This window comes from Novimethylophilus kurashikiensis (assembly GCF_003112435.1).
GTDB lineage: Bacteria > Pseudomonadota > Gammaproteobacteria > Burkholderiales > Methylophilaceae > Novimethylophilus > Novimethylophilus kurashikiensis.
This window is the reverse complement of record NZ_BDOQ01000003.1, coordinates 629,560-742,399: the sequence shown is the minus strand read 5'-3', so window position 1 is coordinate 742,399 and position 112,840 is coordinate 629,560. Positions and strand designations below refer to the sequence as shown.

The 112,840-nt window shown below is 55.0% G+C and carries 117 protein-coding genes, 1 tRNA gene, 1 other RNA gene, 3 pseudogenes and 2 riboswitches (2 of these 124 running past the window's edge); of the genes and pseudogenes, 58 read left to right on the top strand and 64 right to left on the bottom strand.

Features of this window, described 5'->3' with window-relative positions; translation table 11 throughout:
• The 7 genes in view from NMK_RS07125 to NMK_RS07095 are tightly spaced (at most 32 nt apart) and all read left to right on the top strand, a layout consistent with a single transcriptional unit that may run on beyond the window.
• A protein-coding gene (locus NMK_RS07125) for a type IV pilin protein (protein WP_109015040.1) crosses the window boundary here: on the top strand, positions 1-139 show its 3' end. 299 nt of this gene lie to the left of the window's left edge; the window shows 139 of its 438 coding nt (coding positions 300-438); its start codon lies off the left edge, out of view; it ends in the stop codon at positions 137-139.
• A gap of 10 nt (positions 140-149) precedes the next feature.
• Complete coding sequence (locus NMK_RS07120; protein WP_109015039.1) at positions 150-677, top strand: GspH/FimT family pseudopilin; 528 nt, start codon at positions 150-152, stop codon at positions 675-677.
• A 32-nt stretch (positions 678-709) separates the two neighbouring features.
• Positions 710-1,291, top strand: coding sequence for a type IV pilus modification protein PilV (gene pilV, locus NMK_RS07115; protein ID WP_265415761.1), 582 nt, complete (start codon positions 710-712; stop codon positions 1,289-1,291).
• Positions 1,292-1,293: 2 nt separating this feature from the next.
• Complete coding sequence (locus tag NMK_RS07110) at positions 1,294-2,430, top strand: PilW family protein (protein WP_109015037.1); 1,137 nt, start codon at positions 1,294-1,296, stop codon at positions 2,428-2,430.
• Positions 2,427-2,918: a pilus assembly PilX family protein gene (locus tag NMK_RS07105; protein WP_109015036.1), complete on the top strand. Its 492-nt coding sequence runs from the start codon at positions 2,427-2,429 to the stop codon at positions 2,916-2,918. The genes NMK_RS07110 and NMK_RS07105 overlap by 4 nt, the downstream gene beginning before the upstream one ends.
• A gap of 18 nt (positions 2,919-2,936) precedes the next feature.
• A complete protein-coding gene (locus tag NMK_RS07100; RefSeq protein ID WP_146187137.1) occupies positions 2,937-7,280 on the top strand; it encodes a pilus assembly protein in 4,344 nt (1,447 codons plus the stop codon).
• On the top strand, positions 7,193-7,870 hold the full coding sequence (locus NMK_RS07095) for an energy transducer TonB (protein WP_109015034.1): 678 nt from the start codon (positions 7,193-7,195) through the stop codon (positions 7,868-7,870). The genes NMK_RS07100 and NMK_RS07095 overlap by 88 nt, the downstream gene beginning before the upstream one ends.
• Here the strand turns inward: NMK_RS07095 and NMK_RS07090 are convergent.
• Genes NMK_RS07090 through gshA form a run of 6 tightly spaced genes read right to left on the bottom strand, consistent with a single transcriptional unit; the run spans position 7,851 to position 12,650 of the window.
• A complete protein-coding gene (locus NMK_RS07090; protein WP_109015033.1) occupies positions 7,851-8,477 on the bottom strand; it encodes a surface-adhesin E family protein in 627 nt (208 codons plus the stop codon). The two genes, NMK_RS07095 and NMK_RS07090, sit on opposite strands and share 20 nt — an antisense overlap.
• On the bottom strand, positions 8,474-8,998 hold the full coding sequence (locus tag NMK_RS07085) for a Gx transporter family protein (RefSeq protein WP_109015032.1): 525 nt from the start codon (positions 8,996-8,998) through the stop codon (positions 8,474-8,476). Before NMK_RS07085 ends, NMK_RS07090 begins: the two co-directional genes overlap by 4 nt.
• Positions 8,979-9,359 carry a NusG domain II-containing protein gene (locus NMK_RS07080; protein ID WP_109015031.1) on the bottom strand — a complete coding sequence of 127 codons (381 nt, stop codon included), beginning with the start codon at positions 9,357-9,359 and terminating at the stop codon, positions 8,979-8,981. Before NMK_RS07080 ends, NMK_RS07085 begins: the two co-directional genes overlap by 20 nt.
• A gap of 2 nt (positions 9,360-9,361) precedes the next feature.
• The gene (locus NMK_RS07075) at positions 9,362-10,435 is read right to left on the bottom strand and encodes an FAD:protein FMN transferase (RefSeq protein WP_109015030.1); all 1,074 of its coding nucleotides are present in this window, start codon (positions 10,433-10,435) and stop codon (positions 9,362-9,364) included.
• Between the two features lie 2 nt (positions 10,436-10,437).
• Positions 10,438-11,376, bottom strand: coding sequence for a glutathione synthase (gshB, locus tag NMK_RS07070; protein WP_109015029.1), 939 nt, complete (start codon positions 11,374-11,376; stop codon positions 10,438-10,440).
• Positions 11,373-12,650 (bottom strand): glutamate--cysteine ligase, encoded by a 1,278-nt coding sequence (gene gshA, locus NMK_RS07065; protein ID WP_109015028.1) that lies wholly within the window; start codon positions 12,648-12,650, stop codon positions 11,373-11,375. Before gshA ends, gshB begins: the two co-directional genes overlap by 4 nt.
• 312 nt (positions 12,651-12,962) lie before the next feature.
• Here gshA and NMK_RS07060 point away from each other — a divergent pair, with 312 nt between their 5' ends.
• Positions 12,963-13,421, top strand: a complete 459-nt coding sequence (locus tag NMK_RS07060) for a GNAT family N-acetyltransferase (protein WP_109015027.1) — start codon at positions 12,963-12,965, stop codon at positions 13,419-13,421.
• A gap of 74 nt (positions 13,422-13,495) precedes the next feature.
• On the opposite strand, the gene NMK_RS07055 is transcribed toward NMK_RS07060, so the two are convergent.
• The 3 genes from NMK_RS07055 to NMK_RS07045 form a co-directional block, all read right to left on the bottom strand.
• A complete protein-coding gene (locus NMK_RS07055) occupies positions 13,496-15,013 on the bottom strand; it encodes an ammonium transporter (RefSeq protein WP_109015026.1) in 1,518 nt (505 codons plus the stop codon).
• A gap of 10 nt (positions 15,014-15,023) precedes the next feature.
• On the bottom strand, positions 15,024-15,362 hold the full coding sequence (glnK, locus tag NMK_RS07050; protein ID WP_109015025.1) for a P-II family nitrogen regulator: 339 nt from the start codon (positions 15,360-15,362) through the stop codon (positions 15,024-15,026).
• 78 nt (positions 15,363-15,440) lie between these two features.
• On the bottom strand, positions 15,441-16,358 hold the full coding sequence (locus NMK_RS07045) for a TorF family putative porin (RefSeq protein WP_227871399.1): 918 nt from the start codon (positions 16,356-16,358) through the stop codon (positions 15,441-15,443).
• Between the two features lie 522 nt (positions 16,359-16,880).
• Between NMK_RS07045 and NMK_RS07040 the strand changes: the two genes are divergently transcribed.
• Complete coding sequence (locus NMK_RS07040; RefSeq protein ID WP_109015024.1) at positions 16,881-17,507, top strand: hypothetical protein; 627 nt, start codon at positions 16,881-16,883, stop codon at positions 17,505-17,507.
• A 73-nt stretch (positions 17,508-17,580) separates the two neighbouring features.
• On the opposite strand, the gene NMK_RS07035 is transcribed toward NMK_RS07040, so the two are convergent.
• From NMK_RS07035 to NMK_RS06985, 11 genes are all read right to left on the bottom strand, one after another.
• Complete coding sequence (locus tag NMK_RS07035) at positions 17,581-17,985, bottom strand: allophanate hydrolase-related protein (protein ID WP_109015023.1); 405 nt, start codon at positions 17,983-17,985, stop codon at positions 17,581-17,583.
• Positions 17,982-19,364 (bottom strand): allophanate hydrolase, encoded by a 1,383-nt coding sequence (gene atzF / locus NMK_RS07030; protein ID WP_109015022.1) that lies wholly within the window; start codon positions 19,362-19,364, stop codon positions 17,982-17,984. The genes NMK_RS07035 and atzF overlap by 4 nt, the downstream gene beginning before the upstream one ends.
• An 8-nt stretch (positions 19,365-19,372) precedes the next feature.
• Positions 19,373-22,975 (bottom strand): urea carboxylase, encoded by a 3,603-nt coding sequence (gene uca / locus NMK_RS07025; RefSeq protein ID WP_109015021.1) that lies wholly within the window; start codon positions 22,973-22,975, stop codon positions 19,373-19,375.
• Between the two features lie 252 nt (positions 22,976-23,227).
• A complete protein-coding gene (locus tag NMK_RS07020) occupies positions 23,228-23,875 on the bottom strand; it encodes an urea amidolyase associated protein UAAP2 (protein WP_109015020.1) in 648 nt (215 codons plus the stop codon).
• Positions 23,876-23,886: 11 nt separating this feature from the next.
• A complete protein-coding gene (locus NMK_RS07015; protein WP_109015019.1) occupies positions 23,887-24,612 on the bottom strand; it encodes an urea amidolyase associated protein UAAP1 in 726 nt (241 codons plus the stop codon).
• The gene (gene nikR / locus NMK_RS07010; protein ID WP_181376183.1) at positions 24,609-25,073 is read right to left on the bottom strand and encodes a nickel-responsive transcriptional regulator NikR; all 465 of its coding nucleotides are present in this window, start codon (positions 25,071-25,073) and stop codon (positions 24,609-24,611) included. The genes NMK_RS07015 and nikR overlap by 4 nt, the downstream gene beginning before the upstream one ends.
• Before the next feature lie 20 nt (positions 25,074-25,093).
• Positions 25,094-26,455, bottom strand: a complete 1,362-nt coding sequence (glnT, locus tag NMK_RS07005; protein WP_109015017.1) for a type III glutamate--ammonia ligase — start codon at positions 26,453-26,455, stop codon at positions 25,094-25,096.
• Positions 26,452-27,234: a creatininase family protein gene (locus NMK_RS07000; RefSeq protein WP_109015016.1), complete on the bottom strand. Its 783-nt coding sequence runs from the start codon at positions 27,232-27,234 to the stop codon at positions 26,452-26,454. Before NMK_RS07000 ends, glnT begins: the two co-directional genes overlap by 4 nt.
• Positions 27,231-28,145, bottom strand: coding sequence for an ABC transporter ATP-binding protein (locus tag NMK_RS06995; RefSeq protein WP_109015015.1), 915 nt, complete (start codon positions 28,143-28,145; stop codon positions 27,231-27,233). The genes NMK_RS07000 and NMK_RS06995 overlap by 4 nt, the downstream gene beginning before the upstream one ends.
• Before the next feature lie 10 nt (positions 28,146-28,155).
• Positions 28,156-29,121, bottom strand: a complete 966-nt coding sequence (locus NMK_RS06990; protein WP_109015014.1) for an ABC transporter permease — start codon at positions 29,119-29,121, stop codon at positions 28,156-28,158.
• An 18-nt stretch (positions 29,122-29,139) separates the two neighbouring features.
• Positions 29,140-30,066 (bottom strand): ABC transporter substrate-binding protein, encoded by a 927-nt coding sequence (locus NMK_RS06985; protein WP_227871407.1) that lies wholly within the window; start codon positions 30,064-30,066, stop codon positions 29,140-29,142.
• Between the two features lie 291 nt (positions 30,067-30,357).
• Between NMK_RS06985 and NMK_RS06980 the strand changes: the two genes are divergently transcribed.
• From NMK_RS06980 to NMK_RS06970, 3 genes are all read left to right on the top strand, one after another.
• Positions 30,358-30,597, top strand: coding sequence for an accessory factor UbiK family protein (locus NMK_RS06980; protein WP_109015012.1), 240 nt, complete (start codon positions 30,358-30,360; stop codon positions 30,595-30,597).
• 95 nt (positions 30,598-30,692) lie between these two features.
• Positions 30,693-32,189 carry a YifB family Mg chelatase-like AAA ATPase gene (locus tag NMK_RS06975; protein ID WP_109015011.1) on the top strand — a complete coding sequence of 499 codons (1,497 nt, stop codon included), beginning with the start codon at positions 30,693-30,695 and terminating at the stop codon, positions 32,187-32,189.
• 25 nt (positions 32,190-32,214) lie between these two features.
• Positions 32,215-33,252 (top strand): VIT1/CCC1 transporter family protein, encoded by a 1,038-nt coding sequence (locus NMK_RS06970; RefSeq protein WP_109015010.1) that lies wholly within the window; start codon positions 32,215-32,217, stop codon positions 33,250-33,252.
• Here the strand turns inward: NMK_RS06970 and NMK_RS06965 are convergent.
• The 3 genes from NMK_RS06965 to NMK_RS06955 are packed head-to-tail and all read right to left on the bottom strand — an operon-like array spanning position 33,245 to position 35,003.
• Positions 33,245-33,478 (bottom strand): sulfurtransferase TusA family protein, encoded by a 234-nt coding sequence (locus NMK_RS06965; protein ID WP_109015009.1) that lies wholly within the window; start codon positions 33,476-33,478, stop codon positions 33,245-33,247. The genes NMK_RS06970 and NMK_RS06965 overlap by 8 nt on opposite strands.
• Positions 33,479-33,495: 17 nt before the next feature.
• Positions 33,496-33,819, bottom strand: coding sequence for a rhodanese-like domain-containing protein (locus NMK_RS06960; protein ID WP_109015008.1), 324 nt, complete (start codon positions 33,817-33,819; stop codon positions 33,496-33,498).
• A gap of 17 nt (positions 33,820-33,836) precedes the next feature.
• Positions 33,837-35,003, bottom strand: a complete 1,167-nt coding sequence (locus NMK_RS06955; protein WP_109015007.1) for a nucleotide sugar dehydrogenase — start codon at positions 35,001-35,003, stop codon at positions 33,837-33,839.
• Between the two features lie 366 nt (positions 35,004-35,369).
• Here NMK_RS06955 and NMK_RS06950 point away from each other — a divergent pair, with 366 nt between their 5' ends.
• On the top strand, positions 35,370-35,828 hold the full coding sequence (locus tag NMK_RS06950; RefSeq protein WP_109015006.1) for an RrF2 family transcriptional regulator: 459 nt from the start codon (positions 35,370-35,372) through the stop codon (positions 35,826-35,828).
• A gap of 86 nt (positions 35,829-35,914) precedes the next feature.
• Positions 35,915-37,114 carry an NO-inducible flavohemoprotein gene (gene hmpA, locus NMK_RS06945; RefSeq protein WP_109015005.1) on the top strand — a complete coding sequence of 400 codons (1,200 nt, stop codon included), beginning with the start codon at positions 35,915-35,917 and terminating at the stop codon, positions 37,112-37,114.
• Positions 37,115-37,239: 125 nt separating this feature from the next.
• Here hmpA and NMK_RS06940 read toward each other — a convergent pair whose 3' ends face one another.
• From NMK_RS06940 to NMK_RS06910, 7 genes are read right to left on the bottom strand one after another with little or no spacing between them, the layout of a single operon-like run.
• Positions 37,240-38,199: a vWA domain-containing protein gene (locus NMK_RS06940; RefSeq protein WP_109015004.1), complete on the bottom strand. Its 960-nt coding sequence runs from the start codon at positions 38,197-38,199 to the stop codon at positions 37,240-37,242.
• Entirely contained in the window at positions 38,196-38,732 is a 537-nt protein-coding gene (locus NMK_RS06935; RefSeq protein ID WP_109015003.1) for a hypothetical protein, read from the bottom strand. The genes NMK_RS06940 and NMK_RS06935 overlap by 4 nt, the downstream gene beginning before the upstream one ends.
• Entirely contained in the window at positions 38,717-39,694 is a 978-nt protein-coding gene (locus NMK_RS06930) for a vWA domain-containing protein (protein WP_109015002.1), read from the bottom strand. Before NMK_RS06930 ends, NMK_RS06935 begins: the two co-directional genes overlap by 16 nt.
• A complete protein-coding gene (locus tag NMK_RS06925) occupies positions 39,691-40,617 on the bottom strand; it encodes a nonribosomal peptide synthetase MxaA (RefSeq protein WP_146187136.1) in 927 nt (308 codons plus the stop codon). Before NMK_RS06925 ends, NMK_RS06930 begins: the two co-directional genes overlap by 4 nt.
• A complete protein-coding gene (locus NMK_RS06920) occupies positions 40,614-41,477 on the bottom strand; it encodes a DUF58 domain-containing protein (protein WP_109015000.1) in 864 nt (287 codons plus the stop codon). Before NMK_RS06920 ends, NMK_RS06925 begins: the two co-directional genes overlap by 4 nt.
• Positions 41,474-42,520, bottom strand: coding sequence for an AAA family ATPase (locus tag NMK_RS06915; RefSeq protein WP_109014999.1), 1,047 nt, complete (start codon positions 42,518-42,520; stop codon positions 41,474-41,476). The genes NMK_RS06920 and NMK_RS06915 overlap by 4 nt, the downstream gene beginning before the upstream one ends.
• A gap of 46 nt (positions 42,521-42,566) precedes the next feature.
• On the bottom strand, positions 42,567-42,845 hold the full coding sequence (locus tag NMK_RS06910) for an antibiotic biosynthesis monooxygenase family protein (RefSeq protein WP_109014998.1): 279 nt from the start codon (positions 42,843-42,845) through the stop codon (positions 42,567-42,569).
• Between the two features lie 55 nt (positions 42,846-42,900).
• On the opposite strand from NMK_RS06910, the gene NMK_RS06905 reads away from it, so the two are divergent.
• Positions 42,901-43,632, top strand: coding sequence for a hypothetical protein (locus tag NMK_RS06905; protein WP_146187135.1), 732 nt, complete (start codon positions 42,901-42,903; stop codon positions 43,630-43,632).
• Between the two features lie 6 nt (positions 43,633-43,638).
• Here the strand turns inward: NMK_RS06905 and NMK_RS06900 are convergent, their stop codons facing one another.
• A complete protein-coding gene (locus tag NMK_RS06900) occupies positions 43,639-44,043 on the bottom strand; it encodes a hypothetical protein (protein ID WP_306419340.1) in 405 nt (134 codons plus the stop codon).
• Entirely contained in the window at positions 44,044-44,322 is a 279-nt protein-coding gene (locus NMK_RS06895; RefSeq protein ID WP_109014996.1) for a (2Fe-2S) ferredoxin domain-containing protein, read from the bottom strand.
• A gap of 116 nt (positions 44,323-44,438) precedes the next feature.
• On the opposite strand from NMK_RS06895, the gene NMK_RS06890 reads away from it, so the two are divergent.
• Positions 44,439-44,990: a TetR/AcrR family transcriptional regulator gene (locus tag NMK_RS06890; RefSeq protein WP_109014995.1), complete on the top strand. Its 552-nt coding sequence runs from the start codon at positions 44,439-44,441 to the stop codon at positions 44,988-44,990.
• A 227-nt stretch (positions 44,991-45,217) separates the two neighbouring features.
• On the opposite strand, the gene NMK_RS06885 is transcribed toward NMK_RS06890, so the two are convergent.
• The 3 genes and pseudogenes from NMK_RS06885 to NMK_RS06870 form a co-directional block, all read right to left on the bottom strand.
• The gene (locus tag NMK_RS06885) at positions 45,218-46,363 is read right to left on the bottom strand and encodes an acyltransferase family protein (RefSeq protein WP_109014994.1); all 1,146 of its coding nucleotides are present in this window, start codon (positions 46,361-46,363) and stop codon (positions 45,218-45,220) included.
• A gap of 491 nt (positions 46,364-46,854) precedes the next feature.
• Positions 46,855-47,021: pseudogene (locus NMK_RS06875) on the bottom strand (IS3 family transposase); the annotation flags it as partial.
• A 423-nt stretch (positions 47,022-47,444) separates the two neighbouring features.
• Positions 47,445-47,520 (bottom strand) — tRNA-Phe (locus NMK_RS06870).
• 164 nt (positions 47,521-47,684) lie between these two features.
• Between NMK_RS06870 and cobT the strand changes: the two genes are divergently transcribed.
• Genes cobT through cobC form a run of 3 tightly spaced genes read left to right on the top strand, consistent with a single transcriptional unit; the run spans position 47,685 to position 50,043 of the window.
• Positions 47,685-48,737: a nicotinate-nucleotide--dimethylbenzimidazole phosphoribosyltransferase gene (gene cobT / locus NMK_RS06865; RefSeq protein WP_109014992.1), complete on the top strand. Its 1,053-nt coding sequence runs from the start codon at positions 47,685-47,687 to the stop codon at positions 48,735-48,737.
• The gene (locus NMK_RS06860) at positions 48,737-49,480 is read left to right on the top strand and encodes an adenosylcobinamide-GDP ribazoletransferase (protein ID WP_109014991.1); all 744 of its coding nucleotides are present in this window, start codon (positions 48,737-48,739) and stop codon (positions 49,478-49,480) included. Before cobT ends, NMK_RS06860 begins: the two co-directional genes overlap by 1 nt.
• On the top strand, positions 49,480-50,043 hold the full coding sequence (gene cobC, locus NMK_RS06855) for an alpha-ribazole phosphatase (RefSeq protein ID WP_109014990.1): 564 nt from the start codon (positions 49,480-49,482) through the stop codon (positions 50,041-50,043). Before NMK_RS06860 ends, cobC begins: the two co-directional genes overlap by 1 nt.
• Before the next feature lie 14 nt (positions 50,044-50,057).
• On the opposite strand, the gene cobD is transcribed toward cobC, so the two are convergent.
• Positions 50,058-51,017, bottom strand: coding sequence for a threonine-phosphate decarboxylase CobD (cobD, locus tag NMK_RS06850; RefSeq protein WP_109014989.1), 960 nt, complete (start codon positions 51,015-51,017; stop codon positions 50,058-50,060).
• Positions 51,010-51,936, bottom strand: coding sequence for an adenosylcobinamide-phosphate synthase CbiB (gene cbiB, locus NMK_RS06845; protein WP_109015100.1), 927 nt, complete (start codon positions 51,934-51,936; stop codon positions 51,010-51,012). The genes cobD and cbiB overlap by 8 nt, the downstream gene beginning before the upstream one ends.
• Here cbiB and NMK_RS06840 point away from each other — a divergent pair.
• Positions 51,927-53,387, top strand: a complete 1,461-nt coding sequence (locus NMK_RS06840) for a cobyric acid synthase (protein WP_109014988.1) — start codon at positions 51,927-51,929, stop codon at positions 53,385-53,387. The two genes, cbiB and NMK_RS06840, sit on opposite strands and share 10 nt — an antisense overlap.
• Here NMK_RS06840 and cobU read toward each other — a convergent pair.
• Genes cobU through NMK_RS06805 form a run of 7 tightly spaced genes read right to left on the bottom strand, consistent with a single transcriptional unit; the run spans position 53,380 to position 59,752 of the window.
• Positions 53,380-53,907, bottom strand: a complete 528-nt coding sequence (gene cobU / locus NMK_RS06835; RefSeq protein WP_109014987.1) for a bifunctional adenosylcobinamide kinase/adenosylcobinamide-phosphate guanylyltransferase — start codon at positions 53,905-53,907, stop codon at positions 53,380-53,382. The genes NMK_RS06840 and cobU overlap by 8 nt on opposite strands.
• Positions 53,900-54,694, bottom strand: a complete 795-nt coding sequence (locus NMK_RS06830) for a cobalamin-binding protein (protein ID WP_109014986.1) — start codon at positions 54,692-54,694, stop codon at positions 53,900-53,902. Before NMK_RS06830 ends, cobU begins: the two co-directional genes overlap by 8 nt.
• The gene (bluB, locus tag NMK_RS06825) at positions 54,691-55,344 is read right to left on the bottom strand and encodes a 5,6-dimethylbenzimidazole synthase (RefSeq protein ID WP_109014985.1); all 654 of its coding nucleotides are present in this window, start codon (positions 55,342-55,344) and stop codon (positions 54,691-54,693) included. The genes NMK_RS06830 and bluB overlap by 4 nt, the downstream gene beginning before the upstream one ends.
• Entirely contained in the window at positions 55,341-56,702 is a 1,362-nt protein-coding gene (locus tag NMK_RS06820; protein WP_306419339.1) for a cobyrinic acid a,c-diamide synthase CobB, read from the bottom strand. The genes bluB and NMK_RS06820 overlap by 4 nt, the downstream gene beginning before the upstream one ends.
• Positions 56,656-57,264, bottom strand: a complete 609-nt coding sequence (cobO, locus tag NMK_RS06815; RefSeq protein ID WP_109014983.1) for a cob(I)yrinic acid a,c-diamide adenosyltransferase — start codon at positions 57,262-57,264, stop codon at positions 56,656-56,658. The genes NMK_RS06820 and cobO overlap by 47 nt, the downstream gene beginning before the upstream one ends.
• Positions 57,265-57,286: 22 nt before the next feature.
• A complete protein-coding gene (locus NMK_RS06810; RefSeq protein WP_109014982.1) occupies positions 57,287-57,853 on the bottom strand; it encodes a hypothetical protein in 567 nt (188 codons plus the stop codon).
• Positions 57,854-57,904: 51 nt separating this feature from the next.
• Positions 57,905-59,752 carry a TonB-dependent receptor domain-containing protein gene (locus NMK_RS06805; RefSeq protein WP_109014981.1) on the bottom strand — a complete coding sequence of 616 codons (1,848 nt, stop codon included), beginning with the start codon at positions 59,750-59,752 and terminating at the stop codon, positions 57,905-57,907.
• A gap of 122 nt (positions 59,753-59,874) precedes the next feature.
• A riboswitch (cobalamin riboswitch) is annotated at positions 59,875-60,070 on the bottom strand.
• 127 nt (positions 60,071-60,197) lie between these two features.
• Between NMK_RS06805 and NMK_RS06800 the strand changes: the two genes are divergently transcribed.
• The 4 genes from NMK_RS06800 to gatB all read left to right on the top strand — a co-directional run bounded on the left by NMK_RS06800 (position 60,198) and on the right by gatB (position 62,409).
• Positions 60,198-60,389: a hypothetical protein gene (locus tag NMK_RS06800; protein ID WP_227871398.1), complete on the top strand. Its 192-nt coding sequence runs from the start codon at positions 60,198-60,200 to the stop codon at positions 60,387-60,389.
• Positions 60,386-60,691, top strand: coding sequence for a cell division protein ZapA (locus NMK_RS06795; RefSeq protein WP_109014979.1), 306 nt, complete (start codon positions 60,386-60,388; stop codon positions 60,689-60,691). The genes NMK_RS06800 and NMK_RS06795 overlap by 4 nt, the downstream gene beginning before the upstream one ends.
• Before the next feature lie 57 nt (positions 60,692-60,748).
• A non-coding RNA gene (gene ssrS / locus NMK_RS06790) (6S RNA) lies at positions 60,749-60,928 on the top strand.
• 50 nt (positions 60,929-60,978) lie between these two features.
• Positions 60,979-62,409 (top strand): Asp-tRNA(Asn)/Glu-tRNA(Gln) amidotransferase subunit GatB, encoded by a 1,431-nt coding sequence (gatB, locus tag NMK_RS06785; RefSeq protein WP_109015099.1) that lies wholly within the window; start codon positions 60,979-60,981, stop codon positions 62,407-62,409.
• On the opposite strand, the gene NMK_RS06780 is transcribed toward gatB, so the two are convergent.
• A complete protein-coding gene (locus tag NMK_RS06780; RefSeq protein WP_109014978.1) occupies positions 62,390-62,893 on the bottom strand; it encodes a DNA-deoxyinosine glycosylase in 504 nt (167 codons plus the stop codon). The two genes, gatB and NMK_RS06780, sit on opposite strands and share 20 nt — an antisense overlap.
• A gap of 9 nt (positions 62,894-62,902) precedes the next feature.
• Entirely contained in the window at positions 62,903-63,541 is a 639-nt protein-coding gene (gene pyrE, locus NMK_RS06775; protein ID WP_109014977.1) for an orotate phosphoribosyltransferase, read from the bottom strand.
• A gap of 181 nt (positions 63,542-63,722) precedes the next feature.
• On the opposite strand from pyrE, the gene NMK_RS06770 reads away from it, so the two are divergent.
• Positions 63,723-64,505: an exodeoxyribonuclease III gene (locus NMK_RS06770; RefSeq protein ID WP_109014976.1), complete on the top strand. Its 783-nt coding sequence runs from the start codon at positions 63,723-63,725 to the stop codon at positions 64,503-64,505.
• A gap of 56 nt (positions 64,506-64,561) precedes the next feature.
• On the opposite strand, the gene NMK_RS06765 is transcribed toward NMK_RS06770, so the two are convergent.
• Positions 64,562-64,792 carry a hypothetical protein gene (locus NMK_RS06765; protein ID WP_109014975.1) on the bottom strand — a complete coding sequence of 77 codons (231 nt, stop codon included), beginning with the start codon at positions 64,790-64,792 and terminating at the stop codon, positions 64,562-64,564.
• Positions 64,793-64,907: 115 nt separating this feature from the next.
• On the opposite strand from NMK_RS06765, the gene NMK_RS06760 reads away from it, so the two are divergent.
• Together NMK_RS06760 and NMK_RS06755 are read left to right on the top strand one after the other, a co-directional pair.
• A complete protein-coding gene (locus NMK_RS06760; RefSeq protein ID WP_109014974.1) occupies positions 64,908-65,582 on the top strand; it encodes a response regulator in 675 nt (224 codons plus the stop codon).
• Positions 65,572-66,975 carry a sensor histidine kinase gene (locus NMK_RS06755; protein ID WP_109014973.1) on the top strand — a complete coding sequence of 468 codons (1,404 nt, stop codon included), beginning with the start codon at positions 65,572-65,574 and terminating at the stop codon, positions 66,973-66,975. Before NMK_RS06760 ends, NMK_RS06755 begins: the two co-directional genes overlap by 11 nt.
• Here the strand turns inward: NMK_RS06755 and NMK_RS06750 are convergent.
• The 7 genes from NMK_RS06750 to def all read right to left on the bottom strand — a co-directional run bounded on the left by NMK_RS06750 (position 66,972) and on the right by def (position 74,608).
• On the bottom strand, positions 66,972-68,252 hold the full coding sequence (locus NMK_RS06750; RefSeq protein WP_109014972.1) for a sigma-54-dependent transcriptional regulator: 1,281 nt from the start codon (positions 68,250-68,252) through the stop codon (positions 66,972-66,974). The two genes, NMK_RS06755 and NMK_RS06750, sit on opposite strands and share 4 nt — an antisense overlap.
• Complete coding sequence (locus NMK_RS06745; RefSeq protein ID WP_109014971.1) at positions 68,249-70,372, bottom strand: sensor histidine kinase; 2,124 nt, start codon at positions 70,370-70,372, stop codon at positions 68,249-68,251. Before NMK_RS06745 ends, NMK_RS06750 begins: the two co-directional genes overlap by 4 nt.
• Positions 70,369-70,974 (bottom strand): DUF4390 domain-containing protein, encoded by a 606-nt coding sequence (locus tag NMK_RS06740; protein ID WP_227871397.1) that lies wholly within the window; start codon positions 70,972-70,974, stop codon positions 70,369-70,371. Before NMK_RS06740 ends, NMK_RS06745 begins: the two co-directional genes overlap by 4 nt.
• Complete coding sequence (gene rsmB, locus NMK_RS06735) at positions 70,937-72,220, bottom strand: 16S rRNA (cytosine(967)-C(5))-methyltransferase RsmB (RefSeq protein ID WP_109014970.1); 1,284 nt, start codon at positions 72,218-72,220, stop codon at positions 70,937-70,939. Before rsmB ends, NMK_RS06740 begins: the two co-directional genes overlap by 38 nt.
• The gene (gene htpX, locus NMK_RS06730) at positions 72,213-73,064 is read right to left on the bottom strand and encodes a zinc metalloprotease HtpX (protein ID WP_109014969.1); all 852 of its coding nucleotides are present in this window, start codon (positions 73,062-73,064) and stop codon (positions 72,213-72,215) included. Before htpX ends, rsmB begins: the two co-directional genes overlap by 8 nt.
• A gap of 67 nt (positions 73,065-73,131) precedes the next feature.
• Entirely contained in the window at positions 73,132-74,049 is a 918-nt protein-coding gene (gene fmt / locus NMK_RS06725; protein WP_109014968.1) for a methionyl-tRNA formyltransferase, read from the bottom strand.
• Positions 74,050-74,104: 55 nt separating this feature from the next.
• Positions 74,105-74,608 carry a peptide deformylase gene (gene def, locus NMK_RS06720; RefSeq protein ID WP_109014967.1) on the bottom strand — a complete coding sequence of 168 codons (504 nt, stop codon included), beginning with the start codon at positions 74,606-74,608 and terminating at the stop codon, positions 74,105-74,107.
• A 74-nt stretch (positions 74,609-74,682) separates the two neighbouring features.
• Here def and NMK_RS06715 point away from each other — a divergent pair, with 74 nt between their 5' ends.
• From NMK_RS06715 to fliW, 4 genes are all read left to right on the top strand, one after another.
• A complete protein-coding gene (locus tag NMK_RS06715) occupies positions 74,683-75,807 on the top strand; it encodes a LysM peptidoglycan-binding domain-containing protein (protein ID WP_109014966.1) in 1,125 nt (374 codons plus the stop codon).
• Between the two features lie 10 nt (positions 75,808-75,817).
• A complete protein-coding gene (dprA, locus tag NMK_RS06710; protein ID WP_109014965.1) occupies positions 75,818-76,897 on the top strand; it encodes a DNA-processing protein DprA in 1,080 nt (359 codons plus the stop codon).
• Positions 76,898-77,016: 119 nt separating this feature from the next.
• A complete protein-coding gene (locus NMK_RS06705; RefSeq protein ID WP_109014964.1) occupies positions 77,017-77,478 on the top strand; it encodes a Smg family protein in 462 nt (153 codons plus the stop codon).
• Between the two features lie 6 nt (positions 77,479-77,484).
• A complete protein-coding gene (gene fliW / locus NMK_RS06700) occupies positions 77,485-77,904 on the top strand; it encodes a flagellar assembly protein FliW (protein ID WP_109014963.1) in 420 nt (139 codons plus the stop codon).
• 23 nt (positions 77,905-77,927) lie between these two features.
• Here fliW and metF read toward each other — a convergent pair whose 3' ends face one another.
• The 3 genes from metF to metK form a co-directional block, all read right to left on the bottom strand.
• Complete coding sequence (metF, locus tag NMK_RS06695) at positions 77,928-78,764, bottom strand: methylenetetrahydrofolate reductase [NAD(P)H] (protein WP_109014962.1); 837 nt, start codon at positions 78,762-78,764, stop codon at positions 77,928-77,930.
• 4 nt (positions 78,765-78,768) lie between these two features.
• Complete coding sequence (gene ahcY, locus NMK_RS06690) at positions 78,769-80,178, bottom strand: adenosylhomocysteinase (protein ID WP_109014961.1); 1,410 nt, start codon at positions 80,176-80,178, stop codon at positions 78,769-78,771.
• Positions 80,179-80,194: 16 nt separating this feature from the next.
• Positions 80,195-80,270: riboswitch (S-adenosyl-L-homocysteine riboswitch) on the bottom strand.
• Between the two features lie 66 nt (positions 80,271-80,336).
• On the bottom strand, positions 80,337-81,500 hold the full coding sequence (gene metK, locus NMK_RS06685; RefSeq protein ID WP_109014960.1) for a methionine adenosyltransferase: 1,164 nt from the start codon (positions 81,498-81,500) through the stop codon (positions 80,337-80,339).
• Between the two features lie 73 nt (positions 81,501-81,573).
• On the opposite strand from metK, the gene NMK_RS06680 reads away from it, so the two are divergent.
• The 9 genes from NMK_RS06680 (at position 81,574) to NMK_RS06645 (ending at position 89,306) form a co-directional block, all read left to right on the top strand.
• Positions 81,574-82,434, top strand: a complete 861-nt coding sequence (locus NMK_RS06680) for a lysophospholipid acyltransferase family protein (RefSeq protein ID WP_109014959.1) — start codon at positions 81,574-81,576, stop codon at positions 82,432-82,434.
• Positions 82,431-83,267 (top strand): diaminopimelate epimerase, encoded by an 837-nt coding sequence (dapF, locus tag NMK_RS06675; RefSeq protein WP_109014958.1) that lies wholly within the window; start codon positions 82,431-82,433, stop codon positions 83,265-83,267. Before NMK_RS06680 ends, dapF begins: the two co-directional genes overlap by 4 nt.
• Complete coding sequence (locus tag NMK_RS18430) at positions 83,268-83,930, top strand: DUF484 family protein (RefSeq protein ID WP_181376182.1); 663 nt, start codon at positions 83,268-83,270, stop codon at positions 83,928-83,930. It begins immediately after the preceding gene.
• Positions 83,931-84,815 (top strand): tyrosine recombinase XerC, encoded by an 885-nt coding sequence (gene xerC, locus NMK_RS18425; RefSeq protein ID WP_181376181.1) that lies wholly within the window; start codon positions 83,931-83,933, stop codon positions 84,813-84,815.
• 143 nt (positions 84,816-84,958) lie between these two features.
• Positions 84,959-85,540, top strand: coding sequence for a superoxide dismutase (locus tag NMK_RS06665; RefSeq protein WP_109014957.1), 582 nt, complete (start codon positions 84,959-84,961; stop codon positions 85,538-85,540).
• A gap of 425 nt (positions 85,541-85,965) precedes the next feature.
• Positions 85,966-87,288 (top strand): OmpP1/FadL family transporter, encoded by a 1,323-nt coding sequence (locus NMK_RS06660; protein ID WP_109014956.1) that lies wholly within the window; start codon positions 85,966-85,968, stop codon positions 87,286-87,288.
• Positions 87,285-87,533 carry a sulfurtransferase TusA family protein gene (locus NMK_RS06655; protein WP_227871396.1) on the top strand — a complete coding sequence of 83 codons (249 nt, stop codon included), beginning with the start codon at positions 87,285-87,287 and terminating at the stop codon, positions 87,531-87,533. The genes NMK_RS06660 and NMK_RS06655 overlap by 4 nt, the downstream gene beginning before the upstream one ends.
• Positions 87,534-87,596: 63 nt before the next feature.
• Positions 87,597-88,064 carry a sulfur carrier protein DsrE2 gene (gene dsrE2, locus NMK_RS06650; protein WP_109014955.1) on the top strand — a complete coding sequence of 156 codons (468 nt, stop codon included), beginning with the start codon at positions 87,597-87,599 and terminating at the stop codon, positions 88,062-88,064.
• A 198-nt stretch (positions 88,065-88,262) separates the two neighbouring features.
• Positions 88,263-89,306, top strand: a complete 1,044-nt coding sequence (locus tag NMK_RS06645) for a sigma-54 interaction domain-containing protein (RefSeq protein ID WP_109015096.1) — start codon at positions 88,263-88,265, stop codon at positions 89,304-89,306.
• A 108-nt stretch (positions 89,307-89,414) separates the two neighbouring features.
• Here the strand turns inward: NMK_RS06645 and NMK_RS06640 are convergent, their stop codons facing one another.
• The 4 genes and pseudogenes from NMK_RS06640 to NMK_RS06625 all read right to left on the bottom strand — a co-directional run bounded on the left by NMK_RS06640 (position 89,415) and on the right by NMK_RS06625 (position 91,893).
• On the bottom strand, positions 89,415-89,843 hold the full coding sequence (locus tag NMK_RS06640) for an ExbD/TolR family protein (protein ID WP_109014954.1): 429 nt from the start codon (positions 89,841-89,843) through the stop codon (positions 89,415-89,417).
• A gap of 19 nt (positions 89,844-89,862) precedes the next feature.
• Entirely contained in the window at positions 89,863-90,288 is a 426-nt protein-coding gene (locus NMK_RS06635; protein WP_109014953.1) for an ExbD/TolR family protein, read from the bottom strand.
• 193 nt (positions 90,289-90,481) lie between these two features.
• Positions 90,482-91,166: pseudogene (locus NMK_RS06630) on the bottom strand (MotA/TolQ/ExbB proton channel family protein); the annotation flags it as partial.
• Positions 91,167-91,200: 34 nt separating this feature from the next.
• Positions 91,201-91,893: an energy transducer TonB gene (locus tag NMK_RS06625; RefSeq protein ID WP_109014951.1), complete on the bottom strand. Its 693-nt coding sequence runs from the start codon at positions 91,891-91,893 to the stop codon at positions 91,201-91,203.
• 568 nt (positions 91,894-92,461) lie between these two features.
• Here NMK_RS06625 and NMK_RS06620 point away from each other — a divergent pair.
• The 14 genes and pseudogenes from NMK_RS06620 to NMK_RS06555 all read left to right on the top strand — a co-directional run.
• The gene (locus NMK_RS06620) at positions 92,462-95,125 is read left to right on the top strand and encodes a TonB-dependent receptor (RefSeq protein ID WP_109014950.1); all 2,664 of its coding nucleotides are present in this window, start codon (positions 92,462-92,464) and stop codon (positions 95,123-95,125) included.
• 402 nt (positions 95,126-95,527) lie between these two features.
• Complete coding sequence (locus NMK_RS06615) at positions 95,528-95,998, top strand: rhodanese-like domain-containing protein (protein ID WP_109014949.1); 471 nt, start codon at positions 95,528-95,530, stop codon at positions 95,996-95,998.
• A gap of 60 nt (positions 95,999-96,058) precedes the next feature.
• Positions 96,059-96,463, top strand: coding sequence for a DUF6152 family protein (locus NMK_RS06610; protein ID WP_109014948.1), 405 nt, complete (start codon positions 96,059-96,061; stop codon positions 96,461-96,463).
• 20 nt (positions 96,464-96,483) lie between these two features.
• Complete coding sequence (locus NMK_RS06605; protein ID WP_227871395.1) at positions 96,484-97,284, top strand: hypothetical protein; 801 nt, start codon at positions 96,484-96,486, stop codon at positions 97,282-97,284.
• Between the two features lie 28 nt (positions 97,285-97,312).
• Positions 97,313-98,323 carry a hypothetical protein gene (locus NMK_RS06600; protein ID WP_109015094.1) on the top strand — a complete coding sequence of 337 codons (1,011 nt, stop codon included), beginning with the start codon at positions 97,313-97,315 and terminating at the stop codon, positions 98,321-98,323.
• Between the two features lie 21 nt (positions 98,324-98,344).
• Positions 98,345-98,842, top strand: coding sequence for a DUF6644 family protein (locus NMK_RS06595; protein ID WP_109014947.1), 498 nt, complete (start codon positions 98,345-98,347; stop codon positions 98,840-98,842).
• A gap of 12 nt (positions 98,843-98,854) precedes the next feature.
• Complete coding sequence (locus NMK_RS06590; protein ID WP_109014946.1) at positions 98,855-99,331, top strand: DUF6644 family protein; 477 nt, start codon at positions 98,855-98,857, stop codon at positions 99,329-99,331.
• An 8-nt stretch (positions 99,332-99,339) separates the two neighbouring features.
• Positions 99,340-99,954, top strand: a complete 615-nt coding sequence (locus NMK_RS06585; RefSeq protein ID WP_109014945.1) for a hypothetical protein — start codon at positions 99,340-99,342, stop codon at positions 99,952-99,954.
• Between the two features lie 31 nt (positions 99,955-99,985).
• Complete coding sequence (locus tag NMK_RS06580; RefSeq protein ID WP_109014944.1) at positions 99,986-100,681, top strand: lectin; 696 nt, start codon at positions 99,986-99,988, stop codon at positions 100,679-100,681.
• Between the two features lie 15 nt (positions 100,682-100,696).
• Entirely contained in the window at positions 100,697-101,209 is a 513-nt protein-coding gene (locus NMK_RS06575; RefSeq protein WP_227871394.1) for a GlcG/HbpS family heme-binding protein, read from the top strand.
• A gap of 266 nt (positions 101,210-101,475) precedes the next feature.
• The gene (locus tag NMK_RS06570; protein ID WP_109014942.1) at positions 101,476-101,661 is read left to right on the top strand and encodes a YezD family protein; all 186 of its coding nucleotides are present in this window, start codon (positions 101,476-101,478) and stop codon (positions 101,659-101,661) included.
• 73 nt (positions 101,662-101,734) lie between these two features.
• Positions 101,735-102,613, top strand: coding sequence for a serine O-acetyltransferase EpsC (gene epsC, locus NMK_RS06565; protein WP_109015093.1), 879 nt, complete (start codon positions 101,735-101,737; stop codon positions 102,611-102,613).
• Between the two features lie 137 nt (positions 102,614-102,750).
• The gene (locus tag NMK_RS06560) at positions 102,751-103,668 is read left to right on the top strand and encodes a family 2A encapsulin nanocompartment shell protein (RefSeq protein WP_109014941.1); all 918 of its coding nucleotides are present in this window, start codon (positions 102,751-102,753) and stop codon (positions 103,666-103,668) included.
• Positions 103,669-103,690: 22 nt separating this feature from the next.
• Positions 103,691-105,124 (top strand): annotated as a pseudogene (locus NMK_RS06555) (family 2A encapsulin nanocompartment cargo protein cysteine desulfurase); the annotation flags it as partial.
• Between the two features lie 488 nt (positions 105,125-105,612).
• Here NMK_RS06555 and gyrB read toward each other — a convergent pair.
• The 3 genes from gyrB to dnaA form a co-directional block, all read right to left on the bottom strand.
• A complete protein-coding gene (gyrB, locus tag NMK_RS06550; protein WP_109014940.1) occupies positions 105,613-108,009 on the bottom strand; it encodes a DNA topoisomerase (ATP-hydrolyzing) subunit B in 2,397 nt (798 codons plus the stop codon).
• A 40-nt stretch (positions 108,010-108,049) separates the two neighbouring features.
• Positions 108,050-109,150: a DNA polymerase III subunit beta gene (gene dnaN / locus NMK_RS06545; protein WP_109014939.1), complete on the bottom strand. Its 1,101-nt coding sequence runs from the start codon at positions 109,148-109,150 to the stop codon at positions 108,050-108,052.
• A 198-nt stretch (positions 109,151-109,348) separates the two neighbouring features.
• Positions 109,349-110,704: a chromosomal replication initiator protein DnaA gene (gene dnaA, locus NMK_RS06540; RefSeq protein ID WP_109014938.1), complete on the bottom strand. Its 1,356-nt coding sequence runs from the start codon at positions 110,702-110,704 to the stop codon at positions 109,349-109,351.
• A gap of 180 nt (positions 110,705-110,884) precedes the next feature.
• Between dnaA and rpmH the strand changes: the two genes are divergently transcribed.
• The 4 genes in view from rpmH to yidC are tightly spaced (at most 44 nt apart) and all read left to right on the top strand, a layout consistent with a single transcriptional unit that may run on beyond the window.
• Positions 110,885-111,019 carry a 50S ribosomal protein L34 gene (gene rpmH / locus NMK_RS06535; protein WP_109014937.1) on the top strand — a complete coding sequence of 45 codons (135 nt, stop codon included), beginning with the start codon at positions 110,885-110,887 and terminating at the stop codon, positions 111,017-111,019.
• A gap of 44 nt (positions 111,020-111,063) precedes the next feature.
• Positions 111,064-111,432: a ribonuclease P protein component gene (gene rnpA, locus NMK_RS06530; protein WP_370848410.1), complete on the top strand. Its 369-nt coding sequence runs from the start codon at positions 111,064-111,066 to the stop codon at positions 111,430-111,432.
• Entirely contained in the window at positions 111,383-111,613 is a 231-nt protein-coding gene (gene yidD / locus NMK_RS06525; RefSeq protein WP_370848408.1) for a membrane protein insertion efficiency factor YidD, read from the top strand. Before rnpA ends, yidD begins: the two co-directional genes overlap by 50 nt.
• A gap of 13 nt (positions 111,614-111,626) precedes the next feature.
• Positions 111,627-112,840 carry the 5' portion of a membrane protein insertase YidC gene (yidC, locus tag NMK_RS06520; RefSeq protein WP_109014934.1) on the top strand. The gene runs 403 nt beyond the window's last position, so the window shows 1,214 of its 1,617 coding nt (coding positions 1-1,214); it begins with the start codon at positions 111,627-111,629; the stop codon falls past the right edge of the window.

Genomic DNA, 112,840 nt, shown 5'->3' with positions numbered 1-112,840 from the left:
AACCCCACCTTATTACAAAGTCACCGCGACGCCTACCGGCACTCAATTATCACGGGACACCCAATGCGGTAGTGTGAGCATCGATCAAACCGGTACTAAACGTATTAGCGGTACTGGCTCAGTCACCTCTTGCTGGTAATTCGTGGATCATGTTTAAACAACCCCAATACCAAATTAAGAGGCAGAATGGATTCACTCTGATCGAGCTGCTTACTACCGTTGCAATTGCCGGAATTCTTGCTGCAATAGCAGTCCCTTCTTATCGCAGCTTCATCCTGACTCACCGTATTAAAAATGCGTCATTCGACTTTGCCAATTCCATGATGTTGGCCAGAAGCGAAGCCATCAAGATTAATGCAACGGTGAATATGGTACCTGCCGGAAGCAGTTGGGCCAACGGCTGGTGTGTGTACTACGCCAGCAATACTGTGAATTGCTCGACGGGCACCGGCACCTTCGTTCAACGACACGAGTCGATGAACAATATTGCTATAACAGGTGCACCAACTACTATCAGCTACACGCGTAACGGAAGGTTGGCCAGCTCGATTTCTGCATTCAACACTAAGATTGCTTCATCACAGAGCGGGGTAACTTATCAAGCTCGATGTATCGTAACTGATGCAACGGGTATGCCAATTTCAAAAACAATCAGCAGCTCGGGTAGTTGCCCATGAGATCCTCGTACAAACTGAATTCAGGCTTCGGGATGATAGAAATCCTGATCTCCCTGCTAATCCTATTGATCGGGCTATTGGGACTCGCTGGTCTGCAAGCTTTAGCACAACGATCAGAAATGGAAAGCTATCAACGCGTCCAAGCCATCGTTCTGTTGCAGGATATGGCAGATCGGATTAAAGCCAACCGGCAAGCTAGTTATTGTTATGGCTTTACTGCCAGTAGCGCTCAAGATACGCAATTCCTGGGTTCGTCTACAGCAAGTGTTACACCTGACCCTACATCGCTTACTTGCGGTACCGGTTCAGCGACCTATGAGGCGACTGCTTTGAGCGATTTGGCCGACTGGCACCAGGCCTTGCTGGGTGCCTCGGAAAAAAAAGGAACCACCAAATTGGGGGCAATGATTGATGCTCGCGGTTGTGTTGTTTTCACACCTGACACCACAACAACAGATAACAGCGACGGGACTTACACTATTACCGTAACTTGGCAAGGCATCAATCCCACATTCGCTCCCGCCTCCGGTACAGACTGCGCCAAAAATACTTATGGCGCTGAAAACTTGAGACGTGCGGTCAGCATGGTGGTCATGGTCCCTAACCTTAACTAAATATGCGTATGAAGACTTGTCACCTCACTCGGCAGACCCAAACTGGCTTATCGCTAGTCGAACTCATGGTTGCCATTACCATAGGGATGCTGCTTGTGCTGGGTGTCACAACAGTCATCGTCAATACCAGCGCTGCTCGTTCAGAGCAGGAACGTGCCGGTAGGCAGATCGAGAATGGCCGCTTTGCAATTCAGACCTTAAGCGACGACATCAAACTGGCCGGCTTTTACGATAACTATTACAACTTAAGTCAACCCGGGACATCAGATTTTTCTACAGCGGTACCAACGCTGCCGGACCCTTGCGTCAGTACGTCATTAAGCTCACTAAAAGCGGCAATGCTCTTACCCATTCAAGGCTACGACGCATTGCCAGACTCTAGTAATCATGCAGCCAGCAGTGTTTACGATGCCTTGCCCAGCGTCACTGCCGCACCCGAGTGTAAAACCAATGTATCTTCGACCCTACTACCCAATTACCAAGCAGGAACCGACATTCTGGTGACTCGTCGAGCAGACACTAATGTTACAAGCGGGGCGCTAACTGCAACCTCTTGGTACATTCAAACGATGCCAGATAATTTTGTATTCAATCTGGGCAGCAACTCTGCAACCTTCACTCTCACGAAAAAAGACAGCGCCACAGCGGCCGACATTCGGCAATATCTCGTCCATATCTACTACATCAGTTCGAAAAACGCACAGAACCAATCAGTCCCGACTTTATATATGCTTGAACTGGGAACTCCTCCTTCCAGTTCATCCTGTATCTCATCCGGTGCCACAGCACCATGCTTCTATGCTGTCCCGATTGCCGAAGGCATTGAAAATCTGCAGTTGGAATACGGAATCGATAATGATCAGGATGGCTCTCCCGACACCTATGTAGTTTCAAGCCCATCCACACCTATGACCACAACTCAATGGGCTCATACAGTCACCGTGAAGGTTGGCGTACTAGCAAGAAACACCGATATCAGTCCCGGTAATTCCGACACCAAGACTTATCAGTTGGGCTCTGTCACCATTCCTGCCGCCAACGATCAATACAAACGGCATGCTTTCACCTCTGTTGTTCGGGTGATGAACATGAGCATGAGAGCTTGTATTTTCAGTTCAAATACGAATTGCAAAACATGACAACCAAACAGATTTCCAGTATTCGATCCAATACCGGCGCGACCCTCGTGATTGCGTTGGTGATGCTTATTGTTTTGACGGTTATCGTGGTTTCGGCCATTCGCATTAGTAGCGTCAATCTCCGAATTGCCGGCAACATGCAAACCATTGCCAACGTCACAGCATCTGCTCAACAAGGCATTGATACCTTTATTGCAACCTCCACTAACTTTACGGCTGCCCCATCCACAAACACAACAATTCCAGTATCAACTTCGGGCGTTACAGTAACTGTCAAACCACCTAAATGCATCAATACTTATACAGATGCGGGTTACGACTATGAGTTCTCAGCTGGCGGGGCAGTGGGTGATACCTCAAGCTCAGCTCCGCAATCCACCATGTGGGACATTTATGCGACAGCAACAGACAGTCTTACCAATGCCAGCATTACCGTACATCAAGGCGTCAAAATTCGACTGCCCCCAGGCAGTACTTGCGCCAATTAAAGTTCTATGGAGTTCACTATGAGAAAACTATTCATCTCGCTTATGCTTTTTTCAGGGCTAGTTTCAGGAAATGCCCTTGGTGATGATACTGACCTGTTTCTCATCAATTCTGCCTTGGCAGGCTCACGCCCTAATGTCCTCATCATTATGGACAACACGGCCAATTGGAATAATGCATTCAGCTACGAAAAAGCTAACCTGAAATCGGTTATCGACAATCTAAACGCCAACATCAACGTTGGATTAATGATGTTCACCGAAAGCGGCACCGGTAACTCGAACACGGACGGCGCATACGTCCGCTACGCTATACGTCAAATGACAACGACAAACAAAAATGCGTTGTCGTCAGTGGTGAATGGGTTAGATGTTGGTAATGATAAATCTAATAATCAAAAAGCCAGTCTCGCAATGGACGAAGCTTATCAGTATTACATTGGAGGAACACCTTACGCAGGCAATGGCAAGGTTAAAACCGATTACACCAACAACACTTACATTACATCTCCGGTAAACGCGACATTAAATGCGCTGACTGCAAAAGACGGCACCAGTTACTTCAGCCCCATGGTGGACAATTGCCAGCAGAACTACATCATTTACATTAGTAACGGCAAAGGAAATGAAAACACGGCAGACCTGACCACAGCGACAAGCGCGCTCTCTGCTGCTGGTGGGAACACAACAGCCATTACCCTTTCTGACAATTCATTCCAAACAAATGTAGCTGATGAATGGTCTCGCTACCTCGCGAATAACGATATTCGTGCTACACAAACTGGACATACCCCGGACTGGAGCGGTAAGCAAACCATCAAGACTTATGTCGTCTATGTCCGCGACCCAAATGATGCGTCAGGTCAACACCCAGCAGGCTGGAAAGTACTATTGCAAAGCGTCGCAGCTAATGGAGGCGGTAAATTTTATTACGTCAATGACGGTAGTACGCTTAAAACCGCACTTGATGATGCTTTCACCGACATGATGGGCGTAAATAGCGTTTTTTCGTCGTCAACACTCCCCGTAAGCGTTAACGTTCGAGGCACCTACCTCAATCAGGTGTACATGGGTGTGTTCCGACCAGACAGCAATGCTTCTCCGCGCTGGCCTGGAAATCTTAAGCAGTACCAGCTTGCCCTGGACGTCAACAACAACGTATATATGGCTGATGCCACGACGCAGAAAGCGCCCGTTGAGAGTCAAGGGTTCATCTCCCCCACCGTCACGAGTTTTTGGACTTCGAAAACTGACTCTAACAACCCTCAAACCTGGCCTAATGGTTTTTGGGACTTCAATTACTATCCTCAAGCACAGTCTTCCGGCGGTACGTTCGATGCACCTGACGGCAATTTGGTTGAAAAAGGCGGCGCAGCCCAGAAATTGCGCAATGCTTACGCAACAGATCAGTCCGGCCGCAAGCTTTTTACCTGCACGGGAACCTGTACAGCCAACACAACGCTGACGACCAGCAACAACGATACCTCATTTACAACGGCTAATACCAATATTACCAATACCAGCGTAGGTATATTCACGCCCTTTACTGCCACATCAATTACGCGAGCAGGAAATGTAGCGACGGTAACGGCCACTAATCACGGGCTTTCCACTGGAGATGCTGTCAGCATTACTGGGGCAACGCCCAGCGATTACAATCTTGTTAACCAAAACATAACAAAAATTGATAACAACACCTTCACGTATCTAGTCACAACGAGCCCTGCTTATCCAGCAACGGGCAGTATCACGGGTTCGCTAGCAGCAGGAGTTTCTTACCCCATTGGGTCCATTTCACGGACGAACTCAGGGGGAACAACAGAAACTGTGACAGTAAACATGGGCGGTTCTTACGTAGCGAATTCTTTCGCCAGTGGATCCTTACTCATAAGTGGCACAACACCAACTCAATATAGCGGCACGTTTACCGTTACTTGTCAAAACGTAGGATGCAGTCAATTTACTTATCCAATCACCCTTGGGCCAAGCACTCCAGGTGGTGGTGGAACGGCTACAGCTCCTGTGACAACATGTGCATCTGGCAACAAAAACTGTACGACCGCCAATACATCAGTGACCATTGCATCAATTGGTGCTAAACCAACCGACGGTATTGTGCGCTCAGGAACAACTGTAACGGTAACCACTACGGCTAAACATGGCTTTGCCTCCTCTGGCACGGTTACGATCGCTGGGGCTTCACCTAGTGACTACAACGGCACATGGTCTTTCTCCAATGCGTCAGGAACTTCCTTCACTATTTCAAACTTCCCGTTGACGCCCAGTACTCCGGCAACAGTGATGGGAACCGCCAGCCAAACCGGGGTAGCTTCAATTACTATTTCCGCTCTAACGCGCACCAACTCGGCTGTTACAGAAACTGTCACAGGAACAACCAGCACGAACCTCTCCGCTGCTCCTTATAGTTTAACTGTAGGAAATACGTTCTCCATTACAATTTCCGGAGCGAATGAGACCGAATATAACGGGACAAAGACTGCCACCCTCACTTCTGCAAGTGCAACCGGCAGTACTTTCACATACAGCGTAGTCACCACTCCCACCACTCCAGCAACGGGGACATTCACTATCAGCCCAGGAAGCATCACCCGTGATGGTTTAATCAATTGGGTACGCGGACAAAACGTGAAAGGCGATGACAACCCAAGTCTTTCAACTACTGATGTTCGTGGGTATCTGCATGGTGATGTACTGCATTCAAGACCTGCTGTAGTTAACTACAACCGCTCAACAGTCACTTCTTCCACAGGTGCAAATGAGGACATCGTTGTTTATTACGGTGGTAACGACGGCATTCTGCACTCTGTAAAAGGTGGGCAGCTCTCAACAGATGGCACCGAAAAATGGGGCTTTATTCCCAGCGAGTTCTTCGGAAAATTCAAGCGGCTGTATTACGAATTGCCCAAAGTGACAACGAGCCCTCGTGACTACTTCGTAGATGGCCCGTTGAATGTTTACTTCAATGACGTCAATTCAGACAACCAATTAATCAGCTCCGATACTGACAAAGTCTACTTGTATCTCGGCATGCGTCGTGGGGGAAGATTCATTTATGGGTTGAATGTGAGCGATCCGGACACTCCCAAATACATGTGGAAGAAGTCTAATAGCGACGGCGGGTTCGGTGAACTCGGCCAGACCTGGTCAGATATGTCGCCCTCATATATCAAATATTTCAACGGCAAGGGCTTGTCCTCCGGATCATGTGCGGCGCTGGGTAGCCCAAGCTACGATGCGAATTGTTCAGCCAAGAATGAACGTACTGCCACAGCTAAACGTCAGGTGCTTATTCCTGCCCTTGTGTTTGGTGCTGGGTACGATTCAACGGCCAACGACGCTCAACCTCAGGCAACTGCAACGATGGGACGAGGCATTTATATCCTTGATGGTCGGGATGGCTCCATCATTTGGATGGCAGGCCCCAGCAAGCCCGCCAACTTCCCCACGACAGCAGTGTTTAAGCAAGTCAGCGGCATGACTTTTTCTATCCCCTCCGATTTAACCGTAATTGATTCGGATAATGATGGATATGCTGACCGTGCATATGCCCCAGATACCGGTGGGAATATTTGGCGTGTCAATTTCGATGATGTTGATCCTAACAACTGGACCGTTAGCCTGCTCGCTTCCCTGGCTGGCTCTGGTGACGCAAATGCCCGAAAATTCTTGTTTGCGCCATCGGTGGTCTACTCTACGACGTACGATGCTGTATTGATTGGATCAGGTGACCGCGAACACCCTCTTGATACAACAGTTGTAAATCGTTTCTACATGATCAAGGATAGCCATAGCGTTAATGCTACTTATGCACCAGAAACTGGCGGCATGGCTACCATCACTGAAAACGATTTGTGCGACTTGACGAGTGATGCGCTCCAAGGGACCGACGCAACAGCGATGGCTACAGCACAGTCTTGTATCGACAACTCAGCCAAGAAAGGTTGGTTTATTACGCTATCTACAACGGGTGAGAAAACCGTGAGTGCGTCGTCTACGGTAGGAGGTATCGTCTTCTTCTCAACCAATGTCCCGGCTTCTGTCGTAGCTAGCCAACAATGTTCCAGTTTAGGTGAAGCTCGTATTTATGCACTCGACTTTACCAATGCTAAATCGGTGATTGATTTCACCAACAACTCAACGCTTGATGTCCATGACCGTTATACAGTGCGTGACGGTGGAGGATTTGCTCCTAGTCCAACTTCGGTAGCTGTATCTTTGCAGGCAGCTGACGGAACCACGACAGTAAAAGAGGTAACATGCACGGGAACAACGTGCTTCACTCCTCCAAGCAAACCTTACCTTACGAGATACCGCACATATTGGTACAAAGAGATCGATCAGTAATACGTATTACGCTTGCATTGGCATGTTCGATTTTTCTTCATATCGTTATCGTTGCAATGTATCGCGAAACTGGTGCCCTTAAAAAATCGGGGCACCAGTTAACTCTTTCCGTACAGCTACGCTCGCCCCACATCACTTCATCAACTCAAACACCTGCGCCATCCTTATCCCAGAACAGTCCGTCTATAAAGTCACAAGATGACGGAGGTCAAAACGCTGTAATACCAGCGCCTTTGATCAAATATTACAAATCAAGTGAAGTGGACGTCCGCGCCGAGCCAATTCATCTAGCACCTTTGAATTACCCTCAGGGCGCATCCAGCTCTCGTATTTCCGGTGTTGTGAAATTACGTGTTTACATCAATGAGACAGGAAAAATCGATGATATCCAAGTTGATGAGTCTTCTTTGGGTAAACCGTTTGAAGAAGCTGCCCGACAAACGATTCTAAACAGTAGCTTTGCGCCCGCAATGAAGGGCGGTATCAACGTAAAGAGTCAAAAACTATTGGAAATTACTTTTGAACCGATAGAGGAAGTTCCCCTTCCTCCCGGCTCGGATGGCGATCAACTCAATACAACTGCTCCATAATCTGTGGCATAGGTAACGGCGTAGCAGGCTGCTTATCAGGCAGCCTGACGTTGGGTACTTGTGGGGAAACAGGTTTAGCCGGTACAGGTACGGTGGGGGTAGAAACCGTTGGTGCAGGGAGAGCAGGCATTTGCGGCTTGGTCTCGTCCTTCTTTTTGCCCGCCTGTTTCAGCTCAGCCTCGACATTCGCTTGCTCAGCCTTGATTCGCGCCTCTTCCTGCTTGCGCCACACCATGGGACACAGCACCTGATCATAGGCGTCGCCGATGGTATCGGGGATGATCGGTGCGGGAGGGGTATCGTCTTCGGCAACGTAGTCGATGCTCTCGCCGTTTTCCGCGTAATAGAGATAGCTCATCAACTTGGCGGTGTGCTCGCCGCAGTGAATGCGCTCGCGCAGGATGCCCGTTGTCGCCTCGCGGCCTTTCATGGGCTGCGGGATCTTGAATATGACTTTCTTCCAGTAGGTAATCTCGTCTTCCTTGATGACCAGTTTGCTTTTGTCGTAGAAGTACTGGTCGCTCGACCCTGCGTTCGGCAACGCTACCCATTCTGCGGCCCAGGCTGGGCTGCTGGTGAGGGCTAGTGCGACGATGAGTTTTTTCACTGCGTTTCCCCGGTTGATTCTGCAGCCAATAATTTTGCCGCAATCAATCCGTTTAGGGTACCGAACAGCAAGGCAAAGGTCGCGAATACTGGTACAAGATAGGCAAGGCCTGCACTGGGAATCAGCCATAGACGGACGATGATCAGTTGCCCGGCAATATGGGCGAAAGCGGCAAAGATGCTGTGGCTCACCGGACCAAACCACCTTTTCGGCAAGTGCATAGCCAAGCTCAAAGCCAGCAAGCTGGCGATGGCACCGGACAGGCTCAGCACAAATGTCGGCGTCAGAAAATTGCCGAACAGAAGACTGACTGCGAATACGCGCAGCAGCGATACCCAGGCTGCCGTCACAAAATCATATCGATGCAACACGTACAGCGTGATGACGTTTGCGATGCCGGGTTTGACGCCGGGCAAAGGCGTCGGCATGACTGCTTCGGCCAAGTGCAACACTATGGCAAAGGCCGCAAGCCGCGCAACCTCGTGATCGCGTTGGGTGGTCTTAATAATTAAGGGAGTCATAGCCCTTGTCCCCCAACAATTCCACACTGACGCGATTCGGCAAACACACGGCCACCTGTCCCGCCTTGCTGAGCCAGCCTTGGTGTACGCAGTACTGGTTACTGCAAGGGGAGCTCTCGAAGCGGGCTTGATGATGATGGATGGTGATGCGGCTGATGCCGATAGGGCCTGGGACTTCCACGATACGGTCCTGGTTGAGGCTGAAGGTCGCGAATATTCGGTCGCCGCTGTGGATTCTAACCTTGCCCGCAGGACTTGAACTCCAGAGCGTGGCATAGGCAAACGCCACGACGACGATGCCTGCCAGGATCACAAGCCAATCCCCCGGAAGCAACCTGGCCCAGCTTCCCCAATTACGCATGCTCAATGCTTGGCGATGGGAGTCGAAGGGATGGTCGCAAGCCCGTTGTTTTCATCAAGCTTGTAGGTTTTTTCTTCGAACTTTACTTTGTCGCGCATTTCAGGCGTCAGTGAAATAGTGCCGATGGCATCTATGACCAGCGCATAGTTCACGCCCATCAGCTTGGCGGCATCGCGCCAGCCGTTCCTTCCAGAGATAAACAACGGCTTGGAGGTAACATCCGACAAAGTACCGGCATTGGGGCCGGGTGGAATCAGCACCGTCACGGCTTGCATTTCCTGCGCTGGATAACCGGTCCGCGGATCGATGATATGGCAATAGCGTTTGCCGTCGATCTCGAAATAGCGCTGGTAATCGCCGGATGTCCCGATGGCCCAGCCATCCGGCAGATTAAGCGTGGCAATCGGGCCGGCCTTACGCGGATGCTGGATACCAACGCGCCAAGGCCGAGTACCATGGGCTCCGATGGCAATGATATTGCCTCCGATATTAATCAATGCCCCCTGCACGCCTTCCTGACGCAAATATGCGGCAGCCAAATCCAGCGCATATCCCTTGGCATAACCGCCCAGATCCAGCTTGACCGCCTGGTTGCGGCTGCTCGCCTCACCGTTGGCGACCATGATGTCGGTCATCTGAGGTTTGGCATCCAGCCATTTGTGGATTTCCTCCGGTGCGGGATGGGTGGGCGTAAACTCATCGCGCTGAAAACCCCAGACATTGATGAGATGGCCGATAGCCGGGTTGAACAGGCCCTGCGATTGCACCGAATACTTGGTCGCATCCTGAATGATCTTGGCCAGCTCCGGGCTCACCTTCTGTGGCCTTCCGGCAGCAAATGCCTGGTTGACACGATCCAGGTCGCTGCCCTCTTTCCAGGCGTGCAAGCTATTGTGTAGGCGCTGGAATTCATCCAATACATGGGCCGCAAGCTGCTGGGCGCGTGTTTCGTCCTCGCCGTAAATGGTGATATCGACCAGGGTGCCGAACACATAGGCTTGCTGCTGGTACAACGGCTCGCGTCCGCAGCCCGCCAGCGTCAGCAAAATCGCGATCAATAGCCAGGCCAGGCGCATGTTCAAGCGGCCTCTCGTTCCAGCGCATCGACGAACAAGGCTGCCGGCCGACAATCGGTCTGTGCGGCGATTTCAACCATGCAGGTCGGGCTGGTGACGTTGATTTCGGTGAGATGCTCGCCGATCACATCGAGGCCGACGAGAAATAATCCCAACGGTTTGAGCTGGGCACCTACGGCTTCGCCGATTTCGCGGTCGCGCGCCGATAAAGGTTGTGCCACGCCAGTTCCACCTGCCGCTAAATTACCCCGAGTCTCACCGGCCTTGGGAATACGCGCGAGGGCATAAGGCAGCGGCTCCCCGTTAATCAGCAGGATGCGCTTGTCGCCTTGCTTGATCGCGGGGAGATAGCGCTGTGCCATGACGGTGCGGCGCTCATGATGCGTAATGGTTTCGAGGATCACACCGATGTTGTGGTCTTCGCTATGCAAGCGAAAGATACCGCTGCCCCCCATGCCATCGAGAGGTTTGACGACGATATCGCCGTGCTGAGCTAGAAATTCGCGAATCAGCGCCATTTCCCGCGTGACGATGAATTCCGGGGCGAACTGCGGAAAGCGTGCAACTGAGAGCTTTTCGTTGAAATCGCGGATGGCTTGCGGTCGATTCAGCACGCGCGCACCCTGCTTCTCGGCGAGTTCCAGCAAGTAGGTGCTGTAGACGTACTCCATGTCGAACGGCGGATCCTTGCGCATCAGCACGGCATCGAAGGTCTCGGGTGCCATCGCTGTCTTGGGCTCAGCAGCGTACCAATCCTCGCCATCGCTTATTTTCAGCGGCTGTGCATGGAAAACAATACGGTTTCCGATAAGCCGAATATCCTGCTGTTCCAAAGCGAAAATCGCGTGTCCTCGGCGTGAAGCTTCTCGCATGACCGCAATCGATGTGTCTTTTTGCGGCTTGAGTTCGTCCAGCGGGTCGAGGATCAGCGCAATCTTCAAGCGACGACTTCCTCGGTTTCGAGTTCGAGTGAGGCGGCCAGCAATGCCAGGCGTGCAACCACCCCATAGGCATAGAAGCGATTGGGCGCGGTATCGGGTTTGCCGGCACAGTCGGGCATGGAGCAAGGCGTTTCGAAGGCCAGCGGCTCGAAGTGCATGCCCGGTGCATTAAGGTTTTCGTCGATGCCGCGCCCGGTATGCACGCGGTAAAAGCCGCCGACGACATAGTGGTCGATCATATACACCACGGGCTCGGCCACTGCGTCATTGATATTCTCGAAGGTGTACACGCCTTCCTGGATGATAACTTCGCTGACCTCCATGCCTTCCTTGATCACGGCCATCTTGTTGCGCTGCTTGCGGTTGAGGCCGCGTACGTCGTCTGGACTTTTCACCGTCATGATGCCCATGCCGTAGGTGCCGGCGTTGGCTTTGACGATGACAAAAGGCTCGTGGTCGATTTCGTATTGACGGTATTTTTCGCGGATGCGGCCCAGCAATTCGTCTACTTTCGCCGCTAGGCACTCTTCTCCGGTACGTTCCTGGAAATTGACTTCGTGGCAGGTCGAGAAATAAGGATTCACCAACCAAGGGTCGATACCGATCAACGCGCCGAATTCCTCGGCAACGCGGTTATACGCGGCAAAATGGCTAGACTTGCGGCGCACGGCCCACCCTGCCTTGAGCGGCGGAATAAGCGATTGTTCGATATTTTGCAGAATCTCAGGAATGCCGCCGGAAAGGTCATTGTTCAGAATGACGGCACAGGGGTCGTAGCCGTCCAGCACCAGTCGATTGCCCTTGCGCTTGACCGGCTCCAGCACAATGTTGCCTCCGCTCGGCAATTCCAATGTCAGCGGTTCTTCAAGGTCGGGAATAAGACTGCCGATGCGCACCGTCAAGCCGGTTTGGCGCAAGATTGTGGCGAGCGCGGCAACGTTTTCCAGATAGAAACCGTTGCGGGTGTGATTTTCCGGGATCAGCATGAAGCGCTGTGCATCGGGACAAATCTTTTCCACCGCCGCCATCGCAGCTTGGATACAGAGCGGCCCGAAATCAGGGCTCAGGTTATTGAACCCGCCCGGGAACAGATTCGTATCCACCGGCGCGAGCTTGAAACCGCTGTTGCGCAAATCTACTGAGGCGTAGAACGGCGTACCGTGTTCCAGCCATTGCTTGCGCAGCCAATGTTCGATGCGCGGCATGGCATCGAGGATATGTTGTTCGAGTGCGAGTAGCGGCCCGGTCTGGGCTGTAGTGAGGTGTGGGACCATGCGAAGATTGTAGCACGCAAAAAATGCCCAAAAAAAAGCGGGCCATAGGCCCGCAGAGGGAGGAGGTTAACCAGACAAGAGCAGCAAACATCACGTACTACTGTCGGTTGTAATTAAGCACCAACCGTGCCAATCAGTCCGCCATTACATTTATCAAGAATACCTGCGACCTTTACTCGTTCAGGCATCGCCACATGCACCATAACCGGGCACATTGCACCGTTCGCGAGTGTTTAATTTCGCTCAAACTCGACATGACATCAGGCACGCTGCCTGCTTCAATAGCAGCATTTCCTTCTTACGGATTTCAACATGTCCTGCCATACCATTACAGATGCGATTGTTGACGACATCCCTGCCCTGTTGCCCCTGCTCGATTCTCTGTTCAACATCGAGCAAGATTTTCAGCCGGATCGAGATAAACAGGCGCGCGGCCTTGGTCGATTGATCGAAGCTTCTGACCGCGCCGTCATCAAGGTTGCCAAGACGCAGGAAGGTCGCCTCATCGGCATGGTGAGCGCGCAATTAGTGATTTCCACGGCAGAAGGCGCCTACTCCGTCTGGATCGAAGACATGGTGATAGTTGAGGAATACCGGGCTCAAGGCATCGGCAGGCAATTGCTGCAAGCCGCGTTGGATTGGGCATACGACAAAGGTGCAACCCGAGCACAACTACTGGTCGATTTGGACAACACTCCGGCAATCGGCTATTACGACCATCTTGGCTGGGAAAGCACTCGACTCGGGGCGCGTAGACTTTATCTTAAGTAATCCGACCTAAACGACAGGCAATAAAAAACGGGCACTTGCGTGCCCGTTTTTGTTTCCAGCTACTACTCCGTAGATTAGTAGTGGTAAGCGCGTTCGCCGTGCTCGGTGGTGTCCAGACCTTCGCGCTCGACTTCTTCGCTGACGCGGAGACCGATCACGAGATCGACCACCTTGTAGGCGATGAAGGCAACTACGCCGGACCAGACGATGGTCGTACCCACGCCCCACAGTTGGCTGATGACTTGAGCACTCATGTCGAAGTCAGCCACCTTGTTGGCAGCGTAGTCGTACACGCCGGTGCCGCCCAGAGCCGGGCTTACCAGGATACCGGTGGTGATGGCGCCGAAGATACCGCCGATGCAGTGCACACCGAAGACGTCCAGGGAGTCGTCATAACCCAGCTTGCTCTTCACAACAGTAACGAACGTGAAGCACAGCGGGGAAACCAGCAGGCCTTGAACGATAGCGCCCATGGGGCCGACGAAGCCGCAAGCCGGGGTAATCGCCACCAAGCCGGCAATCGCACCGGAAGCAGCACCCAGCATGGAAGGCTTACCCTTGGTGAACCATTCAACGAACATCCAGGAAGATGCTGCAGCGCAGGTTGCCAGCAGGGTGTTAGCGAACACCAGGGTAGCAGCGCCGTTGGCTTCCAGGTTGGAACCGACGTTGAAGCCGAACCAGCCCACCCACAGCAGGGATGCACCGATCATGGTCATGGTCACGCTGTGCGGAGCCATGGCTTCGCGGCCGAAACCGACACGCTTGCCCAGCACCAGAGCACCGACCAGGCCAGCAATACCGGCGTTGATGTGCACCACGGTACCGCCTGCGAAGTCGAGCGCACCCTTGTTGAAGATGAAGCCAGCCAGTTCGTTTGCCTTGGCACCGGCTTCAGCCGTGGTGAAGGCATCAGGACCGGACCAGAACCACACCATGTGTGCGATAGGCAGGTAGGAGAACGTGAACCACAGGGCCAGGAACATCAGCAGCGCGGAGAACTTCATGCGCTCTGCAAACGCACCGACGATCAAGGCCGGCGTGATGACGGCGAAGGTCAGTTGGAAGCACATGTAGATATACTCAGGAATGACCACGCCCTTGCTGAACGTTGCAGCAGTGGAATCAGGCGTCATGCCGTGCAGGAACAGACGATCGAAACCGCCGAAGAATTGCGTTGTCCCTTGCGTGAAGGCAATGCTGTAGCCATACAGTGCCCACAGGACGCCCAGGAAACAGGTCGCCATGAAGGTTTGCATCAGCACGGACAGCATGTTCTTGCTACGCACCATACCGCCGTAGAAGAGACCCAAGCCGGGGACACACATCATCAACACCAAACAGGTGGCAACGATCATCCAGGAAGTGTCGCCCTTGTTGGGCACTGGTGCAGGCGCTGCAGCTGCAGCGGCCGGAGCAGCCGCGTCGGCGGCAGCAGGTGCCGCAGGAGCAGCAACTGCGGGAGCCGCGGCAGGTGCTGCAGCAGCGTCAGCCGTAGCCGCCGGTGCGGCAGGAGCAGCATCCTCGGCGTAGGACATGCCGCCGAAACCGAGCGTAGCTGCAATCAGAATCGCAGAGAGAAAGTGCTTCATATCGAGCCCCTTAGAGCGCGTCCGAACCGGATTCGCCGGTACGGATGCGATAGACTTGTTCTAGGTCGAAGACAAAAATCTTGCCATCGCCGATCTTGCCAGTACTGGCGGCCTTTTCGATGGTTTCGATGACCTGATCCAGCATGTTGTCATCAATTGCGGCTTCCAGCTTGACCTTGGGCAGGAAATCCACGACATACTCGGCACCGCGATAAAGCTCGGTGTGACCTTTCTGCCGCCCAAAGCCCTTGACTTCAGTAACGGTGATGCCCTGAACGCCAATGGCGGACAGCGCTTCCCGCACTTCGTCAAGCTTGAAGGGCTTGATGATTGCGGTAACTAATTTCATGAAAGTCTCCTGACTTAAGTGTTGTTAGAACCGGCAAGTTGGGTGCTCATCCAGCCTGCCGGGTAGTGCCAAAACGTCTTAGAAGCTCTTGGTCAACGTGATGAAGCCGGTATCCTTTGCGATATCAGACTTCGAGGTGGTGTTACGCAAGCTCAAAAAGTCCTTGTAAGCATCGGGTTCGTTGGTGCCTGAGTAGAACGCACCAACAGACCAACCACCGTTGAAAGCCTTGGTAATACCTGCCTTGTAATACGTGATGTCCAAACCATTGGAATCAGAAATGATCTGACGACCAACTTGACCTGAAATCGTCCAGGTTGGAACCACTTCGTACGCAGCATCGGCTTCGTAGTAGTAAGAACCCTTGGTGTCGCCGCCAGGCTTAACACCAGCGTTCAGGTTGCCGTTGAAACCGCCGCCAACACCAGAGTTGTTATTGTCCCAGCCCCAGTAGTCAGTCAACGTAGTACCCGCTTTCACGGTCAGCCACTTGTACGTTAGGGCACCATAAATTTCAAAGGTATTCAGAGACTTGGACTTGGTGTTGCAGCTCGGGCAAGTCGGGGGGTTGAAACCCGAATCGCTCCAGTTAGCGCCTGGATAGTAGTAATAGATACCGCCAACGTCGAAGCTCACGTCGGAAACAGCAGGAACAGCACCACGGAAGCCACCGTAGAAGTCAGTTTCCAGGTTAGCACCAGGCAGCCACTGATCACTTACGTTGGAAGCAGCGAAGCCTGCATAGAAACCGGACTTATGGTCTGCTTCGATGCCAAACTGTGCAGCCGGCTTGCCCCAGGTTTGGGACTGACCGCGGAAGATGTAATCAGTTACGAAGGAGATGCTGGCCGGGAAGGTCCAATCGGGAGCAGGTGCGGCAGCAGCTGCTTCAGCAGCCGGAGCCGCTGCTGCTGGAGCGGCATCTTCAGCCATTGCCACACCGGAGAGCGCTGCAAACGTGCTCGCAACGGCGAGGGTCATTAACTTCTTATGCATATCTTTTCCTTTCTAGTAAAAAGCTGTTTTAAAACTTGAAACAAAATGAGCACTTGTTCTAAGCAACACCTATGCCAAAGATTAAAACCCATATAAAACAGGTCACTGCGATGCTATCTTTCTGAAGAGAGCTAAGCAAACGCAATCTAGATGGGTTCCTGTTATGCAAATTCGCACGCTTTCGGTGCATTTCTTCCAAGCAAACGCCCTCTTTTAATCAGCCCGCCCCATTGGGGGGGATTCCAAGGCTCAATCGCGTGGTGAATTTTTTGCTTGCGAATGAGACGATGCCTCGAAGCCGTCGATAGCAACCGCCGCACAGCTTGTTTAACGGCCGCATCGCACCATCCCGGAGCGCATGCCCTTTGTTTGGGATTTAGGGCTGCAATCCCGCTTGCTTACTTAATGAAATTTTTTGCCATGGCCAGTGAACTGTCTTATTTACGCCACACAATTCACCCTCTTGCGCCCGTTCCTCCGGAATACATCGGTGTATGGCAGCGTCGAAGATTGGAAACCTCCATGGGTAGAGACGACACCAGCCTAGTGTTCTGGCTGCAAACCGAGCATTTGCATGGCGATATTCGTGTACCTGCAGGTCGCCCGGCTTTCGATGTGCCATCGCTATCCCGGATGACGGAGCAACACCTCAATTGGCTCGCCTTGCAACAGGGCTTTGCCGGGATGACGGCAGTCGAGGGCGACCTATGCCAATGGCATCGTGAGATCGACTACCAACCCGAGAACGGTATGCGCGATATCGGTCGGATGCAGTTCGAAGGTCGGGACAAGCTGATCGAAACCGGCGTGGATGTCGAATATCTGGAAGTGTGGGAAATGCTGCCGGAGAGCGCTGGCCGCATCGCCAGCTTAAAAACGACAATGAAATTAGCCGATGACCGGGAAGTGCCTGCTTATTGGCTCATGGCTGGGAACTGGTTCATGTTCACCCGCGACCGCGCAGCGCCGTTACCTACGGCAGCAGACCTGCAAACTGCCATCAGGAAACACCGTCCCGATCTGGTCACGTTGACTGCATGGTTAGACGTGGAAATTTCCTTCGGCCGGGTGCAAGCAAATGGCATTGGCTTAATCCAGCACTCGACCTTACCTTTTCGCGAAGGACGAATGGTGGATTTGCCGTTTTAAGTGAGTGTTAACGGGTACGCCGGCAAATCACTGCATTACGATTTACCAGCTCGCCCCCTAATTCAAGACTTGCTTAGCTTCCGCTCGAGGCCAGCAGAAAACCGCGCCAGCCGCCGAAATGTGTGATGTCCTCGGCGTTTTCCGTGGCATAGGCCTCGCACAAAAAACCCTGCACTAAACTGCCATCGGCAAGCTCAATCGTGCCGATGCCCAACGGTGCGGGAATAGCGGCGACGAACGCACCGTATTCGGTCACCGGCACTTCCCATACTTCCAGCTCTATCGTACCGCCGCGTCCAGTACGCAATAATCCGGGGCGCGGCGGGATAAACCCGGCAAGCTTGTAAAAACGGTAGCTTGGTGAAGTTGTAGTCTTGGCTACAAGCCTTCCGCCGATACTGGTCAATTGGCTATTAAGCGGCAAGCCGCTCATGTGGGCGCCGCATACGGCAACGCGGACCATGCGGATTTCGGTCATGCTGTCAGCTCCGTCTTTTGTTGTTCCAATATCCCAAACCGCTTCTGCCCTGCTGTGGCACGTGCTGCCAAATTCAGCAATCGTGCATCGTTGAACGCCGGGGCGCACAACGTTATCCCAAACGGCAAGCCGTTTGCCTGGAACCCGGCGGGAATGGCCACTGCAGATAGATCGAGCAGGTTCATGAAATTGGTGTAATAGCCAAGGTTAGAATTGGTCTTGACCGGGTCGGCCCCGACTTCTTCTATGCGGTATATCGTTCCCGCTGTCGGGGTGACGATGACATCAACGTCGTCCCACACGCCTGCCGTCAGTCGTTGCATGGCCTTCAGCCGGTACAGTGCAGTAAAGGTATCCGCCGCCGAAAACTTCACCGCACCGCCGATGATTTGACGTGTGACGGGGAACATTGCATCGGGTTGGTTTTCGATGAATTCGCGTATCGCCGCATATCGCTCGGCCACCCACGGTCCTTCGTACAAAAGCCTCGCCGTATCGAGGAAAGGCTGGAAATCGATTTCCACCTCCTCACCTCCAATGGCGCGCAAATGCTCGACCGCATCCTTGAACAATTGCGGCGTATCGGGATTGCCGAAGAACGCCAATTGCTCCGGCTTGGGCACACCGAACTTGAAACCACTGCCAAGGATGGATGAAGGCTTTTCGACAACACGCGAATAAGGGTCGGCGGCATCGAAACCTTGTGCCGCTTCCAGCACCGTCGCCGCATCATCAGATGTCAGCGCGAAGATGGAGACGCAATCCAGCGTGCGACACGCCGGCACCACGCCGGATGTGCTTAACAACCCGCAAGTCGGCTTATGGCCGACGAGGTTGTTAAAGGCAGCCGGTACACGTCCGGAGCCCGCTGTATCTGTCCCAAGGCTGAAACTTGCCAACCCCAACGCCACGGCTACCGCCGAACCGGCACTCGATCCGCCCGAAATATAGTCCGGGTCGAAGGCGTTACGACCCGCACCGTAGGGAGAACGAACGCCGACCAGCCCTGTGGCAAATTGATCAAGGTTAGTCTTGCCCACCGGAATGGCGCCTGCGTCGATGAGTTTCTGCACCACTGTGGCGCTTTTTTCTGGAACGTATGCAAAATCCGGGCAAGCTGCGGTGGTAGAAATGCCGGCGAGATCGATATTGTCCTTGATGGCGAACGGAATGCCGTAAAGCGGGTAATCGGCCGGGTTCTTGCCTTCCAGCGCCATTGCATAAGCCAGCATTTCCTCATGGCTCAGGCGGCGTATCCAGATGTGATGCACGTCCTCGCTACCGATGGCGGCGTCCACATCCTCTACCAGTTGTTTAGGCGTCAGGCTGCCGTCGAGGTAGCGGCGGCGGAGTGCGGCGATATTCAAATTAAGCGTCATGGCCGGTTTCAATCCTGTTGAATCACGAACAGATCCTGTCCAGCGGCGACTTGGCCGCCTTCCTGGCAGAACACGTGAGTAATCGTGCCGTCGCTGGGTGCGGCCACGGTAATTTCCATCTTCATCGATTCGACGATCACCACCGCATCGCCCTGCTTCACCCGGTCGCCCGGCTGCAGCTTCACCTGCCACAGGTTGCCCGCAACATGCGATGCCACTGCACGGCTATTGGGCGGCAGGTCGAGTTCGGTATCTGCGGCGGCCCCCGCCACATCGTGATCGCTGGAGTAATGCGCCTGACCGGTGGCAATCCAGCGATCGCGCTCGGCCTCGAACGCGGCTTGCTGAGTGGATTTGAAGGCAGTAATCGTCTCGGCATTGTCGGCGAGGAAGCGGTTGTATTCGCGCAGGCTGAACACCTGCTCCTCGACCTTGAGCTTGAACTTGCCGCGTGGGAAATCCTCGCGGATTTGCAGCAACTCTTCCGCAGAGACCGGATAGAAGCGGATCTGGTCGAAAAATCTCAGCAGCCACGGCTTGTCGTCGCGGAAATCGGCGGTCTGGTTCCAGCGGTTCCACATCTGCAATGTTCTGCCGACGAACTGGTAGCCACCGGGGCCTTCCATGCCGTAGACGCACATATAAGCCCCGCCGATGCCCACCGCGTTTTCCGGCGTCCAGGTGCGGGCCGGGTTGTACTTGGTGGTGACGAGGCGATGACGCGGATCGACCGGTGTAGCGACCGGAGCACCAAGATACACGTCGCCCAGGCCCAGCGTGAGGTAGCTCGCGTCGAACACGATCTTCTTCACGTCCTTCACGCTGCTCAAGCCATTGATGCGACGAATAAACTCGATGTTACTCGGACACCACGGTGCATCCTTGCGTACCGATTGCATGTACTTCTCGATCGCCAGCTGCGTCGCGGCATCGTCCCAGGACAGCGGCAGGTGCACGATGCGGGTCGGCACTTCCATGTCCTCCACTGCCGGCAACTCGCGCTCGGCCTGGATGAGGATATCCAATAAGCGCCCCACGGGCAGCTTGCGATTGTCGTAATGCACTTGCAGCGAGCGGATACCTGGCGTGAGGTCGATGATGCCCGGGATGACTTGTTTTTCCAGCCACTGCATCAAGGCATGCACGCGGAACCGCAGGTTGAGATCCAGCACCAGCGGACCGTATTCCACCAGCAGGTTCTTATCGCCGGATTGCCGATAGACGATGCCGACCTGGCGCTCGGTGGCGGCGATACGATCGAGGATGGGGCTGGTTTCGGCATGGCCGGCGAAGACCGGTTTGGTTTCCGGCTGCATCGTTCGCACAGCACGATCCTGCGCTTCTTCCAGCGCCAACGCTTCGGCCTGGCTCAGGCGCTTGAAACGCACCGTATCGCCCGGCTTCAACTGCCCCATCTTCCACAACTCGGCCTGCACAATGGTCGCCGGGCAGACGAAACCGCCCAGGCTGGGACCGTCCGGTCCCAGGATCACCGGCATGTCGCCCGTGAAATCCACCGTACCGATGGCGTAGGCATTATCGTGGATGTTGGAAGGATGCAGTCCCGCTTCGCCGCCGTCCGCCCTCGCCCATTCCGGTTTCGGCCCGATGAGGCGCACACCGGTGCGGTTGGAGTTGTAGTGCACTTCCCAATCGGTCGAGAAGAACATTTCAATGTCGGCGTCGGTAAAGAAATCTGGCGCGCCGTGCGGGCCATAGAGCACGCCGATTTCCCAGGCATGGGTGTAGTCAGGCATCAGCGCTGGCGGCAGCAATGCAGCTTCCGGCAACGCCGAAACAGCATCAGCCAGATGCAGCACGTCGCCGACTCTTAATGTACGCCCACCATGCCCTCCGAATTGGCCCAAGGTAAACGTCGACTTGCTGCCCAGATATTCGGGCACGTCAAAACCACCCTTGACGGCAAGATATGCTCTGCACCCTGCGCCTTCGATACGACCGAGGCGCAGCACGCTGCCGGCCTTGACCGCATGCGATTGCCATAGCGCCAAAGCCTCTCCGTCCAGTTCGGCTTGCATGGCGGCGCCCGCAATGGCAATGACGGCCTCGCAGTTGAACTTGAGCGTCGGGCCGATGAGCGTCAGTTCCAGCGCCGCCGTACCCTCATCGTTACCCACCAGCCGGTTGGCAAAACGGAAGGCCAGATGATCCATCGGCCCCGAAGGCGGTACGCCGACTGCCCAATAGCCGAGCCGTCCCGGATAATCCTGCACCGTGCTTTGCACGCCCGGCTCCAGCACGTCGATAGTGGTCGGGCGGTAATGGAAGCTGTTGAGATAACGCGTGACCTGCTCGCCTGCCGGAAACACGCGGTCGGCCAACACCTGGCGAAGGTAGTCGAGATTGGTTTCGATGCCGGCCAGGCACGTTTCCGCGAGCGCCTGCCGCATCTTGGCCACCGCAGCCTCGCGGTTTTCGGCGTGCACCAGCACCTTGGCCACCAGGGGATCGTAGAACGGCGAAACCTCGCTGCCGCGCACGACCCAGGTATCGACGCGGACGTCTTCCGGAAAACTCGCCTCGGTCAGCGTCCCGCTGCTGGGCTGGAAGTTCTTGTTGGCATCTTCGGCATAAATGCGCACCTGGATGGCATGGCCCTTGGGCTGATGCAAGTAGCTGGCGAGCGGCAGTGTTTCACCTGCCGCGAGCCGCACCATCCATTCCACTAGATCGAGGCCGCTGACCAATTCCGTCACGCCGTGCTCGACCTGTAAGCGGGTATTCACCTCCAGGAAATAGAAATCCCCGCTTGTATTGTCGTAAACGAACTCGACCGTGCCCGCGGAGCGGTAACCAATCGCCGAGGCAAGCCGTACCGCCGTTTCCGCAAGCCGGGTACGAACTGATTCTGAAATATTAGGCGCCGGCGTTTCCTCGATCACCTTCTGGTTGCGGCGCTGCACCGAGCAGTCACGTTCGCCCAGCGCGATGACCTGGCCCTGACCGTCGCCGAAAATCTGTACCTCAATATGCCGTGCGGCCTGCACGTATTTCTCGAGGTAAATGCCGCCGTCCTTGAAGTTGGCCTTGGACAGGCGCTGCACCGACTCGAACGCTTCCGCGAATTCATCGGCACTCCAGATCAACCGCATGCCGATGCCGCCGCCACCTGCGGTGCTTTTCAGCATCACGGGATAGCCGATGCGCGCGGCCTCGGCCTGGGCTTCCACTGCGTCTGCCAGCAAGCCGGTGCCCGGCAAGAGTGGTACACCGTTAGCCTCTGCCAGTTCGCGTGCTGTGTGCTTGAGGCCGAAATCGCGCATCTGCGCGGCGGTGGGGCCGATGAAGGCGATGCCGGCGGCTTCGCAAGCAGTGGCGAAAGACTGGTTCTCGGAAAGAAAGCCGTAGCCCGGATGAGTGCCCTGTGCGCCCGTCTCCCTGGCGACTTGTAGGATGCGCTCGGCATTGAGATAGCTTTCCGCCGCAGGTGCCGGACCGATGCAGACGGCCTCGTCGGCCTCCAGGACATGCCGAGCGCCCGCATCGGCTTCAGAATAGACAGCAACGGATTTCACCCCCATGCGTTTCAGCGTACGCATGATGCGGCAGGCGATTTCGCCACGGTTAGCGACCAATATTTTTTCAAACATGGTACGTCTCCGTGGCGAACTCGCCTGCATGGCTTGCAGCCATCAGGCAATTTGGCTTCGCCGCTACGCCGTCTATTGACGGCTGGTCCCCACGGTTTGCAATCAGGACTTTATCGAACATTTTTCCTCTGCAGCAGGCCGTCCTGCTTTTTTCCTTCGGTACGGGCCGTCCCGTCCTGTAGCGCAGGCGGCCTCGCCTGCAGCAATGACTGTTTCGATTTCTTCGATGCAGGCGAGGCCGCCTGCGCTACCTCAATCCCAGATCAGCATGCGCACCGGGGTCGGGTTATAGGCATTGCACGGGTTGTTGAGCTGCGGGCAGTTGGAGACCAGAACCACAACGTCCATCTCGGCGCGCATCTCGACGTACTTGCCCGGCGCAGAAATGCCGTCGGCGAAGGTCAATCCGCCCTCCGGCGTCACCGGCACGTTCATGAAGAAATTGATGTTGGCGGTGATGTCGCGCTTGGTCATGTGGCGATGCGTGGCGCAATCATGGTGGGCCAGGGCATGCATGAAGTTGTCGCGGCAGCTGTGCATGGGGCGCTTCTCCAGCGCGTATCGCACAGTGTTGCTCTCCGCCGCGCAAGCACCGCCCAGCGTATCGTGACGGCCGCAGGTATCGGCGGTAATGGTCAGCATGGGCCGGCCTTCGGTACTATAGAGGACCGATCCGGTCGTAAGGTAGAGCCTGCCCTGACGCTGGATAGTATCGACTGCGCTGTAGCGCTCTTCCGGGTCGTCGGCGTTATAGAACAGCGTATCCACCGCCTGGTTGCCTTCGAGATCGAGGATGCGGAAGGTTTGACCTTTCTTCACCAGCCCCATCCACGGTTCGCCTGCAGGGCAGGTCTGATCGAGCACGGCTTTGTCGATTTGCAGCTTGCTTTCGGTCAACATCGCTTAACTCCTCAGCAAGCGTAAAAACGCTGGGTGTTGATGAAACCGCGCTGGTTCTGCGGGCAGGAATTCCGGCAAACATCCGCAGCGGTTGCTTCACCCACGTGGTAGGCCGTCAGCTTCACTGCACCCGGTTTGTATTCCGGCTTGGGGTCCAGCGGATGCGGTGCGGTAGAGAGCACCACCAGCACATTCATGTCGAAACGTAAATCCACGGTCGAACCCGCCGGGCTATGGCCCGACTGGAAGTGCAGCACGCCCTCCTCGTCTGCCGTGACCTTGCTGAATAAATTGACGTTGGCAACCAGATCGCGCTTGCCTAGCCCCCACTTGCCGAGTTCAATCAACAAGCCGTCCTTGCCGCTGCGGTACATATCGTTGCGACGCGACTGGAAATTAGCCTTGCCGTATTTGGCCTCGATGGCGGTGCTGTCGGTCACGCCGCAAATCGTGTCGTGCCAGCCCACGGAGTCGTCGATGACGGAGCACAGTACGCGTCCCATGTCCGAATAGCAGACGTTGCCAGTGGTGAGAAAAGCCGTGTGCTGTGCCTTCAAGGTATCCGGCATGTTGTAGCGTTCCAGTTTTTCTTCCTGGTTGTAAAACAGCGCGGAGACGTTAGCGCCGCCTACCAGGTCGGTCAGGCGCAATGCCGTGCCTCGGCGCAGGATGCCAGACCAGTGGTTGCCGCCGGGCACCAGCTCTTCCCACAAGTGTTTGTCGATCGGTTTCGTCATGTTTCTTCCTTCTTTCCTCCTAGCGGATGCACCGGCGGAATCAGCGCCGCCATGAGCTGCATCCGTCCTGTAATCACCCCGCGCTGTGTGATGATCTCATCTGCAATGGCCTGCACCTTTTCGGCCGGGCCCTGCACCAGGATCACTTCCATGGTCTGGTTGTTCATCAAATGCACGTGCAGGGAGCTGATCACCTCGTCGAGGTTGCGGTACTGCAAATCGGCCAATGTCTTCTGCAAGCCGCGCGTGCGGTTGTCGTAAAGAATGGTGATGGTGCCCACCATGACTTGGTCGCCCGTCTGGCGTTTGTGCTCAACCAGATGCTGCCGCAACATGTCGTTGATGGCTTGCGAGCGGCTTTCGAAGCCGCGGCTCGCCACCATCGCATCCAGCTCGGACTGCAATTCGTCCGGGAGCGAGATGCTGATGCGATTGACGGGCAATTTCTTGTTCTGGCTCATGATGGGAAGCTCTCTTCGGTCTAAAAGAGATAACTATAGCGGTCGATTTCCCATTGGCTCACGCTCAAGTGATAGGTTTCCCATTCCTGCGTCTTGTAGGTGATGAACTCATCACGCAGCTCCTTGCCCAGCGTCTTTTCCACCAGGGGGTCGGCGGCAAAAGCAGCCACGGCTTCCTGTAGCGTTTGCGGCAGGAATTCGATGCCGCGGGCGAGGCGCTCGGCTTCGCTGAGGTCGTACAGGTTGTCCTCGTTCGGCTTGCCGGGGTCCAAACCTTCGCGGATGCCTTCCAGGCCTGCGGCCAGTACCAGCGTCGCAGCGAGATAGGGATTCACAGCGCCATCGGCGTTGCGCGATTCACAGCGGCCGCCGCCCATGGGCACGCGCACTGAGTTGGTCCGGTTGTTGGAGCCGTAGGAGTTGAACACCGGGGCCCAGCTGAAGTAGCTCATCGCACCGCGGCGCACCAGGCGCTTGTAGCTGTTGACCGTGGGTGCAAATGCCGCGCACAGCGCCTTGCCGTGTTTGAGCACGCCAGCGATGAACTGGTAGCCCAGCGGCGTCAGCCCCAAGCCACGCGGATCGTCCTTAGGGTCGCAGGCAAACATGTTCTTGCCGGTCTTGAGGTCGTATAGCGACATATTGAAGTGCGCGCCGGTGCCGGTCTTGTCGGCAAAGGGCTTGGGCATCATGGTCGCGAGAAGGCCCATTTCCTTGGCGTAGTGCTTGGCCATGGTGCGGAAGAAGGTGAAGCGGTCGCACATGGTCAGCGCATCGGCATACATGAAATCGAACTCGAACTGGCTGTTGCCGTCCTCGTGGTCGAAGGAATACAAATCCCAGCCGAGATCGTTGATGGCGGTCGCCATCTTGTCCAGCCAGGTGAAGTTGTCCATGAAGCCGCGCACGTCGTAGCAAGGCTTCACCAGCTTGTCGTCCGGATTGGGGATGGCGAGCTTGCCGTCGGCTTCCTGTTTTAGCAGGTAAATCTCGCACTCGATACCCAGGTTCATGCCGAAGCCCATTTCAGCCGCTTGCGCCAGCACGTTCTTCAACGCCACGCGAGTATTGAGCGGATACAGCTCGCCCTGGAAGCCGTTGTCCGCCGGCATCCACGCCACCTTGGGTTCCCACGGCAGCGGGATGATGTGGTCGAGATCGGGAATCGACGTGATCTCGTCGTCGCTCGGCGCCTGGCCGAGTCCGTCCAGCGCGTAGCCGGTGTAGCGCTCCGAACCGCCCGCCATCTGTTCCAGGTGCCCGATGGGCACGACCTTGGCTTTTGGTACACCGTGGATGTCCACGTAAGCTCCGATGCAGTACTTCACGCCCTTGGATTCGAGATCCTTCTGGATCGCGGCGATTTGCTCCTTGGTCTTCATGCAATGTCCCCTGATGTACAGCTGTGAAAATACGAGTGCGGCAAGGGCGGCTCTTCGGTCAGCCCCTTATTGATCAGCGCGGCAAGGTCCTCCACCATCCAGCGGAACCACTGCTCGCCCTTCTCGGCCGTGGCAATGCTGGGCTGGCCGGTCACGCCGTTGGTGCTGGTGCGATTCACCGGGTGGGCGAAGACGAGGCCGTCGGTACGGTCCGGGTCATCGGCTTCGGCCAGTTTTTCCGGCCGTACCATGTGCGGCGCTTTGGCGAGCATGAGCGAGGTTTCTGCATCGTTGGCATGCCAGTCGTCGCCATCGGCGAAATGGAATTCGCGCACGCGCTGGCTGATGACGGCCGAATTGAATACCGCCACCATCATGTCGTCGTGCTCGGCGCGTAGCATTTCCAGTGCGCAACGCAGCGGCGCGGCATTGGTGACGTGGGTATTGACGATGAACAGCCGGCGGATGCCGCTTTGGTAAGCCCAGTCGCCCATGTCCTTGATCAGGTTGATCAGCGTGATCGGCTGTACCGCAATGGTCCCCGGCCAGCGATGGCTGTGGCCCAGCGAGCAGCCGTAGGGCATGGTCGGCAGCATAGGCACGCCGGTTTCATGTGAAACATGGGTGCACAAAAGGTCGGCCAGTACGTAATCCATCCCGCAGCCCATATGCGGGCCGTGCTGCTCGGTGGCACCAATGGGGAGGATTGCGGCATGGCCTGCTGCGCGGATTTTTTCCGGCAGCTCCGCCCAGGTGAGATGCGCCCAGTGGGTACTCATTCGACGTTGTCCTCGACATTGACGAAACGGATCATGCGAGGCTTCACGGCCTCGGCCTGCTCGTCCACCGGCGGCGTAGGCGGATGAATAAGCGATTCCAGCCGCGCCTTGGTGGCGAGGAATTCCGGGCTGACGTATTGCTGGGCGCTACGCGGGCGCGGCACCGGCACCTCGATCAGCTCCTGCACCTCGCCGGGATGCGCCTTGAGCACCAGAATACGGTCGGCGAGGAAGATGGCCTCGTCGAGGTCGTGCGTGATGAAGACGATGGTGATATCGACATTGCGCCAGATTTCCAGCAGATGCTGCTGCATCTTGGCGCGAGATTGCGCATCCAATGCGCCGAAAGGCTCGTCCATCAGCAGCACGCGCGGTTGGTTGACCAGGGCGCGGGCAATCGCCACGCGTTGTTTCATGCCGCCTGAGAGTTCGTGCGGATAGGCATTAGCGAATTTCTCCAGGCCCACCAGTTCCAGCCAGAGATCGGCTTCGCGCGCGGCTTCCTCGCGCAGGCTGCCGTTCATCTCCAGCCCGAACATCACGTTGCGGCGAACACTGAGCCATGGAAACAGGGTATAGCCTTGGAACACCATGCCGCGGTCGCGGCCCGGCCCGTTGACTGGCTTGCCATCCACCAGCACTTCACCCGAAGTATGGGATTCCAGCCCGGCCAGGATCCGCGCCAGCGTGGATTTGCCACAGCCGGACGGCCCGATGATGCAGACGAATTCGCGGCGGTGCGTCTTGAAGTTGACGTCCTTCAACGCCGTCACTTCTCCTTTGGCCGTCTTGTAGGTCTTGCCCAGGTTTTTCACTTCGAGGATGACCTCGCGCTGCTTGATGCGCTCGAAGCGTTCACGCACCGCATCGGATTGTTCGAGGTAGCTCGGCAGGTTAACGATGTTGTTCATAGCTCCTCCCCTATTCCTTGTTCGCCGGGCGATCCCACGGGAAGAACCGCTTGCCGAGCCACGCCAGGATCAAGTCGCAACCCAGGCCGATGAAGCCGATGATGAAAATGGCCGCGTAGACGTTATCGAAATGCTGGTAGCGCGCTTGCTGGGTGATGAACCATGTAATGCCCGACGAGGTGCCGATGAGTTCGGCGACGATGAGGTAAGTCCACGCCCAGCCCAGCAGGATGCGCTGATCGCGGTAGAGTTCCGGCAGGATGCCGGGAATCACCACATGCATGAGCAATTTGAGCTTGCTGGTGCCCAGCGTCATGGCGGCCTCCAGCAAGGCGTAGTCCAGCTTGCGCGTGGTGTTGGCGATGATGAGTACCTGCTGGAACAGCGTGCCGATGACGATAATCGCGATCTTGGGGCCGTCGTAGATGCCCAGGATGGCGACCGCCAGTGCGCCGAACGCCGGTGCCGGCAGATAGCGGAAGAATTCGATGAACGGTTCGTGGACGCGGGAAATCGCGCTATAGGTGCCGCACAGAATGCCCAGCGGCACGCCGATGAGCGAGGACACCACGAATCCCCAGAAGATGATCTGAATGCTGTGCCACAGGCTTTGATGCAACCACTGGCCGTCTTTCTGTTCGGGCTCGGTGGTAAACGCGGTGTAGAACGCCTTGGCCACTTCGTGCGGCGCCGGCAGGTAGATCGGGTTGGCCGGTTGGCCTTGCGGCAGGGCCTTGTGCTGCGCCTGCATGTTGGCGACTTCGTCCCGGTAGACGTTCTTGTCCACCAGCATGCCGACCTGGAAATAATCGACGTCGCCCGGTTGGCTTACCTGGACCATAGGGTGCCAGACGAACGGCACGTAACTCACCACGCACCAGATCAACAGCGGCAGCAGGAACGAACCCACCCCCAGCAGGGTGCGCTTCTGCGGCGACAGCTCCCTGCGGACTGCAAACCAAGAGGATAAGCTCATTCCCGTTGCTCCTTCTGCTTACTTGGTCGCGAGGGTGGGATCGATGGCCTTGCCGAGGTCTTGCGGCTGCTTGTAGACGCCGTACTTCACGTTGAAGCTGTCGGCGATCTTGGAAGAACCGTAGAGCGACTTGAAGCCGTCGGCCTTGACGAACACCTTCTTGCCTTCTTCCAGACTCAACAACTTGGTCCCCTTGAGCAGCGGCAGATAGGCTTCGGGCTTCAGGCCGACGCGGGCGGACATGATCTTCACCGCATCCGGCTGGGTCTTGGGATCATTGATGTAAGTCACCACCTTGTCCCACACCTTGATCACCTTCTGCCAATCGGCACGACGGCTCGCGAGTGACGTCGGGCTTACGGTCAACACGTCGTAGATCAGTCCCGGCTCGTTGGCGGAGGTATAGATGGGCTTGGCGCCGGGCACGCGCTTCATGGCTTCGCCCGAGTTGGGCTGCCAGGCGCCGATGGCGGCCAAGTCCCCGGCGGCAAGCGCCTGCGGCGTTTCGTTGGTCTTGGTGTTGACGATGGTGACGTCGGATTCCTTCATGCCGACTTTTTCCATGCCGTTGAGCAGCAAGAGGTGCTCGACCAGACCAGTTTCCAGGCCGACTTTCTTACCCTTGAGGTCTTTCAGACTCTTGATGCCGGGCTTGGCGACAATCATATCGTTACCGTTGGAATAATCCGTGAGCAGGATCATCACGTTCTTGGCACCGCCTGCACCGGTCACCAGCGCATCCCCGTTGGTTACAGTCACCGCATCGATCTTGCCCGCGGTAAAGGCATCCATGGACGCGGAATAATCGAACCAGTCGAACTGCACGTCGACGCCGGCTTCCTTGAACCAGCCCTTCTCGATTGCCACCTGCCATGCTACCCAGCCCGGCCAATCGCTATAGCCGATCTTGAGCGGCGTGCCCGCCCAACCCAGGTTGGCGAACATCGCCAGGGATACACCTACCAACGCATGCTTCAAAAACCGTCGTTTGGACATCATTGCAGCTCTCCCGATAGTTAGTATTACTGGAAATAAAAACAGTAATACTTAAAGCAGAGAACATGCCAAGGACTCCAGACTCATAAAATCAATCACTTGAGGAAGATCAAGGGGGATAGGCACTGTCATCTCGCCCTATTCCGCACCATAAAAATGCTAGATTGAAGCGTTTTGGTGCACGACTGGGCAGCGGGAAGTAGCGACTGTTAAACTAGCGTTTTGAAAAGGAAAGCCACAATGCTGGACACAAAGTTTTTAGATGAAATCGGCAACCGCATCAACCGCCTGATTCAGGAAACGCCGGCCGGCGACCTGGAAAAGAACATGCGCGCCATGCTGCAAAGCGCTTTCGGCAAGCTCGACCTGGTGACGCGCGAAGAATTCGACGCGCAAACCCAGGTACTGCAAAAAGCCCGCGAACAATTGCTGGCGCTGGAGGCACGCGTGGCCGAGCTGGAGGCTCGCAAGGGCGAATAAGTCGCCAGGCATTGCGGCAACGCGGCCGTCTCGGCTGCGTTGAGCCGTGATGCAAAAATTTCGGTACCGACAACAACAATAACAAAGGAGTCGCCATGGGACTGGCCGTACTGCATAGCCGCGGGCTTTCGGGCATGGACGCGCCGCCGGTAACGGTGGAAGTCCATCTCGCCAACGGATTGCCCAATTTCAATATCGTCGGCTTACCCGAAGCCGAGGTTAAAGAAAGCAAGGATCGCGTCCGCGCTGCCCTGCAAAACGCTCACTTCGAATTTCCAGCACGCCGGATCACTGTCAATTTGGCGCCGGCCGACTTGCCCAAGGAAAGCGGCCGCTTCGACCTCCCCATCGCGCTCGGCATTCTCGCGGCCTCAGGCCAGGTGCCATCAGACAAACTCAAAGAATACGAATTTGCTGGGGAATTGGCGCTGACGGGAGAACTTCGTCCCATTCGAGGCGCATTGGCAATGACGCTCAAGGCCAGCCGCGATGGCCGTGCTTTCGTGCTGCCTTTGCCAAGCGCTGCGGAAGCTGCCTTGGTCAAGGACGCGACGATTTACCCCGCCCGTTCGCTACTGGAAGTCTGCGCGCATTTGACCGGGCAGCAAGCCCTGACCTTGCAGCAGATTGAGACACAGGTGGATATCCGGTCTTTTCCCGATTTCAGCGAGGTCAAAGGCCAGCGCCACGCCAAACGCGCGCTTGAGATTGCCGCTGCGGGTAACCATAGCCTGCTGATGTCCGGTCCGCCGGGGACAGGCAAGTCGATGCTGGCCGCGCGTTTCCCCGGCATCTTGCCGCCGATGACGGATGAGGAGGCCCTGGAGTCCGCCGCCATTCTCTCGTTGACTGGCGGATTCAAGGTCGAATGTTGGAAACAGCGCCCCTACCGCGCGCCCCACCACACGGCGTCGGGCGTGGCGCTGGTCGGCGGCGGCGGAACGCCGAGACCTGGCGAGATATCACTCGCACACAACGGCGTGTTGTTCCTCGACGAACTGACCGAGTTCGCCCGGCCCGTTCTCGAAGTATTGCGCGAACCGCTCGAATCGGGTCGCATCCATATTTCGCGCGCCGCGCGGCAAGCCGAGTTCCCGGCAAGGTTTCAGCTGATCGCGGCGATGAATCCCTGTCCTTGCGGCTATTTGGGTCACACCAATGGCCGCTGCCGATGTACCCCGGATCAGGTGGCGCGCTACCGCGGCAAGATCTCAGGCCCGTTGCTGGACCGCATCGACATGCGGATCGAAGTGCCAGCATTGTCTGAATCGGAACTTACCGCAGCAGCGGACGGCGAACCTAGCTCGGATATCCAGAGCCGCGTCGTGAATGCTCGACAACGCCAACTGGCCAGGCAGGGGCAGCCCAACACCATTTTGTCGCCACAGGAGATCGAACGCTATTGCCAACTCGACGCTGCAGGCGCAGCCTTGCTGAAGCAAGCCATCGGCAAGCTCGATCTTTCGCCGCGCTCTTATCATCGCATTCTCAAAGTCGCCCGTACCATTGCCGATTGCGCGGGGAAATCCGATATTTCAAGCGACCATATCGCCGAGGCCGTGCAGTTCCGCCGTTTCGATAAAAACCAGTAAGCTATCGCTTTCTAGGAGCCCGGCTATGCACGCATTCGAAAGCTGGAAAGAGGAAAAAACCTCCGCCTATCTCTACCGCATCCTCTCCGACTGCGAATCGGGGTCGCCGCGGCAATTGTTGTTCCTAGAACTTGCGCATGAGGCCGACCAGCAAGCGGAACTGTGGACGCTGGAACTCCGCAAGCAGGGGTTGTCCATCCCAACTACGTATCGGCCCGGTCTGCGGGCCCGGGTCGTAGCTTGGCTCGCCAGCCGCCTCGGCCCCCGCAAGATCAAGCCGGTGCTGGCTGCCATGAAGATTCGCGGCCTTTCTGTTTATGCCAGTTATCGCCCCAGCGGCCATCCCATGCCGCTCTCAGTCAATGACGTCGGCGCCAGCCACCGCGGCAAGGGCGCTTCTGGCGGATTACGGGCAGCAGTGTTCGGCGTCAACGACGGACTGGTCTCTATTGCGCTCTTGGTCATGGGGATTGCCGGTGCCACCCGGACAAGCAGCACCATCCTGCTGACCGGGGTGGCCGGCTTGCTGGCAGGCGCGTTCTCGATGGCGGCAGGCGAATGGATTTCGATGCGCGCCCAGCGCGAAATGTTCGAATACCAGATCGGACTGGAACGGGACGAGTTGGCACAATATCCGCGCGAGGAAACCGAGGAGCTGGCCCTTATCTACCAGGCGCGAGGCATGGAACGGGACGAGGCGTATGCGCTGGCGAAGCGCATGATAGACGATCCCGAATTGGGACTGGACACCCTTGCTCGCGAGGAATTGGGCTTGAACCCGGACGAGTTGGGCTCGCCTTGGCTGGCGGCCCTGTCGTCATTCTTTGCCTTTACCTTCGGCGGATTGGTGCCGCTGGTGCCTTATTTGCTGGATTTCCAGCGGCACCCCCTTCTGATCGCAATCAGCTTGTCGTGCATGGCACTGTTTCTGGTAGGCGCCACGCTATCGCTTTTCACCGGGCGCCATGCCTTGTGGAGCGGGTTGAGAATGCTGTCAATCGGGGGTGTAGCTGGCGTGGTGACCTATTTCATCGGCCACTGGCTGGGCGCCAGTATCAGCTGACGCGCTTGCGGATGAAGAAGGTGAACTCGCTTTCGCCTTCATCGAGCGATAGCAGCTCGTGTCCGGTCTGCTTGCAGAACGCCTGGAAATCCTTGACCGAACCTCGGTCCGTCGCGATGACCTTCAACACCTGCCCACCTTCGATTTCGGCTAGCGCCTTCTTGCAGCGCAAGATAGGAAGCGGACAGTTGAGACCGCGTGCGTTGAGTTCCTTATCGAATTCCATCCGGTTTAATTCTCTGGTCAAGACTTCGCTGCAAACGGGTAACCGGCCTTGCCCCATGCCAGCACGCCACCTTGCAGATTGAAAAGATTCTCGTGCCCCTGGTTGGCCATGAAGGCGCAGGCATGTGCCGAGCGTATTCCGCTGTGGCAATAAAAAACGATGGGCACGCCGTCCGGCAATTCACCGGCGCGAATCGGCAGCAAGTGCAGCGCCATGTGCATGGCACCTGGAATTACCCCGCGCATCACTTCATCGTCATTGCGCACGTCGACCAACAACACCTGGTCGTTTTCCAGCATGCCGTGCAGCGTTGCGGCATCGATTTCAGTATAGGAAGCCATGGCGTTATGTTCCCTGTTTAGTCGTTTCCGAACAAGTCGCGGCTGTAGACCTTGTCGGCCACATCGCTGATGTCGTCTGTCATGCGGTTGGCTACGATGACGTCGGATTCACGCTTGAAAGCGGCCAGGTCGTTGACGACGCGCGAATGAAAGAAATCATCTTCAGTGAGCACCGGCTCATACACGATCACTTCGATCCCCTTGGCCTTGATGCGTTTCATGATGCCCTGGATGCTCGACGCGCGGAAATTGTCCGAACCGGCTTTCATGATGAGGCGATAAACGCCGACCACGCGCGGCTGCTTGCGGATGATCTCGTCGGCGATGAAATCCTTGCGCGTGGTATTGGCCTCGACGATGGCCTTGATTAGGCTTTGCGGCACATCCTTGTAGTTGGCGAGCAACTGCTTGGTGTCCTTGGGCAGGCAATACCCACCGTAGCCGAACGAAGGATTGTTGTAGTGCGCACCAATACGCGGATCGAGGCAGACGCCGTCGATGATCTGGCGGGTATCCAGGCCGTGCGTCGCGGCATAGGTATCCAATTCGTTGAAATAGGCGACGCGCATGGCGAGATAGGTGTTGGAAAAGAGCTTAATGGCTTCTGCTTCCGTCGAGTCGGCAAACAATACGGGGGCGTCTTTCTGCACCGCCCCTTCCAATAGCAGATTAGCAAACACCTTGGCGCGTTCCGTGCGCTCGCCCACCACGATACGCGAGGGGTACAAGTTATCGTGCAATGCCTTACCTTCACGCAGGAATTCGGGCGAAAAGATCAGGTTATCGCAACCGTATTCCTGGCGAGCATGCTGTGTAAACCCGACCGGCACCGTCGACTTGATCACCATGACGGCCTTGGGATTGATCGCCATGACATCGCGAATCACCGCCTCGACGGAAGACGTGTTGAAGTAGTTAGTATCAGGGTCGTAATCCGTCGGCGTGGCGATGACGACGAAATCGGCACCTTCGTAGGCTTCCTTCTTGTCCAGCGTGGCGCGGAGGTTCAGGGGGCGATGCGCCAGGAATTCCTCGATCTCGTGATCGACGATCGGGCTCTTTTTAATGTTGATCGTAGCCACCTTGTCCGCGACGATATCCAGCGCCACCACTTCGTGATGCTGCGCAAAAAGACAAGCGTTGGAAAGACCGACATATCCTGTGCCGGCGATCGCGATTTTCATTGTTGCCCCCTCATCCGGACTCGAAGCCCATCAAGCGTACATGCTGAATACGAAAAGCCCAACTGTCTCCAGTCGGGCTTTTGAATCTGGTAACCAGGGTCGCATTTGATACTCGCGTAATCCATTCTCGATAGTGCGCCAGCTTCGCCCTTTCATGGCATGCTCCGCAAGAATGATTTCCCTGTTCACCGGGAGGCGCATCTTACACCATATCCCCTACGGCGAGTAGCTTTCGGTCTCCATTCAACCAGCTCATAGCCCTTAAATTCTCTTGCAATACAGTCACATACATCGTGAGCAACCTCCGCATCATTTAATGCCAAATTAAAGTTGCATTATAAATGCATATTTAATACACTAAGCGCCATGCACGTCACGCGCTTTTCCGATATTGCCCTGCGCCTTCTCATGTACTTGAGTCGAGAACAACGGGAAACACCCGCGGTTACCGTCGGCGAAGTCGCACGCCAATTCGGGATTCCGCACAATCACTTGACCAAGGTGGTGGGGCTGCTTGCTAAGCACGGTTATATCGAAGCAATACGTGGCCGTAGCGGAGGCTTGAGGCTGGCTCGCCAAGCGGCTGATATCCGGCTAGGGACCGTCATGCGTATTCTCGAAAGCGACAAGGAGTTGATCGATTGCGCGCAACTTCAGTGCCGGTTGACACCATCATGCGGATTGCGCGAAGCCTTACTTAAAGCGCAGAACGCTTTTTTTGCCACATTGGATGAATACACGCTGGCCGACATTACCGGCGGCAATACAGGCGATGCTCTATCGCTGATGCATGGCGACTACCTGAAGCTTCATTTAGCTACTTAGTTTATTGAGGATAAGAGCGCTGTTTACGCGCTCTTAATTTTTGTCTTAAAACATGCATTTTAAATGCTTATTATGAGGATCGATTGATGCTGTCCCCTAGCGCCAAACCCTACATCGAAGCCAGTGTTCCCGTGTTACGCGAACACGGCTTGGCCATTACGCAAACGTTCTACCGCAACATGCTCGGCGAACATCCAGAACTGAAGAACCTGTTTAACATGGGAAATCAGGCGCAAGGAACGCAACAGCAGTCACTCGCGGCGGCAGTATTCGCCTACGCGGCCAACATCGATAATCCTCAAGCGCTGGCACCCGTGGTTAGCCGCATTGTGCACAAGCATGCCTCGCTCGGCATCCGGGCCGACCACTACCCTATCGTCGGCCGTCATCTGTTGCGTGCCATCAAGGAAACGCTGGGCGAAGCCGCCAACGAACCGTTAATCGACGCCTGGGCGGAAGCTTACGGTTTGCTCGCCGATGCGCTGATCGCCGAGGAACAGAAGTTGTATCAAGCTTCGACCCTGGATGCCGGTGCATTGGTGCCGATGAAAGTGATCGATATCCGCCAGGAAAGCGAACTCATCCGTTCGTTCTACCTTGAGCCGGCTGACGGAAAGCCGGTGCTGCCCTTCCTTCCCGGGCAATACGTCAGCGTCGCCGTCGATTTTCCTGATGGCTCGCGCCAGCTACGCCAATATAGCCTTTCGGATGCACCGGAACGCCCGTACTACCGTATCTCGGTCAAACGCGAAGCGGGGAAGATTACGCCGCCGGGACAAGTTTCCAGCTGGTTGCATCAACATGTGACGATAGGCGATGTCATCGCGGTCAGTGCGCCCTTTGGCGAGTTCAACCCCACGCCCAGGACGCACGAACCTCTCGTCCTGCTGTCTGCCGGGGCAGGCATCACCCCCATGATTTCCGTACTCAACCACTTGGCCCTGACGAAACCGTCGCAAGCCGTACTCTTCGCCCATGCAGCCCGTGATCGCTCCCACCATGCCTTGCAGGCCGATATCAAGGAAGCGCTGACGCGCATGCCCAACCTAAGAGTGGCGACGTTTTATGAAACGATGGATGACGAGGCAGCCGAGTCCGAGACCGTGCGAGGATACATGCAGTTGGCGGCTCTTCCAGAATGGGACAAGCAGCAAGCCGATGTATATCTTTGCGGCCCGCAACCGTTCATGAATTTGATGTGGGAAGAACTGCAACGAGCTGGTGTTCCCACTGAGCACTTGCACCGCGAAGTGTTCGGCCCGTCCCTGCTGGAGCATTTGATCTAGTCGGAATCGCTTGGGTGGACGGTCAAAACATGTCCATCCGCAATAGATGAAAAAAGGCCTAACGCTTTTTGCTTTAGGCCTTTTTCATGCACCTAACATCTGGACGCGAATGAATTATGGCTTAGTCAATTCATTGGTCTCCATCTCATCATGGCATTCGGCAAGAATGTCAGGAGTACCAGCAAGCCTGCGATCGAGAGGTAGAACCACCGCATGTTGTAAGGCGCCGTAAAGCTTGCGGCCGGTTTCTGTGCCTGCACATAGCGATAAAAATCCACTTTGTCCTCGCCTTCGATATAGCTGCCGTGAATTTCCTGGGCCAAGGATTTCAGGTAATCCGAATCCTGCTGCGAGAGATAGCGGTCGAATTCGGCAGAGGCAACGATAGGATCGGGCTCGTCCTTGCTCGTGTCGTTGTATTCCACGCCGACGGCGCCGGCTGAATTTTCCTTGGTATCGGCAGACCAGAATCCCACCCATTTGTTGCTCGAGTTGTAGCGCGGCACTGGCACGGGCTGATGGCCGCCGACGCCGACAAACACGATGTTCTTGCCGATTTGCACGTCGCTCAGGTCGAGCTTGTTGATGGCATTGACCTTGGGCGCTTCTTCGCCGTCCGTAAAAAACAACATCTGCGCCGGCGCGTTGAGGTAATCGAATACGCTGGCTGCCGCCTTCACGCCGAAACTGAGCCGGCTATTGCCGCGCCATGCCATACGCCATTCCAAGTGATCGATGGAGTCCATGATGACGTCGTAATTGGCGCAGACCTCCATCGGCGTAAACAACAAGGCCACATTCTCGGCTGCAAAAACGCCTACGCTGAAATAGGTACCGCAAGGCGAGGTCTCCACCACTTTTTTCATCAAGTGCCGGGTGTAGGCCATCCGGCTCACCGTTTGGCCGTTGAGCTTCACGTCTTCCGCATTCATGCTTTGCGAGACGTCGGCAAGCATCAAATAGTTATGGACCTCCTGTTTCAACTGAACCTGGGGTTTCAGCAGCGCCAGCAGCAGGAACAGCAAGGCGGACGCGAGCAACACCGTTTCGTGATGCTCCTTCAAGAGTGCAATCGTCTTTTTCATGGCAGGCCGATGGGCAGGTTGCTGAGCTCCACGCCGGATTGATCCTTGGGAGCTGGTTTCATGTTGGCGGGCATGGCGGAGAGCAGCAAACTCAGGTTGAACTTGGCCGCCTGCAGATCGGGATTCATGCGCAAGGCTTGCTCATAGGCGATCCTGGCTTGCGAGAAGTCGTACTTGGCTTCGTCCTTGAGTGAGCCGTCATCGTTTGGTCGCCGCTGCAAACCCGAAAGAAACAGATTATTGCCGATGTTGTATTGGATACTTGCCTGCTGGGCCGGGCTGGGCGACATTTCCAATAACTGGCTGTAGCTCTGCACCGCATGCTTGTAATCGTTGGCCTTACCCTGTAGGTAGGCGGAAGCGAATTTCCTCTGGTAAGGATAAGCCTCGTCCTCGATCGTCCGGCCTGCCTCCAAACGGGCATTGATGCCAACGATCTTCCAGCATTGATAGCCTTCGTAACCCGTGCCTATTGCTCCAATCGCTGCCAACAAGGCCAGCGCAAAATTGATGCGTGTTATGCGGTTTCCCATGAATGCACCCTTAGATTCTTGACGATGAGGATGACGATGCCCAGCGCGAGGGCGAGCATGATCAAACCTTTGGAATAATCGCGCCCCGGCATCGTAACGGTGTACTGGATGAGGTTTTTCTCGCGCGAATCGATGTCCTGGATCGCGGTTTGCAGCGCGAGCGGATTGTCGGCCTCGTAGGCGTGATACTTGACCTTGATCGACTTGAAGAAATTGTCGAGTTCGATAGCGGGCGGCTCGGAGCCTTCATCGAAATGGTTGTCCTTGTTGAAGATGCTGATGTCATTGGGCTCGCGCAGCACGATCCAGTAGAGGCTTAAGCCTTTGGTCACCAGTGCTTCCCGGACCTTTTTCTTGACCCTGGGGCTAAGCTTTCCGGCACCATCGGACAGCAAGATGATGGCGCGCGAACCGGTGCTTTCAATCGCATCGAACAATCCTGCCGCTTCCGTCAGACCCGCACCGATATTGGTCTGATTGATCCCCGCGCTAGTCGCCGCATTGATGGCGGAGTGTATGGCGTTGCGGTTGGAAGTGATCTTCACGCCGTACAAGGCCGAATTGGTGAAGGCCACTACGCCCATCATGTCGTCCGGCCGTGAGTCGATGAACTTAGTGATAAGCCGCCGTGCCGCAGCCGACTTTATTTCCGCCGCATGCCCCGCCGTTCCTGCAAAAGGTTGATCCATGCTGACGCTACGATCGACCACGAATACCGTCTGCGCGCCCTTGCCCACCTTGTGCACGCTTTGGTCCGGCCCTTGCGGCGCCGCCAGTGCCAGCACGATGCATCCCAGCAACAGCGCGGTCGCAGCCTTGACCGCGAGGTTAACCCAGTCAGAAAAGGGATCCTTGGGCATGACTGCGAGCCATGAATACATCTGGCCTTGATGCGTCTTTAGCCAGAACGGCACGAAGGCTGCGGGCAACAGCACCAAAGCCCAGGGGTGTGCCAATGTCATCTCACCCCCCGCTCGCAATTGCGCAATTGTTTGCTCAACACCGCCAGCTCACGAATGAAGGCGCCCACATCCTCTGGTGGCGCTGCAAATAAGGCGCGATTGGATCGCTCGAAAAAATCGGCGATTTCTTGCTTCATCCTGGCGAAGCTGCCATGTGCGGTGAGGAATGCGTCCAAGTCGTGGGCGAACAGATTGCTGCCGTGCGTCTGGTTAAAGGCCTGATGCACATAGAGCAAGGCCTTTCTTTCTTCCCCTGCGGCATGCGGCAACCGCTTGATGCGTCTATGTGCCAAGGCAAACGCCCCTCCCATGAATGGCAGCCAGCGCTTATCGGCATTGATATAGAGCAGCGCTACGAGCGCCCCTGCCAACAGTCCGCCAAAGCCCAGCAATGCCCATCGATGATGGTTCACATCGATGCGCTCGGCCTTGATTTGAGGCTGCAGATTTGCCTTGGCCGTCTCGATATTTGCGCTGACGAGTGGCGAGAACCAGAACCGCCACGTTGGCACATCGATATGCAAGGCCTTCGGTCCGCCGCTCAGCAACAAGGGCTCGCTCGGCAATTGCATCACCACCGGCGCATTGGCATGCGTGAATACCTGATAACTCAAGTCCATGCGGTATTCCGTCATCCCATTTTTCGCCTTAGCGGCCACATTCACATCCACCAGCTCAATGCCATTCCGCACCGTGCCTTTCACTGGATACGTGTTTTTACTGAGCTGATAGGGCGATTTGACGTCGATGACGATGCTGCGCTTGAGCACATCGCCGATATGAATCCCGTTGCTCTGCTTCGGGTTCGCAATGGCCGATATTTTGGCATCGGCATCCTGGGCTACGCTCTCTTGGGCCTGCGCATGCAGGCTGCCTAGCAGCAAGGCTCCCGTCAGGAGCAATATTGAAGGATGTGTTTTCATAAGCTTGCGTATTGTTCGAAATAGGCCGACATGATGTCCGCTGAATAACCGGCTTCCATGAAAAGCGGTGGGCAGTCGAATCTGAGGAATACTTCTTTCAACGCCTCGCGGCGCGCTTCGAATGCCGCGAGGAACTTCTCGCGCAGTGCCTGCCGGAAAAATACCGTCCGGTTCTCGCCCGATTCGGGATCGATCATGGTGCCGAACCCGAACTTGGGAAGCTGGCGGTATTCCTTGGCATCCCACAACACGACCGGCACGATCTGGTGGCGCGACATCGCATTGAGGGCTTGTTCCAGCAGCGGCAGCGGCATATGGAAATCCGATATCCAGATCACCAGGCTACGGCTCTGGCTGAGAAATTGGGGGACCTCTAGGACCCCTTCCCCGCCTACGCGTCGATGGGAATGCTCTTTCAATGCGTCGATCACCTCCATCGCTTGATGCAGGTGATGGCTCAAGGGCAGCGTGTAATCCTCGAGTACTTCACTGTCATAGGCGATAAAGCTGAATACGTCACCCATATTGAAGGCCGACAATGCCACCGACGCGGCAATTTCCCTGGCTTTATCGAGTTTGCGCTGTTGACCCTTGTACTGCATGGAGCCGGACAGGTCGCATACGGCATAGACCGGTGTGGTGTTGTCCTGGTTGTACAACCTGACCTGGATCTGTTCGTAGGGGTCGCGCAATGTCTGACGCAAATCCAGGCGGCGCGGATCGGGGTAATCTACCAGCGGTACATTGCTGCGATATTCGAAGCCCAGGCCGCGCTCCGTTCCACGGTGGTCGCCCAGATGCTGGCTACTGGATTTCCAGGAGACCGCGTAGGTGAACGGTTTTGAGTACTCCGGAATCATGCCGCCATCGCTCGTGAAGGTACTGCGACCGTATCCAGGATATGTGCCGTCAGTTCACGCGAGAGCGCTGTCCGGCGGTTCTCGTACATCGCATTGAATGCAAGGCGATGGGCGATCACCTCGTGGAACACGGCATGGATGTCTTCCGGATACAGTGAATTACGATTCATCAGCCAGGCGTGAACGCGTGCGGCCTTGAGCAGCATTCCCATGCCGCGAGGACTTGCACCCGCCTGAATCAACCGCGCTACATCCACGCTCTCCATGCGAATACCGAACTGCGCTGGGTTTTGCGTGGCCTCCCACAAGTCGAGCGCGTACTCCTCGATCACGTCGCTGGCGCTGATGTGTTCCTGGATGACGTCCGAGAAATCGTTCAACTGGTCGAACTGCAACACGCCGCTCTCGACCTGCTGCGTCAGCTTTTCTGCGTGCTGGAACTTGGTGTTGAACATCAGCGCTTTTTTAAGCTCGCGATCTTCAGGAATATCGATGGGAATTTCCATCATGAAGCGGTCGCGTGCTGCCGACGGGATTTCGAACGTCTCGTTCTTTTCCACCTGGTTACGGTCCGCGAACACCACCATGTGCGGCAGCCGATATTCGCGTTTGAATGCATAGAGGTGGCGCTCTGCCATGACGCGCAACATCAACGCGTGGACTTGCGGCCTTGCCCGGTTGATTTCGTTGAAGAAAAAGACGGAGAGATTTTCGCCAGCGCGCAGCAGCGGGCCTTCGTCGATCTTGGGCTTGCCGTCATCGCCCAGGTAAGTGTGATAGACCAAGTCGTTAGGCATGAGATCCACCGTACCTTCGATCCGCTCGTACGCCCCGCCGATGCCCCGTGTGATCGATTGCAACAACGTGGTTTTGCCCACGCCGACGCCGCCTTCGAGCAGAACATGGCCGCGTGCAAAGATGGCGATGTTCATGAGGCGTATAGCCTTGTCCTGACCGACAATGACCTTCTTGACTTCGCTTTCCAGCTTGAGGGAGCGCTGTCTCCAGTCTGCAAGCTGGTTTTCTGCGATAGCGGTACTCATAAGTTTTCTCTCCGAATTTTGTCGTCGAAATTGGTCGTAATGACGGCTAATACATTTGATGGCTGGGACGACCCATCAGGATTTCGCTGGAAGCCCAGTGGGTCACGTTACGGAATGCGGTCGATGCGACAAAGGCGTTGAATGCCGATTGGTCTTTCCATTTCGAAATAATCAGGTACTTGTTGGGTTCCTTGCTTTCGCGGTAGAGCTTGGACTCTTCATGCCCTTCTGCGTTCGAAAGTGCGGCCGCAACGCCGTCGAAAGCATTTTCGAACTGCACTTCCTTGCCGGGTATGACGTGATAATTCATGCCTATAGTGATCATCTGGGTTTCCTGTGCCTATAATGAGGCGTTGTTTTTGATTGAGTCGGATGGAGTCATGCACGTATTCACATCAGATTGGTTGAAGCGGATGGTCGGCAAATCCAGCGCTACACCCGCTACCCGTATCGTCAACCTGTTCGCCATTCTTCAGGATTGGATGGATGCTCCGGGTATCCGCCCGCAGTTGAGCGATCTCGATGCTGCCGCTCGCAACGAACTCCAGGCTTTTATCCATTCCCTGGTAAGCGATGCCGGGCTCTCCGATCCCGAGAAGTTGGCTTTCCAATTGCATTTTCTCCTCCTTGGCGCGCTTAACGACGAACTGCGCAATCCCGGCAATAAAGCCTTGGAACGAGCTGGCGAAGCGGCGGCCGTCATGGTCTCGGCCGCTCAAGCACCGGCTCGATTCGGCAAATCGCACGCTCTTGCTGCCGCATCCTTTGGCCTGCTTGCCGTGATGGTCGGCGCGCTAACGCTCTTGCCAGTCTCGATGCCGCAGGAACCAGCTGTGACACAATCTCATATCGCTGCTTCCCTTCAGGATGTCGTTCTCGCTTCTTCGCGCCCTGACCAGCTGGCTGCGATTTATCAACTTCACGACAAACTCCAGACCGGGCAATGCTCGTATCCTCAAGCGCTCATGTTGTCGGCGGACCAGCGCGCGTTATTTCTTGATGGCGTCGTGAACATCGACAGGCTTAATGCGACAGCCAGCAACCTCGACGAAGTGCGTCAGCTCTACAAGAAAGTGGATTGCTCCTACGCGCCGGCCGCCATGCAGCTTTAATCGGACTTAGGCCCCCGTCCAAAGCGCGTGCCCGGCCCAGACGAATCCAACCGTCGAAACCACAAAAGTTGCCGCGGTATAAACCTTGGCCCATAGGTACTGCCAGAAATCCGGCTTCAGCATGGCGATGGTGAATACAGTGGGGTTGGTGAACCCGCCGATTGCAATGAGCCAGCAAGCCTCCACCGGCAAGGCGATCCCCGATGCTTTTGCAACCGAAAAGAACCCGAGGTTAAGAATCGCCATCAAGATGTAATCAATGTGCGCCTTGACCAGCAGGCCATAATCCTTGATCAAGCCCCCATCCAGCCCCTTGATCGGGAACCACCGCGCAAACGTGCCCAACCAGGCACAAGTCAACGAACACATCACCAGAAAAACACCGGCTTTCAGCAAAATTTCCATGATCATTCACTCCCCATTTGTCTTATTGATGACGGCGCTTGTGTACGCCACGATTTCTTCTACATCCCGACAACTGGCCCCATGCCAGTTCTTGCCTTCCGGCTGCAACTGCACATTGGGGCCTTTCTGGCACAAGCTCAGGCAGGGAATGCGTTCTATCCCCACCGACAACCCTTGCTCCGCGACGTTCTTCTCCAACGCCTCGGCAATGTCCAAGCCGCCGCTGTTTCCGCATGAATGTGGGTTGGGTGCATATCGCCGCATCGTGCAAACAACAAGCTTCATGGACTTTCCTTAACCGTTGTGAGATGATCTGTTGTGAACAGACCTGTTCATACTGTACAGACCTGTTCACAACGATGCAAGCATTTTTTTGAGGTGCGATTTCGATGAAACCAAGCATGCGGGAGCACATCATCGCGACGGCGTCCGATCTCTTTAAGACGCGCGGGATCAACGCCACAGGGGTAGACACAATTGCCGCCACTGCGGATATCTCCAAAGTGACGCTGTATAAATATTTCCGCACCAAGGAAGACTTGGTGATGGAAATCATTGCATTACGTACTAGGGAATTTTGCGACTGGCTGACGGAGCGCCTCAACAAGGAAAGCAAAGACCCATCCGACAAGTTGAACAGACTTTTCGACTGTATTGAGGAGTGGATACGGTCGCCCGAATCTCATGGCCTGCCCTTCATGGGCGCCAGCGCCGAGTTCCCTCAGCCCGACAGCCCCATCAATAAGCTTTCGGCAGAGCTGGCAAACGGGTTTCAGGCTTATCTGACTGACCTGGCAAACGAGGCTGGCGCAAAATCGCCAGAGACTTTGGGACAGCAGCTATCAATGCTGATCGAAGGGGCGATCCTGTCGGAGCAATTAAACCGAGCAGGAAAATCACTGGGGTTCGCACGGGAAGCGGCCATGCTCTTGATCAAGAGCAATTTAGCCTAAAAAGAACAATTGGACCACAGGCGGGATTTGATCCGATAAAAACAAAAACGCCAACCTGCATGGGTTGGCGTTCTGTTTCAAGGAATTCTGGTAGTGTGGTTATGCGGTTATTCAAACTTCGCCCACACTAGTTAAGCCATTCTAGCGGAAATAGGAAGGCTAGTGAGTGGTCTTATGCGTACAACCAAATGGGGCCTCATCGCTGGATAGCAACTCCTACAAGTTTTCTATCCAACTACGGAAATGGCGCGACCTCGATTCTCTAATTTATTCAGCAACCCGTTGCCGAGTGAAATCATAGGCCGCTCGACCAGGCGATAAGTGATAGTTGAAAGAAAAACAGTCACTAGGATCAAAAATGGAAAAAACGCACAGAAAAAGGCAAATCCATGAGTGGCAGTTTTCAGACTCAATGGATCGATCCCATTTTTCGCTAACACAGTCAATCCACCAAGAACAGCAAAATGCCAGAGATAGGCGCTAAAACTTACCTTTCCCAAGTACCGAATCGGAGAATTCACTAAGAATTTAGCCGCGCCGTCTGCAAGACAAAACGCGAACACACCAAAGCACAGCCCGTAAGAAGCGTAAATACTTATTATCTGGCCAAATATGCGCACTGGGTTTTGATAAAATGCAAGGCCCATCATTGCAAGAAGTGACACAGTGAGTAGTAGCCTTACACTCCAAACAGGCAAGATGCCCCTGGCATCACGAACGGCAAAAAAAACCAAGAACCCAACAATAAATACTGGCAATTGAGTTGGAAACCAGAGATTTAAAAAAGTTGATACTAAGTCATCTGAAATACTAGGCCATATCGCCAAACGCTTGAGCCAAAAAAATTGAAGTACCTTATCCGCAAGGATATTTGCAAGTACAAATGCAGTTAATGCAGAAACCCATCCGCGAATGAAAAGAAACATCAGAGGAAAAACAAGGTAAAAAGTCATCTCGACGGCAATCGACCATCCACCACGGACCACACTAGTGATATATTCCGGGTGCCATCCATTTAGGAACATGCTTGTCAATATGACATGTTTTTCGTCAATTCCGTTTGGAGCAAAATATCGAGGGCCAAACCCGTCCAGCCAGACAAAGAAAGCGATCCCGAGCCAGAACATTGGTGCGATACGAAACAAACGGCGAACATAAAATCTGAACACGCCATCATTTCGCGAAGTCCACGACATCGCCAAAGTAAGCGCGCTGGCAACAAAGAACAGTTGAACGCCTCTTGCCCCTTGATCAACAAGCGTTCGTCCTACCCCTTGCCACTCCAACGCAACTCGAGATGCATGAACAGCCATCACCAGCAAGATTGCATAGCCACGTAAGGCGTCAATATAATCATAATGTTGTGTTTTCATCTGCCAAGTTCGAATTAAATTCAAATCATTTTCACGTTTTTCAAAACATCAACAACTAGCGCTACTCTGGCCGAAGGCTCACCCAGAGCAGCAAAGGAATCAAGCGCTCTGACTGAGTTGTCGTAAGGTCAAGCTTTCCATGGGTTCTGCTGCAACGCAGTCCAAACGGAAAAGAGTGAAGTGGAACTTAGTGAAATACGGAATTTATGTCGTTTCGCTTAAATCCATTCAGTACATATTGGCGATCAAACTCTGGTGCGAGTAGCACATGGGCATTGTGTTGACAGTCTTTGGTGTTATCGGATGCTGAAGGATTCCGTCTAATACCAGAGGTTCGAGCAATTCGTGATAAATATGCCAGATTGCTAGGCATTCTTGGGTGATCCGATCAGCTTCCTCTAGTTGAGCCCATAAAAAAGCTGCTATTAATTCACTAGGCAAGAAGGACGAACCAACTTCCTGCCAAGTATATTTGAATCGCCCCGTCTGCTCTAGACACTCTCGAGTCTTCTAAAATACTGCTTCTCGAACTCTACCGGAGACATGCTATTGTTGTACCCATGTCCTCTGGTCGGGTTGTAAAACATTTCGATGTAATCGAACAAATCACAGCGCGCCTCTTCGCAATAACGTAGATTCTGCGCCGGATGTGCTCCCGCGTCACTCAGGTAAATGAGGCGCTGGACCTGCATAAAAATACAAACGGTCTTGCCTCAGCGGCTTTGCGTGCTGCGGATTCTGTTGGAAAACCGGACAGGTAGATGTCTGGTCCGCGAATGCGAAGTCTTACGCCCCCTGGCCTTCCGATAAAGTTTAGCTCCCATGGCGCACCTCAGCAGACAGTTCGAGACGAGTGGTACAGCAAAATAGTTGTTGCATCATGTGACTCCCAAGTTGAGGGATCACGTATAACTACCAGTCGGAATTCGATTGGGCGGAAAGCAGTGATGACGCTCAAAGAAACGCAGTCAACCGCAAACCCTGGGCTGGCGAAATCGTCAGAAATCGCCTCTTTGAAGTACTCAAAATGGCATAAAAAAGGGGCTTTCCGACTAGGAAAGCCCCTTTACTATCAAATTCTTGGTGGCCAGGGGCAGAATCGAACTGCCGACACGCGGATTTTCAATCCGCTGCTCTACCAACTGAGCTACCTAGCCATTTTGCGGCGACCACATAAGGTCGTCGAAAGCCCGGCATTATAGCAAAAAAGCGTTTTTGGTCTAGCTTTTTTTGCTTGGGTTGCAAATTACCTGCTGGGCCCATATTCCCCACATCGTCTAGAATAGCGCCTACTTTATTGATCTATTTGTATTAACCCTCCATGCATCCACACCCGGCCTTCAATATCGCCTCGGTATCCAACGATATCCGTACGGCACTCCAAGCCAAAATCGATTCGAAAACCAAGCCGTTGGGTGCGCTAGGCCAATTGGAGCGGGCAGCATTACGCATCGGCCTCGTGCAGCAAACCTTGTCGCCTGCACTGAACCGCCCTGCGGTGCTGGTATTTGCGGGTGATCATGGCATTGTGGCCGAGGGCGTAAGCCCCTATCCGCAGGCCGTCACTTACCAGATGGTGCTGAATTTCTTGGCTGGAGGCGCAGCGATCAATGTATTCGCACGGCAGCACGGCATGGCGCTGCGGGTGGTGGACGCGGGCGTGAATGGCGATTTCGATCCGCATCCGTCCCTGGTCGGTGCCAAGATCGGCAAGGGAACGCGTAGTTTTCTATCCGCCCCGGCAATGAGCCGCGAACAATGCCAACAGGCCCTGGAAAAAGGCGCCGCGCTTGCCAAGGCGGAAATTGCAGCCGGTAGCAATGTTCTGGGCTTTGGGGAGATGGGCATCGGCAATACCACCAGCGCGGCGGCCTTGATGAGCATTTTTTGCGGGTTGCCCCCGGAACAGTGCGTCGGCCGCGGGACTGGGCTGGACGATGCCGGCGTACAGAAAAAGGCTGCCATCGTGCAGCAAGCGCTGGCGCTTCACGGGTTGGACCCGAGCGACCCTGTCGGTGTGCTGGCTGCGGTGGGCGGTTTCGAAATTGCCATGATGGCCGGCGCAATGCTGGGCGCCGCAGAATCCAAAGCCTTGCTGCTGATCGACGGCTTCATCGCCAGCGCTGCCCTGCTCACGGCCTCGCGCCTTGCGCCGGAGATTCTCGATTACTGCATTTTCACGCATTGCTCGGGAGAGGCCGGACATACGCGGCTATTGAACGCGCTGGGTGCCGAGCCTCTGCTCGATCTCGGCATGCGGCTGGGAGAAGGCACGGGGACGGCAATCGCCTATCCGCTGGTGCAGTCGTCGGTTAATTTCCTGAACGAGATGGCCTCGTTCGAATCGGCCGGCGTGAGCGAGCGCGAGGACTGATGCGCCAACAGCTCCGCCTGTTCTTCACTGCCCTCGCCTTTTTGACGCGTATCCCCTGCGGTGCGCTGGCCAGTGGCGAGTCTGAGGATTTCGCCAGGGCAGCCAAGTTTTTCCCGCTGGTCGGCCTGGTGGTGGGAATGTTGACCGCCCTGGTTTATGCAGCCGCCCATTTGGCATTTCCCCAGGAAATCGCCGTATTGGCGGCGATGGCGGCCAGCCTCTGGATCACAGGCGCTTTTCACGAGGATGGCCTCGCGGATGCGGCCGACGGATTGGGCGGCGGCTGGACCAAGGAACAAACGCTCGCCATCATGCAGGACTCCCGCCTGGGCAGCTATGGCGCCATCGCCCTGTTCTTGATGCTGGTGGCCAAATTTCAGACCCTATCCTATCTCGATCCTCGACAGGTACCGCTCGCCCTGATCGCCGGTCATGCCTTGAGTCGCTTGGCCCCCGTGCTGCTAATGAGGGCGCAGGACTACGTCCGCGCCACCGGCAAAGGCCGAGCGTTTTCCGCGAAACCTAACGCCAGCGAATGGCTGCTCGCCACGGTTTTCGGCCTCGCTCCCCTCGCCTTGCTTCCCGGTCGGGAGGCGCTCGCTGCCCTGGCCTTGCTGCCGGTATGGCTCTGGTTCAGCCGGTTGCTCAAGCGCAAATTGGGCGGCTATACGGGCGATTGCCTCGGTGCCATGCAGCAACTCTGCGAACTGGCGTTTTATCTCGGCTTGCTGGGACTCAGCTAATGGAACTCTATCTCGTCAGGCACACGCGCCCCGAGGTCCAGCCGGGGATTTGCTACGGGCATGCCGATATCGATGTGGGCGAGACTTTTCACAGCGAGGCCGAGACGGTTCGGAGCAAACTTGCCGGCATTGCGCCCACAGCGTTTTACACCAGCCCGCAGCAGCGCTGCCGCAAGCTCGCCGCCGCGCTTCCATTCGGCCAACCGCAGGAAGACGTTCGATTGAAGGAATTGCATTTCGGCGAATGGGAGCTGTTGGCTTGGGATGCGATCCCACGTGAAGCGCTGGATCATTGGGGTAGCCGCTTTGTTGAGGTCGCCCCGCCCGGCGGCGAATCTTTTACCGATCTTTTCCATCGGGCCAAGGCATTTTTCGCCGATTGCGCTACCCGGCACCACGGCCCTGTTGTCGCCGTCACCCATGCCGGTGTCATCCGCGCCTTGCTAGCGCACGCACTCAACCTGCCCTTGCAGCATGTGCCCAACTTCCAGCTCGATTTTGGCGGCATCACCAAGCTGGCCATTGCCGGGCCTTATATCCACGTCAATTACGTCAACCGCTGACCGGTGACGACGATTTAGACCGAAAGCAGGTAATCGAGCTTCATCCAGGCGCGTTCGTTGCCCGGTAAACCGAAACGCAAGCTTGCCGGTTCGCTGAACAAGCGCGTAAGAATGCCCAATCGGGCGAGGCGCTCGTGAATCGCGCTTGCCTCCGGGCTACAAACCCACTGAAACAAGGCGGTGCCTCCGTTCGGCGCCAAACCGTGCCGAGCAAGCAATACCGCCAGCTGTTTGCTGTGCTCCGTCAGCCAGGGGCGCTGGTCCGCTTGCCAAGCAGTATCGCGCAGGGCTTGTTGAGCCACCCATCGGCTGGGTGCAGGCACGCTCCACGGCCCCAGGCGCTCTTGCACCTCTGACAGCAGTTCCGGCCATGCCAGCAAAAAGCCCGCGCGAATTCCCGCCAGACCGAAAAACTTTCCGATCGAACGCAAGATCACCAAGCCAGGCTTTCCGGCATCCGCTGCCAAACTATTCTCCGGCATCGCGTCCATAAAGGCTTCATCCACCACCAGCCAGCCGCCCCGCCCTGCGAGTTCGGCATGCCATTCGCGCAAGATATTGGGCGAAATCAGCCGTCCTGTGGGGTTGTTGGGGTTAGCGAGCACCAACACATCTACATCGGGGCGCATTTCCGACACCGCCTCAACCTGGTGTCCTGCCCGTTGCCAGGCATGCGCGTGCTCAGCGTAGGTCGGGCTCAAAATGCCGACGCGGGATGGCGGACGCAGCATCGGCAGGATTTGGATCGCCGCCTGCGAGCCTGCGCAGGCGATTAGATGGGACGTGCCGTAATACTCGGCAGCAGCGGATAACAAGCCGTCATCGTCTTCTGGCAAGCGCTGCCAACACTCGGCGGGAATTGGCGGCACCGGCCAGCCGATGGGGTGAATCCCCGTCGATAAATCGATCCATCGATCCAGCGGGATGCCGTAGCGCTGCGAGGCAGCGAGCAGTTTTCCGCCGTGTTCAAGCATGGACAAAAGTGCCGAGCGCCAACGCAACGACCAGCCAAAGATAGACGCCATGCCGTACCAGGCCGAGCGCACGACCAATATCGACTGCTGTAGCAGCCATCCCCTCGCCCAAGCGCGGCCGTTGGTGCCATTCGCCCTGATAGCATGCTGGACCGCCGAGTTGCACGCCTAGGGCACCAGCCCCGGCTGCCATTACAGGGCCGGCATTGGGGCTATCCCACTGAGGCGCTTGCAACCGCCAGCTGCGTAATGCCGTTCGAGTGTTGCCAAGCACGGCATAGGTCGCCGCCGTCAAACGTGCAGGAACGTAATCCAGCACGTCGTCCAACCGTGCTGCCGCCCAACCGTAATGCAAAAACCGGGCATTCTTGTAGCCCCACATTGCATCCAGCGTATTGGCGAACCGAAACAATAGCGCCCCAGCCCCGCCCAGCAGCAGGAACCAGAACAAGGCGCCGAACACGCCGTCGTTGCCGTTCTCCAACACCGATTCCACAGTGGCCGAAACCGGTTCTAACGCCGAGGAATCGCGGCTCACCATATAGGAAGCCGCCTGCCGCGCTGCCGCCTCATCGCCGTTTTCCAGCGCGCGGCTCACGGCCCAGGCATGCTCGTGCAGGCTTTTGTGCCCAATCGCGAAGTACAGCAAGAACACGTCGAACAGGGACGAGATACGGCACAACCAGGCGGCAAGCAAGATAGGGGGCACTATCAGCAAAGCCACGCCGATCACGCCGAAAATTTTTTGCGAAGGCAACTCGCGCCGAACGACTGGGTTGAGCCGTGCCTCAATCCAGCTCGCCATCCGGCCGAAACCGACCAGGGGATGCCAACGTCGAGGCTCGCCGAGCAGGCCATCCAAGGCAACCGCAGCCGCAGCCAGCAAGGGGGCTATGGGATAATGGAGAAATGAAAGCATTGATGATCCAGGGCACGACGTCCGACGCAGGCAAAAGCACATTGGCCGCCGGGTTATGCCGCGTATTGTACCGCAGGGGCATTCGGGTCGCCCCGTTCAAGCCGCAGAATATGGCGCTCAATTCGGCGGTGACTTTGGACGGCGGGGAGATAGGTCGCGCCCAGGCCGTGCAGGCGCAAGCCAGCGGTCTGGAACCGCATTCGGACATGAATCCTGTGCTGCTCAAGCCCACCAGCGATCAAGGCGCGCAGGTCATCATCCACGGCAAGGCGCGCTTCAACCTCGAGGCGGGGGCCTATCACGACTACAAACCCACGGCCATGCGGGCTGTGCTGGAATCCTGGTCGCGACTCTCCGCCGAATACCAATGCCTGATCATCGAAGGCGCGGGCAGCCCGGCGGAAATCAATCTGCGCCAGGGCGATATCGCCAATATGGGCTTTGCCGAGGCGGCCGACGTGCCGGTGATTTTGATCGCCGATATCGACCGCGGCGGCGTCTTCGCCCACTTGGTGGGCACGCTGGCCCTGTTGAGCACAAGCGAGCGGGATCGCGTCAAAGGCTTCGTCATCAACCGCTTTCGGGGCGACATTGCCTTATTGCAATCAGGTTTGGATTGGCTGGAACAAGAAACAGGCAAGCCGGTGCTGGGCGTCCTCCCCTATTTGCACGATTTGCACATCGAAGCCGAGGACGCTGTTCCACGTGGAGCATCCACTATCGCCACGACCGCCAAACTACGCGTAATTGCTCCGGTTTTACCGCGCATCAGCAACCATACGGATTTCGATGCGCTGCGGCTGCACCCGCAAGTGGATTTTCGCTTTATCGGCCCCAGCGAACCTATTCCCCCGGCCGACCTCATCATTCTTCCCGGTAGCAAAAACGTTCGTGCCGATCTCGCATTCCTGCGCGAACAAGGCTGGGAACCGGCCATCCTGCGCCATTTGCGCTATGGCGGAAAACTGCTGGGGATTTGCGGCGGGTTCCAAATGCTCGGCAAAACGGTTGCCGATCCGCTTGGGTTGGAAGGCCATCCGGGGTGCGATGCCGGGCTTAGCCTGCTGGATATGCAAACTGAGCTGCAAGCCGAAAAGCAGCTCGTTCAAAGCAGCGGAACATTGAGCCTGGGCAAGGCAACCGTCACGGGATACGAAATCCACATGGGCATGAGCACAGGCCCGGCGTTGCTTCGCTCGTTAGCAATGCTGCCATCTGGCCCGGAAGGCGCGATTTCGGAAGATGGGAAAATCGCCGGCACTTATCTGCACGGCTTGTTCGACCATCCCGAAGCATGCGCGGCAATATTGGCATGGGCAGGATTGGCGCAACCCGAGGCTTACGATTACCGCGCCTTGCGGGAAGCCAGTTTGAATCGTCTCGCCGACGTGCTGGAAGCACATCTCGACTGGGCCAAGCTGGGCCCCATGGTATTTCCCGAGGTTATTTAAGCGTTAGCGTCAGCCCAGCCGCCATGAACACGGCATGTTGGCTTAGGCCAGCAACGGCTTGGTTGAGCCGGCCCTGTTCGTCCTGAAAGCGCCGGTTGATCTCTCCCAAAGGCACGATGCCCATGCCCACCTCGTTGCTCACCATGATCAGCTTGCCGGGCAACTGTGGCAGCGTTTCGAGCATAGCCTGGCGCTGCATTTCCCAAGTCGAGTCCTTGGGCGGATTGCAATCGGGGCAAATCCACTGTGCCAGCCAAAGCGTCAAACAATCCACCAGCAGGCAGCGCCCTTCGGACGCGTGTTTTTGCAGCGTTCCGGCAAGAAAAAACGGCTCTTCGATCAAGCCCCATTTCTTGGGACGGCGGTCTTGGTGATGCGCAATGCGCTGACGGAATTCGTCGTCGTAGACCTGGGCCGTCGCGATATAGCGCACATCCAGCCCTGATTCCACGGCAAGTTTCTCCGCATGGGCGCTCTTGCCCGAGCGTGCACCGCCCAACACCAAGGTCAAATCAGCCATACTGCCGCTCCCAATCCTGAATGATCTGTTGCAATTGCGTGAGTCCGTACTGGATGGCAGATGGTCCGGGCTGGAGAATATCCGCCGATTTTATTTCGAATACCTGCGTTTTGCTCACTGCCGGCAGCGTGTCCCAGCCGGGGCGCGTCATCACTTGCTCGGGCTGGAATTTCTTGCCGCACCACGAGCCGATGATGATGTCCGGCGATCGTTCGATCACGACGTTCGAATCGGCCAATATCCGGTCCTTGGCAGACGGAAACTGTGCCAGTTCGGCAAAGCAATCCTGTCCGCCTGCGATTTCGATCAACTCCGAGGCCCAGCGGATGCCTGTAATCAACGGATCGTTCCATTCTTCGAAATAGACCTTGGGGTGGTGCTTTAGCCGAGAAGCGGCATCGCGCGTCGATTGAATGTCTTGGTCAAGCGCAGCAACTAACTCGGCAGCCTTTTTCGATGCCCCTACCAGAGCGCCGAGCGTCGTCACCATACGTAATATTTCATCCACCGAGCGCTGGTTGAAAACATGCACCTCCACCCCGGCACGGATCAATTCAGCAGCGATATCCGCTTGGAGATTGGAGAAACCGAGCACGAGGTCGGGCTTAAGTTCCAGAATCTTGTCGATCTTGGCGCTGGTAAAGGCCGCCACCTTAGGCTTTTCACGACGTGCTCGGGCTGGTCGGGTGGTATAGCCGGAAATCCCGGCAATGCGGTCCTCTTCGCCTAATAGGTACAGCACCTCGGTGGTTTCAGCGGTCAGGCAGACGATACGTTGCGGCGTCATGGGTTGTTCCAGCGGTTGGTATAGACGAGCTCTTCCAGGGGTCGTACCGCAGCCCAGCCTTCCAGTGCCAGCATGGGTGCGGGGTAAAAAGCATTGACGTGGCCAAGGCATAGCACCGCAACAGGTTTCGCGCCTTCCGGCATTTCAAGCAGCTGCGCCAGGGCCGCAGGATCGAACAGTGACACCCACCCCAGCCCCAAACCTTCGGCGCGTGCGGCAAGCCACAGGTTTTGAATGGCGCACGCGACGGAGGCCAGATCCATTTCCGGCAAGGTACGGCGGCCGAATACATGCTTTTCGCGGCCGTCCATGAGGGCTGCGACCAAGAGCTCACCGCAATCCAGTATGCCTTCGACCTTGAGCCGCAGAAACTCCTGCTGCCGCGCCTCCATGGCTTCGGCGGTTCGGCAACGCTCCTCGTCAACCATGGCATGAATCCGTTGACGCAGCGAGGGTTCGGTAATGCGCAGAAACCGCCAGGGTTGCATGAGGCCGACGCTGGGCCCGTGATGCGCCGCAGCCAATAACCGCTGCAATACGACAGGATCGACCGGCTCCGGAAGGAAATGCCGCATATCACGGCGCTCGACGATTGCGCGATACACCGCCTGGCGTTCGTCTTCCGAAAAACAGTGTCCGGAGTCGCTCATGGCTGGAACAATCGCGCCACTGCCTGGGGATTGGACGGGAAGTAGAAATGCACGTACGAGGCCGTCAAACAGCGATCGCGGAAAATACCTTCTGCAGTCTTGCCGCTGTTGGGACATTCTCCGCGCGCAATAGCTGGCAGCGGGCTTTCCAGGCGGGAGTGATGGTAGGTGTGGCCACGCAATTCGCCTTCGGGCAGGACCACTTTCTGCAAGGCCAGTGCGGTGAGATGTTTTTGCATGACGGCTTGGCCTGGAAGCAAGCCGACCAGTTGCCCCTGCTCGCCGTCGTGAGTCGTCAAGGATTGCAGCAAGTACAGCATGCCGCCGCATTCGGCGAGCGTAGGCTTACCGGCGGCATGATGGGCACGAATCGCCTCCTTCATACCGGTATTCTGCTGCAGATGGGCGAGATGAAGCTCCGGATAACCGCCCGGCAGATAAAGGCTATCGGCTTCAGGCAATTGCCTATCCGCAAGCGGCGAAAAAAACCGCAGCTCTGCACCCATGGCTTGCAGGATATCCAGGTTGGCTTGATAGATGAAAGCAAAGGCCGCATCGCGAGCAACGGCAATGCGCACGCCTTTCAGTGCTTGCGGCAGCGCGCTTGGGGTGAGCGCATCGAAATCAACTGCCTCTGGAATCGTGTTAAGTTGAGTCCGTGCCAAGGCATCTGCACACTTTTCCAGCCGTTGATCCAGATCCTGGATTTCTTCGGCCTGCCACAGCCCCAAATGTCGATGCGGCAGTTCGAAGTCGTTTTCCGGTGGCACAGCGCCGTAGAACATCATGCCTTGAGGCAAGCTGTCCGCCAGCAATTTGGCGTGGTATTCGCCGCCGACGCGATTTGCCAACACACCGGCAAATGGCAATCCGGCCCGATAGTTTGCCAGCCCGTAAGCGATTGCCCCGAAGGTTTGTGCCATGGCGGAGCCGTCCACCACCGCCAGCACCGGGATACCGAACAAGCTTGCGAGATCGGCGCTGCTTGGCTGGCCGTCGAAAAGCCCCATTACGCCTTCGACGAGGATAACGTCGGACTCTTGCGCGGCTAATGCCAACAGCTCCCGGCAATGCGCTTCACCGCCCATCCACAAATCGAGCTGATATACCGGCGCTCCGCTCGCCTGCTGCAAGATCATGGGATCGAGAAAGTCAGGGCCGGTCTTGAAGACGCGGACTTTTTTACCGTTGCGACGATACAGGCGCGCCAACCCGGCCGTGATGGTGGTCTTGCCTTGATGGGAAGCGGGAGCGCTGATAAATAGGGCTGGGCAACGGGAAGTCATGACAGCCGTGGAAGGATAATCAGGATTACAAGTCGATACCAGGCTGGGCCTTGATACCGGCGCGCCAGGCATGCTTCACGTCCATGAGTTCTGTCACGGTATCGGCAGCGTCGATAAGCCCTTGGGAAGCCGCTCGCCCGGTGACGACGACATGCTGCATGACCGGCCGCGCGGCAATATCCGCCAGCACTGTATCGGCGTCCAGGTAGCCGTAATTCATCGTATAGGTGAGTTCGTCGAGAATGACGAGATTGAAGCTGGGGTCGGTCAGCATACGCTTGGCGATTTCCCAGCCTTCACGGGCTTTCTGCACGTCGCGTTCGCGATCCTGGGTATCCCAGGTGAACCCTTCGCCCAGCACATGCCATTCGATGTTGGGATGCTGGCGAAAAAAAGCCTCTTCCCCGGTATCCGAGCGCCCCTTGATGAACTGGGCGACACCGACCTTCATGCCATGGCCGAGCGCACGCGCCGCCATGCCGAACGCGGACGACGATTTGCCCTTGCCGTTGCCAGTCAGCACCAGCAGCAGGCCTTTCTCCTGATCGGCGCGAGCAATGGCCTCGTCGATCACGGCTTTCTTGCGCGCCATGCGCTTGGCATGGCGCGCGTTCTTGTCGTCGGATTCAGTCACGAAAGAGAAAAGCTGGGAAAGATTAGATGGATTGTTTGCGGTCGGTTTGGGTCAAGGTCAGTGCAACATGAACGACCAAGGCGATGCCAACCCAGAACGCGAACGAAGACAGCGATTGCGGGAAATACGCGACCATGCGAGCGCCGAATTCTGCAATGCTGGTATCGGCATATCGGCCGGAGAAGAAGTAAAAGCCGCCGCTCGAGAACAGTTCTGCCAGCGTGACACTTGCCGCCAGGCTCGCCCCCAAAGCAGGCAAGACGGCCGTGGAAAAGCGATAGCGGGCAGACAGCCAACGTCCTGCCGTCCACAGCGAAGCATACGCCGGCAGCAGGAATCCGTAAGCCGGGCTCACGCAATAGCTGCTGACGCCGCCCACCGTCGTTGCGAAATAATCAAGCGCGACCACTTCCACCAGCAATGCGGCAAACAACCAGGCGCGACGCACATAAAAACCTGCTGCGAAAAATACGGCCCACGTGGCGGGCGGTAAATGCAGCAGGCTGCCGAAATGGTGGCCATGGGTCGCAGCAATCAGCAAGCCCAGGACGGCAGCAATACCGTATTGTTTGCGAGTGTCCAGATTCATGTTTGATTCTCCTTTTATCGAATGCTTGCGATTGTAACCCATGGCCCGGTGCTATTTCGATTGCCAGCGCAGTCCGACAAAGAGATTAGCGCCGGGGGTGCTGTAGGGCGTGCCGTAGAAGGTAGCCAACGTATAGTATTTATCGAAAACGTTGTTGATGCGCCCTTCAAGCGACCATTCAGGACTCAACTCATATTTGCCTGTGAAATTCACGAGCGTGTATCCGCCAAGACGGCGCGTATTGGCGGCATCGTCATAGCGTGCGCCGCTGGATACAACTTCCGTTCCCAGTTCCAGCTTATCCCAGGTTTGACCTAGATAGATTGCCCCATGGGCACGCGACCGACGAGACAGCAAATGACCCGTTTCGTCATCTTTTGGGGATTGAAAATCGCTGTTAGCGCGCAGGTGATATCGATCAAACCAGCCTTCATAGGCGAGAGTCACGCCATTGATTGTGGCTGAACCCACATTGGTCGGAAAGTCGTGGAATAAGCCTTGGCAGCACACCAAAAGATTATTGACTTCATTGTGATAGGCGGTGGCAGTGACGCGATGGTGTCCCTGATCGTAAGTCAATGACACCTCCCTATTACGTGAAGTCTCGGGCTTTAGATTGGGATTTCCTTGATAGGTACCATATGACGGCCCGAAATCCTGGAACGGCCAATAAAGGTCTGCGAACGTAGGTGCGCGAAATGCCGTGCCATAGCTCCCGGATACCTTCCAAAACTGGTTGAAGCGATAGCCATAGGCAATATTGCCCGTCGTATGCTGGCCAAACTGGGAATTGTCGTCGCGTCTCATGCTGAACTGGAAGGAGTGCGGGCCTTCGTCGAGTAAATAACTTGCAAGCCAGCCGTTATCGTTGCGATGTGTTTTAGCAAACTCGGTAAGAGATACAACGTGTTGCTCGAGCCGGTCATAGGCGAGCGTCAACGTTCCAAGAGGCAGTTGCACATCGTTTTGCCAGAGGTACTGACGTTGGTATGTTCTGATGATGTTTTCACCGAAACTACTGCCGAAGCTCTTGAGGGCGTCTTCCCCCTCGCCAACGCGCAGGGTACTATGCCAAATCGTCGTAATTTGATTACGGCTGGTGAGACTTATCCCTCGCTGGGTCATATATTGATGGGACGAAAAGAGAGAATCGTCATCGAATTGGGCATGATTAAAGCTGTCGTATATCTGTAGCCCTATTTCATGTCCATCGACAATCTTATGATCGATGGAGGCAGATATGGATTCGTTTCTGTAGGCATCATGATCAGCTGCTCGCTCCGTTTGATTTCTCAGAGAGGAAATCCCGTCGGTATTTAGCGTGCTGATATTCAAGGAAGCCCGAGTATCGCCTATTGCACCACTCAGGCTGGCGGTCGCCTTTCTCGTGTTGTAGCTACCATAGCCGAAAGAGACGCTCGCTACCGGTTTGCTTTCCCCGTGCTTGGTAAATATTTGAATCACTCCGCCGACAGCATCTGCACCGTAAAGGCTGGAAGCTGGGCCGCGGACTACTTCGATTCGCTCGACTTGATCAGGAGAAATTTGCTCGAACGCTGTCGTACCGAGCGTAGCCGAACCTACACGCAGCCCGTCGACCAAGACGACAACGGATTGAGAACTTGTTCCGCGCAAGTGCACAGCAGAGGCCATACCCAAACCGCCATTGCTTTCGATCTCGACTCCAGGCAATGTTCTCAGCACTTCTACCAGCGAGGACTGCCCTGAGCGCGCGATTTCCTCCCCAGTAATCACTGAAACATCGGCCAGCACTGCCTCACGCGGTTGCGGAATACGGTTTGCCGTGACAACGACATCGTCGGAATAAATAGAATCGTGTGCATACGCTGGAACGGCTGATAGCAAACCGGCTAAGCCAGCGACTGTAATTTTTTTCACTTAATTGCTCCCTTTGGGCATGCGACCCCGCACACCAAATTGCATAACGGAAATAACAAAGGGAATGCGCAGAAAGGGCAGACCAAAGGTCTCCCGGCCTTAACACCATCACCCCGTGGTATTTCCAACTGCGTGATCAGGCCGGTCTCCGGGCTCGCAAGTCTTGATTCATCGCCTTCCCATGGCTTCTGCCACAGTGGCGTGTTGATGAACCCTCACTTACTTACCGTTGCGGGGGCAGCACAGGTTTCACACCTGTTTCCCGTTTCATCCTTTCGCTCGGACGAGCGTCAGGACACCTGACAACGTGGCGGCATTGTAGGGGATATGGGCTGGAGCGGCAATCTAAAGCCACTTGTTAACATACTGTAATACTTTCACAAATTAGCCTTAACGGTTGACCAGACTGGCTTTTTCCACTTATAGTTGCGCCATGGAAGCCGATTTGAAAGCTTTGGAAGAGAAGCTCGCGCAATTTATTGCGTTGGCTCAGCGCCTGCGCAACGAGAACCACCAGTTGCGGCAGGAACTGGCGCAAGCCCAGAGCGATGCCCGGCAATTGAAAGACAACATGACGCAAGCCGGCAATCGACTGCAAGCCATCATCGAACATCTGCCTGAAGGAACAACGCTGTGAGCGAAGTCAAAGGGTTGGATGTTTCCATTATGGGACGCGAGTTCCGCGTCGCCTGCCCGGAAGACGAGCAGGAAGAACTGCTCTTGGCAGTCTCTTATCTCGACCGCAAAATGCGTGAAATTCGCGACTCCGGCAAAGTCATCGGGGTGGAGCGCATCGCTATCATGGCGGCGCTCAATATCGCGCATGAACTCCTTACTACGCGGTCCGGCGGGTTTGACATTGGCGACTTCAAGCGTAGAATCGGAAGCATGCAGGAACAGCTTGATCGCGCATTGATGGATCAAGAAAAGCTATTTTGACGTTTATATCGAATTCGAATGTTGCTTCGTTCGAATCCAATATAAACGCTTAAACCGGTTTCCCTGCGGTGTTCGTCAAGGCTCTAGATTCCTTGAACCAATATCTGAGCAATTGGTTGCGACCAATCCGAGCACTGTTGTGCGTGCCCTTAGTGGGCGTGCCTGATGTGCTCCGGCTGCGACCCCCTGACGCCTAGCGTTCAGGATGCGGGCCCTGACGGCACTTGCGGGGAATTTATTTTTCGGCTGTCTTCAAATCGGCCATTCTCCATTCAGGCAAAAACAAGATGCAGTGGGAAGTCGTCATCGGGCTGGAAACGCACGCCCAACTTCAAACCAACACCAAAATCTTCTCGGGCGCTTCTACCGCATTCGGCGCGGCGCCTAATACCCAGGCTTGCGAGGTCAGCATCGCGCTCCCGGGTGTGTTGCCCGTACTCAATAAAGAGGCTGTCCACTGTGCCGTCAAATTCGGCCTGGCGATTAATGCCGAGATTGCCCCTCGCTCTGTTTTCGCCCGCAAGAATTACTTTTATCCCGATCTGCCCAAAGGTTATCAGATCAGCCAATACGAGCTTCCCGTCGTAGGTAAGGGTTCGCTCACCATCCAAGTCGGCGACAGCGAGAAAACCATCCGGATTACTCGCGCCCATTTGGAAGAGGACGCGGGCAAGTCGGTACATGAAGACTTCCACGGGATGACCGGCATCGACCTCAACCGTGCGGGCACACCGCTGTTGGAGATCGTCAGCGAGCCCGACATGCGTTCTGCCGCCGAAGCCGTGGCTTACGCCAAGAAACTGCACGAGCTGGTGCAATGGATCGGCATTTGCGACGGCAACATGCAGGAAGGCTCTTTCCGTTGCGACGTCAATGTTTCCGTGCGCCCCAAGGGCTCGGACAAGCTGGGTACCCGCCGCGAAATCAAGAACCTCAACTCCTTCCGCTTCATGCAGCAGGCTATCGAGTACGAAACCCGCTGGCAGATCGAAACATTGGAAGACGGCGGCACTATTCAGCAGGCAACCGTACTGTTTGACCCGGAAACAGGCGAAACCCGTGCCATGCGCAGCAAGGAAGAAGCCAATGACTACCGCTACTTCCCTGACCCCGACCTCCTGCCGCTGGAAATCACGAGCGACTACATTTCAGATGTGAAGCAATCCATGCCGGAACTGCCAGAAGCAATGAAAGCACGCTTCGAACAGGAATACGGCTTGCCGGCCTATGATGCCAGCACCATTACGTCATCTCGCGGCTTCGCTGATTATTTCGTTTCCGCCACGGCGGCTTTCGGCGGCGAAGCCAAGCTGGTCGCCAATTGGTTGATGGGCACCCTTGCTGCCAAGCTGAACGAGGAAGGCCTGGATATTTCAGCCTCTCCAGTCTCGCCTGATCACTTGGCAGGACTGCTCAAGCGCATCCAGGACGGCACCATTTCCAACAAAATCGCCAAGGAAGTTTTCGACGCGATGTGGACTGGCGAAGGCGATGCGGACGCGATTATCGAAAGCAAGGGCCTGAAACAGGTTTCGGATGCTGGCGCGATCGAGAAAATCGTGGACGAAGTGCTGGCCGCCAATGCCGCCATGGTGGCCGAGTACAAATCGGGCAAGGAAAAAGCCTTTAACGGCTTGGTCGGCCAGGTGATGAAAGCCAGCAAGGGCAAGGCCAACCCGGCACAGGTCAACGAAATCCTCAAGCAGAAACTGGCCTGATCCGGCGCCACTCCGCCAGTTTATTCTCTCTTGTAACCGAGGCATTGGCGGGGCTGGTCGATGGCAATCGTACCAGCTCTAAGCTCTCTACCTCCAACGTTGGCAGCACGTATCGCCTGAAGGCCTGCTCAGCCTTGCTGCCATTAAAAAATACGCGCTTGATCCCTGGATGCTCGGCAAAAAATGCGGGAAAGTCGTTAGGAATAATGGAGTTTTCCACGATATCCGCATCGAGCGCGCTTTCCCTGAAGCATTCTTTCAGCACATCCCATAGCGCGATGCCGCGCGCTTGCAGCAACTCCAGTCGCGACTCATAAGGTTTATCAGGACCCGCGCCGAATATCTCACCCATGAAAGGCCAGAACAGATTTTGAGGATGGGCGTAATACTGCTGCCGGGCCAGCGAGAGCGGACCCGGCATTGATCCCAGGATCAGGATTTCTGCATCCGCCCGGGCCACGGGCGGAAAACTGCAGACGATCATGTCTAATCGTTAAACACCGTAGGTTTGGCGATACGCCTGAATCGCCGGACGAAATTCCGCCAATTGCGGTGCGTCTTCCAAATATTGAATCAGGTCGGCCAGACCGGCGATATGGATCACGGGAATTTCATATTGCTGCTGCACTTCCTGCACCGCCGACAACGTGCCCTGCCCGCGCTCCTGGCGGTCCAGGGCAATCGCCACCGCACAAGGTACAGCACCGCTGTTACGGATCAGCTCGACGGATTCACGCACGGAAGTGCCGGCTGAAATGACGTCGTCTACGATCAGTACCTTGCCTTGCAAGGGTGCGCCCACGATCGTGCCGCCCTCGCCGTGGTCCTTGGCTTCCTTGCGGTTATAGGCATAGGGAACATTGCGGCCGCGACGCGCCAGCGCAATGGCGATGCTCGCGGCAAGCGTGATGCCCTTATAAGCCGGGCCGAACAGCATGTCGAACTCCATGCCGGATTCAATGATGGCCGATGCATAAAATTCACCCAGCTTGAGCAGGCTGTCGCCGTCATTGAAGAGCCCTGCATTGAAAAAATAAGGACTCAGGCGGCCTGCCTTGGTCTTGAATTCGCCAAAGCGCAACACTTGCTTATCGACGGCGAACTGGATGAATTCTTTGCTGAAATCGGTCATGGGATTCCTGTCTTTTGATCGGCACGCATACGTGCAACTTTGAGATGAGACGGCAAGGCGTTACCATCTCGACCACCTATTTGGTATATTGCCGCACTCGCTCGTGGCGACTTCTCCAAGGGCAATACGCCGTAATTGTATCCATTTTGCGCCCGTCATCGCCATTAAGACCAAGCCAACCATGCTCAAAATCATCAGCCTCAATCTCAACGGTATTCGCTCTGCGACCACTAAAGGGCTTTTTCCTTGGCTTGCCAAGCAAGACGCTGACATCGTCTGCATGCAGGAACTCAAAGCCCAGGCTGCCGATATGACCCGCGAAATGCTGCAGCCCGAAGGCTTTTACGGCTATTTCCATTACGCTGAAAAGAAGGGCTATAGCGGCGTTGGCATCTACAGCAAGAAACAACCGGACGCCATCATCGAAGGGTTGGGGATGCCCGATATCGATGCCGAGGGGCGCTACATCGAAGCGCAGTACGGCAACCTGAGCGTCGTGTCCTTGTACCTTCCTTCCGGTTCCAGCGGTGAAGAACGCCAGACAGTCAAATTCAGCGTAATGGAACGTTTTCTGCCACACCTTATGGCGTTGAAGGAAAGCGGTCGCGAGGTCGTCATCTGCGGCGACTGGAACATCGCGCACAAGGAAATCGATCTCAAGAACTGGCGCGGCAATCGCAAGAACTCGGGCTTTTTGCCTGAAGAACGCGCCTGGATGACGCGGATTTTCGATGAGCTAGGCTGGGTGGACGTGTACCGCAAACTCCATCCGGAGACTACGGACGAGTGTTACACCTGGTGGTCTAATCGCGGCCAGGCATGGGCCAAAAACGTGGGATGGCGTATCGATTACCAGGTGGCGACTCCGGGAATAGCCACCAAGGCTAATGCTACGTCAGTTTACAAGGATGAGCGCTTTTCGGACCATGCGCCGCTCACCGTTATTTACGATGACAATCTCTAAAACAATCGACAATAAAAAAGCGGGGCAAGCCCCGCTTTTTTACTTCTGCCGTCGAATTACTTGGCAGGAGCATCAGCAGCCGGAGCAGCTTCAGCAGGCTTTTCTTCAGCCTTCTTGGCAGCAGCCTTGTGTGCCTTCTTTGCCTTGTGTGCCTTCTTGGCAGGAGCAGCGGGCTTTTCCTTGGCAGCGGGAGCAGCATCAGCAGCCGGGGCAGCTTCATCGGCAGCAAAAGCGTTCACGGAAACAGCAAAGAAACCAGCGATCAGAGCAGCCAACAGTTTGTTCATGTTTTATCCCTTGAATAAAATAAAATGTTCTACGATCTGTACTTCTAATTCGGCTCGCTTGCCGTGAAATGCACGATACGCCGCCAACCTTACCCGAACCTTACTGATAATTCTTATGCGGATTTTAATTGTTGAAGACGACCCAACCCTGGCAGATGGTTTAACGAGATCGTTAGGCCAATCAGGCTATGCCATTGATCGCGCCTCAAACGGCGAGCAGGCCAATACCATGTTGCAGAACGCTGCCTACGACTTAGCGATTCTGGATCTTGGACTGCCAAAAATGGACGGCACCGAAGTATTGAAGCGCCTCAGACAACGCGGCGGACGCACCCCAGTGCTCATTCTCACTGCACGCGACGCCATTGAGGATCGCGTTCAAGGACTGGATTTGGGGGCTGACGATTATCTGACCAAGCCCTTCAATCTAGTGGAACTGGAAGCTCGCGTCCGCGCCTTGATCCGACGCGGCCAGTTGGGCAGCAATGCTGCATTGCACTGCGGCAACCTGGAATTCGACCCGTCCGGTAGGCGTGCGACCAACGGCAATACACCACTTGAGCTATCTTCACGCGAGCTGGGCGTGCTGGAAGTCCTGATGCTGCGCCAGAACAAGGTGGTGAACAAGGAACAGATCATGGAAGCGCTGTGCAACTGGGACGAAGACCTGGGCGATAACGCGATCGAAGTCTATATCCATCGCCTGCGCAAAAAACTGGAATCCTCCGGCGCGCGCATCCGCACCATACGCGGCCTGGGTTACTTGCTGGAAGAAGACCGTGCGAGCTAAAGCGCGCACGCTTAGACGCCAGTTGCTCATCTGGCTGCTAGCCCTGTTGATTCCCCTGCTGATCCTAGGCGGCTACAACTCTTATTTCCGTGCCTATCACTTTTCCAATCTGGCTTACGACCGATCCTTGTTCCGTGCGGCACTCGCATTGGCCGATCAAGTATTCGTGGTACACGGCAAAGTATTGGTCGACCTGCCCCAAAAGGCACTCGATCTGCTGGAATACGATAAGGATGATTGGATTTATTACCGCGTAACTGACCCTAAGGGGAACATCGTTACCGGAGAGCCAAGGCTGCTACCGCCCCCCACCCTTCCTCCGCCGGGCGAACACCTTTATTACGACACTATGCTGGGCGACAACCATGTGCGTGTGGTCGCCTTTTCGCTTCCTCTTACCGGCACCAGCGCCAAGGGTTCGGCATTGGTTCAGGTGGCTGAAACAAAATCCAAACGCGACAGGTTGGCTCAGGAAATCATTACCACCATGATGCTACCGCAATTGCTGATCGTGCTACTGGCGGGCGCTTTGGTGCATTACGGCGTACGTCGCGGTTTAGCTCCGTTAGAACGTCTGCAACGTGCGGTGGAACAAAGGTCCTACCGCGATCTGAGCGCGGTACCTTATGAAGATGCACCACGTGAAGTTCAACCCCTGCTTCGCGCCATGAACGATTTAATGAAGCGCCTGCGTGAAAGCATGGGCCGCCAGCAGCGATTTACAGCAGATGCCTCGCATCAACTGCGTACCCCACTCGCTGGGTTGCAAACCCAAGCCGAAATGGCCTTGCGCGAGACCGATCCTGCCCATATACGGCAAGCCTTGGAACGCATCCTGGCAAGCGCTGGCCGGGTGTCTCACCTGGTGAGCCAATTGCTGGCACTGGCGCGGGTGGAACCGGGCTCGGGACGCGAGATCCAGCAGCAACCGCTAGACATCGTTCAGCTCGCACGCGATACCACTGCGGAATGGGTTTCAGCGGCGCTGGACAAGCATATTGACCTGGGCTTCGAGACCGATATTCCTGCGCAACAAATCATGGGCAATCCACTGATGCTGCATGAATTGCTAGCAAACCTGCTCGACAACGCTATTCGCTATAGCCCCAAGGGCGGCAAGATCACCGTTAGTACGCGCGATTCTGATATGCACGTGCTGTTGGCGGTCGAGGATGACGGTCCAGGGATTCCGCCAGAGGAACGCGAGCGCATTTTCGAACGCTTCCATCGACTGTCTGAAAGTACCAGCGATGGCTGCGGATTGGGATTGGCCATCGTCAAGGAAATCGCCCAAGCGCATCAGGCAGAAATAATGGTGACTGAAGGTGAGGATGGCTTAGGGACACGGATGGTCGTGAGCATTCCAGTGCTCAAGGCCGGCAATGCTGTTTAATTACCGGCTTTCTGGATGCCCAGCTGTTTGAGCTTGCGGTACAGGTGGGTGCGTTCCAGCCCCACCGCCTCCGCCACCTTACTCATATTGCCGCCTGCCTTTGCAATATGATGCTCGAAGTAAAGCCGCTCGAAATCGTCCCGCGCTTCGCGCATCGGTTGATCAAGCGAAATGGGTAGGCCGGCGCTAGGTGCCGCAACTGCTGATGACTCGGGCTCCAGGCCAGTATATTCCTGTAACAACCGCTCGACGTCACCCAGGCCGATAGTGTCTGCTAGCGTAGTCAATGCCAACCGTTTTACTGCGCCCTCCAACTCAGCCAAGCCGCCCGGCCACGGTGCGTTCCTCAGCGCATTGAGGGCTGCCGTGTCGAAATCCCTGTAAGGTACTGTGCCTGTTTCGCTCGCATGCGCTACCAGCGTTTGAGCGAGTTCTGGAATGTCTTCCTTGTGCTCGTTAAGGGCAGGTACTCGCACCGTGGCACTGCCGATGACCTGCAACAAGTTGTCGTCGAACTGGCCGTCGGCTACAAGTTGCGGTAAAGCCCGCGCCGTCGCGCAAACCAGTCGAACATCATAGCGGTCGGTCTTTTGTGCCAACAACAATAGGCCTTTTTGTTCAAGACGGTTGAGCTCAGCCACTTCCGGAATGAATAGGACGCCCTCCTGCACTTGCTCCAGCAACTCCAGGGGGGCGCTCACCAGTTTCTCGAAATGATCCAATACCAGCCAGGGCGTACCATCCTTATGCAGCGATTTGGCGCACAACTCCATTCCGCAACCGCGAGGGCCGACCAACAGCAATGGGGTATTGAGGCGAGCAGCTTGTTCGAGTCGCTGGCGCAAGTCGACAATAGGTGCGCTCTTGCCGAGGCTCATGAGATGCAATGTCTGCCGGGGCTGCTGTTCTCCATGACGCAAAGCAGCGCCGACCGTTTTAAGCAGCTTTTGCAGCGCGATAGGTTTTTCCAGGAAATCAAAAGCGCCGATGCGGGTAGCTTCCACCGCGGTATCAATGGTGGCATGGCCGGACATCATCACCACCGGCATGGTTAACAGCCCACCATTGCCCCATTCCTTGAGCAAGGTGACACCGTCGCAATCGGGCATCCAGATATCGAGCAGGACCAAATCTGGACGCATTTGTTGGCGCGAATGACGCGCCTCGGCTGCATTTTCCGCGAGATGAACGTGGTAGCCCTCGTCCTCAAGGATATCCCGCAGTAGTTCGCGAATGCCGATTTCGTCGTCGACGACGAGGATATGTCTTGCCGTCATGCTGAAGCTTCCTGAATGGGAAGGCTAATGCGGACGCTCGCGCCTCCCGCCGTGCGGTTTTCGATGCTGATACTGCCTTTGTGCTCTTCCACGATTTTCTTAACGATGGCCAATCCCAATCCTGTACCGTGACGTTTGGTTGTGACGTAGGGCTCGAAGGCCCGCGAAATGAGTTCTTCGGGAAATCCGCTACCATTGTCGCTGACAGCCAGCGATATCATACCGCGTTCGCGTTGGGCACTCACCTCGATGGCTGGATCAGGGCATCCATCTAAAGCATCCTGAGCATTTTGCAGCAGATTGTGAAGCACCTGGCGCAACATGGTAGCGTCACCGCGGACCCATATCGGCGACTCCGGCAGATCAATGCTCAGCCGGATATCAGGCGGGTCATACAAGGCTAGCACCTCTCGCATGATGGCGTTGAGGTCGAGTTCAGCAAGATTCACTGCCGGCGCCCGAGCGTACTCGCTAAATTCGTTCACCATGCTTTTCATGGCCGTGACCTGGTTGACGATAGTGGTGGTCGCCCGACGTAACATTTCAGCATCACCTTCATCCAGTTTGTCGGCCAGCTTGTGCTCCAAGCGCTCGGCGGAAAGCTGAATGGGCGTGAGCGGATTTTTGATTTCGTGGGCAAGACGTCGGGCTACCTCGCCCCAAGCGGCATCGCGCTGCGCCTGGATCAATTGCGTGATGTCGTCGAACACGGCTACGTAACCACTATCGCTCCCCGCCGGCAAACGGGTTCCGCGCACCAGCAGTACCTGAGTCCCTTGCCGGCCGCTCAGCTCCAATTGTTGCTGCCATTCTCCCGGCGCATCTTCGGCAAATCGCTCAAGCACGGCCCCCACCAGTGGCGATAGAGCCTGATAGTCTTCTACGAGGCTTTTAAGCGGCTTGCTCAAGGCATCGTTAAGATCGACGCCAAGGATTTGTGCGGCGGCTGGGTTGCAGGCTCGCAGGCAGAAGTTTTCGTCCAGTGCCAACACTCCTGACGATAGGTGCGAGAGGATGGCGGCAAGATAGCCTCGCGCAGATTCGACCTGTGCGCGGTGACGCTCGGTAGCTTCCGTAGCTTCACGAAGTTGGCGCGTCATGCTGTTGAACGACCTCACCAATATGCCCAACTCATCCTTGCCGTGCGCAGGTAGCACTTTGCCGTAATCCCCGCTGGCAATCGCCCGAGTGCCTTCGGCAAGAATCCCCAAGGGAGCCGATAGGCGCCGACTCAGCACGAACGCGAACGCGACTGCGGAGAGCATTGCCAGCATCAACACCAGCGTCAGCGTCAAGGCAAACACCTGCTTAAGGGCCTGCCGCGCGTAAGAAAGCTCCTGATAATCCTGATACACCGCCTGTACCGATTCGGCAGTATCGGAAAGCGTCTTGGGTACCGGGCGCAGCAGTTGCAGGATGCGTGACTCGCCGCGCAAGTCGTAAGTGTTTACTGGCGCCAGAACCCTCAAGTAAAGCCCTTTCCCTGGAATCGGCTCTATAATTCCGCGCGAGTGTTGGCGCGCTTGGCGCAATTGTTGAATGCTAGGAAGATCCGGCAAAAAACTGGTTGAATCGCTGCTGGAAAAGGCCACGATACGACCTTGCGGAGTGAGCAGCACGGCATCCTGTACGCCAGCTTTCTCGCGTAGGTCGTTCAATGCAGAAACGTGAGCGGAAGGACCTTGCAGGGCCAGCGACGACGCCATATTGTCGCCCTTCTCTTGCAAGTCTTTCAGCATGATATCCAGGGTGCTTTGGCCCAGACGTAAGCCGCCATCCAGTGCCGCTTCGACCTTCACATTGAACCAGGACTCGATGGAGCGCGTCAGAAAGTTAACCGAAACCCCATACACCACAAGGCCGGGAATGATCGACATCATGGCAAACATCCCCATCAACCTCAGCGCCAGCCTGCTGCCCATGACCTGGGCCTTGATCTGCCTATATAAGCGCCACAATTGCCAACCCACCAGCACCGCAAGCGCGACGGACAAGATGATATTGAGCGCCAGTAAGACGGTATAGCTCTGGCCGGAAACAGCAGTATTGGCGCTGGCATGCGACAGCAGGTATAGCAGCACCGCGCCTAGCGCGACGGCTATGAAGACGACATATTTCACTTGTCGGGGGTTGGCTTCTCTAAAGCCGGTTTGTCAAAATTAGGAGTCCATCGATGACGCTCGGAAACCAGATCCCATTTGTCCGAACCGATGGAACTGACCTGCAATGGCTTGGGCAAGCTATTCACGTCCAGCCGCATCCTCAGCATTGCATAGTAAGGAATGCCCTTCTTGACCAACGACTTATCCACCACCGCCCAATCCTTGATACGCGACAGGGCCTGAACGGCTTCCTGGAAAGATGGATAACTGGCTTGATGCGTGCCGATATTGACCAGATATTGGCGGGATAAGGCGTGGTAGCTTAACTTGATGGTTTGGCTAGCGCTGGTAACCTCTTCGTCGAACCAATAGTGATGTGGCTCCATCAACGCAAATTCGACGAGAAAATTGAGGGCGACGCCCTTGTTGATGGCTTCTTCGATTTCGGCATTGAAATCGAAGCCGAATCTAGCGTTGAGAAGATAGGCTTCGTCACCGGACACCAGTTCGGCATGTTCGATAGTGATATCAGCCGCCAGGGCAGGCTGAAAAGCCACCATGGTCAGGCACAGCAGAATCCAGCTAAATTTTTTGCAAAAGCGCGTAATAGAAGCCGTCATGGAGCTCACAGGGCAGTAATTGGCCTTCTTTTTCTAACCCGGAAAACTGCTCCCATGCCAAAGGCAGGCGGCGCGCATCCGGTGTCTCGGCAAGAAAGGAGTCGACCTGACGTACGTTTTCTTCATGAAATACGGAACAGGTCGCGTAAAGCAATTTACCACCCTTTGCCAGGGTTGACCATAATCCCTTCAGGATCAAGGATTGCTGGGCGGCAAACCCGGCAATATCGGCATCTCTTCGCAGCCATTTGATGTCGGGATGTCGCCTGACGATACCCGACGCGCTGCATGGTACATCGGCCAGAATCCGGTCGAAAAGACGACCATTCCACCATTCTTGAGGTTTCGCGGCGTTTCCCTCACGGACTTCAGCCTTGAGTTCCAATCGCCTCAAGTTATCCTGGACTTTCTGCAATCGCGTCACGTCATGATCCAAAGCTGTAAGGTCAAGATCGGCAATTTCCAATAGATGTGCAGTTTTACCGCCTGGGGCACTGCAAGCGTCCAACACACGCATTCCATCTTGAACCTCAAGCAGGAAACCGGCTTGCTGTGCGCCGTAATCCTGCACCGAAACCCAGCCTTCGCCGAACTTTGGCAGCTTCTCGACAGGGACCGGCTTTTCCAGCAGGACACCCAGGCAGCCTAAGGGCTTAGCCTGGATATCCGCCTGCGCCAACAAAATCAGGTATTCATCCCGACCTACCTTGCGCCGATTGACTCGCAGGGTCATGGGTGGATGCAGGTTCCCCACAGCCAGCATGGCTTCCCACGCTTCTGGGTATTGCTGCTTTGCCTTGGCAAGCCACCACTCGGGATAAGACAAGCGCGATTGGATATCAGCATCCACCTTGCGAAGTAGTTGCTCGCGCTGCCGAAGGAAATTGCGTAGCACACCGTTCACCAGGCCTTTAGCCCAAGGCAGCTTGAGACTGTTGGCGGCACGCACGGCATGGTCCACAACCGCATGCTCGGCCGATTTCCCGTAGGTGAGTTGTGCTAGCGCAACCAGCAAAAGAGAACGCACGCGCTGATCGCGCAAAGGCCGTTGCACCAATAAGGCCAGAACGCCTTCCAGCCGGCTCAGCCAGCGCAGTGTGGTGTAGCTGATATCCTGAAACGCGCTACGTTCTGCGGGAGTCAACTCACTGTGACTGCGCTTGAGATTGTCGAGGATCTGGTTGAGATTGTGGCCGTCGATAACCTGGGCGACCGCTTTCGCGGCCAGAAGCTGGACCTTATACAACGCCTTGCGCCATTTCCATCAACCGGGAGACACGCTCTTCCGTCGAAGGATGGGTACTGAACAGTCCCTGAATACCTTCTGCGGAGAGCGGGTTGATAATCATCATTTGAGCAGTTTCCGGATGCTGCTGGGCAGCCTCCATCGGAATCTGGTGGGCGTAGTTGTGAATTTTCTGCAAAGCCGAAGCCAGCGAACGTGGGTCGCCGCTGATTTCCGCACCGCCGCGATCCGCCTCGAATTCACGAGAGCGAGAAATTGCCATCTGGATCAGCATAGCGGCAATGGGAGCCAGGATCATGATCAGGATAGCCACCACCGGAGAAACGTTACGATCGCGATCGCCGCCGGAGAACAGCATGCCGAACTGAGCGATAGAGGAGATGGCACCGGCCACCGTGGCGGAGATAGTAGAAATCAGGGTATCGCGGTGCAGTACATGTGCCAGCTCATGTGCCATCACGCCTCGCAGCTCCCGTTCGGAAAGCATGTTCATGATGCCTGTGGTCGCAGCTACAGCCGCGTGCTCGGGACTACGTCCGGTGGCAAAGGCATTGGGTTGCGCTTCGTCGATGATGTATACCTTGGGCATCGGCAAGCCTGCATTCTGGGATAGCTCGCGAATCATGTTGTAAAAGCGAGGGGCACTCTGCTCATCCACTTCCTGAGCGTTGTACATACGCAATACCACCGCATCGGAAAACCAGTAGGCGTAGACATTCATCGCTGCCGCAAACGCGAGCGCGATCAGCATGCCGCTAGCACCGCCGAATGCAGCCCCTACCGTGGCAAACAATACGACGATGACCGCCATGAGCACGGTCGTTTTTAACCAATTTCCTAGCATGATTCCTCTTTTTTACCTCATCAAAATGGGCTTATCCCGCATTTAGATGGCGCTATGCGCTAAAAATTCAAGTCTCAAAGCGGTCCCCCGGCTTAAGCTGAGCCCCGCCGATGAAGTCTTTCCAGCTCATTCGTTTACCGCCGGGTTTTTGCAGCTCTTCAATGCGCAATGCTCCAGTTCCGCAAGCAACCACAATACCGTCGTTCACCGCAATAACTTCGCCCGGTAAACCGCTGCCTTGGGTCACCCTTGCAAACCAAATCCGCCAGGCTTCGTCTTTCATAACGGCCTGTGCCACAGGGAAGGGGTTAAATGCGCGGACTTGGCGCGCAAGCTCGTCGGCAGATTGATGCCAGTTTATGGGAGCTTCCGTTTTGAGCAGCTTTGCCGCATAGGTAACCTGGCTTTCGTCCTGTTCCTCCGCCTCAAGATGATCAAGCTCCGCCAACACCTCGACCATAAGTGCGCCCCCGACTTCGGACAATGTATTGTGCAGGGTTTGTGCCGTGTCGTTCTCGGTAATAGGTACGGCAACCTTTTTCAGCATGGCGCCTGCATCCAGCGCCGGTACCACGCGCATGATGGTCACTCCGGTTTCGGCATCGTTGGCCAGGATAGAACGTTGAATTGGCGCCGCGCCGCGCCACCGTGGTAGCAAAGAGGCATGGATGTTGAAACAACCCAGTTTAGGCATATCCAAAACCGTTTTCGGAATAATCAGCCCATATGCAGCGACGATCATTGCATCTGCATTAAGACTGGAGATTCTTGCCTGCACATCCTCGGGCTTCAGTGTTTCCGGCTGGAAGACTTGGATGCCGTGTTGCAATGCAAGCTCTTTGACTGGGCTGGCCTTGAGCTTCATGCCTCGCCCGGCCGGGCGATCGGGTTGGGTTAGGACCAAAGCAACTTCATGGCCTGCTGCGATGAGTTTGGCCAGCGCAGGCACGGCGAATTCCGGGGTTCCGGCGTAGATTAGTTTCATAGAGTGGTTTCATGCGTCGAGCCGAGATTTATATATCCCGGCTAAGAACGTCTTTTTACATGGTTTCGCGCAAACGTTTCTTCATTTTGTGTTTGATGCGCGATTGCTTGAGTTGCGACAGGTATTCGACGAAGACTTTGCCTTTGAGATGATCCATTTCATGCTGGATGCATACGGCGAGCAATCCATCGGTTTCTAGCGTGAATGGCTGACCGTTAATGTCGAGGGCCTCGACAGTAGCCTTCTCCGGTCGTTTTACTCGTTCATAGACACCGGGCACTGAAAGGCACCCTTCCTCGTATTCCTGCATGCCCTCAGCATTGACGAGCTTGGGGTTGATGAACACCATCAAGTCATTTTTAGCTTCGGAAATATCGATCACAATCACTTGCTGGTGAAAATCCACCTGAGTAGCGGCAAGCCCAATCCCGGGAGCAGCATACATGGTGTCCGCCATGTCCCTGACTAAACGGCGGATATTGTCGTCGACGCTGACAACCGGGGCAGCGACTTTGTGCAGTCTTTCGTCGGGATAATGCAGAATCTGAAGAATAGCCATAAAAGCTTGCCTATTGAATTAATTAGATGCAAAATCTAAACCGATTTCGCAAATACCCAGGCCGAGGTGCCCTAATGAAAAAGCGAATTATAACGCTGCTGATGCTTTGCGGCATCGCGACCCCTTCGCTTGCTGATGAGCTTAAGTTACAACCCAATCATCCTGACCGTTATGTCGTCGTAAAAGGCGATACCCTTTGGGGCATTTCCGGCAAGTTTCTGAAAGATCCTTGGCGTTGGCCCCAAATATGGAAGATGAACCGCGCCCAGATCAAAAACCCCCACTGGATTTATCCGGGCGACGTTGTTGTACTCGATACCAGTAGCGGACACCCCGAACTGCGACTGTTGCGCCAGACCGTTCAGCTGGAACCCAATGTCATTGTCGAGCCGCTTGATCAGGCTGCCGTTCCACCGATTTCGCCAAGTGTCATCGCGCCGTTCTTGAGTCAACCTCTCATCGTCGAGGAACAGCAACTGCATGATGCTCCTGAAATCATCGGCGCTCCAGAAGGCCGCTTAGTCTTGAGCTCTGGCTACCGCGCTTACGTCAGCAACATCAAGGACGGCGACCAGCAAACCTGGCAAATCTACCGCCCTGGTGAAAAGTTGGTCGACCCCGATACCAAGGAGTCGCTTGGTTATGAAGCGATCTATCTGGGCGATGCAAAAGTAGTTCGATTCGGCGAACCCGCCACAGTTACTATCACGCGCTCCAAGCAAGATATCAATGCGGGAGATAAACTCGTACCTGCGTCCGACACGCAAATCAGCAGCTATGTTCCGCATGCGCCAGACAGCGAAGTCAAAGGTCGTATCTTGACATCCTACAGCGGCGCTTCCGAGATCGGTCGTGACAATATAGTCACCATCAATCGCGGTAGCAGCGATGGTCTTGAAGAAGGTCACGTTCTTGCGGTATTCAGCGACGGTGAAGTCATTGCCCGCGAGAAAACCAAACAGGAGCAAGACCCGCGGGACCATATTCCTCAGGTGAATCTGGATATCAAACGCGGCGAAGACGGTAAGCTGATCGTCAATCGGCGCAAGGACGATGCGGACGAGCCTGACACAATCAAGCTTCCTGATGAGCGAGCCGGGCTGGTAATGGTGTTCCGCACTTTCGAGCACGTCTCTTATGCCTTGGTTATGCAATCCGAACGGCCCATGCATGTAAACGATTGGGTGCAAAACCCCTGAGATTCGCTTTATGACGCTTCCGCAAGAAGAAGCGCGCGACTGGATCGGTTTATCACTTATTCCGGGACTTGGCGGCGAGACCTATCGTCGCCTTCTCGCCGCTTTCGGCTCTCCTCAACAAATTTATGCAGCTTCTGCTTCCCACCTGAGGCAAGTGGTCAACGCAGAAATCGCTTCTGCTATCGGTACCGGCCCTCATGGCCCACTTATCGATCAAACTCTTGCTTGGCTGGAAATCAAGGGCAATCATCTCATTACACTGGGTGACAAAAACTATCCTCAGGCGTTTTTGGAGATTCCTGATCCGCCAGTGCTGTTCTATGCCAAGGGGAATACCAAACTTCTTAATGCACCAACAATCGGCATTGTCGGTAGTCGCCACGCCACCCCTCAAGGCTTAAAAAATGCGGAGTTTTTCGCCCAAGCCTTAAGCGAGACCGGGTGGTGTGTAGCGAGCGGGATGGCCCTCGGAATCGATGGCGCAGCGCATGTGGGTGCATTAAAAGGCTCAGGTTCGACCATTGCAGTGGTCGGCACAGGTCTCGATATCGTCTATCCTTCACGCCACCGTGAACTGGCACATCAAATCGTCGAAAAAGGCGTATTGGTATCGGAATACCCACTATCCACACCGTCAAAAGCCCATAACTTTCCTCGCCGTAATCGGCTGATCAGCGGCCTTTCTCGAGGAGTATTGGTGGTCGAGGCCAACCCCGAGAGCGGTTCACTCATTACTGCGCGTCTGGCAGCGGAACAAGGCCGTGAGGTTTTTGCCATTCCAGGTTCTATACATTCGCCCTTATCCAAGGGATGCCACCAGCTGATTAAACAAGGTGCGAAATTGGTCGATAACATTCATGACATCTTGGATGAATTTAGTCATGTTATGGCGCGTCATGAACAAGCGTTTGAAACAGCTAAGGCAGAAGATACTTTGCTTTCGGTCATGGGATTCGAAGTGATGGATAGCGAAACACTCATCCGCCTCAGCGGCTTGACGAGCGACCAGCTTTCGGCGAAGCTGCTGACACTGGAGCTAGAAGGAAGCATTGCCAGCCTGCCTGGTGGCCGGTTCCAACGCATCACTTGATAAAGAAAGACAAACCGGAATAACAGGATAAGCAGCAATGTCAGTTACCGGACCCAGATTTGCATGTAGCGGTAACAGACAAGAAGCACCAAGTTTTGCAAATCTTTTAGGAAAATATCATGTTCGAACTTCTCGTCTATCTGTTCGAAAACTACATCGAATCCGATGTTCCCACCGATGAGCAAACACTAACCAAAGAATTAGCGGCAGCCGGTTTCGACAGCGAAGATATTTCGCTTGCGTTTACCTGGTTTAGCGACCTAGCCGCTTTGGCCGACCAGTCCTACAGCACTAGCGCGACAACCACACAAGCAGCCAATCGCATCTACACCCAAGATGAACTCAAGAAGATCGGGGCCGAAAGCCGCAGCTTTGTGATGTTTCTGGAACAGGCTGGAGTGATGAATCCGCTAGAACGCGAAATCGTGATTGATCGGTTAATGGCGCTCACTGAAAGCGATATTTCGCTGGATCAAGCAAAATGGATTTCGCTCATGGTGCTTTGGCGCCATGGCAAGGCCCGCGACTACCTGTTCGTCGAAGATGCTCTTTTTAACCAGACACCTCACACACTGCACTAGAAGAATATGAAATTTACCCTGACCCGCTTTGGCTCGGAGGTTGTGGACATCGATCCACAAACCGTCGTCAGCTTTCCCCGTGGCATTGCGCCTTTTGATAAATGCACGCAGTACAAGCTTTTTCACGAGGAAGGCAAGCCCAGCGTTTTTTGGCTGCAGTCTCTGGACGAAGCGGACATTCTTTTCTCGGTGACCGATCCGTCCTTGCTGAATCTGAATTACGACGTCACCTTGTCAGAAGAAGAGCAGGCGCTGTTGGAAGCCGAGCCTGGGGAAGAGTTACTACTCGCGGTTATTCTCTACAAGAATGAGATGGGGGTGCAAGCTAATAGCCGCGCCCCCATCATTCTTAACATCAATAAACGCTTGGGATTACAGAAAACGCTACAAGAAATCGAGCTTCAAGTTTCGATCAAAGGTAGCTAGATAACAGCTGCCAGGGGGGTCGATCAGAGCCCCAAGCGCTGCCACAGCGTCGAAATCGCTCCAGCCTGATTCATGGTATAGAAATGCAGGCCGGGAGCGCCTCCCGCTAGCAAGCGATCACACAGTTCCGTCACGACATCCAGGCCCAGCGCTCTGACCGAAGCCAGGTCATCCCCGTAATCCTGCATCCGTAAACGCAGCCAGCGAGGAATTTCAGCGCCGCATCCGGCGGAAAAACGCGAGAGCTGAGCGAAGTTGTAGATTGGCATGATCCCCGGATAAACCGGTATCTGAATACCCGCCGCATCGCACTCTTCCATAAAGCGGAAATACGCATCCGCGTTGTAGAAGTACTGCGTAATCGCAGCGTTGGCACCAGCATCCACCTTACGCTTGAAGTTCGTGAAATCGACCTTGGCAGAAGGTGCCTCCGGATGAAACTCCGGGTACGCCGCGACCTCGATCTCGAAATAATCGCCGGTTTCGCTTCGAATGAACTCAACCAACTCATTGGCATAGCGAAAATCGCTCGCACTCATTTCACCAGAGGGCAAATCGCCGCGCAAAGCGACGATATGTCGAATCCCGTGGGATTTATATTGTTCGAGTATCGCCAGGATTTCTTCTCGTGTAGAAGAAATACAAGACAAGTGCGGCGCTGCCTCCAACCCTTCAGACTGGATTTCCACCACCGTTTCCAAGGTTCGATCACGCGTCGAGCCGCCCGCACCGAAGGTCACGGAGAAGAACTTCGGGTTCAACTGCGCGAGCTGCTTACGCGCCTCGCGCAGTTTAGCCATGCCTTCAGGTGTCTTGGGCGGAAAGAACTCGAAGCTGTAAACACGTTGCAGCCGAGTCATTTGCTTAATACCGGTAGTGATCGGCCTTGTAGGGGCCGTTCTTGGCTACACCGATATACGAAGCTTGCTGATCGGTCAGCTCGGTCAGTTGCGCATTGAGCTTCTTAAGTTGCAGACGAGCAACCTTCTCGTCCAGGTGCTTAGGCAAGGTGTAAACACCCACCGGATACTTGGCGGATTGCGTAAACAGCTCGATCTGCGCAATGGTCTGGTTGGCGAAAGACGAGCTCATCACATAGGAAGGATGGCCAGTTGCGCAACCCAGATTCACGAGACGACCCTTGGCCAGCAGGATGATGCGCTTGCCGTCGGGGAAAATGACGTGATCGACTTGCGGCTTGATCTCTTCCCACTGATAGCCTTCGATGGAGGCAACATCGATTTCGTTGTCGAAGTGGCCAATATTGCAGACGATGGCCTGATCCTTCATCTTGGCCATGTGGTCATGGGTGATGACATGGTAGTTGCCGGTCGCGGTCACGAAAATGTCAGCCTTATCAGCAGCATAATCCATGGTCACGACGCGATAGCCTTCCATTGCCGCTTGCAATGCGCAAATCGGGTCGATTTCGGTAACCCACACTTGTGCGGACAAAGCACGCAGCGCTTGGGCTGAGCCCTTGCCCACATCGCCGTAACCAGCCACCACGGCGATCTTGCCGGCAACCATGACGTCGGTCGCGCGCTTGATACCGTCGACCAGCGATTCGCGGCAGCCGTACAAGTTGTCGAACTTGGACTTGGTGACCGAGTCATTGACGTTGATTGCCGGGAACTTGAGTTCACCGCGTTCATGCATTTGGTACAGGCGATGCACGCCGGTCGTGGTTTCTTCGGTCACGCCCTGGATTTGAGCGAGACGGGTCGAGTACCAGCTGCCATCCAAAGCCAATTTCGCCTTGATTGCGGCGAACAGTACGCGCTCTTCTTCGCTGCCTGGCTTGCCCAGTACGGAAATATCCTTTTCGGCACGTGCGCCCAAGTGCAGCAACAGCGTGGCATCGCCGCCGTCGTCCAGGATCATGTTGGAATAGCCGCCGTCAGCCCATTCGAAAATCTTGTGGGTGTATTCCCAGTATTCTTCGAGCGATTCGCCCTTGACGGCGAAAACAGGGATGCCTTCCGCAGCGATGGCAGCAGCTGCATGGTCTTGCGTAGAGAAAATATTGCACGAAGCCCAACGCACTTGTGCACCGAGTGCAATCAGCGTCTCGATCAGCACTGCGGTTTGGATGGTCATGTGCAGCGAGCCGGTGATGCGTGCGCCCTTGAGCGGCTGGCTTGCGGCAAATTCTTCGCGAATCGCCATGAGGCCCGGCATTTCGGTCTCGGCGATGCGAATTTCCTTGCGCCCCCAGTCGGCCAGGGACATATCTGCGATTTTGAAGTCGGTGAAGTTGGCACCCGCGTTCATTTGTCAGTTCCTTATAAATGAACGGGCGCCGTTGTTACGATGTTCCACTCCGCCGAGCCTGGCCATTATTGGTCGCAGCGCCCCTCGGCAGAATGGTAAATATTTGAAGTGTTAAGTCTTCAGGATTTCTCCAGAATTAAATTCAAAAGGACTCGAATTTACAGACCGGCAGCGGCACGCAATGCAGCAGCCTTGTCGGCATTCTCCCAGCTGAATTCAGGCTCGTCGCGGCCGAAGTGACCATAAGCTGCCGTCTTCTGATAGATCGGGCGCAGCAGATCGAGCATCTGTACGATGCCCTTCGGACGCAGATCGAAATGCTCTTGGACCAGCTGAGTCAGCTTTTCGTTGCTGATCTTGCCGGTACCATAAGTTTCCACCATCACGCTGGTCGGCTTGGAAACGCCGATGGCGTAGCTCACCTGCACCAGGCAACGCGATGCCAAACCGGCAGCGACAATGTTCTTGGCCACATAGCGACCTGCATAAGCAGCGGAACGGTCCACCTTGGAAGGATCCTTGCCCGAGAATGCACCGCCGCCGTGCGGAGCAGCACCGCCGTAAGTATCGACGATGATCTTGCGGCCAGTCAGACCGCAATCACCTTGCGGGCCGCCGATAACGAAACGGCCTGTCGGATTCACCAGATACTTGATCTCGCCCTTGATGAGCTCTTTAGGCAGCACCGGCTTGATGATTTCTTCGATAGCCGCTTCACGGATCTGCTCCAGCGTCATTTCCGGCGCATGTTGTGTCGACAGAACCACGGTATCAATGGATTCCGGCTTCCCGTCGACGTAACGCACCGTCACTTGCGACTTGGCATCGGGACGCAGCCAAGCAAGGCGGCCGTCTTTACGCAGTTGCGATTGACGCTCGACGATACGGTGCGAAAGCCAGATCGGCAACGGCATCAATTGAGCCGTTTCGTCGCAGGCATAGCCGAACATCAAGCCCTGGTCGCCGGCACCCTGGTCGAGGTTGTCGTCGTAAGCAGCATTCACACCCTGGGCAATGTCAGGACTCTGCTTGTCGTACGCCACCAGCACAGCACAGCCTTTGTAATCGATACCGTATTCGGTATTGTCGTAACCGATGCGCTTGATGGTTTCACGTGCAACATTGATGTAATCGACGTTTGCACTCGTCGTGATTTCCCCGGCCAGAACCACCAGTCCAGTGTTGCACAAGGTTTCTGCCGCGATACGTGCGTGCTTGTCTTGCGCCAGGATCGCATCGACGATGGCATCGGAAATCTGGTCGGCGACCTTGTCGGGATGTCCTTCGGAAACGGATTCCGAGGTGAAGAGGTAATCGCTCATGGTTTTATTGGTCTGCAGGACTGCGTAAAAGCTTGCTAGAATAGCAAAATTCCTTGCCAGACAAAAGAAAACAGTGCTTACCTGGTTGTTGCGCTTATTCGCGCGTCTTCCGCTTCCCTTGATTCACTTTCTGGGAATCGTCCTCGGTTGGAGCATCTATCTAATCTCTCCCCAATATGCCAGTCGCCTTCGAAATCATCTTAAAGCTAGCGGTATATCTCAAGATAAAGCCGAACTTCGTCGCATCCTTCGGAAAAACATCGGGGAATCCGGAAAAGCCATGGTTGAAACATTTGCCATCTGGTTTCGTCCCTACCTCTCCGTCCTCGATTGGGTTCGTCAATGCAATGGCTGGGATGATGTGGAAACTGCTCTCGCGCAAGGCCGCGGCATTATTTTTCTAACACCGCATTTAGGCTGCTTCGAAATTACTTCGCTGCTTTATGCCTCCCGCCACCCCATCGGCATACTCTACCGCCCTCCTCGCAAGGTCACACTGGAACCATTGATCATTGCTGGTCGGCAGCGTGGTCAGGTGACTTTGGCACCTACCAACCTCAAAGGTGTGCGTACTCTGCTGCAGTTTTTGAAAAAGGGCCATGCGGTCGGTATCCTTCCTGATCAGGTACCTAGTACCGGCGAGGGCGAATGGGCTCCCTTTTTGGGCCGTCCAGCTTATACAATGACCCTGGTCAACCGTCTTGCAGCCTCCACCGATGCTGTCGTTGTTACGGCCTTCGGCGAACGTTTACCATGGGGACGCGGCTATATCGTGCATTTCGAGGTTCAACCTGAAGGCACAGCGTCAACCAGCGAGCGTATGAATGGGGCTATCGAAGACTTGATTCGCAGGAAACCCGATCAGTATTTATGGAGTTACCCACGTTGGAAGGTTCCACGTGGAGCACCCAAACCACCAGCGGCGGTATCATGAAACTCAAATTTACAAAAATGCAGGGACTAGGGAACGATTTCATCGTCCTTGACGGCATTCGCCAGTCCTTCAGCCTTTCGGTAGAAGTCATCCGTCAATTAGCGGACCGTCATTTTGGCATCGGCTGCGACCAATTGTTGCTCGTTGAGCGCCCTACTTCGCCTGAGGTCGATTTCCGTTATCGCATCTTCAACGCTGACGGGAGCGAGGTTGAGCAATGCGGCAATGGAGCTCGTTGTTTTGTTCGGTTTGTGCATGACCAAGGCCTTACCGACAAGCATCAGATTCGCGTGGAAACGGCTAGAGGCATTATTGTTCCTCGGCTTGAATCCAACGGGTTAGTCACTGTGGACATGGGGGCTCCTGTTTTTGAACCTGCCGCCATTCCTTTCCAGGCACCCACCCAATCCCTGACCTATCCCCTCGAGCTAAATGGGTCGTCAATCGAAATCAGCGCTGTCTCGATGGGAAACCCGCATGCCGTTCAAATTATCGACGATCTCGACACCGCTCCAGTTGCCCAACAAGGCCCTCTGATCGAGCATCATCCGCGCTTCCCCAACCGTGTAAATGCTGGGTTCATGCAAATTGTCGATCGAAGCCATATCCGTCTCCGGGTATACGAAAGAGGCGCTGGCGAAACCTTGGCTTGCGGCACAGGCGCTTGCGCAGCCGCTGTATCAGGCATGGCGCGCGGGTTATTAGATGCCGATGTTACCGTATCGACTCGCGGCGGTGATTTGCGCATTCGCTGGCAAGGCGAAGGCCATCCGGTGCTGATGACGGGGCCTGCAGTGGTAGTATTTAGCGGTGAAATTGAATTAGGAGCTTGAATGGAACTTAACGATCAGGACATCGTCCAGTTTTTGCGCGCGGACCCGCAATTTTTCTCACGTAACGGTTTCCTGCTGTCAGAAATCGTCTTGCCAAGCCAACACGGTGGAGTTGCGGTATCCCTGGTTGAGCGCCAGCAAGTGGCATTGCGCGACAAGATTCGCGTGTTGGAGTCCAAGCTCCATGAACTCATTCAATTCGGTGAGGAAAACGATGCCATTGGTGAGCGCGTTCACCGCCTCAGCCTAGGCCTGCTTTCGGCAAGAAACTTCGAGGCACTGGCTTCGATGGTCACGCATAACCTGAGTGAAGATTTCAAAGTGCCTCACGTTGCCATGCGCTTGTGGGCTGCTCCTCAAGATCAAACCGATGCCGACAATGCCGAATTCAATGATGTCAGCGCTGAAATTCGCGATTGGGCGAATACTTTGAGCACACCTTACTGTGGCCACCGTCCCGGGCTCGATATCAGCAATTGGTTCGATGAAGTAAATGCTCCTCTGAAATCCTTTGCTATGGTTGCTTTGCGCGGAGAAAGCGCTTTCGGTCTTTTGGTAATGGCGAGCGAGGATGAACACCGTTTCTATCCCGAAATGGGCACGCTATACCTGAAACGAATCGGTGAACTAGTCAGCGTAGCCCTGCTTCGCTATATCCTCTAATTGGATTATCTCCCCTCTTACCTCGCATATCTTGCACACGAACGCGGGCTAAGTCCCCTCAGCAGTGATAACTACGCTCGCGATATTCGTGTCCTGCTGCAATTAGCAGATCAGACTCCTTTAGCTGAGTTAACCCCGCAACATATCCGTCGTTTCGTTGGAACGATGCATGGGAAAGGCCTATCCGGCACCTCAATAGCACGCCGCTTGTCGGCGTGGCGCGGTTTTTTCGACTACCTAGTACGTCGTCATGGTTTTAGCGCAAATCCTTGTATTGGTATCCGTCCCCCTAAATCTCCTAAAAAACTGCCACAAGCCCTTTCAACCGATGAGGCTGCAAGGTTGATGGAGATTGAAAGTTCTGAGGATATTTTCAGCACTCGGGATAAAGCCATCCTCGAGTTGTTTTATTCCTCCGGATTACGTCTGGCTGAACTGGTCGGTTTAGATGTAGACGGTCTTGATGTGGCCGATGCGACCGTAAAAGTCACTGGTAAAGGATCCAAGACACGCATCGTGCCGGTCGGGACTCGTGCACTTGAAGCCCTTTCGACCTGGATACAGCAGCGTGCCAGTCTCGCTTCCCCTGATGAACCCGCACTGTTTCTGAATAAAAACGGACAACGACTTTCTGCCCGGGCTGTGCAATATCGTGTTAAGCACTGGGCACTAACGCTTGGCATTAATGGCAATGTGCATCCTCATGTTTTGCGCCATAGCTTCGCAAGTCATGTGCTCCAATCGAGTGGCGACCTACGTGCAGTACAAGAAATGCTCGGTCACGCAAGTATTTCGACCACCCAGGTCTATACCCATCTCGATTTTCAGCATCTAGCCAAGGTCTACGACACAGCCCATCCCAGAGCTAAAAAAATACCTAAATAACACTTAGCGTTTGCTATTTGTGCCAGTAGCTTCGTTTTCTTCATTGGTTATTACGTCTGATAACCGACAAAAACACTCAAACTTTATGGCAAAATATGCGTTTCCCGCTTTTACCCCTTAAACCCCGTCGATTGGAGAACAAGATGGAACACAAACTACCCGACCTGCCCTATGCCAAGAACGCGCTGGAGCCCTACATTTCTGCTGAAACGCTCGAGTTCCACTACGGCAAGCATCACCAAACCTATGTGACCAACCTGAACAACCTGATCAAGGGTACTGAGTTCGAAAACCTCAGCCTGGAAGACATCATCAAGAAGTCTTCCGGCGGCATTTTCAACAACGCGGCTCAAGTCTGGAATCACACCTTCTACTGGAACGGTTTCAAGCCCAACGGCGGCGGCGCTCCGACCGGTGCTCTGGCTGATGCCATCAACGCCAAGTGGGGCTCTTTCGACGAGTTCAAGAAGGCTTTCGCACAATGCGCCATCACCACCTTCGGTTCCGGCTGGGCCTGGTTGGTTAAGAAGCCGGATGGCTCCTTGGACTTGGCTTCCACCAGCAACGCTGCCACCCCGCTTACCACCGAAAACAAGCCGCTGCTGACCTGCGACGTGTGGGAACACGCTTACTACATCGACTACCGCAATGCCCGCGCTGGTTACGTCGAGAAGTTCTGGGAAATCGTAAACTGGGATTTCGTCGCAGCTAATTTCGCTGCTTAATTGTCATTCCGGGTTTGCCCCGGAATCGAGCTACGTTAAAAACCTCAAGCGCCAAACGCTTGAGGTTTTTTCTTGGCTTAATGTTTATATCTACTTCCCTTTACAGCCTTATCGCGACAACAGCGCAGCTACCTCCTCAGTACGGCTGTGCCTACAGCTCGGGAAACTTCTACCCCATCCCGCAGCAATATCAATGTCGGCCACAGCTTAACTCGATAGATTCGCCCCCAGCCGCTGGCCTTTTCCATCCTCAACCAAATATGCCGGATTTCCGTATGCTGCTTCAGCAGTTCCAACATGGGGTTGGGGCAGATTTTTCGATGAGAGGCTAAATAACAGCAGCTTCTAAGCAAATATCAAAGTATTATTTTTTCTAATTTATAGTTTGAGTATGATCGCCTCATCATAAAAAACGAAGAGGCATTATGAATTCTTGCGCGCATACGCATCAGCAGCCGTATCTTGAACGGTCACGACTAAAATTCGGCTTATCACTTCTCTCTTCTGTGGTTATAGCGACTATCGCTACCGACGCCGTGGCGACCAACGGCTATTTTTCCAATGGCTATGGCGTTAAATCCCTTGGGATGGGTGGCGTAGGCATCGCATTGCCTCAGGACGCGCTGGCAGCCGCCACTAATCCGGCCGGCATGGGCTTGATCGGAGACCGAGTGGATTTCGGCCTGACCTGGTTCAAGCCTAACCGTGAGTCCAGGCTGCGCAATACGGCCGGCGGATCAGGAGCCTTGGACGGTACTTATGACGGCAACGACACCGATAACTTTTTCATCCCTGAATTCGGCTACAACCGTCAGATCAATCCGGACGTGACCTTAGGCGTGAGCGTCTACGGCAACGGCGGCATGAATACGGACTACAGCAAAGGCATTCCGTACTTCAACACAACCGGCAGCCGTACAGGCATCGATTTTTCCCAGCTGTTCGTGGCGCCAACCGCTACCTGGAAATTCGCTCCCGGACAAGTCATCGGCTTGGCAGTCAACCTGGCCTATGAACGCTTCGAGGCCAAGGGTTTGCAAAATTTCGATAATCCATCGTTCACGTCGGCCACCGGCCATGTGACAAACCGTGGACATGACAATGCATTCGGCGGCGGCATCCGGATCGGTTGGATTGGCCAGCTCAACGATACGGTAACGTTGGGCGCGACCTATCAAACCAAGACTTATTTCAGCAAGTTCGATAAATACAAAGGTTTGTTCGCCAATGGCGGAGAAATGGGCGCGCCTGCCAATTACGGACTGGGGATTGCATTCAAGGCGACTCCGCAATTGACGCTGGCGGCAGACGTGCAGCGTATTCTTTATTCCGACAGCGATACTATCGGCAACCTGTCGCTCGCTACACTATTTAGCGGCAAACAGTTGGGCAGCAGTAATGGGCCGGGTTTTGGTTGGCGCGATGTAACGGCTACCAAAATTGGGGCGAGTTATGCATATAATGATAATCTGATATTACGTGCCGGCTACGATCATACGTCTCAACCGATTCGCAAAAGCGAAACGCTGTTCAACATCCTAGCCCCCGGCGTCGTGCAAGATCACTTGAGCTTGGGCGCCACCTGGACGTTGCCGACAAAAGGTGAACTATCTTTCTTTTACTCGCATGCCTTCCGCAAGACTGTGCATGGCTCAGGCTCCATTCCGCTGGCCGGCTTCGGCGGCGGCGAGGCTGATCTCAGCATGCAGCAGAATTCGGCCGGCATCGCCTATGGGTGGAATCTATGACAAGTACTGCGGCATTAATTAATTTCGATCGTGAATTGGATGTGCGTGGCCAAAGCTGCCCGCTGCCCATTATTAGCGCACGCAAGGCATTGGATGCGTTGACCGTCGGACAAGTCCTCAAGGTACGAACGACCGATAAGGGCTCCACGACCGATTTTCCCGCGTTCGTGCAACAAACGGCCCTGGCTCTGGACGCGTTCGCAGAAGTAGACGGCGAATATCACTTCTACATTCGCAAGCCCTAACCAATCAAAGCCATCCTAATCTTAGGGTGGCTTTGTCTTTTCTCAGTCCCTAAGGCCCGAATAATGGCTAAAAAACTCGCAATCATCGCTTCCAAAGGCACGTTGGACTGGGCCTACCCGCCATTCATCCTGGCCTCGACCGCGGCAGCGCTCGGCTATGAGGTATATATCTTTTTCACCTTCTACGGCCTGGCCTTGCTGAAAAAAGACCTGTCTGATGTCAAGATATCCCCGCTGGGCAACCCTGCTATGCCGATGCCAATACCGATGCCTAACCTGATGCAGGTCCTCCCTGGAGTTGAAACACTGGCGACTGCCATGATGCAGAAAAAGCTGAAGGACAAAGGCGTTGCTTCGCTCGACAGCCTGCGCAGTTTGAGCCTCGACGCGGGTGTAAAAATGGTTGCTTGCCAGATGACAGTAGACCTGTTCGACTTCAAGGCCGAAGAATTTATAGATGGCATCACCTTCGGCGGTGCCGCCACCTTCTTTCAATTTGCAGGCGAAGCAGACATCAGCCTGTTTATCTAAGCCGGGAGTTGTTGGTTAAACGCGATTAGCTTCAGCCTGGCTTCACTCCTGTTATATAGATATTAGTTCTAAGTATTGGATTGCAAATCACCACAACTATATATTCCAGTAAATCATTGTTTTGAACTATCTGGAGTATCTACGGTGGGCGCTATCTTTTCAGGAAACATCGATCAGGCAGGAACAGCATTCGGCAAGATGCCAATCATCACCTTTCCGGATCCGCAGAAGGTCAGCCTGTCCATCCGCGCCAGTGCCCTCGTCTTTGCCGATCCGGCCTCCCAAGCGTTGCTCTCACTCATCGAACGCATCGCACCCAGCGACGCCACTGCTTTCATACAAGGGGAAACCGGCACTGGCAAAGAACTGGTCGCGCGTCATTTGCATGATCTTAGCCCGCGTCGCAATGGGCCTTTTGCCGCCATCAACTGCGGTGCTTTTTCCGAAACCCTGGTCGAAAGTGAATTGTTCGGCTACGAGCGGGGTGCCTTCACCGGCGCGGTGGGTTCAAAAGTGGGCTGGTTCGAGAGTGCCAACGGCGGCACCTTGTTTCTGGATGAGATTGGCGACTTGCCGCTATCAACTCAGGTCAAATTGCTGCGGGTGCTGCAAGAGCGCGAAATCGTGCGAGTGGGTTCACGCAAGCCAACGCCGATAGACGTGCGCCTGGTCGCCGCAACCAACGTCGACCTTGAAGAAGCCGTGCGCGCCGGACGATTCAGGGAAGACTTGTATTACCGCATCAACGTCGTCCCTATCCAACTAGTGCCGTTGCGTGACCGTCCGGGAGATATCTTGCCGCTGGCACGGCACTTTATCTCCACCTATCGCAATCGCTTGCAAACGGACGAGCCGGAACTCCTGCCGGAAACCATTGCAGCGCTACACGCCTATCCTTGGCCAGGAAACATTCGGGAGCTTGAAAACGTCATCCACAGGGCCCTGCTGGTCTGCGACGGCAGTGCTCTGCGTCCCAGCCATCTCCATCTGCCTGCCATCGCAGCCTCTAACGCAACTACAGAGCGTCGGGATAGCCCAGTAACGGAATTTTGCACCTTGGAGAGAACGCTCGAATCGCTCTATGAAAAAGAACCGGAAGGCCTGTACGACCTCGTCAATAAAGCCCTAATCGTCGGCGCTTACGTCCACTGCCGAGAGAACCAGGTACAGACAGCCCGCCTTCTCGGCATCAGCCGCAATGTGTTAAGGACGCATCTGAAGCACTTCGGCTTGATCGATTAATCTACCCAATTTCGGCAGCATACCGAAAGCATCACACACTCTGATTGCACCATCGCTTTCTCCTGCACGTCTTATTGGGAAAGCGATGGTGCGACTCCTTTGCAGTTTCTACTGGTACTGCTCGTTCCCCACCAGACCGATCTTATTGGCATTGTTACGTTGTGCAGAGGCCATCACTGCCGCGACGGCGCGATAAGGCGCATGTGGATTCGGTTTGACGTGCAGTTCGGGCTGTACTGGCAGTGCTGCAGCTGCAGCAAATCTACTGTCCAGCACGGAAGTCGAAGAAACGGGGACCCCATTCCAACGCACGGCGCCGGAATCGTCGATCTCGATCTGCACAACCTCGGGCGGTTCCGGAGGATTGGTTTGGCTGTCCGTCGGCAGATTGAGGTTGACGGCGTGCAGTTGGATCGGGATGGTGATGATGAGCATGATCAGCAGCACCAGCATCACGTCGATCAGCGGGGTGGTATTGATATCCACTAACAAGTCGGGCTCGCCGCTAGGGCGAGCAGGTGCGGTATTCATTGACATGATGGATTCCCTTTTAACCTTAGCCGCGCGGCGGCGGCTCCGTGATAAAACCGATCTTGAGTATTCCAGCGCGCTGGCAGGCAAACACCACCTTGCCAATAGATTCGTAGCGCGCATCGCTATCACCACGCACTTGGATTTCCGGCTGGGGCTGCGCCACGGAAACTTTCTTGAGCCGCGTCACAAGATCATCGGTTCCGGCGAGCTTCTGCTCGTTCCAATACACCTCGCCGCCTTTACTGACGGCGAGGTTAATGTTCTCAGGTTTGGTCTGACGCGGCTGGTTACTCACCTTGGGCAGATCGACCGGCACCGTATGCGTGACCACCGGGATGGTGATGAGGAAGATGATCAGCAGCACCAGCATCACATCCACCAACGGCGTGGTGTTGATTGCGGATACGACTTCGTCTTCACTCTCAGTTTGGCTGACATTGATGGCCATGCGGGGCTCCGTTAATTGGCGTTGGCGGCAGCCAATACGCGCACAGGTGCGACGCTGGCTTTAACCGTTGCTGTAGTTTGCGCAGCACTCTTGGCGGTTTCGACACCGGCACCCAGCAACACGGCATGCAAGTCGGCACCGAAGGCTCGGATGTTATCCAGCGAAGCCTTGTTGCGGCGAACTAGCCAGTTGTAGCCCAGCACCGCGGGCACGGCGACGGCCAAACCTATTGCGGTCATGATAAGTGCTTCACCCACAGGACCTGCGACCTTATCGATGGAAGCCTGTCCAGCAATGCCTATAGCCGTCAGGGCGTGATAAATGCCCCACACCGTACCGAACAATCCAACGAATGGCGCAGTCGAGCCCACCGTTCCGAGGAAAGCCAATCCATCCTGCAGACGACTTTGGATGTTATCGATGGCCCGCTGGATGGATTGCGATACCCAGGTATTGAAATCAATTTGCCCCAGCAAGCCATTGTGATGCGCAGTCGCTTCCACTCCAGATTTCGCCAAGTAGTGATAAGCGCTTTCCGGGTTAAGCCCGTCCACGGCTTGCTGCAAGCCTCCGGCAGTCCAGAAAGTGGCGTTTGCTTCGCGTGCGTGGCGGCCAAGCTTGTACTGCTCAAACAACTTGGTGACGATGACGTACCAACTGCCCGCAGACATGGCAACCAGGATCAGCAAGGTGCCGCGTGCAACGAAGTCGCCGCCTTTCCACAAGGCATCGAGCCCATAAGGATTGGCGACAGTTTCCTTGGCAGCATTTGCGGTTGTCGAGATGTCCGCCAAGGCCCAGGGGGAAGAAAACGCCAGCACCGCGGTAGCGGCATACAGCACGGCGGTGAGCGCAAAATCGCGAGTTTGATGTTTCATGATAGATCTCCTATGCATTTCAAAAGGGTTGTAATCAACTATCCAGGCGGAAGGTAAACGGCAAGCGTGCTCGAACCCGCTGTCCCTGCCCCACGCAATGCAGGTTTTTACTCACGGCCTCGATGGCCACAGCATTGAAGACGCGGTTGCTGGATTTCACGGCAACAGCATTGGCAATGCTGCCGTCCGGGTTGACCTCGAATTCCACCGTCACGTCACCGCTCAGCCCCAACTTGAGTGCCTGCTTGGGAAACGGCGTCGCACCGAGCACTTCCTTGTGATTGGGGCAGGCAACTCCAACGTCCACCACCGCAGGCTCTGCCTTAGCGACCGGCGCAGGGGTAGGTACGGGCGCCGGTGGCGCAGGAGGTGCCTGAGTTGCAACCTCCACTGGCGGCGGAGGCACGGGTGTGGTCGCGATCACGGTATTGGGCGCGGGGGGTGGAGCCTCCACCTTTACCTCAGGCGGAGGCGTGTAGACAGGAGGCGGAGGAGTCGTCACATGCGGGGCCACCTTGGGAATGATCTTGGGAGGCGGCGGCGGAGGGGGCGGCAAAGGCTTGGCCTCTGCAATGAGACTGACCTGCAAAGGCTGCTTGATGAGGTCGACAACCTTACGCCCAAGTCCGTTCACCAAGGCATAGACCAGGACGATGTGAAACACCACCACGAAAGCAATACCGGCCAAATGCTTGCCAGGGTCGCGCTGTTGCTGAGCATAGCTCATGCGCACCCCTTTCCGTTGGCTAGCAGCCGTCTAGTCAAGCTTTTTTTATAACTGATCCACACGAGTCTGAGTCCTGCTTATATCTGGATGAGATTTAAATAGCAGGTGCTATGCCAGACCTGTGTGCGTGGTGAAGAAAATTTATCTATTTAATTGATAAGTATGGAAATTTTCTCACCTGACACTGTTGTTCGACTGACAGATCTCCATATATAAACTGCTGGCAGCCCAACACCTTGTTTATGGCGCTGCTGAAAATCCAACAACACGCCCGCGTTGCCGCCCTGAATCACGACAAATTGCGGTCAGATTTCCCGGTGTTGCAATTTCAACTCCCTACGCTGCCGATTGCTGCTGGCGCAACAGATTGATCGCATCATTCTAGCCAACCCCCAGCTGTCGCCGCCCTCTTCGGCCTATCAAATAACCTTGTTAATTCAATAGATTGAAACCATTTCCCCAACCTATCTTCACGCTTGCCCCTTCGCTGGCACAGCGCTTGCCCTAGAGATTCGGTACTGATGTTCGGAAGTGTCAGTTTTCGTAAAAATCTTTTAAGGGAGCATGAATGAACGATTCATATAAAAAAGCCGGCTCGCAGCGGTTTCGACGCCGACAAATTGCGGCGGCACTAGCGCGGCTGGGTAGCACGGCATTACTGGGGGGCGGACTAGTCTTGGCGAGCGTCCAGGCGCATGCGGCCGACGTGCCTCCGGAGCTCAAGGTCAAGGTCACGCAGGAAGCCTTGCGCGGGGATAAATCAGTAGAGCAATTGGCCCAGGAATACCAACTGGAGGCATCCGACATTGCCACCTGGAAAGCACAAGCTGCGAATGAAAAGCCTGCAGAGACCACAGCCGCGACCAACGAACTGGACCGCGTAGTGGTGACGGCACGTAACCGCGAGGAAATCGCCCAGGACGTGCCAGTACCGATCTCGGTTATCGGCGGCAAGCAGCTGGACCGAGATCGCGTAGTGGAAATCCAGGATTTGACACGTAAAGCACCAGGGCTTACTGCCACAACGCCCAATGCCCGCCGTACCGGCGTGTCGATCCGCGGCATCGGCAAAGCCAGCGGAAACGACTCCATGGAAGCCGCTGTCGGCGTGATCGTGGATGATGTATTCCTCACCCACGTTGGCATGGCTTATCAGGATTTCACCGACCTCGACCGCGTCGAAGTGCTGCGCGGTCCACAGGGCACCCTGCTGGGCAAGAACACCACCATGGGTGCCATCAACTACGTGAGCAAGGCGCCCAGCTTCACGCCGCAATCCTATCTGGAAGTGGAAACCGGCGAAGCCCGCAGCCACGACTCGACACCGGGTGCGCTCAAGGCCAAGGGTTCTTATTCCAATGCGTTGATCGACGATAAATTGGCTTACCGCGCTTCTTTCTTCGTGGATACGCAGGACGGTGATTTCGTGAATATCAACCCGGATGGCGGCGACACCTATCAGGCCAAGAAGCGGTTCGGCGGCAAGCTGCAACTGCTCTACAAACCGACGGACACCTTCACCGCCAAGGTGATTACGGACCTCGCGGAATCACGCGAGGACAGCAATACTAAACCGTGGATCATCGATCCCACGAACTATGCCAACGGACATTTGCGCACGGACAAGTACGATCCATTGACCAATACTTGGAAGAAAAACGGCGATGCGACCTTTACTTCTCGCATCTCGCGCGCCTATTTCGGCAACTACCAGCCCATCATCGGCTCGTGGAGCAAGATCGACATCGGCCAGGCCTCTCCGCTCTATACCAACAACCACGGCATTTCTGCAAACCTCAACTGGGATCTGGGGCCGGTGGCGCTGACATCGATCTCCGCGTATCGCAACTTGCATTTCGATGCCAAGAACGACAGCGACCAGACCAAGTTCGATATCAGCACGGGCGGCACATTGGTGGATCACGAGCAGTATTCGCAGGAATTCCGGCTCACATCCACCCAGCCGGGTGTGCTGGATTACCAGGCCGGCTTGTACTTGCTGCACGACGAGACGGAATCAACCAGCCGCAACTGGTATGGCCAGGATGCAGGCGCATTCTATGCGTCGAACAGCGTTTACAAGTCGTGGTATACCAACGGCAATGCAGCCAAGCGGGCCGCTTTGCGCGCTTCACTCGATGGCGTCAGCACGACCTCGTTGACCACGCCGCAAACCGACAGCGCTGCCTTGTTCGGCCAGATCAACTGGCACCTCACGGACAAGGCGACATTGACGGTAGGCTTGCGCGACACTTATGAGGACAAGACATCGACCTATGACAATCGCGCATTCCTCAACGGCACAGAGCTGACCAATGCGGCATTGAAGGCAGAGTCAACTGGTGTATTGGCCAACAAAGTCAAGAACCTCACCGGCACACTGGATGGCGAGGAGATTAAGGCCAATTCGCTGTCTTGGCTGATAAACCCCAGCTACAAGGTCAACGACGATTTCACCGTCTATGCCTCGGCAGCGCGCGGCGTTAAATCGGGATCGGTTCAGTTCGATTCCAAGGGCAATCCACTCAACGTCAATCCGGAAAAAGCGCTGGACTTCGAGTTGGGCTTCAAGAGCCTATTGCTATCACGGGCACTGATGCTCAACGTCAACCTCTACCAGACCACGGTCAAGGATTACCAGGCGACCACCAGCATCGTGGATTCCACGTCATCGACAGGCTACTCGTCGGTACTGGGGAACATTCCTGAAATCGAGGCGCGCGGGGTTGAAGTAGACGGTGCTTACAACGTCAACTCAAACTTGTCGTTCAACTTCGGCGGCGCCTATAACCACGCCATCTACACCGATTGGAAGAACGCCACTTGCCCGGCAGAAGTCGTCGCTACGCCGGCCAACCCAACTTGCGATAACACCGGCAAGCAGGTGGTGGGTGCGCCGAAATGGACTGGCATCGTCGGCTTCGATTACCAGAAACCGTTGGACGGTACCCTGAAGCTGCATGCGTTCTCAAGCAGCGTGGTGAGATCCTCACAGAACCTGGAAGCGCAGCTGTCGGCCTACGGCAAGCAGGGCGGATACTCTGTCACGGATGCGGGGATTGGCCTGATTAATACCGCCAAGCTCAAGTACGAGGTCGACCTGGTCGCCAAGAACCTGTTCGACAAGAAGTACACCACCAGCGTAAACGCCTTCAGTAACCAGGCGCCTGTAGGCTATGACGGCATCGGTCCGAGGCGTTACGTGGGGGTCGTATTCAAGACCAACTTCTAATCGCAAACAGCAGCTAAGAAAAAGGCACATCGATTGTTGATGTGCCTTTTTTCTTGGGCAATCACTACTTCGTCCTCCACAACAGAATCATTCGATTCTTGTTAAGTAGCTAATCACAGACAGGTAGCTTTCACACCTGCCGCTTTCAGTTTGGCGCTGTTGAGCTTTCAACAGTGGTACCGCTGAGCTGTTGCGTGATCAGCAGTTCCCATCGGGCTCTTCCACATCTTCGGTGCTATTACTCATCAGATGATGAGTATAAAAAATTAATAGAAACAAGTAGATACTAAATTAAAACATTTACCAGATGCCTTTCACAGCCTCTGGCACGCATGGTGCTGATACAGAAACGACCCAGTATCACCTGGCGAATTCATTCATTACTTAGAAAGGCAAATCATCATGCATACATTCGTCAAAGTCTCCGCCTTTGTGCTCGCACTCGCTGCCCCCTTGGCCTTCGCTGCCGATGCTCCGGATCAAAAATCGGCCCAACCGGCAGCCCATGCCTATAGCGCCAAGACGCCCAAGCTGAGCCGCGCTCAGGTGGACCAACTGCTCGCAAAACCTGATCAGCTGGTCATCATCGACCTGCGCCGCCCGGACGAATTGACCAGCATCGGCGGCTTCGGCACCTACCTCAGCATTCAATCCAAGGAACTTGAAAAGAACCTGGCCTTTATTCCCAAGGACCGCAGCATCATCACCGTCTCCAACCACGCCGGTCGTGCCGGTGCAGGCGCCGACCTGTTGGCAAGCAAGGGCTTCAAGGTGGTTGGTGCAGTGGGCGTGCAGGACTACGAGGCCGAGGGCGGTACGCTGGTGAAGATCGCCCCGCCCGCTCCTAAGGTCGCTGATGCGGGCCAGCATTAAACGATGCCGACTTGGGCCGCGCTTCGCGGCCCTGACCAAGATTTAAAAAGGATTCATGCAATGAAGATCAAAAAAATTCTGGGCGGCTTTTCCGTTGTGGCTGCACTTGTTGCCATCGCCGCACCTGCAAACGCTCACCATGCTTTTTCGGCCGAATTCGATGCGGCACAACCGGTAGAGGTGAAGGGCGTCGTGACCAAGTTCGAACTGGTCAACCCGCATAGCTGGCTTTATCTCGACGTCAAAGGACCGGACGGCAAGGTGACCAATTGGGGCTTCGAATTCGGTGCGCCTTATAGCCTTAAAGAGAAAGGAATCACCAAATCTACGCTGGCGGCTGGTACCCAGGTCACGATCAAAGGCTATCGCGCCAAGAACGGCAAGGAATTTGGCTATGCCGTGACTACCATCCTGGCGGATGGCCGTAGCGTGCAGACCGGCGGCGCGCAAGACGCTCCTCAATAACTTCAGAATTGGAGACGTTCTTGAACCATCATTTATTCAATCGGATATCGCACGGATTAGGTATCGCGGCCTTACTGGCTGCCGCTTTGTCCGTATCGTTTCCTGCTTCGGCTGAAGAAAAAATTCCGCGGCTTCCGAACGGCAAGCCGGATTTTTCCGGCATCTGGCAGACCACGAGCGCCGCTGACTACGATCTCGAACCGCATTCCAACCGCAAGGACGCACCGCCGGGACCGGGTGTCGTCGAGGGCAATACGATCCCTTACCTGCCGCAGGCGCTGGAGCAGAAGAAGAAAAACTTCGAGAACCGTGCCACCGACGATCCTGCCCTCAAGGGCTGGACGCTGGGCGTGCCGCGTACCGTGTACTACCCCGAACCGTTCCAGATTTTTGAACGGGCGCAGGACGTCACCATCGTCCCGCAGTTCGGCCATTCGGTGCGCAGCATCTACACCAACAACACCCAGCATCCGGACGACCCCAACGACTGGTGGCTAGGCGATTCACGAGGCCATTGGGAAGGCGACACGCTGGTCGTGGACGTGCGCCATTTCAACGACAAGACCTGGCTGGATCACGCCGGCAATTTTCACAGCGATGCGCTGCATGTCGTCGAGCGCTGGAAATTCCTCGACGCCAACACGCTGGAATACACGGCGACGCTTGACGACCCCAAGGTCTACAGCCGTCCCTGGAATATCAGCGTGATTTTGTACCGCCACCGCGAGAAAAACTTCCAGTTGATCGAGGACTATCGCTACACGCTGGATTTCGATCAGTACTACCCGCCAAGGCGCGATCAAAATCAGGACAAGAACTAATCCTGGCGGCATGTTGAAAGGTAATGAAATGAATCATCAAGGCAAGTACAAGCTCTCGCGGATTGCCGCGCTGGTGTTGGGCTCGTTATCTCTTGCGAATGTTGCCAACGCCGCAGATACGTCCCAGGCGCAGCCAGCAGCTCAAGCACAGCAACCGGCGCAAGGGCAGGATTCCAAGCTTCGCCGCTCCCGCGAGACCTCGTTCCCGCAAATTGCATCCGGCCCATGGAATGGTCCCAAACTCGCCGACGGCCAGCCCGATATCGGGGGGGTATGGTCGAACACCATTTCCAACCACGGCAATTTCGAGGATCCGCAAGGCCGCGGCGGCATCGGAGCCGGGCAGACCCTGGGCAAGCGAGAAGAACGCGCGCCCAGCCGGGTCAGCGATCCTGTTGACGGCCATGTGCCGTTCCAGCCCTGGGCGGCGGAGAAGGTGAAGGAATTCCGCGTCGGCTTCCAGAACCCCACCTATCCCGGCCACGTGGAGCCCAACGCCCGTTGCGCTCCCGGAGGTGTGCCGAAGTCGCTGTACTGGCACGGTTACGACATCCAGCAATATCCAGGCTATGTGTTGTTCGTGTTCGACAACGGCACCCGCATCATCCATCTCGACGAGAAAAAACCGCACCTGCCTGACAACATCAAGCTGTGGAACGGCGATTCTCGCGGCCACTGGGAAGGCAATACGCTGGTGGTGGACGTCGCCAATCACAACGGCAAGGCGCTGTTCGGGCGTTCCGGCGAGTTCATCAGCGAAAACGGCCACATCCAGGAGCGCTACATCTTTTCGCAGGACGGCAAGCGCTACAACTACGTCGCCGTGCTCACCGACCCCACGGTCTACACCCGTCCCTTCACCGTGACCATACCAGCCCGCAAGTGGACGGACGCCGACGAGTCGGACGGCTGGAACCTGGAAGCGCGCTGGGCCAAGACCTCGAGCAAGGAACGCATCCTCGAGCACGACGAGCGCATTTGCTATGAGAACAACGGCGGTTTCGGGCTGGGCGCCTCTGGCGCTTCGGCGAAGAAATAAGCACGGACCAAGGAGAACGTTATGGCTATCCTTCAATTCGCCCAATGGGCCAATGATTCGGAGCTGGGAACATACATCCGCGAATCGCTGTTCGCTTATCCGGCTATCGAGGGGCTGCATCTGCTCAGCCTGGCCTTTTCGGTCGGCCTCATCGTGTTCACCGATTTGCGCCTGGTCGGCCTGTTCTTGAAAGAGGTGCCAGCCTCCGACCTCTTGAAGCAACTGCGCCCCTGGGTGCTGGGCGGATTCGCAGTCCAGTTGTTCACCGGCGTTCTACTGTTCTTTGCCTCCGCCGCCACGGTGGTGACGCTGCCGGTGTTCTGGCTGAAGCTGCTGGTGATTTTTCTGGCAGGCGTCAACGTGCTGTGGTTCGAGCTCAAGTGGGTACGCCGCGTCGGCGATTGGACGGATCAACTCGTTCCGCCCGGCGGCGTGCGCTTCGCCGGTTGGGCCTCGCTGGCATTCTGGTCCTTCGTGGTCATCTCGGGCCGCTTGATTCCTTATCTCAGCTACAAGTAAGGGGAGACTCACATGTCTGCACAAGGCTTATTCGACGCCATCCAGCATAGCGCGCTCAGCGACGCCATCAGCAAGCTGGATCATCTGTTCGGCGCGGTCGCGCAATTAGGACACATCACCGGATTGGTGCTGCTGCTGTCGTCCATCGTACTGGTCAACCTGCGCCTGCTGGGCTGGGGGCTGACCAGTCAGCCGATCACGCGGCTGGCAACTTCGACGAACAAACTGATTTGGTCAGGGTTGGCTCTGCTGGCGGTTTCCGGATTGTTCATTTTCATCCCGGCGGCGCTGATTTACTACGTCAATCCGTTCTTCTGGTACAAGGCCGAGCTGATTGTCTTTGCCTTGATCGTCCAGCTCACGCTGTTCCGCTGGGCCACCCGGACCGATGAACCGCGTCCCCTGCTCGCCAAGGGCACCGCCGTGGTTTCGCTCGCGTTGTGGTTCGGTGTCGGCGCTGCGGCGCGCGTCATCGGTTTTCTCAATTAAGGAGTTTTATGAAATTTCTTGCCATTTCAACGTTGGCAGCAGCATTGCTGGCTTTAGCGGGTTGCGGCCAGCAAGCCTCGGCCAAACCTGAATCCGTATTCAAGCCCACAGCTTCCATCCAGGAAATCATGGTGTCCATCGTCGACCCCAACGCCGACGAGGTATGGAACGCCGTCGCCAGCGTGAGCACTGCTGCTGGAACCGAGGACAAGCAGCCGCATAGTGACGAGGAATGGGCCAAAGTGCGCCGCCATGCGGTGACCTTGCTGGAAGCGACCAACCTGCTGCTGATCGAAGGCCGTAGCGTGGCCCCCAAAGGTGCCAGCACCTCGTCGGTCGCGGCGGAATTGAATCCCGAAGAGATCCAGAAAGGCATCGCAGCCAAACACGCCGATTTCGTACAGCACGTCCATGCCCTGCATGACACAGTGCAGCAGGCCATTGTCGCTATCGATGCCAAGAATGCTGAAGAGCTGGTCAAGGTCGGCGGCAATATCGACCAGGTTTGCGAGCAGTGCCACAAGCAGTTCTGGTATCCCAACGACAAGCTGCCCACGGCCGCGAACGATCTCGGCGTGCAATCCGGCAGCAGTCTTTACCTCAAGCTGCGCAAAGCAGCTTGATCCACACCATCAATCATCCATGGAGAGAAGAATGAAGCAGTACGCAATTGCCGTTTCCCTGTTGCTGGGCGCATCCGCCGCGATGGCGGCCGATGCGCCGGCAGCCGCCCAGGAAGCCAAGAAGGACGCGCCCAAGCCCTTGAGCTTTTTCGTGACCAGCGAAGGCCTCGGCAAAGGCGCCGACCTGGGCGGATTGCAGGGTGCCGACGCCCATTGCCAAAAGCTGGCCGAAACCGTGGGCGCCGGCAACAAGACCTGGCATGCCTACCTGAGCACGCAAGCCGCCGACGGCAAGCCCGCCGTTAATGCCCGCGACCGCATCGGCAACGGCCCCTGGTATAACGCCAAGGGCGCCACCGTCGCCAAGGATGTGGCCGACCTGCACGGGGATGCGCTCGACGCCGCTCGTCTCGGCAACAACCTGAGCCGCACCACGGCGACCACCGAAAAGGGCGAGCCCATCAAGGGCGCCGGCGACAAGCCCAACCAGCACGACATCCTGACCGGGTCGCAACTGGATGGCCGGGCCTTTGCCGATGCCGCCGACCATACCTGCGGCAACTTCACTAGCAGTGCGGCTACCGGCTCTGCGCAGGTCGGCCATTTCGACCGCACCGGCGGCGGAAACACGTCGTGGAATTCGGCTCACCACAGCAAGGGTTGCGCCCAGGAAAGTCTGGTGAGCACCGGCGGCGCGGGACTGTTCTATTGCTTTGCCACGAACTAAGCGAAGGAGACGATGATGCTGAAAATATCTTTCGCCTTGGTCGCCATGTTGACGGCTGTGCCTGCCTTTGCTGCAGATGCGCCGCCCTTACCAGATGCTCGGCCTGCTCCAATTCCAGCAGCTCGTGGCCCCTCGCTTGAACTCGCAGCAGAAGCTGCTCGAGTTGCTATCGATACCTGCGCTGCCAACGGCGAGCAGAAAACCGCTGCCAGCGTGGTCGATTCCGCAGGCATCCTTAAAGCACTACTGGCTTATGACGGTACCTCGCAGCGGGGCGTGCAATCGAGTACCAACAAAGCTGTGACGGCGTTGAGTTTCAAGACTGAAACTAGCCAATTGGGCGAACGGGCCAAGAACGACAAGGCATTTGCCGATCAAATTGCCGCCGACGCCAAGCTCAACGTGCGCCCTGGCGGTGTGTTGATCAAGTCGGGCGACGAGATCATCGGCGCGATTGGCGTGGGTGGCGGCAAAACGGACGAAGAATGCGCTCTGGCCGGCTTGCGCAAGATACAAGGCAAGTTCTAGGCAATGACGCAAGAGGTCGAAGTCTTGGATTGTCGCGCTGATCGCCTTCCATTGGCTACTGGCCGCTTCAATAGCCCAAACCTTCGCTAGCGGTAAAGAATAAGACCCATATTCTGATAGTTGTGTTTTCGAGGCCAGTCGCACGACTGGCCTTATTTTTTCCATTTTATAACTTATTGGAATAAAATTATTTAAAAACATTCTTTTCAATTATTTTTATCCCGACTTATAGTACCCTCGTTGCCATTAATGAGGTTAGGGAAACCATGACGAATACCGTACGCCAACATCTGGCGCATACCAACGAAATCGGCCCCGCCTACGCCGAGCAACTATTACCTGAGATCAAGAAAGCTTTGCTGGGGCTGCGCTTCGGCTCGATCGAACTCACCGTGCACGAAGGCAAGGTGACACAGATCGAACGCAAGGAAAAATTCCGTTTCCAACAATAACGACGGTATTGAATACGAGCGAATAGCCATGAGCGGCAAGAACAAAGTTTTGAAGAATCCGACAATTGGCGCAATGTCGATCGACGTTGCGCAGGAGATCGGCCATATCGTGAGTCAACTGCGCGACATTCGCGATGCCTCTCTTGAGCATCGCAATCGCCTCGGACGTCCACCCAAGCTGCCCTCTCGCAAGGTGCTGGCTACCGTCGTGGACGCTCTCGCCGCTGCGTTGTTCCCCAATCGGCTGGGTCCGGCCGGCCTGACAGAGGAAGGCATCGACTATTTCGTCGGTCACACCCTGGATACGGCGTTGCGCGACCTCACAGATCAGGTGCGGCGCGAACTTAAGTTTGCCGGCGAACAAGCGGATGCAGATATTCAGGCTCGGACATTGGTGAGGGCATTTGCTGCAGAGCTACCCCAGATTCGCAGCTTGCTGGATTCCGACGTGCTGGCTGCCTACGAAGGCGATCCTGCGGCACGCAGTATCGATGAAGTACTGGTGTGCTATCCAGGCATTACCGCCGTCATTCACCACCGCATCGCCCATGTCCTGCATTGCCTCGGCGTGCCGCTGACGGCGCGCATCATCGCCGAGATTGCCCATTCCGAGACCGGGATCGACATTCATCCAGGCGCCGAAATCGGCGAAAGTTTTTTCATCGACCACGGCACGGGCGTCGTCATCGGTGAAACTGCCGTCATCGGCAAGCATGTGCGGCTTTATCAGGCGGTGACGCTAGGCGCTAAACGGTTTCCAAAGGAGGAAAGTGGCACACTGGTCAAAGGCAACTTGCGCCATCCCATTGTCGAAGACGATGTCGTGGTTTATGCCGGGGCGACGATTCTGGGCCGTATTACCATCGGCCGCGGTTCGACTATCGGCGGCAATGTGTGGCTGACGCACAGCATTCCTCCGGATAGCCATATCGTGCAGAACCCGCACAGCTAAACTAGCGATTAGCAAGGCTCGCAAGTGATTCGCTAGCCTAGGCAATACCGCCGACCGGCACATCCGGAGGCGTACTTAATAAGAAGTCCGCAATCTGACCAGGCCACTGGAGGGGAGCAGAACCCAAAGGAAGTGTCATGGCAGATATTCACGAAGCTCAAACCGCGTTAGGCGACGTCGCCGCACGTACCCTGGCAAACGCCACCAAAACCCGCCCAATGATGGGCACCATCACGCCGCGCTGGCTGCCTCAGTTGTTGCAGTGGGTACCGGTGGAAGCTGGTATCTACCGCGTCAACAAGGTGAAGGATGCGTCCCAGGTCACCGTCGATTGCTCGCAACGCGACGAGCGCGAGTTGCCGGCTACTTATGTCGATTACGAGGAATGGGGCCGTGAGTACATGCTGTCTGCGGTCAATACCGTGCTCGATGTGCATAGCCGCGTGGCCGACCTTTACAGCAGCCCGTTCGACCAGACCGGTGAGCAGCTGCGCCTCATCATCGAAACGGTGAAAGAGCGCCAGGAAAGCGAACTCATCAACAACAAGGAATACGGGCTGCTCAACAACGTCGCCAAGGAACAGCGCATTAGCACCCGCACCGGCGCGCCGACCCCGGACGACCTGGACGAGTTGTTGACCAAGGTATGGAAAGAACCCGGCTTCTTCCTTGCCCATCCGCGCACCATCGCCGCTTTCGGCCGCGAATGCACTCGCCGCGGCGTGCCGCCCCCGACGGTTTCGCTCTTCGGTTCGCAGTTCATCACCTGGCGCGGCGTGCCGTTGATTCCTTCGGACAAGATACCGGTCAAGGGCAACAAGTCCAATATCATCCTGTTGCGCACCGGCGAATCGCGCCAGGGCGTAGTTGGCCTGTTCCAGCCAGGCTTGCAGGGCGAACAAAGCCCCGGGCTCTCGGTACGCTTCATGGGCATCAACCACAAGGCCATCGCTTCTTATCTCGTCTCGCTGTATTGCTCGCTTGCCGTGCTTACCGACGACGCGATTGCAGTGCTGGATGACGTGGTGGTGGACAAGTACCATGAGTACAAGTAACCCAGCCTATCCCGACCTGGCCGCGCTCGGCCTGCCGGAAGAGGCCGCGTTGCAGGCACATGCCAACCGTTTGTTTCGCGCCTCGGCGGCGGGAGCGGGGACAAGTTCAGTGCCGGCGACGCCGGGCTATTATTTCCTGGACTATGTGCCTTCCGGCTCCTCCGGCTTGAATGTTCCAAGCGCCAATGGCGCGTCGCCGCAATTGCCGGGGGTGTTGCCGAAAGTGCCGTTCGACGTAGACCTGGTGCGGCGCGATTTTCCGATTTTGCAGGAACGCGTGAACGGCCGTCCGCTGGTCTGGTTCGATAACGCCGCCACCACGCAAAAACCGCAAGCGGTGATCGACCGGATTTCGTATTTCTACCAGCACGAAAACTCCAACATCCACCGCGCCGCGCACGAACTGGCTGCCCGGGCGACCGATGCCTACGAAGAAGCCCGCGAGAAGGTGCGGGCGTTCCTCAATGCGGCTTCCAGCAACGAGATCGTCTTCGTACGCGGTGCCACCGAGGCGATCAATCTGGTGGCGCAGAGCTGGGGGCTGCAAAACATCGGCGCGGGTGACGAAATCATCGTGAGCCATCTGGAACATCACGCCAACATCGTGCCGTGGAAGCATCTGGCTGATGAAAAAGGCGCCGTGCTCAAGGTGATCCCGGTGGACGACGACGGCCAGATCCTGCTGGACGAATACGCGAAGCTGCTCGGGCCGAAAACCCGGCTGGTGGCTTTCACGCAGGTTTCCAACGCAGTGGGCACGGTGACCCCGGCCCAGCAGATTAGCGCCATGGCCCATGCCGTAGGCGCCAAGGTGCTGGTGGACGGAGCGCAATCGGTGTCGCACATGAAGGTGGATTTACAGGAGCTGGATGCAGACTGGTTCGTGTTTTCGGGCCACAAGGTGTTCGGACCCACCGGCATCGGCGTGGTGTATGGCAAGGAGGCATTGCTCAACGCCACGCAGCCCTGGCAGGGCGGCGGCAATATGATCGAGGACGTGAAGTTCGAGCGTATCCGCTACCAGGCTGCACCCAACAAGTTCGAGGCCGGCACGGGCAATATTGCCGATGCCGTCGGGCTTGGGGCTGCGCTGGACTACGTGACTCGACTGGGGCTCGACAATATCGCTGCTTACGAGCACTACCTGCTGGAATACGCCACCAGGCAAATCCGTGAAATTCCTGGACTGCGGTTGGTCGGCACTGCCGCGCATAAGGCCAGTGTGTTGTCGTTCGTGCTAGACGGATATTCGACCGAAGAAGTCGGCAAAGCACTCAACCATGAAGGCATCGCCGTCCGCTCTGGCCATCACTGCGCACAGCCTATCTTGCGCCGTTTCGGCCTTGAAGCGACAGTGCGGCCATCGCTGGCGTTCTACAACACTTGCGGGGAAGTTGATCTGTTGTCGGATACGCTAAATATGCTGCGTAGCGCACGGCCAGTTCGCCCCAAATAAGATTTGGATCAAATTTAGACGAGTAAAATTGGGTAATAAAAGTGCTGGTTTCATCATTCGAGCCAGCACTTTTTTACACTTAGAACTTACTGTTGTTGGCCAATTACTGCTGGGAAAATCCAGCTTATGTTTTTTATGATAGTGATGAGTAAAGCTGGAGATAGAAATTAGCTGATCTACTGCTATTGATTAAAGAGCAGACTTTCGACGTGGTAATTTAAGTTGACTGCTTGGGTCGAAAGTGAGAGTTCGCCGTCGAAGAAGCGGACACTCATCAGACCTTAGTCCCCATCGTCAAGTGTCTTTCACAAAGCTGACATCGTAGGAGCAGCACTTAAACGGCTGCTACGGCCGACACTCTGACAATCCGTTTTTCACTAAAGTTAAAAAACAAAAAGGCCCTGTCTGGGCCTTTTTGTTCATCTTCTGGTCAATTCCAGAAATCTAAAATTTTGGAAAAATCTAGAATCTGATGAGATCCTACAAGACTATACGTCCAAGTTGTTCACACCCAGCGCATTCCCTTCAATGAATGCCCTACGCGGCTCAACTTGATCACCCATTAGCGTAGTGAATATTTCATCCGCAGTAATCGCATCCTCTATCTGCACCTTGAGCAGGCGACGAACTTGAGGGTCCATCGTCGTTTCCCAAAGCTGTTGCGGGTTCATTTCGCCAAGGCCTTTGTAGCGCTGGATATTGAGGTTGGCTCGGACTTCATCGAGTAACCAGTCGAGGGCCTCCTTGAAGTTGCCAACAGCTCGCGTCTTCTCTCCGCGTTTAACGACGGCGCCTATGCCCAGCAATCCTTGTAGGAGATCAGCAGTCTTGCGGATTTGACGGAAATCGCCATTGCTCAGCAATTCATTATTGATGCTCATGCACTGCAAATTACCATGAACATATTTATTAATTTCAATGCGATAGGCTGCATTTTCCTGATCCGCAACGACATTGACTTCGGTATGGCTGCCGTGCAGTTGTGCACGCAACTGTTCCGCCGCAGAGTTAGCTTCGGACTCTGTGCCTAAGGAGAAATTAGACATATCGAGAATGGCGCGAAGGACGCCCTCATCGTAGAGAGGTGACAAGCGCTTGATCACAGCTTCCGTGAGGAACATCTCTTTTGCGATTAGGCCTAAGGCCTCTCCAGTAATCGTTTCCCCGTCACTGCGTACCTTCAACTCTGCACCATTAAGCGCGGATTGAAGCAGATGCTCGTTAAGTTCGTGATCGTCCTTAAGATATTTTTCTTCTCTACCCTGCTTGACCTTGTAGAGAGGCGGTTGGGCAATATAAATGTGGCCTCGCTCGACAAGTTCTGGCATTTGCCGGTAGAAGAATGTGAGCAGCAAGGTACGAATGTGTGCTCCGTCCACGTCGGCGTCTGTCATGATGATGATGCGGTGGTAACGTAACTTCTCCACATTGAAATCATCCTTGCCGATTCCCGTGCCCATGGCAGTGATCAACGTAGCAATTTCTGCAGACGATATGAGCTTGTCGAAACGCGCCTTTTCCACATTGAGAATCTTGCCCTTCAAAGGCAGGATGGCTTGGAATTTTCGATCGCGACCTTGCTTTGCTGACCCACCTGCGGAATCACCCTCCACCAGGTAGAGTTCACACTTAGATGGATCTCTTTCCTGACAGTCAGCAAGTTTTCCCGGCAGTCCAAGACCATCCATGACACCTTTACGACGCGTCATTTCTCGGGCTTTGCGGGCAGCTTCTCTCGCTCTTGCAGCATCAATGATCTTGGAGCAGATAATTTTTGCATCTACTGGATTTTCAAGGAGAAAATCCGAGAGCTTTTGTGCCACAACTTCCTGTACAACGGGCTGAACCTCGCTTGAAACCAGCTTATCTTTGGTCTGAGATGAAAACTTGGGTTCAGGTACTTTAACTGAGAGGACGCAGGTCAACCCTTCCCGCATGTCGTCGCCGCTGGTATCGACTTTGGCCTTTTTGGCCAATTCGTTTTGTTCAATATACGTATTGAGGGTACGGGTCATTGCTGTGCGCAATCCCGTTAAATGGGTTCCACCGTCTCGTTGGGGGATATTGTTTGTAAAGCATTGAACCGTTTCGGCGTAGGAATCATTCCATTGCATTGAAACTTCGACAGTCATTCCGTCTTTTTCGCCAATCGCATAAAAGACTTTGGGATGAAGGACGGTTTTAGAACGGTTCATATATTCCACAAAACCGCGCACCCCGCCTGAGTGGGCAAAGTTTTCTGTCTTGCCATTGCGCTGATCGATCAGCTCAATCTTTACGCCATTATTCAGGAAGGAAAGTTCACGAATACGCTTGGCCAGTATCTCGAAATGAAACTCGACATGCGTAAATGTTTCGACGGAAGCCATGAAATGAACTTCGGTACCTCGACGGTCCGTTGTTCCGGTCACCGCTAATGGAGAAACCGGGACTCCACGGTTGAATTCCATTTGGTGAACTTGTCCATTGCGGCAGATTTTGAGTTTGAGCCAATCTGATAGCGCATTGACTACCGACACCCCGACCCCATGCAAACCACCTGATACTTTGTACGAATTTTGATCGAACTTGCCCCCGGCGTGAAGTTCAGTCATCACAATTTCTGCTGCAGAACGCTTGGGCTCGTGCTTGTCGTCTTCTTTGACGTCTGTGGGAATACCACGACCGTTATCAGAGACGCTAATGGAATTATCCGGATGGATGATGACCTTGATATCGTCGCAATGCCCGGCAAGAGCTTCGTCGATGGCATTGTCCAACACTTCGAAAACCATATGGTGCAGACCGCTTCCATCTGATGTATCGCCAATGTACATCCCTGGACGTTTGCGTACTGCGTCCAAACCTTCCAGAATTTTAATGCTTGAGGAATCGTAATCTGTCATAGTGGTTTCACGTGAAACAATATTTAAGTGGCTGATTAAATTAAATTCTCATCGGCATGACAACATACCGATAATTTTGATTGTCCGGCACAGTAACTAAGCAACTGCTGTTTGCATCAGCAAATGCAAACTCTACCTTTTCGTTTTGGATGTTATTGAGGACATCAATGAGATATGTCACATTAAATCCAACATCTAACGGGTCACCGGTGTAGTTGATTTCCAATTCTTCCTCGGCCTCTTCCTGCTCACTATTGCTACTAATGAGACGAAGACTGTTAGCTCCCAAGACCATACGGATGCCACGATACTTTTCATTGGACAAAATCGAAGCGCGTTGCATGGCTTGTAAAACCATCACTCGGTTGATTTCAAACTTGTTTTGATGCCCAGTGGGAATTACACGGTTGTAGTCAGGAAACTTTCCATCAATAACCTTTGAAATCAATCGAATGTTATTGAAAGTGAAGTTAGCTTGATTGGAAGATATTTCAATCAGGACTTCTTCCTCACTATCGTCCATCAGTTTGATTAATTCTGTCACGGTCTTGCGGGGCAGGATAACTTCTTGTTTTTCAAAAGACTGTCCAAGATCGCATGAGATATAGCTTAAGCGATGTCCATCTGTTCCTACGATGTGCAGTTTTTCTGCATTGATTTCAAGTAATAACCCATTGAGATAATAACGAATATCTTGTTGGGCCATAGCAAATTCCACTTGCCGCAATAATTGGCGGAAAGCGTTCTGAGGCATTCGTAAGGTCAATTGGGTATTTGGAGTTCTTGTCATCGTGGGATAGTCCGCAGATGGCAAAGTTTGTAAGTTGAACTTACTTCTACCAGCACTGATTTGAAGACGTGAATCCTGATCAGCCAGCTTAATTTCACTGCTGTCTGGTAACGAGCGACAGATATCTAGAAGCTTTTTAGCAGAGACAGTTGTGGCAAATGAATCCCCTGTCTCATTAGGCACAGACATCGAGATTTGCATCTCAAGATCTGTTGCAGTAAGTGAAACCTGTCCATTGCTTCCTTCCAGGAGAAGATTAGAGAGGATAGGCAAGGTATGACGTCTTTCGACAATCCCGTTGACAGCGGATAACGGTTTTAAAAGAGTATCTCGATTAATATTTATCTTCATATATACACCTGATAAAAGCTAATAAAGCGACAGGAAATCTGTAGATAAGTCTATTTTTATAATAAAAACAATAAATTAACTAAACTTAAACTCGGTGAGAAAACTCTAGATAATCTGTGGATAGATTATGGACAAAAATTTCTAATAACAGAAAATGTAAGTTATCCACAATGTGTACACAAAACTATGCAAGGGTTATTAGTCACCTCTTAACACTTGGAGTAACAGGTTGTATTCCTTCACCAGGGTGGGTTCAGCGCTTTTCAGACTGTCAATTTTTTTACAAGCATGCATGACTGTCGTATGGTCACGCCCGCCAAAAGCTTCGCCAATTTCCGGAAAGCTGCTGTTGGTTAAATCACGAGCTAGCGCCATGGCTATCTGGCGTGGGCGTGCAATATTCCGAGAGCGTTTCTGAGAATACATTTCCGCAACCTTGATCTTGTAATAATCTGCTACGGTTTTCTGAATGCTCTCGATAGTAATCGATTGCACACGGCCAATAATGTCCTTCAAAGCATCTTTTACCAGATTGGTATCGATCGATTTGCCGGTAAAGTTGGCCATTGCGATCACTCGATTGAGTGCACCTTCCAGATCTCGCACACTAGAACGGATATGTTTGGCGATTAGAAATGCTACATCCTCTTCGAGTCGAATCTTTGCTGCATTGGCTTTCTCGATCAGAATGGCAACCCGCATCTCCAGTTCAGGCGGCTCAACGACAACCGTCAAACCCCAGCTGAAACGAGTTTTCAATCGATCTTCAATACCGCTGATCTCCTTAGGTAGGGTATCGCAGGTAATGACGATTTGCTTATTGGCGCCGATGAGCGATTCGAATGCGTAAAAGAACTCCTCTTGAGTACGCCCCTTTCCAGCAAAGAACTGGATATCGTCGATTAATAAGAGATCTAGGGAGTGGTAACGCTTTTTAAATTCATCAAAAGCCTTATGTTGATAGGCTTTTACTACGTCCGAAACATATTTTTCTGCATGGAGATAGCTGATACGAGCATCCGGACGTTGAGAACGCAAGTGGTTTCCAATGGCTTGAATCATATGGGTTTTACCTAACCCGACCCCGCCATAGACAAACAAAGGATTGTAAGCCCCACCTGGGTTCTCTGCCACTTGCAAGGCAGCAGCACGGGCGAGTTGATTAGCCTTCCCGGTAACGAAGTTGCTAAATGTGAGCGAGGGATTCAATCCACTAGTATCGGTTTTACTACCAGGCTTTACTTTTTTTGATTGGCTCGCGACAGGCTCTGGTGCTGGAGGAGCCGCGATTACAGGCGGCAGTTCTTGATCAGCTGCATCATCACTCAGCACCAATTCCACAGATATCGGACGAGAAAAAAAATCCTGTCCCAATTGATGAATTCGATCTAGGAATTTATCCTTGATGGATTGCATAACGAAACGATTGGGCGCGACTATGCGCAAGCATTCGTCAGAATCGTCGAGCTTGAGGGGTTTGATTAGCGTATTAAACTGCATGGATGACAGTTCGCGCTCGAATCGTCCTAGGCAGGCAAACCAGAAGTTTTCCATAGGAAGGGGTGGAATTATCTTTGGACCAGAAATCGCGGACCGCTGATTTTAGTACTTTTCCCCAACCTTATCCACAGACGGTACTGATTAAGCGAAAAGATAAATAAGTTGACAACTTGTGTGTTGGCAGAGTTTAATTATGCCCTTTTAAGTTTTTAAGTATTCAGAAAGAGGTTCGCGATGAAACGTACATATCAACCTTCCAAGGTTCGCCGCGCACGCACTCATGGCTTCCTGGTTCGAATGAAGACCAAGGGCGGCCGTGCCGTGATCAACGCACGTCGTGCCAAGGGTCGCGCCCGTCTCGCTGTTTAATTACGCGGAGCGTGGTTCGCTACGGCTTTCCAAGCCGATTGAAGTTGAAAAAAACGGATGAATTTTCATCCGTTTTTAGTTTCAAACAACGGATTTATGGAAATTGGCTGGCTGCTCACTACAAACCAAACGGGTTGGAGCACCCTAGAATCGGTATCGTTGTCAGCAAGAAGGTTGCTCGTAGGGCAGTCGCCCGAAACTATATGCGGCGAGTATTGCGGGAATGGTTTAGACATAACCAGGCAACTCTGATCGCCGTAGATATCGTCATACGTTTGAATAAGCCGTTTTTGAAAAGTGATTTTTCCACGGTACAAGCGGAATTGACGCGCATTTCCAAGCGATTACGTCTAAAATTGTTAGATGTTTCTGGAACTAACGGGAATGGCACGGCTCCTGATATTCATCATTAATGGATACCGCTGGTTGATCAGCCCGTTACTTGGAAATAATTGCCGGTTTACGCCCAGCTGTTCCCGTTATTCGATAGAAGCAATTTCAAAGCATGGAGCATTGCGCGGAAGTTGGCTGACGCTGCGAAGATTAGCCCGGTGCCATCCCTGGCATTGCGGCGGGCATGACCCTGTGCCTTAACAATTGAGAATATATGGATACCAAACGTCTTATCCTGTTTCTGATTTTTTCCTTTTCCATATTGATGCTCTGGGATGGATGGCAGCGCGAAAGTGCTCCCCCTACGATGGGCACTCAGAATGTGCAAACAGTTAATCCAACCGGAAAAACTGCTCAGCCAGTTGCCGCGCTTCCGCATTCCGACGCTTTTACGCTCCCTGCAGGTCAAAAAATCCATGTTAAAACAGACATGGTTGAAGCCATTATAGATACCCAAGGCGGCGACCTCCGCCATTTGGAACTGCTTCATCACAAGGCAACCGACAACAAAGATAAAAATTTTGTTCTGTTTGACGATCAATCGCTATCGCATCTTTACATTGCCCAGTCTGGATTGATCGGTAATGGTCTTCCTAATCATAAAGCGGCATTTGTAACCGAGAAATCGGACTATTCGCTTGAACAGGGGCAGGATAAGTTAGAGGTCCGTCTGACCTGGAAAAATGAGGCTGGACTTCAGGTAGCCAAGATCTATACCTTCCATCGCGGCTCTTATGTCACCGATTTGCGCTATGAGCTACATAATGCGAGCGGCCAAGCTGTCGACGCGTCAGCCTATTTCCAGATCGTGCACGACAGCCTATCGAGCAAGGGATCTGCGATGATGCCGACGTTCAGTGGCGCGGCTTATTTTACTGAGGGCGACAAATACAAGAAACTCAAATTCGATGAGATGAAGAAATCCAACTTGTCGAAAAATGCTACCGACGGCTGGATTGGCATGGTGCAGCATTACTTCGCGAGCGCCTGGATTTTGAAATCCGGCACTTCACGGGAGTTCTACACAAAAGATTTGGGAAATAACTTGTACTCTGCTGGCGAGGTCACTTCGCTTGGTAGTGTTGCTCCTGGCGCAACATCACAGATTGATGCTCGTCTATTCGCTGGCCCGCAAGAGCAAAAACACCTCAAAGAAGTTGCCCCTGGGTTGGAGTATACGGTTGACTATGGCTGGCTCACAGTGATTGCTACCCCATTGTTCTGGGTGCTGACGACAATTCAATCGCTCGTGCACAACTGGGGCGTGGCCATCATTCTGCTTACTGTTTTGCTCAAATTGATCTTTTTTCCCTTATCTGCTGCCAGCTACAAGTCCATGGCCCATATGCGCAAAGTGGCGCCACGGCTCCAGCAGATCAAGGAACGTTATGGCGATGATCGTGAAAAGCTGCACAAAGCCATGATGGA

Coding starts and splice junctions, on each gene's coding strand:
- NMK_RS07060 (WP_109015027.1), top strand. CDS start 12,963: ATGTCCTGCCATACCATTACAGATGCGATTGTTGACGACATCCCTGCC.
- NMK_RS06810 (WP_109014982.1), bottom strand. CDS start 57,853: ATGAATCTGGACACTCGCAAACAATACGGTATTGCTGCCGTCCTGGGC.
- NMK_RS06830 (WP_109014986.1), bottom strand. CDS start 54,694: ATGACGCCGCAACGTATCGTCTGCCTGACCGCTGAAACCACCGAGGTG.
- ahcY (WP_109014961.1), bottom strand. CDS start 80,178: ATGAACGCGGGTGCCAACTTCACCGACTTCAAAATCGCAGATATGTCC.
- pyrE (WP_109014977.1), bottom strand. CDS start 63,541: ATGACCGATTTCAGCAAAGAATTCATCCAGTTCGCCGTCGATAAGCAA.
- NMK_RS07015 (WP_109015019.1), bottom strand. CDS start 24,612: ATGACGAAACCGATCGACAAACACTTGTGGGAAGAGCTGGTGCCCGGC.
- NMK_RS06965 (WP_109015009.1), bottom strand. CDS start 33,478: ATGGAATTCGATAAGGAACTCAACGCACGCGGTCTCAACTGTCCGCTT.
- NMK_RS06970 (WP_109015010.1), top strand. CDS start 32,215: ATGCACGCATTCGAAAGCTGGAAAGAGGAAAAAACCTCCGCCTATCTC.
- gyrB (WP_109014940.1), bottom strand. CDS start 108,009: ATGACAGATTACGATTCCTCAAGCATTAAAATTCTGGAAGGTTTGGAC.
- NMK_RS07100 (WP_146187137.1), top strand. CDS start 2,937: ATGAGAAAACTATTCATCTCGCTTATGCTTTTTTCAGGGCTAGTTTCA.
- NMK_RS06990 (WP_109015014.1), bottom strand. CDS start 29,121: ATGAGCTTATCCTCTTGGTTTGCAGTCCGCAGGGAGCTGTCGCCGCAG.
- dapF (WP_109014958.1), top strand. CDS start 82,431: ATGAAACTCAAATTTACAAAAATGCAGGGACTAGGGAACGATTTCATC.
- glnT (WP_109015017.1), bottom strand. CDS start 26,455: ATGAAGACCAAGGAGCAAATCGCCGCGATCCAGAAGGATCTCGAATCC.
- NMK_RS06655 (WP_227871396.1), top strand. CDS start 87,285: ATGACAAGTACTGCGGCATTAATTAATTTCGATCGTGAATTGGATGTG.
- NMK_RS06905 (WP_146187135.1), top strand. CDS start 42,901: ATGCACGTATTCACATCAGATTGGTTGAAGCGGATGGTCGGCAAATCC.
- NMK_RS07045 (WP_227871399.1), bottom strand. CDS start 16,358: ATGCATAAGAAGTTAATGACCCTCGCCGTTGCGAGCACGTTTGCAGCG.
- gshA (WP_109015028.1), bottom strand. CDS start 12,650: ATGGTCCCACACCTCACTACAGCCCAGACCGGGCCGCTACTCGCACTC.
- NMK_RS06950 (WP_109015006.1), top strand. CDS start 35,370: ATGCACGTCACGCGCTTTTCCGATATTGCCCTGCGCCTTCTCATGTAC.
- NMK_RS06600 (WP_109015094.1), top strand. CDS start 97,313: ATGAATCATCAAGGCAAGTACAAGCTCTCGCGGATTGCCGCGCTGGTG.
- gatB (WP_109015099.1), top strand. CDS start 60,979: ATGCAGTGGGAAGTCGTCATCGGGCTGGAAACGCACGCCCAACTTCAA.
- cbiB (WP_109015100.1), bottom strand. CDS start 51,936: ATGCTTTCATTTCTCCATTATCCCATAGCCCCCTTGCTGGCTGCGGCT.
- pilV (WP_265415761.1), top strand. CDS start 710: ATGATAGAAATCCTGATCTCCCTGCTAATCCTATTGATCGGGCTATTG.
- NMK_RS06900 (WP_306419340.1), bottom strand. CDS start 44,043: ATGATCATGGAAATTTTGCTGAAAGCCGGTGTTTTTCTGGTGATGTGT.
- NMK_RS06955 (WP_109015007.1), bottom strand. CDS start 35,003: ATGAAAATCGCGATCGCCGGCACAGGATATGTCGGTCTTTCCAACGCT.
- NMK_RS06890 (WP_109014995.1), top strand. CDS start 44,439: ATGCGGGAGCACATCATCGCGACGGCGTCCGATCTCTTTAAGACGCGC.
- cobT (WP_109014992.1), top strand. CDS start 47,685: ATGCATCCACACCCGGCCTTCAATATCGCCTCGGTATCCAACGATATC.
- glnK (WP_109015025.1), bottom strand. CDS start 15,362: ATGAAATTAGTTACCGCAATCATCAAGCCCTTCAAGCTTGACGAAGTG.
- NMK_RS06580 (WP_109014944.1), top strand. CDS start 99,986: ATGAAGCAGTACGCAATTGCCGTTTCCCTGTTGCTGGGCGCATCCGCC.
- NMK_RS06750 (WP_109014972.1), bottom strand. CDS start 68,252: ATGACGGCAAGACATATCCTCGTCGTCGACGACGAAATCGGCATTCGC.
- NMK_RS06925 (WP_146187136.1), bottom strand. CDS start 40,617: ATGAAAACACATCCTTCAATATTGCTCCTGACGGGAGCCTTGCTGCTA.
- NMK_RS06560 (WP_109014941.1), top strand. CDS start 102,751: ATGGCAGATATTCACGAAGCTCAAACCGCGTTAGGCGACGTCGCCGCA.
- NMK_RS06995 (WP_109015015.1), bottom strand. CDS start 28,145: ATGAACAACATCGTTAACCTGCCGAGCTACCTCGAACAATCCGATGCG.
- NMK_RS06985 (WP_227871407.1), bottom strand. CDS start 30,066: ATGTTCGCCAACCTGGGTTGGGCGGGCACGCCGCTCAAGATCGGCTAT.
- NMK_RS06920 (WP_109015000.1), bottom strand. CDS start 41,477: ATGATTCCGGAGTACTCAAAACCGTTCACCTACGCGGTCTCCTGGAAA.
- NMK_RS07055 (WP_109015026.1), bottom strand. CDS start 15,013: ATGAAGCACTTTCTCTCTGCGATTCTGATTGCAGCTACGCTCGGTTTC.
- NMK_RS06780 (WP_109014978.1), bottom strand. CDS start 62,893: ATGATCGTCTGCAGTTTTCCGCCCGTGGCCCGGGCGGATGCAGAAATC.
- NMK_RS06715 (WP_109014966.1), top strand. CDS start 74,683: ATGAAAAAGCGAATTATAACGCTGCTGATGCTTTGCGGCATCGCGACC.
- nikR (WP_181376183.1), bottom strand. CDS start 25,073: ATGAGCCAGAACAAGAAATTGCCCGTCAATCGCATCAGCATCTCGCTC.
- cobU (WP_109014987.1), bottom strand. CDS start 53,907: ATGGCTGATTTGACCTTGGTGTTGGGCGGTGCACGCTCGGGCAAGAGC.
- NMK_RS07080 (WP_109015031.1), bottom strand. CDS start 9,359: ATGCGTAATTGGGGAAGCTGGGCCAGGTTGCTTCCGGGGGATTGGCTT.
- rpmH (WP_109014937.1), top strand. CDS start 110,885: ATGAAACGTACATATCAACCTTCCAAGGTTCGCCGCGCACGCACTCAT.
- NMK_RS07085 (WP_109015032.1), bottom strand. CDS start 8,998: ATGACTCCCTTAATTATTAAGACCACCCAACGCGATCACGAGGTTGCG.
- NMK_RS07105 (WP_109015036.1), top strand. CDS start 2,427: ATGACAACCAAACAGATTTCCAGTATTCGATCCAATACCGGCGCGACC.
- NMK_RS06740 (WP_227871397.1), bottom strand. CDS start 70,974: ATGACGGCTTCTATTACGCGCTTTTGCAAAAAATTTAGCTGGATTCTG.
- dnaA (WP_109014938.1), bottom strand. CDS start 110,704: ATGGAAAACTTCTGGTTTGCCTGCCTAGGACGATTCGAGCGCGAACTG.
- dsrE2 (WP_109014955.1), top strand. CDS start 87,597: ATGGCTAAAAAACTCGCAATCATCGCTTCCAAAGGCACGTTGGACTGG.
- NMK_RS06590 (WP_109014946.1), top strand. CDS start 98,855: ATGTCTGCACAAGGCTTATTCGACGCCATCCAGCATAGCGCGCTCAGC.
- NMK_RS06665 (WP_109014957.1), top strand. CDS start 84,959: ATGGAACACAAACTACCCGACCTGCCCTATGCCAAGAACGCGCTGGAG.
- hmpA (WP_109015005.1), top strand. CDS start 35,915: ATGCTGTCCCCTAGCGCCAAACCCTACATCGAAGCCAGTGTTCCCGTG.
- NMK_RS06615 (WP_109014949.1), top strand. CDS start 95,528: ATGCATACATTCGTCAAAGTCTCCGCCTTTGTGCTCGCACTCGCTGCC.
- NMK_RS06610 (WP_109014948.1), top strand. CDS start 96,059: ATGAAGATCAAAAAAATTCTGGGCGGCTTTTCCGTTGTGGCTGCACTT.
- NMK_RS06645 (WP_109015096.1), top strand. CDS start 88,263: ATGCCAATCATCACCTTTCCGGATCCGCAGAAGGTCAGCCTGTCCATC.
- NMK_RS06640 (WP_109014954.1), bottom strand. CDS start 89,843: ATGTCAATGAATACCGCACCTGCTCGCCCTAGCGGCGAGCCCGACTTG.
- NMK_RS06935 (WP_109015003.1), bottom strand. CDS start 38,732: ATGGGAAACCGCATAACACGCATCAATTTTGCGCTGGCCTTGTTGGCA.
- dnaN (WP_109014939.1), bottom strand. CDS start 109,150: ATGAAGATAAATATTAATCGAGATACTCTTTTAAAACCGTTATCCGCT.
- NMK_RS07095 (WP_109015034.1), top strand. CDS start 7,193: ATGCACGGGAACAACGTGCTTCACTCCTCCAAGCAAACCTTACCTTAC.
- NMK_RS06840 (WP_109014988.1), top strand. CDS start 51,927: ATGAAAGCATTGATGATCCAGGGCACGACGTCCGACGCAGGCAAAAGC.
- def (WP_109014967.1), bottom strand. CDS start 74,608: ATGGCTATTCTTCAGATTCTGCATTATCCCGACGAAAGACTGCACAAA.
- NMK_RS06705 (WP_109014964.1), top strand. CDS start 77,017: ATGTTCGAACTTCTCGTCTATCTGTTCGAAAACTACATCGAATCCGAT.
- dprA (WP_109014965.1), top strand. CDS start 75,818: ATGACGCTTCCGCAAGAAGAAGCGCGCGACTGGATCGGTTTATCACTT.
- NMK_RS06915 (WP_109014999.1), bottom strand. CDS start 42,520: ATGAGTACCGCTATCGCAGAAAACCAGCTTGCAGACTGGAGACAGCGC.
- NMK_RS06575 (WP_227871394.1), top strand. CDS start 100,697: ATGCTGAAAATATCTTTCGCCTTGGTCGCCATGTTGACGGCTGTGCCT.
- NMK_RS06820 (WP_306419339.1), bottom strand. CDS start 56,702: ATGCCTGGCGCGCCGGTATCAAGGCCCAGCCTGGTATCGACTTGTAAT.
- NMK_RS06625 (WP_109014951.1), bottom strand. CDS start 91,893: ATGAGCTATGCTCAGCAACAGCGCGACCCTGGCAAGCATTTGGCCGGT.
- NMK_RS06660 (WP_109014956.1), top strand. CDS start 85,966: ATGAATTCTTGCGCGCATACGCATCAGCAGCCGTATCTTGAACGGTCA.
- NMK_RS06940 (WP_109015004.1), bottom strand. CDS start 38,199: ATGAAAAAGACGATTGCACTCTTGAAGGAGCATCACGAAACGGTGTTG.
- NMK_RS06570 (WP_109014942.1), top strand. CDS start 101,476: ATGACGAATACCGTACGCCAACATCTGGCGCATACCAACGAAATCGGC.
- NMK_RS06585 (WP_109014945.1), top strand. CDS start 99,340: ATGAAATTTCTTGCCATTTCAACGTTGGCAGCAGCATTGCTGGCTTTA.
- NMK_RS07035 (WP_109015023.1), bottom strand. CDS start 17,985: ATGACCGAAATCCGCATGGTCCGCGTTGCCGTATGCGGCGCCCACATG.
- NMK_RS07110 (WP_109015037.1), top strand. CDS start 1,294: ATGCGTATGAAGACTTGTCACCTCACTCGGCAGACCCAAACTGGCTTA.
- cobD (WP_109014989.1), bottom strand. CDS start 51,017: ATGCTTGAACACGGCGGAAAACTGCTCGCTGCCTCGCAGCGCTACGGC.
- yidD (WP_370848408.1), top strand. CDS start 111,383: ATGTTTCTGGAACTAACGGGAATGGCACGGCTCCTGATATTCATCATT.
- NMK_RS06760 (WP_109014974.1), top strand. CDS start 64,908: ATGCGGATTTTAATTGTTGAAGACGACCCAACCCTGGCAGATGGTTTA.
- NMK_RS06960 (WP_109015008.1), bottom strand. CDS start 33,819: ATGGCTTCCTATACTGAAATCGATGCCGCAACGCTGCACGGCATGCTG.
- NMK_RS06770 (WP_109014976.1), top strand. CDS start 63,723: ATGCTCAAAATCATCAGCCTCAATCTCAACGGTATTCGCTCTGCGACC.
- NMK_RS18430 (WP_181376182.1), top strand. CDS start 83,268: ATGGAACTTAACGATCAGGACATCGTCCAGTTTTTGCGCGCGGACCCG.
- NMK_RS06895 (WP_109014996.1), bottom strand. CDS start 44,322: ATGAAGCTTGTTGTTTGCACGATGCGGCGATATGCACCCAACCCACAT.
- cobC (WP_109014990.1), top strand. CDS start 49,480: ATGGAACTCTATCTCGTCAGGCACACGCGCCCCGAGGTCCAGCCGGGG.
- NMK_RS06980 (WP_109015012.1), top strand. CDS start 30,358: ATGCTGGACACAAAGTTTTTAGATGAAATCGGCAACCGCATCAACCGC.
- NMK_RS06620 (WP_109014950.1), top strand. CDS start 92,462: ATGAACGATTCATATAAAAAAGCCGGCTCGCAGCGGTTTCGACGCCGA.
- NMK_RS06860 (WP_109014991.1), top strand. CDS start 48,737: ATGCGCCAACAGCTCCGCCTGTTCTTCACTGCCCTCGCCTTTTTGACG.
- epsC (WP_109015093.1), top strand. CDS start 101,735: ATGTCGATCGACGTTGCGCAGGAGATCGGCCATATCGTGAGTCAACTG.
- bluB (WP_109014985.1), bottom strand. CDS start 55,344: ATGAGCGACTCCGGACACTGTTTTTCGGAAGACGAACGCCAGGCGGTG.
- NMK_RS06975 (WP_109015011.1), top strand. CDS start 30,693: ATGGGACTGGCCGTACTGCATAGCCGCGGGCTTTCGGGCATGGACGCG.
- fmt (WP_109014968.1), bottom strand. CDS start 74,049: ATGAAACTAATCTACGCCGGAACCCCGGAATTCGCCGTGCCTGCGCTG.
- NMK_RS06930 (WP_109015002.1), bottom strand. CDS start 39,694: ATGACATTGGCACACCCCTGGGCTTTGGTGCTGTTGCCCGCAGCCTTC.
- NMK_RS06765 (WP_109014975.1), bottom strand. CDS start 64,792: ATGAACAAACTGTTGGCTGCTCTGATCGCTGGTTTCTTTGCTGTTTCC.
- htpX (WP_109014969.1), bottom strand. CDS start 73,064: ATGCTAGGAAATTGGTTAAAAACGACCGTGCTCATGGCGGTCATCGTC.
- metF (WP_109014962.1), bottom strand. CDS start 78,764: ATGACTCGGCTGCAACGTGTTTACAGCTTCGAGTTCTTTCCGCCCAAG.
- NMK_RS06885 (WP_109014994.1), bottom strand. CDS start 46,363: ATGAAAACACAACATTATGATTATATTGACGCCTTACGTGGCTATGCA.
- NMK_RS07020 (WP_109015020.1), bottom strand. CDS start 23,875: ATGTTGACCGAAAGCAAGCTGCAAATCGACAAAGCCGTGCTCGATCAG.
- atzF (WP_109015022.1), bottom strand. CDS start 19,364: ATGACGCTTAATTTGAATATCGCCGCACTCCGCCGCCGCTACCTCGAC.
- fliW (WP_109014963.1), top strand. CDS start 77,485: ATGAAATTTACCCTGACCCGCTTTGGCTCGGAGGTTGTGGACATCGAT.
- NMK_RS07040 (WP_109015024.1), top strand. CDS start 16,881: ATGGGTAGAGACGACACCAGCCTAGTGTTCTGGCTGCAAACCGAGCAT.
- NMK_RS07120 (WP_109015039.1), top strand. CDS start 150: ATGTTTAAACAACCCCAATACCAAATTAAGAGGCAGAATGGATTCACT.
- NMK_RS07000 (WP_109015016.1), bottom strand. CDS start 27,234: ATGAGTACCCACTGGGCGCATCTCACCTGGGCGGAGCTGCCGGAAAAA.
- NMK_RS07075 (WP_109015030.1), bottom strand. CDS start 10,435: ATGCGCCTGGCCTGGCTATTGATCGCGATTTTGCTGACGCTGGCGGGC.
- NMK_RS06910 (WP_109014998.1), bottom strand. CDS start 42,845: ATGATCACTATAGGCATGAATTATCACGTCATACCCGGCAAGGAAGTG.
- metK (WP_109014960.1), bottom strand. CDS start 81,500: ATGAGCGATTACCTCTTCACCTCGGAATCCGTTTCCGAAGGACATCCC.
- NMK_RS06635 (WP_109014953.1), bottom strand. CDS start 90,288: ATGGCCATCAATGTCAGCCAAACTGAGAGTGAAGACGAAGTCGTATCC.
- NMK_RS06595 (WP_109014947.1), top strand. CDS start 98,345: ATGGCTATCCTTCAATTCGCCCAATGGGCCAATGATTCGGAGCTGGGA.
- uca (WP_109015021.1), bottom strand. CDS start 22,975: ATGTTTGAAAAAATATTGGTCGCTAACCGTGGCGAAATCGCCTGCCGC.